Source organism: Yersinia hibernica, from assembly GCF_004124235.1.
Taxonomy (GTDB): Bacteria; Pseudomonadota; Gammaproteobacteria; order Enterobacterales; family Enterobacteriaceae; genus Yersinia; species Yersinia hibernica.
Genome location: NZ_CP032487.1, coordinates 4,091,057 through 4,206,399 on the forward strand (window position 1 = coordinate 4,091,057; position 115,343 = coordinate 4,206,399).

The following is a 115,343-nucleotide window of genomic DNA, read 5'->3' on the forward strand; positions in this document are numbered from 1 at the left end:
TGGTTTTGGTCTGGTGTAAACGTAAAAGTGTGACGGAGTGATACCCTCATTTCAACGGCGCTCCGCGCGCCGTTTTTGGGTGGATATGGCCTCAGTTAGTGCGCAGTTTGGCGACTTCTTCACTCGGGGTTAGGCCGAAATAGCGTTTAAACTCACGGCTAAATTGTGAAGCACTTTCATAGCCGACCTTATTGGCCGCCGTGCTGGCCTTCAAACCGTCATGTAGCATCATCATCCGCGCGCGATGCAAGCGGTAAGATTTCAAGTATTGCAGCGGAGATGTGTTAGTCACCGCCTTAAAATTATGATGGAATGCTGAAACACTCATATTCACATCTGCGGCTAATTGCTCGACATTCAGGTTATCTGCAAATTGATTTTCGATGCGCCGCAGCGTCTTGGTAATTTGATTGAAATGGCCGTGGCGGTTAACCAAAGCCTGCAATGCGCCACCACACTGGCCACACAGTACGTAGTAAATAATTTCTCGCACAATTTGTGGACCAAGCACCCTGGCATCCCGCGGATTGCACATCACATCCAGCAACCTCTCAGTGGCGCATAGCATCTCTTCAGTCAGTGCCGCGGAGTTAACCCCGGAGGTATTACCGAAAGGTTTAGCAAGCTCATCATCACCAATGTCTATAATTAAGTCCTGTAGCATCTGGCTGTCTATATGAATTGAGATTCCCGCCAGTGGCACCTCAGGGCTGGCAAAAGTCTCACATTCAAACGGCAAGGGTACAGTCAGAATCAGATAGTTTTTCGGATCATATTGAAACACCTTGCTGCCGAGATAACCGACTTTATGCCCCTGAAATATGATGACCACACTCGGGGTGTACATGACGGGGGTGCGCGGTTGATGCACGGTGGAGTATAAAATCTTCACTTTGGGTACCGCGCAGGGAGTCAGCCCATTGCCCTGAGCCAGGCGAGTAATAACCTCGGCCATCTGTGTCTGAATATCAGTTACCTCAACCATTGCGCTCTTACCTGCTTCTGTTATCTGAAACGATCCGACATAAATTGTGCAGTATTTTGCGGGTTTTCTACAGTGATTTGGAGAAATAGGCAAGAGCAAGGCAGAAATGTGCATTGAGGTATGGCAGCAGGTTGCCGACAATGGCTACCACTGATACGGCGACAAACACCTCTCGCGCCACACGTTAATCTCTTGGTGCTTATTGTTCATTACCCCACACTGGAAGACAAATCATGCAAAACTTTACTCTTCATACCCCCACTAAAGTGCTGTTCGGTAAGGGTCAAATCGCGCAACTGAATAAAGAAATCCCTGCCGATGCGCGAATTTTGATTACCTATGGTGGCGGCAGCATCAAGAAAAATGGTGTGCTCGACCAAGTCCACCAAGCACTGAAAGGCTTTGATTTCTTGGAGTTTGGCGGCATCGAGCCGAACCCGACCTATGAAACCTTAATGAAGGCAGTTGAGATTTGCCGCGCCGAGAAAATCACTTTCTTACTCGCGGTAGGCGGCGGTTCAGTCTTGGATGGCACTAAATTCATCGCCGCGGCGGTCAATTATCCACAAGATCCATGGCATATTCTGGAAACCACTGGCCGCGATATTAAACAAGCGCTGCCCATGGGGTCAGTGCTGACCTTGCCGGCCACTGGCTCGGAAACCAACAGTGGTGCAGTTATCAGCCGCCGCAGCACCGGCGATAAACAGCATTTCTTCTCGCCACATGTGCAGCCGCTGTTTGCGGTGCTGGATCCGGTGGTCACTTATACCTTGCCACCACGCCAGGTCGCCAATGGTGTGGTCGATGCTTTTGTTCACACTATCGAGCAATATCTGACCTATCCGGTTGATGCCAAAGTGCAAGACCGTTTTGCCGAGGGCTTGCTGCTAACACTGATTGAAGAAGGCCCGAAAGCCCTGACTGACCCTGAAAATTACCAAGTCCGTGCCAATATCATGTGGAGCGCGACGATGGCATTAAATGGCCTGATTGGTGCTGGCGTACCACAAGATTGGGCCACACATATGCTGGGGCACGAGCTAACAGCACGTCACGGGTTGGACCACGCGCAAACATTGGCCGTGGTGCTCCCCGCCCTGTTGGTAGAGAAGAAACAACAAAAACGCGCGAAATTACTGCAATATGCTGAGCGAGTTTGGAATATCCGTGAGGGTAGCGAAGACCAGCGCATTGATGCTGCCATTGCCGCAACGCGTCACTTCTTTGAAAGCATGGGGGTGCCCACTCGCCTATCCGATTATCAACTGGATGGCAGCACCATTCCCTCACTCATCAAAAAGTTAGAAGAGCACGGCATGACTGCTCTGGGTGAACACGGCGACATCACTTTAGCCGATAGCAAACGTATCTACGAAGCTGCGGTCTAATAAACACAGCTATAGCGACTAAACTTATCATATTGGTTATACAAATAGGCTGATACAGCCCAAATCTATACCCAACAAAAATGGCGTTGCAGGGAGCGGATTTCTTGCAACGTCAAGCACCAAGGGTATTCAGCTAAGGAGATAAATATGGCAGCGCAACCCATTATCAAATTGCACGATGGAAATCTGATGCCACAACTTGGCCTTGGCGTTTGGCAAGCCAGCATTGCAGAAACACAACTTGCTGTCAGTAAGGCGCTGGAAGTCGGCTATCGATCAATCGATACTGCGGCGATTTATAAGAATGAACAGGGGGTGGGTCAGGCGCTGAAAACCGCCAATCTCGCCCGTGATGAGCTATTTATCACCACCAAACTGTGGAATGACAGCCAGCATAATCCACAGCAAGCACTGGAAGAGAGTCTGGAAAAGCTGCAGCTCGATTATGTGGATCTCTATCTGATCCATTGGCCAGATCCGGCTCAGGATAGCTATGTCAGTGCTTGGCGTGAATTGATCGCATTGAAAGAAAAAGGTTTGATCCGCAGCATTGGGGTCTGCAATTTCCACATTCCCCATCTGCAACGGCTAATTGATGAAACCGGCGTAGCCCCTACGGTTAATCAGATTGAGCTTCACCCGCTGCTGCAACAGCGGCAGCTCCATGCCTGGAATGCGACACATCATATTGCGACTGAATCCTGGAGCCCACTGGCGCAGGGTGGCGATGGCGTTTTTGATCAGGCTGTCATTCGTCAATTAGCACAAAAATACAGCAAAACACCGGCACAAATCGTGATTCGTTGGCATCTGGACTGTGGGCTGATTGTTATTCCAAAGTCAGTGACACCAGCGCGCATCAGGGAAAACTTTGAAGTATTTGATTTTAAACTACACAAAGATGAACTGACGGCAATTTCGAAGTTGGATAGCGGAAAACGGCTGGGGCCAGATCCTGATGTTTTCGGATCTGACCGCTAATTTAGCTTAATGATGCTTAGCTTTCCCTCTGGTAGCTCCAGCGGGTTTATTCACCGGCGCTCTGTTTGCGCCGGTTTTGCTGCCTGATGCTTTGGCCGCAGATGTGCCGGTGGTTGCTGGCACGGTTTTAGCCAAAGACGCTTTATTGGCCGGTGTTTTACCCGCAGGAGCCGCATTTGTGCGGCTACCCGGCTGGCGCTGGCGAGTTATCGACGTGTGCTTGGTCAGTGCCGGAGTATGTTGGCGATACGCCCGGCGAGCCTCACGCTGCTCTTCCAGAGTAGGGGCCGGTACCAAGCATTCACGGCGGCTACCAATCAAGTGCGACAGCCCCATTTCTTCTAATGCTGTGCGGATCATCGGCCAGTTCGCGGGATCATGATAGCGCAGCAATGCTTTATGTAACCGCCGTTGGCGATCACCTTTCGGCACAGTGACATCCTCACTCTTGTAATCCACCTTGCTCAGCGGGTTCTTGCCGGTGTAATACATGGTGGTGGAGTTAGCCAGCGGTGATGGGTAGAAATTCTGCACCTGATCCAATCGAAAGCGGTTTTTCTTGAGCCAGAGGGCCAGATTGACCATATCTTTATCTTCCGTCCCCGGGTGGGCAGAGATGAAATAAGGAATCAAATACTGCTCTTTGCCCGCCTGCTTGGAATAGGTATCAAACAGCTCCTTAAAGCGCTGATAGCTGCCCATACCCGGCTTCATCATTTTAGAAAGTGGCCCTTCCTCGGTATGTTCCGGCGCTATTTTTAAGTAACCGCCCACATGATGGCTGGCTAATTCTTTGATATAACGCGGATCTTCCACAGCCAAATCATAGCGAACCCCAGATGCTATCAGGATCTTTTTAATCCCCTTTAAATCACGCGCTCGCCGATACAAAGAAATGGTCGGCTGATGATTAGTATCCATGTGCTGGCAAATTTCAGGATAAACACAGGATGCACGACGACAAGTTTGCTCAGCGCGCGGTGACTGGCAGCGCAACATATACATATTGGCAGTCGGGCCACCCAGATCAGAAATAATGCCGGTAAAACCGGGGACTTTGTCCCGAATTTCTTCGATTTCACGAATGATGGAATCTTCAGAACGGCTCTGAATAATACGCCCTTCATGCTCGGTAATAGAGCAGAACGAGCAACCGCCATAGCAACCGCGCATGATATTGATCGAAAAACGAATCATATCGTAAGCTGGGATTGGCGATTTGCCATAAGCCGGATGCGGTACGCGCTGGTAAGGCAGCGCAAAAACACTGTCCATCTCTTCGGTGCTCAGTGGGATCGCCGGGGGATTAATCCAGATATAGCGATCGCCATGTTTTTGCATCAAAGCCCGGGCGCAGCCAGGGTTGGTTTCATGATGTAAAATCCGCGAAGTGTGGGCATACAGCACTTTGTCCGCTTTCACTTTTTCATAGGATGGCAGCAAGACATAGGTCTTTTCCCATGGCTTGGGTTTGGCGGCTCGCACGGTAATTGGCTTGGCTTCCGCAGTGGGCACACTGTCTGTGGCACATGGCAAATCTTCGCCATATGGGTTTGGAATAGCTTCTATACGCCCCGGTTTATCTAGACGGGTAGAATCCACGCCACTCCAGCCCGGTAATGCGGTTTTGCGCATGACAACGGTATTGCGAACATCCTGAATATCAGCAATTTTCTCACCCGCCGCCAAGCGGTGCGCAACCTCAACCAGTGGCCGCTCACCATTGCCATATACCAACATATCGGCTTTGGCATCCACAATAACTGAGCGGCGCACGGTATCTGACCAATAATCATAGTGGGCAATGCGCCGTAAACTGGCCTCAATCCCCCCTAATAAAACCGGCACATGGCTATAGGCTTCTTTACAGCGCTGGCTATACACCAGTGTGGCACGATCTGGCCGCTTACCACTTTGGTTATCTGGCGTGTAGGCATCATCATGGCGTAACTTGCGGTCAGCGGTATAGCGGTTAATCATCGAGTCCATATTGCCCGCAGTAACCCCGAAGAACAGATTCGGCTCACCTAGGCGCATGAAATCATTTTTATTCGTCCAATCTGGCTGAGCAATAATCCCCACCCGGAAACCCTGAGCCTCCAGCATGCGGCCAATAATCGCCATGCCAAAACTGGGGTGGTCAACATACGCGTCGCCGGTGATGACAATAATGTCGCAGCTATCCCAGCCCAGTATGTCCATTTCTTCGCGAGACATCGGTAGGAATGGCGCGGTGCCATAGCATTCAGCCCAATAAGGCTGATAAGAAAACAGGTCACGCTCTGGCTGGATCAGGCTGGTACTCATGGCAACACTCTTTGAATTGGGGAAAATTGAGGTATTCGGGTTAAGAAATCATCACCGGGCGGCGATTATACGCATTTATCCGTGAAAAGAGGAAGGATATATCTTTTGAGCATGTGATTAAGAACATCATTAAAAGCGGGGGTCACCGAATCAATGTCAATTGAAGCGATGACCCCATGTTTCTTAACCGAGTGTGGGTGCCGCCTGTGTCACCAATTGCCCGGCGGTTCCACGGTCTGCCATCTCGAGGGTCTGGCTGTAAAACAGGAATGGGAAATGTTCAGAAGAAACCTGATTGAAATACACCAACAATTCCACATCGCCATCGACCCAAACTGTATCCTTCCAGCCACGATCTTCGGCCATCGCGGGCGCGCCATTAACTTTTTTCACTAAGAACGAAACACCCTGAATATGGAATGCTTGCGGCATATCGGCATGAATTGTCCAACGCTCCCAAGTGCCTTGTTGTGCCTGAGCATCAACCCGGTTCATATCCCAGATAGCGCCATTGATTCCTGGCAAATCATCCCCCAGACGGAACTCGCGGGAACGTACCACACTGCCGTCCAGTATCTGATCCGAGAGCAAGCGCATTGGCAAATTATCAGTGACCAACGGCAGCAAGCCGGTCGGTTTTAATGTCAACACTAAGGTGGAAATCAGAATACTCGATGGCTCAAATAGCCCGCGCAACCGGTCCATAATCCCAGCAGATTCCCCGGCCGTAATTGACACTTCGCTACCCTGCGACATATCAATCACCACTTCACGCCGCTCACCCGGCGCTAACGAAAGCTGCTGCACCGCAACAGGCGCAGGTAGAAAACCTTGGTCACTGGCAACCACATGCAATGGGCGGCCATCACTCAGTTGCAAGGTATAGCGACGCGAATTGGAGGCATTTAATAAACGTAACCGCACCCAACCACGGGAAACTTCAACAAACGGGCTTTGTACACCATTAACCAGCAAGGTATCGCCAATAAAGCCGCCTTTAGCGGGCGGGTCATATTCCGGCACACCGAAGTTATCGAGCCGCTTGTCCTGGATAATAATCGGAAAATCATCAACACCATAATGGCTCGGCAGCGGCATTGCTTTGCTGACGTCATCTTCCACCAGCCACATGCCAGCCAGCCCATTATAAACATGGGGTGCCATGCGGTTTGGTGTATTAGCATGATACCAACAGGTGGCCGCGGGTTGCCGTACAGGCAATACCGGCGACCAATCCACACCAGGGGAAATCATCCGCGCCGCGCCGCCCATCAGTGTGCCCGGAACTTGCAGCCCACTGATGGTCATGGATACCGGCTCAGTCAAACGGTTGCTGTAAATGAGTTTAACGTCATCCCCGCTATAAACCCGCACAGTCGGCCCCAGATACATGCCATTGACACCCCACACTGCCGCTTTCTGTCTGCCACTGAATGCCCAGTGCGCCCGCTGTAAAGTCAAAAACAGCGGTTGGCCACGGCGAGATTCCAGTAAAGGTGGAACAGGTAACGAGGGTTGCTGGGTACTATTAGCCTGTGCCCTCAATGGCAACGAACCTGCGCCAAGCGCTAAGCCCGTAGCCTGAATGAACTGGCGACGACTGAGTGACATATCTTCTCCGTGAAAACCACAATCAAACTTACTGCAAAATTTTGCCTGACTGCGTATAACGCTGAAGGACGGCAAAACGCTCACGACCAGAGTCGTTTAAATGAAAATCCAAAAATTAGCTGCGGGCAAAATAATCGTCGCAGAATAACCCGTGGGTAAAGGCTAATAGATTATTTTTTAGTGGCTGCCTGCTGGGCAATTTCTGCATCAAGTTGTTCAATTTTAGCCAGCATCAAATTACGGCAATGCTCTGACAACTCACGAACGCGATCTTTACCATAACCGGAGGTATCAACCGGCGGCATTATTTCTACAATAACTTTGCCATTTGACCAACGGTTTAACTTGATGTGGTTAGTGCTGGACACACAGATGGGTACAATTGGCACCCCCGCGGCGATAGCGGCATGAAAAGCGCCTGTTTTGAACGGCAGCAAACCACGGCCACGGCTACGAGTCCCTTCGGGGAACATCCAGATAGAAACATTCTTTTTCTGAACTTGCTCAACCACTTGGGCGATAGTGCCATGTGCTTTAGCCCGGTTATCACGGTCAATAAGGAGATTACCTGTCAGCCAATATAATGGGCCAAATAATGGTATCCACAGTAAGCTCTTTTTGCCCACGGTAACAGTACCGGATTGAACAACATTCGACATCGTGACCATATCGTAGTTATTTTGATGGTTTGCGATATAAATGCAGGTACCGTAGTGCGCTGCTTCTGCGGGAATTCGTTGCTCAACGGTAATCCCAAATAATACTGACATTCGGCCAAAGAGATGGGCGAACGTGGCAAGATTACGCGGATTCCGTGGACGGAACAGGCAATAAATCGAACCAAACACACACACTAGAAAACAATATAAAACTGCCAGCACCGTGCGCAAAATTAATAGCATAACAACCTCTTAAACACTCACTCTTAGATTCGTAATCGGCACTAGTATAACGATTTTCAGGCAAAACACCGCGCAGATTCCTTACCCTAGTTCGGTTACGCGGCAGCGCGCGCAAATTGCGCACGCTCTCTGTAACATTGACGGGCTATTAGCGCATTACTCTTCATTATCTATTGGTATCGGCCGCTCTGGTGCATCAACATCAACACGATCAATACGTTGCAGACCACGAGGCAGTGGGGAACCTTTCCGGCCACGTTCCGCTCTGAATTTCTGCAAATCTTCTGGCCGCAAGGTGAGCTTACGTTTACCAAAGTGAAGGGTAATGGATGTTTGGGGAGGCAAGACAAATAGCCATACCAGACGATCTTTACCTGCAGCGGCGTCCGCCGCTGGGATTGAGACGATTTTATTACCCTTACCTTTTGATAATTCAGGCAAGTCGGCGACCGGGAACATCAACATACGCCCAGCAGCAGTGATGGATAACAGCATGTCATCCGGCCCATAAATTTCTAACGGTGGCAGCGCTTTAGCATTCTCCGGCAGGGTAATCATCGTCTTGCCAGCACGGTTTTTGGCAACCAAGTCATTGAATGTACAAACAAAACCATAACCTGCATCAGAAGCCATCAATAACTTCTGGCTGTCGGATGCCATCAATACCTGTTCAATCGTTGCCCCCGGCGGCAGAGTTAACTTACCGGTTAGCGGCTCTCCTTGCCCGCGCGCAGATGGCAGTGTCAGTGGGTCCAATGCATAGCTGCGGCCAGTTGAGTCGATAAAGACCACCGGTTGGTTACTCTTGCCGCGTGCCGCCGCACGGAAGCTATCACCGGCTTTATAGCTTAAGCCCGTCGGGTCAATATCATGGCCTTTAGCACTGCGTACCCACCCCATTTCAGACAGCACAATGGTCACCGGCTCAGAAGGCACAATGTCATGGTCACTCATGGCTTTAGCTTCACCGCGTTCAGTCAGTGGTGAACGACGGTCATCGCCATAAGCCGCAGCATCAGCCTGAATTTCTTTTTTAATCAGTGTATTAAGTTTACGCTCTGAGGCCAATAACGCCTGCAATTGATCGCGCTCTTTGGCTAACTCATCTTGCTCACCGCGGATCTTCATCTCTTCCAATTTAGCTAAATGGCGGAGTTTCAGTTCGAGGATAGCTTCAGCCTGAGTTTCAGAAATCGCGAAGTGCTGCATCAGCAGCGGTTTTGGCTCATCTTCAGTACGGATGATATGAATAACTTCGTCAATATTCAGGAAGGCAATCAATAAACCTTCTAAAATATGTAGCCGCTTCAGTACCTTTTCTAGCCGATAATTCAGTCGGTTACGTACTGTTTGGCGGCGGAATACCAGCCACTCAGTCAGGATCTCCAACAGCCCTTTGACTGATGGGCGATGATCCAGGCCGATCATATTCATGTTGATGCGATAACTTCTTTCCAGATCCGTGGTGGCGAACAGATGGTTCATCACCTGATCCAGATCGACACGATTAGTGCGCGGAACAATTACCAAACGGGTCGGATTTTCATGGTCAGATTCATCGCGTAAATCTTCAACCATCGGCAATTTTTTGGCGCGCATTTGGCTGGCAATCTGCTCCAGCACTTTAGCACCGGAAACCTGATGTGGCAGTGCAGTAATCACCGCGCTGCCATCTTCTTTCTTCCACAATGCCCGCATCCGCACCGACCCACGGCCATGCTGGTAAATCTTACGAATTTCATCACGCGGAGTGATAATCTCTGCTTCTGTCGGGAAATCTGGCCCTTGTACGAACTCCAACAACTCATCGAGAGAAGTCGTGGGTTTATCAATAAGGGAAATCACCGCCTGCGCAATTTCGCGCACATTATGAGGCGGAATATCAGTGGCCATCCCTACCGCTATGCCGGTGGTGCCGTTGAGCAGAATGTTCGGCAGACGCGCAGGCAGCATTTTCGGCTCCTGCATGGTGCCATCAAAGTTTGGCACCCAATCAACCGTACCCTGCCCCAATTCGCTCAGTAAAACTTCTGCATATTTAGATAGCCGCGATTCAGTGTAACGCATCGCCGCAAAAGATTTAGGGTCATCCGGTGCCCCCCAGTTCCCTTGTCCATCAACCAGTGGATAGCGGTAAGAGAATGGCTGCGCCATCAATACCATCGCTTCATAACAAGCGCTGTCGCCATGTGGGTGATATTTACCCAGCACGTCACCGACTGTACGGGCAGATTTTTTGAATTTTGCGTTATTGCTCAGCCCCAGCTCGGACATCGCGTAGACAATGCGCCGTTGCACCGGTTTCAAACCATCGCCGATAAACGGCAACGCCCGATCCATGATGACGTACATGGAATAGTTCAGATAGGCGTTTTCAGTAAAGGTGTGCAGCGGTAAGCGTTCTGCACCGTCATGAGTCAAATCACTCATTACTCAATTATCCTCAGACTCTGGAGGCGATCACTGTAAGCCAGCAGATCGGCACCGCAAGTTCATTGTCAATTTCTGCCCGCGATAGTACCTCATCTGCAGGGCTACTGTCACAACCCACAGATAATCTCAATTTTTTATAGCCAGTGGCGCTTATTTCTCCCCCGTTTAGCGAAAAAAGATGCAAATCATCCTTAATCCATCCCTTTTATTGCTTATTAAGCAACAGTGTTATGCATTATTGCGCATTTTTTTCTGCTATCGAAACCATTAGCATACTCAGCATTCCGGGTTGGACTGTATCAATCCCTGCATTACAAGGATTATATTAATGAGTAACATATTAATTATTAACGCAATGAAAGAATTTGCGCACTCCAAAGGGGCGCTAAATCGCACTCTCACTCATGTCGCGGCTGATGCTCTACAGGAAAATGGTCACCAGGTTAAAATAACTACGGTTGACCAAGGCTATGATATTGAAAGTGAAATTGAAAATTACCTGTGGGCTGATACGGTTATTTATCAAATGCCGGGTTGGTGGATGGGCGAGCCCTGGATTTTAAAAAAATATATTGATGAAGTGTTTACCTATGGCCATGGCCGCTTGTATCAAAGTGACGGCCGTACTCGCTCCGATGCTACCAAGGGCTATGGTTCTGGCGGGTTGATTCAGGGTAAAACTTACATGCTTTCAGTAACCTGGAATGCACCACTTGAAGCCTTTACTGATCCAAATCAGTTCTTCGAAGGGGTCGGTGTTGATGGCGTTTATCTGCATTTCCATAAAGCTAATCAATTCCTTGGAATGAAACCTTTGCCAACATTTATGTGTAATGATGTGATTAAACAACCCAATATTGAAGGGGACATTAGCCGCTATCGTCAGCATTTAGCCGAGCACTTTAAACCCCAAGCTGTTTGATACATAGCATCACATCTACATTGGGCTAGCTATGATTAGCGCTTTGGCAGCAATAAAAGTCAAATGGGGCGGCGTCAGCGGGTGTTATTGGCTATTTTTCAGCCAATGACTGCCCTGTAACTTAATTTGCTCACTGACATAATCCAGAAAGCAGGTAATCCGCGCCGCAAGTTGGGTATTACGATAATAAACCGCATTGATTGGTTGCCAAGTTTCCAGAATTTGGTCGGCCATCACCTCAACTAAACGGCCCGCCAGTTGATCCTCACGGGTCATAAAATCTGATAACTCGACGATCCCCTCGCCCTGTAAAGCCAGCAAGCGCAGGGTTTCACCACTGGATGCCGCCAGATTAGGGGCAATTGATGTGCGCCCGCCCGGTAAATGGGGCAGCGACCACTGGTTAAGAAATTCCGGCTGAGTGAAGCCAAGCAAGCTGTGATTGGCCAAGTCGTCAATTGACTGCGGGGTACCGTGGCGTTGCAGATAATCAGGGCTGGCGAGCAGTCGCACCCGGCTGGCCCCTAGTAGACGCGCATGAATAGTCGAATCTCGCAATGTACCGATGCGAATCGCGATGTCAGTGCGCTGTTCCAACAAATCAATATTTAGATCGTCAGTATTCAGCTCAAGAATAATTTGCGGATATAGCGCGCGAAAACCGCTGATCATCGGCACAATGACATGCTGCATAAAAGGGGCTGCCGCATTCACTCGCAGCCGCCCGGCCGGTTTCAGCCGCCGTAGCGCAATCTGCTCTTCAGCATCATCGACCGCCGCCAGAATCTGCCGAGCATGACTGAGGAATAATTCGCCCTCTTCCGTCAATTCCAGCCGTCGCGTGGTGCGGCGCAACAATGTCGTCGCCAGTTTGTGCTCCAGCCGGCTCAATGCCCGGCTGATGCCCGATGTAGTCTGGCTGCGCTGTTCCGCCGCCGCCGTAATCGAGCCGCAGTCGACCACCGAGGTAAAAGCCTGCAACTCTTCTAAGGTCACTTTCATCGATTAAACCTCGATTTCAGCGGTATCACCTTTTTCTTGCAGCCAATTGCGGCGATCTTCCGAGCGCTTCTTCGCCAATAGCATATCCATCATTGCCATGGTCTTATCCACATCTTCATCACCGATGGTTAACTGCACCAAGCGGCGGGTGTTAGGATCAAGTGTGGTTTCACGTAACTGCAACGGATTCATTTCACCCAGCCCTTTAAAGCGCTGAACATTCGGCTTGCCGCGTTTGCGTTTTAATTGCTCCAGCACTCCGGCTTTCTCTTCTTCATCCAGGGCATAAAACACTTCCTTGCCCAAATCAATGCGATACAACGGCGGCATAGCCACATACACGTGGCCATTGCGCACCAGAGTGCGGAAATGGCGGACAAATAACGCGCACAGTAAGGTGGCAATATGTAAGCCATCGGAGTCCGCATCCGCGAGAATACAAATTTTGCCGTAACGCAGCTGGCTCAAGTCTTCGCTGTCGGGATCAATGCCAATAGCGACTGAAATATCATGGACTTCCTGTGAGGCCAGCACTTCATCGGAAGAGACTTCCCAAGTATTCAGGATCTTCCCTTTCAGCGGCATGATCGCCTGATATTCACGATCACGCGCTTGCTTGGCAGAACCGCCAGCGGAATCACCCTCCACCAGAAACAGTTCGGTCATGCTCAAATCTTGCGAAGTACAATCAGCCAGTTTGCCGGGTAATGCCGGGCCGCTGGTCAGTTTCTTGCGCACCACTTTCTTCGCCGCACGCATACGACGCTGGGCGCTGGAAATGGCCAGCTCAGCCAACTGTTCTGCAGCTTGCACGTTCTGATTCAGCCACAGGCTAAAAGCATCTTTTACTACGCCGGAGACAAAAGCCGCGCACTGACGTGAAGAGAGCCGTTCTTTGGTCTGGCCGGCAAATTGGGGGTCTTGCATTTTGACGGATAACACATAAGCACAGCGCTCCCAGATATCATCTGCCGAGAGTTTAACGCCGCGCGGCAAAATGTTGCGGTATTCGCAAAACTCGCGCATGGCATCAAGTAAGCCCTGACGTAAGCCATTGACGTGAGTACCGCCCTGCATGGTCGGGATCAAGTTGACATAGCTTTCAGTCAGCAACTCGCCGCCTTCCGGTAGCCATAACAGCGCCCAGTCGATGGCTTCAGTATCACCGGCAAAAGAGCCGACAAACGGCGCTTCTGGCAATGTAATCAAGCCATTAACGGCTTCCATCAGATAGTCAGTCAGGCCGTCGGCATAACACCAGCGCTGCTCAGTATTATTCACCTGATCTTTAAAGACGATTTCCACGCCCGGGCACAGTACTGCTTTGGCTTTCAGCAAATGCGATAAACGAGATACCGAGAATCGCGGGCTATCGAAGAAAGAAACATCCGGCCAGAAATGTACGCTAGTGCCGGTATTGCGCTTGCCGCAGGTACCAATAACCTGCAAATCCTGCACTTTATCGCCATTTTCAAAGGCAATACTGTAGATTTGGCTATCACGGCGCACCGTCACTTCTACCCGCTTGGATAAGGCGTTAACCACCGAAATACCGACACCGTGCAAACCACCAGAAAACTGATAATTTTTATTAGAGAATTTGCCGCCTGCATGTAAACGACACAAAATTAGTTCAACCGCAGGAACGCCCTCTTCAGGATGGATATCAACCGGCATCCCACGACCATCATCTATTACTTCCAGTGATTGATCGGCGTGCAGAATGACGTCAATGCGGCGGGCATGCCCCGCCAGTGCTTCATCGACGCTGTTATCAATCACCTCTTGACCAAGGTGGTTTGGTCGCGTGGTGTCGGTATACATTCCCGGACGACGACGCACTGGTTCTAAACCGCTGAGTACTTCAATGGCATCAGCGTTATAGCTGGATTCAGTCATGGTTTGATTAACATTCGGCTAATGGTTGGAAGGCTAGACATGCCCGACAGGCCATTATGGCCTGCGGTACAATACCCACTGTTTGGGTGGAGCATAAACCGCCAGATATCAAGCAGTTGCTAGCCCTAAAAAAGTCACAATCGGGGAGAAATAATGATCAAAGCCAACAAAGGCGTGATTCCCACCTGATTCTACTGTTTGCCGACAAGAGGTGTAATAGGCAACCGCTTGGCGGTAATCGAGGATCTCATCCCCGGTTTGTTGCAATAACCAGAGTAAATCCGGCGATTGCAACTTTTCAATCTGCATGGCTTTCAGATCATAAATATGTCGAGACTCTAACACATATTGTTGCCCAGTGTAGGGGTTCTGATTTTCACCCAGATAATCATTGAGCAGCTCAAATGGCCGCACCGCCGGGTTAACCACCACTGCGGGAATACTAAAACGCTGAGAAAGCCAAGTAGCAAAATAGCCCCCCAGAGAAGAGCCAACAATACCAATGGATTGCCCGGCTTTATCCATCACGATGCTTTCCAGCATTTCTGCTGCTTCCGCCGGATAAGGCGGTAATTGGGGGGTTAGCATCTCAATATCAGGATGGTGCTGCTGCAACCAACTTTTGAATGTGGTGGCTTTGGCCGAGCTGGGAGAGCTATTAAAGCCATGAATATATAGAAGCGCACTCATCAATAACCATCCGAATCCATGTCCGGGCAAAACTCATCACTGGCCAACCGACGAACCTCAGTTTCAAGTCTTCCATCAGGCAGTAAGTCGAGGTAACGCCATCCCGGTGCCACAGTATCAAGTGTAAAATTAGTACAGTGCGGTTTGAACTGCACACAGGTTGAAGGGCTTGCCAGCAGGCGTTTACCATACCAATCGAGATCCAAATCTTGGTGGATATGGCCGCACAATAAGGTGGTCACGCGCGGATAGCGGGTCAGCACCGCCGCCAGCATATGTGCATTGCGCAAACTGTGCTGATCAAGCCAAGTACAACCAGACGGCATCGGGTGATGATGCAACAATACCAGTGTGTAGCGCTCCGGGTGCGCCACCAGACAGCGCTCCATCCACTCTAACTGATAGTCACTCAGCTCGCCGTAAGGAACCCCAAAGACCTGGCTGTCTAATAAAAGAATCTGCCAATTATCCCCGATCAGAACATGCTTTGACGGGGCAATTCCCGCATTCGCCAAAACATCCACCATCACAGGCTGGAAATCGTGATTACCGGGTAGCCAAACACAAGGTGCTGGCAGGCGGGAGATGCCCTTCGTAAAATTCTGATAAGCAGCAACAGAATGGTCCTGAGCCAAATCACCGGTCGCAACAATAAGATCAAAAGGGTGCTGCTCAGCAAGAATCGCATCCAACACCGCGCGATAACTGCGAGAAGTATTTACACCCAGCAAGGTCTCATGTTCCCCTGCAAAGAGGTGGGTATCTGTTATTTGTAAAATTCTAACCTTGGCCCCACTCGCCATAGGCAGTTTAAACAGGCTTTCCAAATGGTGTCCTTGTTTTTGCACCCTTCCAACCAGATTCATCAGGTATTTTCATCTGTAGAGGTCAGGCTATAAGTCTGTCTAACAAACCGGAACTGCCACCGCTCCATGCGCCAAGCAATAGCGCAACCAGTCAGCAAGAAACTGGTTAATTTGATGCTTTTCGTCCCGCTGATGCAACTTTTTATTCGGATAATCATAACTTGCTTTGAAGCGGGAGATCTGCTGACTGGCACACACTTCCGCGACCTGCGCATCATGATAAAGCCGCACTACCATAGATGGCAGGCTCCAGTGGCTGATTGCCGGCTCAGTTTGCGCAATCTCCACGACAGAAGTGTAGCGCGTCGATTCAATAATTGTCAGTTGATAACTGGCGCCATTAACCCGATAAGCTACACTTTCGCCCACTTCATCGATGCGCGGTATCAAACGACGCAATTGCGCGAAGTTAGTTTCACATATCCGCATCATTTCAGGGAAATCAGGTATGTAGCGCTTGCTCATTATTATGCTCGCTTTTTTTACGGCTGCCATTCTGCTCTCAGCGATTGATGGTGCAACGCCAACCATTGTAATGCAATGATTGAGGCTGCGTTATCAATCGCACCTTCATCAACCCAGCGACAGGCTTGCTCGCGACTAACAACATGCACCCGGATATCTTCATGTTCATCCGCCAACCCATGAATACCACTCGCGGTGGTCGCATCGACCTCCCCAACCATGATGGACAACCGCTCACTGGTGCCACCGGGGCTGGCTAAATAACTGAGAACCGGTTTACAGCGGCCAAGATGAATTCCCGCTTCTTCCTCCGTTTCACGACGCGCCACTTCCTCGACGGTCTCCCCCTCTTCAATCATTCCCGCTACCATTTCTAATAACCAAGGCGACCGGCTGCTGTCAATAGCAGCAATTCGCAATTGCTCCACCAGCACCACTTCATCGCGCACAGGATCATAAGGTAATAACACCGCGGCATGGCCACGTTCGAAAATTTCGCGTTTGACTTCTCCGCTCATTTCACCATTAAACAAACGATGACGAAATCGATATAAATTCAGTGAAAAAAAACCACTGTACAGGGTTTCACGTGCAATAATTTCCACATCTTTCTTGTCAAAAGTCACCGGTGAGGGTTGTGCTGATGTCATAGACTTCTTTCCTTACTTGAGTATCGAGCCTAAATTGTGATTTTTGATGACAGCTCAATGATGCCAGTCAGGCTAATAGAGGTTGGTCATTTTATAAAGACAGTTTTATAAAGATTGTTTGACAAAAGTGGTGTGATACAGATTAGTTGTCTGAATACTCATTTAGCTTTGTGATAGATTTAAGTAAATTAAGGCAAGATGGCACAATCAGCCACCTTATCCCATTGGCAGACTCTGATAGAATCGGCAACAATTCGTCTATCGACAGCTACCATAGTAATATTGCCGCACAACTGCTGCACAACAAGGACTGCAAATGAAGAAACTGCTCCCCCTTCTTATCGGGCTGAGTCTGGCTGGTTTCAGTAGCATGAGCCAGGCAGAGAACTTGCTGCAAGTTTATAAGCAAGCCAGGGATAGTAACCCGGATTTACGCAAATCGGCGGCTGACCGCGATGCTGCATATGAAAAAATTAATGAAGCTCGCAGCCCGCTGTTACCACAGCTTGGTTTAGGCGCAGGTTACACCCATACCAATGGTTTCCGCGATGCCTCTGACAACCCGGACAGCAATGCGACGTCAGGATCTCTGCAATTGACTCAAACCATTTTCGACATGTCAAAATGGCGCGCGCTGACTTTACAAGAGAAAACTGCGGGTATTCAGGACGTAACGTTCCAGACCAGTGAACAAAAACTGATTCTGGACACCGCCACCGCTTATTTTGCCGTCCTAAACGCCATTGATACATTGTCTTATACTGAAGCACAGAAGCAATCTGTCTATCGCCAGTTAGACCAAACAACCCAGCGCTTTAATGTGGGTTTAGTCGCAATCACTGACGTACAGAACGCCCGTGCCAGCTACGACACGGTATTAGCGGATGAAGTGACCGCCCGTAATAACCTGGATAATGCGCTGGAAAACCTGCGCCAGATTACCGGTGTTTATTACCCTGAGCTGGCATCACTGAATGTGGACCGTTTGAAAACTGAACGCCCGCAAGCCGTCAATAACCTGTTGAAAGATGCTGAAAAACGTAACCTTTCTTTGCTTTCTGCCCGTTTGAGCCAAGATTTAGCGCGTGAGCAGATTAAGTCAGCCGAAACCGGCTATATGCCAACTATCGATTTGACTGCATCCTCCTCAGTGACTAATACCCGTTACAGTGGCGGCACACCAAGCACTCAGCAAGTGAATACCGATGCTGGCCAAAACAAAATTGGCGTGCAACTGAGTTTACCGCTGTATAGCGGCGGTGCGACCAACTCTGCCGTGAAACAGGCGCAATACAATTTCGTCGGCGCAAGTGAGCAACTGGAAAGCGCACACCGCAGTGTGGTGCAAACAGTTCGTTCCTCATTTAATAATATTTCAGCCTCCATCAGCAGCATTAAAGCCTATGAGCAAGTGGTTATTTCTAACCAAAGCTCATTAGATGCCATGGAAGCGGGTTATCAAGTGGGGACGCGCACCATTCTGGATGTTTTGACTGCCACAACCAACTTGTATCAGTCCAAGCAGCAACTTGCCAATGCGCGTTATACCTATCTGATTAATCAGTTAAATATCAAGTCTGCATTGGGTACGCTGAACATGAACGACCTGATGGCACTCAATGGTGTGCTGGATAAACCCGTCCCAACATCAGCTACCAGCCTGGCACCGGATAACGCCAACCAGAATGCTTATGCTAATGGCACAAGCGCTCAAGCGGCACCACGTGCAACGGCTGTTAGCCAGCCAACGGCCGCAACACCTGCCGCTACACGTAACGGCAACCCATTCCGTAACTAATTTTACGAATTGGGGCTCACCGGGCACAGTATCAAGCTATGCCCGGTTTATTTTTCGCTGTCCGACTTATGATTCCCCAGCATTTTTCGTCAATGAAAAAAGCGAAGTTACCCTCAGCATTTCGTATAGCTTTGTAAAGTCTGCCGCTCATCGCCCCTCACGCTTTAATTTCGTACATATTTCCCCTATTCTTAGGGCACTTACTGGGAAAGGGCATTGAACGCCCGGAAATGAGACAAATAATGATGAAACGGACTCAAAACATCAATCAAGAGACTTTCCGTAAATCCTGGCGCAATTATCGCCTTGCGCCAGTTGCTTTAGCTGTCAGTGCCGTATTTATGCTGGCTGGCTGCGAAAAAACTGATGAAACCGTATCTTTGTACCAAAATGCTGATGATTGCTCGCAGGCCAACCCGTCCAAGAGCGCTGAATGTACCACGGCTTACAACACTGCTTTGCAGGAAGCGGCCAAAACTGCACCTAAGTACGCAACCCGTGAAGATTGCGTCGCTGAATTTGGTGAATCACAGTGTACTCAAGCTCCAGCACAAGCAGGAATGGTGCCAACATCATCATCAACGTCTGAAACTACAGCTGCAGCACCACAGCAAAGCGGCAGTATGTGGATGCCACTGATGGCCGGTTATATGATGGGCCGAATGATGGGCGGTGGTGCAAGTCAGCCATTGTTTACCTCCAAAGCACCCAATAGCCCAGCCAATGGCAAATTTGTCGATGCCACCGGCAAAAACTTTGGTTCAGCCACCACGGGCCGCACCATGACAGTGCCAAGAACGGCAATGGCACCGAAGCCAGCCGTGACCAATACCATTACCCGTGGCGGTTTTGGTGAGTCCGTGGCTAAGCAGTCCTCGATGCAACGTAGTGCCGCAACATCATCCAAAACCAGCACGCGCAGCATGGGTGGCTAAGGTCTGATTAATGAAACGTTTAGCGATTAGCGAACGCCCGGACTGGCGCGAAAAAGCCACCGAATTCGGTTTCCGTTTCCACACCATGTATGGCGAGCCGTACTGGTGTGAAGATGCATATTACGAATTTACACTTGCGCAAATTGAAGAGTTGGAAGACACCACTGCAGAGTTGCATCAAATGTGCCTGCAAGTGGTTGAAAAAGTGATTAATAGCGATCAACTGATGGCAAAATTCCGCATTCCGAAACATTGTTGGGATTTTGTCCGCAGCTCGTGGCGCACCAACCAGCCATCGCTCTACTCGCGCCTTGATCTGGCTTATGATGGCGTCAATCCAGCAAAACTGCTGGAAAACAATGCGGATACCCCAACCTCATTGTATGAAGCCGCTTTTTTCCAATGGCTATGGTTAGAAGACCAGATTAATGCTGGCAATTTGAGTCAGGATTCTGACCAATACAACAGCATGCAAGAAAAACTGATCGAGCGTTTTGTTGATCTGCGTGATAACCATGGTTTTAGTTTGCTGCATCTGGCCTGCTGCCAAGACAGTGAAGAAGATCGCGGTACAGTGCAATATCTGCAAGATTGCGCCTTGGAAGCGGGTCTGCCGACTGAATTCATGTTCATGGAAGAGATTGGCTTAGGGGAAAAAGGGCAATTTACCGACTTGGATAACCAGGTTATCAGTAATTTGTTCAAACTTTATCCGTGGGAGTTTATGTTCCGCGAAATGTTCTCCACCAAGCTGGAAGATGCGGGCGTACGCTGGTTGGAACCGGCTTGGAAAAGCATTATCTCCAATAAAGCCTTGCTACCATTGCTGTGGGAAATGTTCCCAAATCATCCTAATCTGTTGCCTGCTTATTTTGCTGAAGATGATCATCCTGCCATGGATCATTATGTCACCAAGCCGCTATTCTCGCGGGAAGGTGCCAATATTCAGATAGTAGAAAACGGCAAAGAAGTGGCGCGGGTTGATGGGCCCTATGGCGAGGAGGGCATGATTGTTCAGCAATTCCATCCATTACCTAAGTTTGGTGATAGCTACACGCTGATTGGCAGTTGGCTGGTTAACGATCAACCTTGTGGTATCGGTTTACGTGAAGACCGCGAACTGATCACCCAAGATCTGTCCCGTTTTTACCCGCATATCATTTTGGGTTAACAGCACGCCATTAAAGTCAGGGAAAGCATCGGCTTTCCCTGAACATCTCCAGCATATTATTCTTATCATTCAGTGAATAATGGGATTATTGTCCCGATAGCTCAATGTCAGCTAGCTAACAACGCTATAACGTCAAGGGCGCGGGGTATTTAGCCGACTTGTACCGACAACATACTCAGCGACCCCATCTCAATCCCATCTGTCGGAATCGAAATTGGCTCTTTACCATTCCAGCTGCCCAATACATACAGCAATGGCAAATAATGCTCCGGAGTTGGGTTAGAGAGTGCCGCCCCCTCATGCTGCATAAAGTTAACCAGAGGATGATTATCACCTTGATAACTTAGGTTATCCCGCACAAATTGGTTGAAGGATTCAGCCCATGGATACGGGCTACTCTCCCCTTGCCATCTGACCATCCGCAAGTTGTGTACCACATTACCACTGGCGACAATCATCACGCCCTGATCACGTAACACTGCCAGTTTACGGCCTAATTCATAGTGATACTCTGCCGGTTGCGTACCATCAATACTCAATTGCACCACCGGAATATCCGCCTCAGGGTACATTTTGATCAATACCCCCCAGCTCCCGTGGTCCAATCCCCATTCACTGGTATCCGCCTGTACTGCAATGGGTGCCAGCAATTGCTGAATGTGTGCCGCCAACGCCGGGGAGCCGGGTGCCGGATATTCGGTATCAAACAGCGCCTGGGGGAATCCACCAAAATCATGGATAGTCCGAGGTTTTTCCATTGCGGTTACCGCGGTACCACGGGTATACCAGTGGGCGGAAATGGCCAGAATCGCCGTAGGACGAGGTAATGTCTCACCCAACGCACGCCATGCCTGTGTGTGACTATTTTCTTCCAGCACGTTCATCGGGCTACCGTGACCGAGAAATAGTGCCGGCATACGAGAGGTGTTCATAGATAATCCTTACTGTTAAGAAAAACGTGGCGCTAAAATCATAACGAATACATTACGCGCTTTTTTTTCATTACACAGCCGGATAACAGTGATGAAGATATTCAATAAATTTGAAGAGAAAAAGTGGTGAGGAAAAAGATGTAAATTATCTGACGACAGAAAATAACCGGGCGGCTATCTATTCAATACAATAATGGCAACCCGGTGTGTAAACCACATTATCGATAGGCAATATCTGTGGATATTGCCATCAAAATCAACTGGCTTTTTTGGCTTGGGACTGAAGATACTCAGCCAAGTCATCAATAGTAACAACCGGCATATCATGTAATTTCGCGAATTCAATGACTTCCGGTGCATGCGCCATGCTGCCATCATCATTGGTCAGCTCACACAACACACCCGCAGGTTTGAAGCCGGCCAGTGTTGCCAAATCAATGGATGCTTCAGTGTGACCACGGCGAGATAATACCCCACCTGGCTGACCACGTAATGGGAATACATGGCCTGGGCGGTTAAGGTCGGCAGGCTTGGCATTATCAGCGATCGCTGCACGAATAGTCGTCAAACGGTCAGCCGCAGAAACCCCTGTCGTCACGCCTTTCGCCGCTTCGATGGTCACAGTAAATGCCGTTTGGAACTGGCTGGAGTTATGGGCAACCATCATGGGTAAATCAAGCTGTTGGCGGCGCTCATCAGTGATACACAGACACACAATGCCACTGCCGTGGCGGATAGTCAGTGCCATTTGCTCAACCGTCATCGCTTCAGCGGCAAAAACCATATCGCCTTCGTTTTCACGACTTTCGTCATCCAACACCATAACACCACGGCCATGACGCAGAGCGTCAATAGCACGTTCTACACGCTCAACCGGCGTGCCAAAATCTGATAGAAGGGTCTGATTCATGGTAAAAAACCTCATTAAAATTATGGATTACCAGAATCAGGGCGGTCTTGAGGAGTAAATGGCCATATTTCTACATCAATCATATCTATATCAATAGAAATAGCCGAAATAACGCAAGCGAGCTATAAGCTCGGCAGATACCGTTACTCTCTCCCATCCGGACTATAACCGTCGGCCCCGGAATTACACCGGATCTGCTGACCTCTACCTTGCTCCCTTTGACAAGAGAAACAACGTGAGCGCTCGCGGGCTTTTGCACCACGACATAATATGCCGCAACACAATTTACCGCCGGTGGGGACTTGCACCCCGCCCTGAGAATAAGCCCTATGACTATAACGCTATTGATTCGTCGGAGCAATTACCAAAATGGTGATTGCAGAGGTTTATACATTCGCCATCTGGCATTACACTAGTGGGAGTAACTTCACATCTAATTAGGGAAATATCATGATTGACCCGAAAAAAATTGAACAAATCGCTCGCCAAGTGCATGAGTCTATGCCGAAAGGTATTCGCGAATTCGGGGACGACGTCGAAAAGAAGATTCGGCTGGTGCTGCAATCGCAGTTAACTCGTCTGGATTTGGTTAATCGTGAAGAGTTCGACGTGCAAACTCAGGTATTGCTGCGCACCCGAGAAAAGCTGGCGTTATTGGAGCAACGCCTGGGGGAACTGGAAGCCAAATTCAGCAGTGCTCCCGTTGCTGCGGATACACCTAAAGCTGTCGATGACAAAGCGGGAGAATAATACCCCGTGATGATGAGGGCGCCCTGTAGCGCCCTGTGTTTAGGGCTGTATCACGGCTACCCGCGTTCGGGACATTAATATCCACAGCAGCGCAAACATCAGCAAAGCATATAAGCTTTTCCAACCAATCATCACCAGCAATACACAACACAGCATACTGCCAATTACCGACATCGCCCGCGAGCGGCCGCTTAACAAGCGGATCCCTGCCAGCATACACAGCAAATAAATCAGCACGAAAATGCCATTGGCATAAACAATCAGTAAATCTAATGGCAAAGCCAGCCAATAAATCAGCAGCGCGAACAGCAGGCAACTGCCAACCACCGCAGTGAGTGCATTGACCGGAGTGTGTCCGGCAGACAGTTTTGCCAACTGACTTTGAGGGCGTAGCTGCGCTTGTGACCACACCATGCGGGCAAAGCTCTGGGTATAAATATTGACGCTGGCAAAACACGCTAAATAGCCAATAATGCAGGCAATCCACAGCGCATGCTGACCAAACAATTGCACCACAATACCCGGTAATGAAGCCGCCGCCGCTTGTTGTTCGCCATAAGCATGGAAATGCAGCACCGCCACGGTACATCCCCAGTAAACCGCCCCGGCGACCAACAACCCGACCATCAAAGCTCGTGGGAAATCACGTTCAGGGTGACGGAATTCTGTTGCCAGATGCGCGAAAGCCTCCAGCCCGACAAAGCACCAAAACATCACAGCCAGCGCGCTAAACATATTTGGTGGAGAAATATCTTGCAGCGCGGGCCAAGGTATTTGCGATGGGTGAATAGCCCCCTGCCACCAAATGGCCACCACCAATGCAATGACTAACACGGCAATCAGTGTTTGCACATTAGCACTCGAGCCAGCACTGCGGGTTCCCAACAGCCAGATAACCAGCAGTGTCACCACTTGCACCATTAACAGCCCGGTATCACTCCAACCAAAAGTGGCTTGCCAGAAACCGGCGGCAATTTGCAAGGCAGCAGGTAAACCGACCGGAATGACGGACAAAAATAGCCAGCCAGTTACTTTGCCCAGTTTGGGGCCAAATGCCATGGTGACAAAGTGGGCCGCGCCACCGGCACTGGGAAAATGGCGACCTAAAGCAGCAAAGGCGATAGCTATCGGGAAAACCAACACAATCAATAGCGGCCAGGCCCACAAACTGTCATCGCCCGCCAGCATTGCGGCCAGGGCTGGCACCGCGAAGACACCGGTTCCCAGCAGTGATGTGGACAACAGCCCGACTCCTTGTGCCAGGCTCAACTCCTGTTTTAACCCCGCCACCATCACCGCCTTTCTCTTTCTATACCCAATCTATAATATCCAAAGTCATTGGAGCGGCAGGCGGCAAGCAAACATACCCGATGCGCTTACTCAAGTCAGTGACTCGGGTAAGCTCGCGCAGCTCATGCCGGTGCAGCTTCAAGGCCGAAGGATATTTAGCCGCGGCCATTCTTAATGGACTGAATAATATTGGTGGTGGAAACACCATCTTCAAAATTCAGCACTTTAACCTCCCCACCGGCCGCCCACACCTCGGCACTGCCGGCAATTTCATCCGGTTTATAATCGCCACCTTTCACCAGTAAATCCGGCAAGATATCGGCAATTAAGCGCTGTGGCGTGTCTTCCTCAAATGGCACGACCCAATCCACCGCTTCCAGCGCAGCTAACACAATCATGCGCTGATCCAGTGGGTTAACTGGGCGTTTTTCGCCTTTCAAGCGCTTGGTCGAGGCATCACTGTTCACGGCGACAATCAGGCGGTCGCCCAGCTTGCGGGCATTGGCTAGGTAGGAAACATGGCCAGCATGCAGAATGTCGAAAATGCCGTTGGTCATGACGACTTTTTCGCCGCGTTGGCGGGCTTGAGCAACCGCTTTTTTCAGTTGCTGCTCATCCATCACGCCAAAACCGGTTTCAGCTCGGCCGCGAATGGCATTTTCCAGCTCAATGGGCGAAACAGTCGAAGTCCCCAATTTACCCACCACCACCCCCGCCGCCGCATTCGCTAAGAAGCATGATTCTTCCAAGGTGTTTCCAGCGGCCAATGCAGCAGCCAGCACCCCAATCACCGTGTCACCCGCGCCGGTCACATCAAACACTTCTTGTGCTTGAGTCGGTAAATGTAATGGCGGTTTGCCCGGCTGGAGCAGGGTCATACCTTGCTCAGAGCGGGTTACCAACAAAGCGGAAAGCTCAAAATCGGCCACCAACTTCATCCCACGGCTCACCAACTCTGCTTCATTTTTACAGTGGCCGACCACCGCTTCAAACTCAGAGAGATTAGGAGTCAGTAAGGTTGCACCACGATAGCGTTCAAAATCACTGCCTTTTGGATCAATCAGCACCGGCACTTTTGCTTTTCGCGCCAGCTGGATCATCATCTGCACACTGTTCAGCGCGCCTTTGGCATAATCGGACAGTACCAGAGCGCCAATCTGTGGCAGCGCTTGTTGGATGCGCTCGAAGATAGGTTGGGGGTCAACACCGGCAAAACCTTCTTCGAAATCAAGGCGGATGAGCTGCTGGTTACGGGATAGCACCCGCAATTTGGTAATGGTCGGGTGAGTCGGCACCGAGACAAAATCACAGCGCACCTGCACTTCATTCAGTTTGCTGGTCAGGGCGCGGGCAGCATCATCAATACCGGTCAATCCGACTAACCGGGAGATAGCGCCAAGGGAGGCAATGTTCATCGCGACGTTCGCGGCACCACCGGGGCGTTCTTCGATGGTATCGACTTTAACAACCGGCACCGGTGCTTCTGGTGAAATTCGGCTCGTTGGGCCATACCAATAACGGTCTAACATGACATCGCCGACGACTAATACTCCAGCGCGGCGAAAATCAGGCAGCGTGACTTTCATACGTTAGCCCCCCAAAGTGAGCTGTTATTAACCCCGAAAACACACATCCCTTCGCTCCAATTTTGTGTTTGTTATATGGTGCCGGATAATATCACAGACACCTTGCATACCATTAATAACTGGAATCTAGGCGCTGGCAGGCGCTACCACCAACCATTTACGCCAACTGGCATCCACCTGCTCTCTTTCTTTTAGAAAGCTATCCGCCGCCACTTTGCTGGATTGCTCCTGCAATGCCAAGTGATGGATTTCATCACGCATGGTGACGTAGGCGCGGGTTAATGCCGCGGCTTCCTCCTCGGGCATGATGCCGTAATTAGCCATTAGCTCAAAAATTCGCACATTATCAGACCAGCGGGTCAGGCGTGGCTCAGTGGCGGCGTAGCGCAGCACCAGATATTGGGCAATAAACTCAATATCAGTGATCCCCCCCTCATCGGCTTTGATATCAAACACATCGCGCTGCTTACTGCCCAGATGATTGCGCATTTTCTCACGCATTTCGCGGACTTCCTGCTGCAATTGCGGGTCTTCACGATGGCGACAAAGAATGTGCTGGCGAATGGTGTCAAACTCTCGATGTAACTCAGGGTCACCATAGACAATGCGCGCGCGCACCAATGCTTGATGCTCCCACGTCCATGCTTCATTTTGCTGGTAATCAGCAAAAGCCTCGACGGTGCTCACCAACATGCCCGCCTCTCCAGACGGCCTTAGCCGTGCATCCACCTCATAGAGAATGCCTGATGAGGTACGGGTGCTGAATAAATGCATTACGCGCTGGGCCAAACGCAAATAGAACTGGCGGCCGTCAATGCTACGCTCACCGTCCGTCATCACCTCTAACGGGCAATCAAGCAGGAAAACCAGATCCAGATCAGAGCTGTAGCCCAGCTCCCAGCCGCCCAACTTGCCATAACCAATGACAGCAAAACCCCGGCCTTCGCGCTGTTGCAAATGACTTGGCTGACCATAGCGGGCAACCATTTGGTTCCACGCTTGTTGGATAACCGCGTCAATGATGGCTTCTGCCAGATAAGTTAAGTGGTCACTCACTTTCATTACCGGCAGCGCCTCAGTGATATCACCGGCAGCAATACGCAATTGTTGCGCCTGCTTAAACTGCCGCAGTGCCTCCAGCTGTTGCTCTTCATCATCTTCCGGAACCCGCAGTAAATATTGACGAAGTTCATCGCGGTAAGCACTGGGTTCCAGTGGCTGATAGAGTGATTGCGGGTCGAGCAATTCATCCAATAATAGGGGATAGCGCGCTAGCTGGCTGGCGACCATCGGCGAAGCTGAACATAAGCGAATAACATGTTTCAATGCCGCATGATATTCGACCAACAACTCCAGATATGTGGTTCGAGTCACGATACTGAGCAGCAATTGAATCAAACGGCTGAGAGCAATATTAGCATCGGGTCGTGGGCAAACTTCCGCAAACAGGCGCGGCATCAGTTGATCCAGCACCTCACGACCACGCGGCCCAATGGTGCGTTTATCCACGTCATGGCGAAAATGTTTGATAGTCATCAGCAACTGGCTGCGCGCGGCTTCGTCTAAATGCGGTGTCAGTGGCGCTAAATCATTCTCCTCCAGTGCATCCTGCCACAAGCTTTTATACAAACCATGGCGGGGATCTTCGCCAATATCTGGGGTATCGTCGCCGATTAGGTCATCAAAGACCAAGCGGACGGCTTGCATGTGATGTTCTAGCGCGGCATGCATCGTAGCCCAATCCACATAGCCCATGCCACAAGCTAGTCGGGCCTGATTCAATGCATCGCTGGGTAAAGTCTGAGTTTGTTCATCGCCAATAGCTTGCAACAGATTCTCTAAACGGCGCAGAAACAGGTAACTGCCACTGAGTGCGGCCACTTGTGCTTCGGGCAGTAAACCCAGTTGCGCCACGGCCTGTAAGGTGGGCAGCAAAGCGCGCTCTTGCAGACGCGGTTCACGCCCGCCTCGAATGAGCTGAAAAACTTGGGTGATAAACTCAATTTCACGAATGCCACCCGCCCCCAGCTTGATATTGTCTCTCAGGCCGCGCCGCCGGACTTCACGGGCAATCATCCCCTTCATATTGCGCAGTGACTGAATCACACTGAAATCGATATAGCGGCGGAACACAAAAGGCCGCAGAGTTTGACGCAGCTCCTGACTGTAATGGTCTTCCGCCCCGCCCATCAGCCGCGCTTTCACCATGGCATAGCGCTCCCAATCGCGACCTTGCTCTTGGTAATAATCTTCCAGTGCGGCAAAACTCAGCACCAGCGGCCCGCTATCGCCGAATGGGCGCAAGCGCATATCCACCCGATAGACAAAGCCGTCGATGGTTTGCTGGTCTAATGCCTTAATCAGCCGCTGGCCCAAGCGGGTGAAAAACTGGGCATTGTCCAACTGACGCCGCCCTCCTTGGGTCTGGCCGTTTTCGGGATAAGCAAAAATCAAATCAATATCTGATGAGAAATTCAGCTCGCCACCACCTAGCTTTCCCATGCCCAAAATCAGCAGAGGCTGCGGGACACCCTCACTATTGCAAGGGGTGCCAAAATCACGACAACAAGCCTGATACAGCCAATCGCGAGCGGCGATAATCAAGCTTTCAGCCAACCAACTTAACTGCTGCAAGGTATCCGTCGTGGCGCTGGTTTCCAGTGCTTGTGACCAAGCGATGCGCACCATAATCCGCCGACGAAATAGCCGCAAAGCGGTTAACAACGCGGCTTCATCTTGTACCTCGGCCAGAGCTTGATGCAGCCATTGTGGATAAAATTGCCACTCCTGCGGCTGTGGTGGCTGCTGATGCAGCTCATCCAACCAATCAGGGTGAATCAGTAGCATGTCACTGACAAAATCACTCAACGCCAAGACGGCAATATCTTCTTCACCTAAATCCGGTCGGGCCGGCAACTCATAAAAGCGCTGCTGTATATTTTGCGCCTGAATCTGTAATTCCGCAGAGAGTGGCAACATATCAAGTCCTTAACGGCCAGGCTGAGGGCTATATATTCGATTAACGCACGGTTTGAATTAGCGCACAGCCCCATTCAACCAAAAAGCGGGCTGGGATAATGCGTCCTTACGGGCAGTATCACGCCAGTGCCCTTGGCGCGCCATAATCGCCTGCTGTAAACCAAACCAGCCATCAATGTATGGGTGCCATTCATCTTGTGGATAGAAACCAGAGAGCAGTTGGAAAGCCATGATCTGCCGGTTTAACCGCGGCAATTGTGCCAAATAGCCATCATCATCCAGGTGATGGCCAAAGGCCTCTTTCAAGTCGGCAGCACTGCGGCTCAACATAATGTCGCAGAAGCGTTTGAACGAACCATCGAACTTGGCTCGAGCTTTATCATCCATAAATGGCCGCCAGCCAGCACTCACCAACCAAGATGTAAGCGCTAACTTACATTTCAGGTAATCGGCGCTATAACAGATTAACTCGGCATCGGCATTTTTCGGCTCTAACTGAGGTTCGAGCGCCATTAATGACGCCCGCAGCTCAGTGCTAGCTTTGCGTGGCACCAATCCGCCAAAGATAGCCAATGTTTGGCGAATCATCCCTAATGCTTCAATAATCATAGGCTTCGCCGCTGACTCACCACGCAACCATAACTCTTCGTGATACTGCCAGTGGTCTAATGCCATTTCCAGCCCGGCAACCATCCCTTGCTCGACAGTAGATTTCGGCGCAGGTTGCAAAACCAATAATGGGCGTAATTCACGCGGTGGATTACCTTGCTCCAAATGATAACCGCGCGCCGCTTTACTGAGATTCCCCTGACGCAAGCCGCCGATCTGTGCCAATTCAACTGCCAGTGCCAATAAATCTGTCTGATGGCCTTTTTTGAGTTCTAACTCAATTTCACTCAGGGGTTCTGATAGCTCACCAGCACTGATCGTGCCTTGGTCGAGAGCAAGCTCTATCTCGCTCTCACCGTAAGTAATTACCCACTTCTCACGGGTAAAATCAGTGCGGAACAAGGGTTTTAATTCTGCTTGCAGCGCATCAACCACCCAACCTTCAGGCCAGATATCAGCGGGGAAACGCGCCAAATCTAGTTTGTCGTTATCAATATCAACGTTGTATTCAGGGCGCTGATGTAAACCACCGATAACTTTGCCGCCGGTCTTGACCGTCATTTCATAACGGCCATCATAACCACGAATACGCAAGCCAATATCATGCTGGCGCAGGCGGTTATCTGCTGTTTCGAAATAAATATTGGTCAAGGTTTGCGGCGCTGAATGCTGGTTTTGCCAAGAGGTGATTCGCTCCGGTAAAGCGGCAATGGCCGCAGGTGTAGCAATAAATTTTAATTCTATTTCAACGGTCATAATTTCATTCACACCGGTATGTTGCGAGATTACGGACATTATGCCTTTTTTGCGGTGATTTGCCTGTTTTACACAGATAAGCCCGCACGGCAGCCCTGAGTCAAAGCCTATTTTAACCTGTTTTAGCCAGTCTACCCTAAAGCTTCATAAGACAAATTTTCACCGTCGTTAAAATAAACAGCTAAAGGGCTAAAGCCGCGCGGGCTATGAGAGTAAGATAGTTCTCATTCCGGTTTATGCGTTGCGTCGGCAAACTGAACACACTACTATCGTCACATATATTCACTCATAAATGACTCTCTAATGCAGAAATTACACCTAATTTGCCTTGCCATGCTAAGTCTCATTCTTTCCCTGAGTGCTTACGCGGAAGAAAAACGCTATATCTCTGATGAGCTGGATACTTTTATTCGTAGTGGCCCCGGTAATCAATACCGCATTGTTGGCACGCTAAAAGGTGGCGATGAAGTTGCCCTGATAAGCGTTGATGACAGCACAAATTATGGCCAAATCCGCGACAGCAAGGGCAAAACCACCTGGATCCCGCTGGGTCAACTGAGCGAAACCCCCAGCTTACGTGTTCGGGTTCCTGACCTTGAGCAGCAAGTTAAAACACTGACCGACAAATTGGCTAATATTGATAATAGCTGGAACCAGCGCACCGCAGAAATGCAGCAAAAAGTGGCGGCCAGCGACAGTGTCATTTCCGAATTGCAAAAAGAAAATGAGTCACTGAAAAACCAGTTAGTTGTTGCTCAGAAGAAAGTCAGTGCCGTGAACCTGCAATTGGATGACAAGCAGCGCACCATTATTCTGCAATGGTTTATGTACGGCGGCGGTGTCGCGGGAATTGGCTTGTTATTGGGCCTGATACTGCCACACTTGATCCCAAGCCGTAAAAAGAATAACCGCTGGATGAACTGATATTCGCTGCAACGCCAAGAACGAAGGGTTTTACATGGAAATCTACCTGGTCGGCGGTGCCGTCCGCGACAGCTTATTAAACCTGCCAGTCACTGAACAAGATTGGGTCGTCGTCGGCGCTACCCCAGAACAACTGCTGGTACAAGGCTACCAACAAGTGGGTAAAGATTTCCCGGTATTTCTTCATCCTGTCAGCCATGAAGAGTACGCCCTGGCCCGCACCGAACGTAAATCGGGCCAAGGTTATACCGGATTTACCTGCTATGCCGCCCCTGACGTTACCTTGGCAGAAGATTTACTGCGCCGCGACTTAACCATTAATGCCATTGCCCGCAGCAGTGATGGCGAGCTATTTGATCCCTATAATGGCCGACAAGATTTAGAAAACAAAGTCTTGCGCCATGTTTCTGATGCTTTTGGCGAAGATCCATTGCGTGTTTTGCGTGTGGCGCGTTTCGCTGCTCGATTCGCTCATCTGGGATTTACTATCGCCCCAGAGACCCAAGCATTGATGGCGAAAATGGCTGAAAGTGGTGAACTGGCGGCTTTAACACCAGAGCGCGTGTGGAAAGAAACTGAAAAGGCGCTGAAAACATCAAGCCCACAAATCTATTTTCAAGTGTTGCGTGAGTGTGGAGCACTGGCGGTGCTGTTCCCTGAAATTGAGCGCTTATTCGGTGTTCCTGCGCCAGAAAAATGGCATCCGGAAATTGATACCGGCATTCACACACTGATGACGCTGGCCATTGCCGCTCAACTCAGCCCTGAGGTTGACGTGCGCTTTGCTGCACTTTGTCATGATTTAGGTAAGGGACTGACACCAAAAGAGTTTTGGCCACATCATCATGGGCATGGCCCGGCAGGCGTCAAGTTAGTCGAGCAGTTATGCCAGCGCTTTCGGGTGCCAAACCCAGTGCGAAATTTAGCAAAATTGGTGGCGGAATATCATGATCTCATTCACACAGTGAATAAACTCCGCCCTGAAACTCTGCTCAAACTGTTCGATGCTATTGATGTGTGGCGCAAACCAGAGCGCCTTGAGCAGATGATAATGACCAGTGAAGCAGATGCCCGAGGCCGCACCGGATTTGAGAAAAATCCGTATCCACAGGGTGATTATTTGCGGGCCGCATTCCGTATTGCCAACGGGGTATCGGTGCAGGAAGTGGTTGCCAGTGGGCTACAGGGTTTGGCAATTCGCGACGAACTGAAGCGCCGCCGCCAATTGGCTTTGGCACAATGGAAACTCACTCAAGAAGTGATTCCACAATAAGTGACTGTCATGCTGAAATAAAAAGCCCTGATTATTCAGGGCTTTTTTGTAGCACTCGGTCACTAAACTACGACATAAAGACCCAGTACACCGCGGCGGCGACAATAAAGCGATAAATCGCAAAAGGCACGAAAGAGATACGCTTAATCAGTGACAGGAAGGTTTTGATGGCAATCAGCGCGACAACAAAGGCGGTGATAAAACCGACGGCAAACATCGGCAAATCGCCCCAACTCAGGAAATGTAAGCTTTTATACAAATCCAATCCGCTGGCCCCGAGCATCATCGGCACAGCCAAAATAAAGGAAAATTCAGAGGCCGCGTAGCGGTTAACACCGACCAACATCCCGCCAGAAATCGTCGCACCAGAGCGAGAGAAACCCGGCCACAAAGCCAAACACTGAAAGCAGCCAATGGCAAAAGCTTGGCGATAAGTAATATCGTCCAACCCAATCGACTTAGGATTTTTCGGTTTAAACCACTCCGCTGCCAGCAACAATATACCGCCAGCGACCAATGCATACATCACACTTTGCGGATTGAATAACGATTTGATGACGTCGTGAAAAACCAATCCCAAACCGACCGCCGGAATCATCGCCAATAAAATATGGCCCAATGTCAGATGGCCGCTGGTTTTCCCCTCATGAGGGACTTGACCAAAATGAATACCAATCAGGCCGAATAGACGCCGCCAGAACACCACCACCACGGCTAGAATCGACCCTAACTGGATAATGACTTCAAAGGTTTTTGCTTTATCGCCGGTAAAACCTAACAGCTCACCGACAATAATCATGTGACCCGTCGATGAAACAGGCAAAAATTCGGTCAGCCCTTCAACCACACCCAATACAAAAGCCACAAACAGCGAATACATATCCGTCATCTACGATACCCAATGCCCTGTAATAGAGACCACAAAAAACGGCAATGCTGAAAACAATATCGATAGTGACTAAAACAATATCGACTGTTAACAAAACAATGCCGTTCAGATTCAATATTAATTAATTTATCACGCTATACGATGCAATCAGACCATATTATAGAGCTAGGGTTGCACTTTTATGTCACTATAGCGAAAAATATACCTTCAATAACGCCATGGCTTAACTGGGCCGCTGACCGCGTTCAATCACCACCCCAACATTGCGCGCCTGAGCAACTGCACCTGGTTTGCTGACCTTAATCCGCACCCAAGGCGAATTAAATTGCTGGAGTAATAGCCCGGCTATCTCTTCGGCCACCCGCTCAACCAGGGCAAAACGCTGCGATTCAACATGCTTGATCACGGCATCACTGATATCTGCATAGCTCAGGCAATCATTGACATCATCACTGCCAGCGGCCTTACGATTATCCCAGCCCATTTCGATATCGAACACCAGCTTTTGCTGAATGGTCTGCTCCCAGTCATAAACACCGATGGTGGTTATGACACTGAGTTCCTCAATAAATACGATGTCCATCACGTCATTCTCTGTTTTTATGCCTGCCGGATACCACTTCCAGCCGAATATGCGTATTATCCACTGATGTTGCGATTAAAACGATCATTATTCAACAGGGCGGTGTTATGAGTGCTATCGCGCTTGGCATGATTATTTTCGCGTATTTGTGTGGCTCTATTTCCAGTGCGGTCCTGGTCTGCCGGGTTGCCAAGCTACCCGATCCGCGTGAGCATGGCTCCGGTAATCCCGGGGCCACCAACGTACTACGCATCGGTGGCCGCACGGCGGCGGCCACGGTACTGATTTTCGATGTGTTGAAAGGGATGTTACCGGTTTGGATTGCTTATCTGCTACACGTTTCGCCACTGTATCTTGGCTTGACCGCCATTGCAGCCTGTCTTGGTCATATTTATCCGGTATTTTTCCACTTTAAAGGTGGTAAAGGCGTCGCCACGGCATTTGGTGCCATCGCGCCTATTGGCTGGGATTTGACCGGCCTGATGACCGGCACTTGGCTGTTGACCGTGCTACTGAGTGGCTATTCATCTTTGGGCGCAATTATTAGCGCATTAATCGCCCCCTTCTATGTCTGGTGGTTCAAACCGCAATTTACCTTCCCGGTGGCCATGCTGTCCTGCCTGATTCTGATGCGCCACCACGATAATATTCAACGTTTATGGCGCGGCAAAGAAAGTAAAATCTGGGATAAGCTCAGAAAGAAAAAACAGAAAACCCCGGCCGAAGAAGCCGCCGAGTTAGAAGAGAAAGAGGATTAGTTTAGAATCAGCTAAGCGGGCGCGAGGCAAGGCGCAAAGAAGTGAAAAAACGGAGTGGACTTATAGTCCATGAGCATTGTGAAAGACTGCGGCAACACCGCCGCAGCCCCGCTTACACTTTCTGATCACACTTTCGGTAACTCACTCAACGGCCAGCGCGGGCGAACCGATACTGACAATTCGCTATTCACACCACTTTTCAGCCGAATCAGACCCGCATAGGCGATCATCGCGCCATTATCGGTGCAAAATTCTGGTCGAGCATAAAATACTTCCCCGCCACGTTTTTGCATCATTGCGGCCAGTTTTGAGCGTAAAGTGCGGTTAGCACTCACTCCGCCAGCAATAACCAAGCGCTTAAAGCCGGTTTGATCCAGTGCGCGCTTGGATTTGATAGCCAGAGTGTCGACCACGGCATCTTCAAACGCGCGGGCAATATCGGCACGAGTTTGGTCATCATCACCATTGGCGCGGATGGTATTCGCCGCGAACGTTTTCAGGCCAGAAAAACTGAAATCCAGCCCCGGACGGTCAGTCATTGGCCGCGGGAAAGTAAATCTTTCGGCAGTTCCAAGCTGGGCCATACGCGACAACATTGGCCCACCGGGGTAATCTAACCCTAATAATTTTGCTGTTTTATCAAAGGCTTCCCCGGCCGCATCGTCAACAGACTCACCGAGTAACAAATACTCACCAATCCCCGTCACACTGATTAATTGCGTGTGACCGCCGGAGACAAGTAACGCGACAAACGGAAATTCCGGTACATTTTCTTCCAGCATCGGTGCCAATAAATGCCCTTCCATATGATGGACGGGCACGGCGGGAACGCCCCAAGCAAAGGCTAATGCGCGGCCGACAGTGGCCCCAACCAGCAATGCCCCGACCAACCCAGGGCCTGCGGTATACGCCACGCCATCAATGTCTTTGGCGCTCAAATTGGCTTCTTTCAATGCAGCTTGAATCAATGGCACCGTTTTGCGCACATGATCACGGGAAGCCAGCTCAGGCACGACGCCGCCATAATCAGCATGCAATTTAACTTGGCTGTACAATTGGTTAGCTAACAGACCGGCTTCATCGTCATACACTGCAATTCCGGTTTCATCGCAGGACGTTTCTATACCCAAAACTCGCATTACATTTCCCATCATTCACGTGCGGCCGATAGTTTAGCATAACCCAGTCGCTCGTCATGATTTCTGATCCTAAATTGGGCAGGAAAGTGGCATTTTGGCTAGCCAACGCCATGAATGTTGTTGATAGTTTTCACATTTGAAAAAAATGTTGATAAATTCGCTCAATGGCCCTGTTTAGTATATAATCAGCGGCCGTCGCACTCTCGGCACCAACTTTCTTGTAAAGAACGGGGGCGACATCACAGGAGCGTGCCTGTTTCAATTTGCTGTGGTGCTTTACAAAGCAGCATCCATTGAAGTAAAATTCCGCACCATTTTGAGAAGGCTGGCGATTGGCCAGCAGCAAACCGATTTCTATTGAGGTGAGAGGCACATGCCGGTAATTAAAGTACGTGAAAACGAGCCATTCGACGTCGCTCTTCGTCGTTTCAAACGCTCTTGCGAGAAAGCAGGTGTTTTAGCTGAAGTTCGTCGTCGTGAATTCTATGAAAAACCGACTACCGAACGTAAACGCGCTAAAGCTTCTGCTGTAAAACGTCACGCGAAGAAACTGGCCCGCGAAAACGCACGCCGCACTCGTCTGTATTAATTCTTCGGGGGTAACCCCGCCGCGTAGTTTTTTATGTTCTAAGAACGCGCAGATCGAGTAGTTGCATACGAAGGCCGTGCTTTCCGAAAGGAATGCGCGGCTTGTTCTCGTTTATGGACTGACCGAATAGGGGCTTATGGCTGGACGAATTCCACGCGTATTTATCAATGACTTGCTGGCTCGCACTGACATCGTCGATCTTATTGATGCTCGGGTAAAACTGAAGAAGCAAGGCAAAAATTATCACGCGTGCTGTCCGTTCCATCATGAGAAAACCCCCTCATTTACTGTTAATGGCGAAAAGCAGTTTTATCACTGTTTCGGCTGTGGCGCGCATGGTAATGCGGTTGATTTTTTGATGAATTACGACAGACTTGAATTTGTCGAAAGTATCGAAGAGTTAGCCACCATGCACGGGCTGGAAGTGCCTTATGAGGCAGGAACCGGCACCACACAGATTGAACGCCACCAACGGCAAAGTCTTTATCAGCTGATGGAAAGCCTAAGTGCATTCTATCAACAATCACTCAAAGGCCAGAACGCCAATCAGGCACGCGAATATCTTAAACATCGCGGTTTGAGTGAAGAAATCATTCAACATTTTGCTATCGGTTTTGCCCCTCCAGGTTGGGACAATGCCTTAAAACGTTTTGGTCGCGATGGCGAAAGCCGCACGGCGCTGAACGATGCAGGGATGTTGGTGACTAATGATACAGGGCGAACTTACGATCGTTTTCGTGAGCGCGTCATGTTCCCTATTCGCGATAAACGCGGGCGGGTTATCGCCTTTGGCGGGCGAATTCTGGGTGATGGAGTGCCGAAGTACCTCAACTCCCCAGAAACAGAAATTTTTCATAAGGGCCGCCAGTTATATGGCTTGTATGAAGCGCAAGTGAATCACCCGAATCCAACCCGGCTACTCGTGGTTGAAGGTTATATGGATGTGGTGGCACTGGCGCAATTTGGTATTGATTATGCTGTTGCCTCGCTGGGTACAGCCACCACGGCGGAACATATTCAACTATTATTCCGCGCGACCGATAATGTAATTTGTTGTTATGACGGCGATCGGGCCGGTAGAGATGCAGCTTGGCGTGCTTTAGAAACAGCTCTGCCCTATCTAAATGATGGGCGTCAGCTACGCTTTATGTTTTTGCCCGATGGCGAAGACCCGGACACTCTGGTGCGCAAAGAAGGGAAAGATGCATTCGAACAGCGGATGGAGCAGGCGCAGCCACTCTCAACTTTCTTGTTCGAAACCTTGATGCCACAGGTGGATTTGAGCAGCCCAGACGGGCGCGCCAAATTAAGCACACTGGCACTTCCTTTAATCAGCCAGGTGCCTGGAGAAACCTTACGGCTTTATCTGCGCCAACAGTTAGGCAATAAGCTAGGTTTGCTAGATGACAGCCAGCTTGACAAGCTGATGCCGAAACTGGCTGAAAACACAAATAGCTACCAGCCGCCCCAGCTAAAACGCACAACCATGCGTATACTTATAGGGCTACTGGTGCAAAACCCACAGTTGGCTACACTTATCCCCTCATTGCAGGGTGTCGAACAAGCCAAGTTAGCTGGATTACCGTTATTTATTGAGTTGGTTGAGACCTGTTTAGCCCAACCGGGGCTAACAACCGGTCAGTTATTGGAACTGTATCGTGATAATAAATTCAGCCAACAGCTTGAAACTCTTGCAACATGGAACCACATGATTGTTGAGGACATGGTCGAACAGACTTTTGTCGACACGCTAACCAGCCTGTATGACTCCATATTGGAGCAACGTCAGGAAACACTCATAGCGCGTGATCGTACACATGGATTAAACGCCGAAGAACGTAAAGAGCTTTGGTCTTTGAATCTGGCATTAGCCAGGACAAAATGAAATACCCAACGGCTTAATTGCCGATAAATGTGGGGGCGAATCCCCACAATATGCCGTCATGGCGGGCAGCGGCGACAAAAAAAAGCCCCAAATGCTATTGTTGGCGGTTTCGCCGACCGACACCAACCCAAATACTCTGAAGTGTGGATACCGTCTTATGGAGCAAAACCCGCAGTCACAGCTGAAACTACTTGTCACCCGTGGTAAGGAGCAAGGCTATCTGACCTATGCTGAGGTCAATGACCATCTGCCGGAAGATATCGTCGATTCCGATCAGATCGAAGACATCATCCAGATGATTAATGACATGGGCATACAGGTGCTAGAAGAAGCACCTGATGCCGATGATTTAATGCTGGCCGAGAACACCACTGATACCGACGATGACGCGGCTGAAGCTGCTGCACAGGTGTTGTCCAGTGTTGAATCCGAAATCGGGCGTACCACTGACCCGGTGCGTATGTACATGCGCGAAATGGGTACCGTTGAGTTATTGACGCGTGAGGGTGAGATTGATATCGCCAAACGTATCGAAGACGGTATCAATCAGGTTCAGTGCTCCGTTGCTGAATACCCTGAAGCGATTACTTACCTATTGGAACAATATGATCGCGTTGAAGCAGGTGAAGCTCGTTTATCTGACCTGATCACCGGTTTTGTTGATCCGAACGCCGAAGAAGATATTGCGCCGACGGCCACTCACGTTGGTTCTGAATTATCCAGCGAAGAAATGGATGACGACGACGACGAAGATGAAGACGACGAAGAAGAAGAAGACGATAACAGCATTGACCCAGAGCTGGCACGTCTGAAATTCAGCGAATTGCGTGAGCAGTACGAAAATGCACGCATGGAAATCAAGAAAAACGGTCGCAGTCATGCGAATGCTGCTGCTGAGATTCTGAAACTTTCCGAAGTCTTCAAACAGTTCCGCCTGGTACCGAAGCAATTCGACTATCTGGTCAACAACATGCGCGCCATGATGGACCGTGTTCGTACTCAAGAACGCATCATCATGAAGTTATGTGTTGAACAGTGCAAAATGCCAAAGAAAAACTTCGTGACCCTGTTTGCTAGCAATGAAACCAGTGATACTTGGTTTGCTGCAGCAATTGCCATGGGTAAACCGTGGTCGGAAAAACTGAAAGACGTTTCGGATGATGTTCAACGTAGCTTGCAGAAATTGCGCCAGATCGAAGAAGAAACCGGCCTGACCATCGAGCAAGTGAAAGACATTAACCGTCGTATGTCTATCGGTGAAGCGAAAGCGCGTCGCGCCAAGAAAGAGATGGTGGAGGCTAACCTGCGTCTGGTTATCTCTATTGCGAAAAAATACACCAACCGTGGTTTGCAGTTCCTTGATTTAATTCAGGAAGGCAACATCGGTTTGATGAAAGCCGTAGATAAATTCGAATACCGCCGTGGTTATAAGTTCTCAACCTATGCAACTTGGTGGATTCGTCAGGCTATTACACGCTCTATCGCAGACCAGGCGCGTACCATCCGTATTCCGGTGCATATGATTGAGACCATTAACAAACTCAACCGTATCTCGCGCCAGATGCTGCAAGAGATGGGCCGTGAACCTACACCGGAAGAGTTGGCTGAACGCATGTTAATGCCGGAAGACAAAATTCGTAAAGTGCTGAAAATTGCGAAAGAGCCAATTTCAATGGAAACCCCAATTGGTGATGATGAAGATTCACATCTGGGCGATTTCATTGAAGATACCACTCTGGAGCTGCCGCTGGACTCTGCAACCTCTGAGAGCCTGCGTTCTGCCACTCATGACGTGTTAGCTGGCCTGACAGCGCGTGAAGCGAAAGTTCTGCGCATGCGTTTCGGTATTGACATGAATACTGACCACACCTTGGAAGAAGTGGGCAAACAGTTCGACGTCACCCGTGAACGTATCCGTCAGATCGAAGCGAAGGCATTGCGCAAACTGCGCCACCCAAGCCGTTCAGAAGTGCTGCGCAGCTTCTTGGATGATTAATTATCCATTGCGCTGACAAGCACACAAAAACCCCGGCATGCCGGGGTTTTTCTTTTTAGCCCGAGACTGATATTTTACTGATATCGGTCAGTCTCAACCCACCAAGTCCGTAAAAAACCTTAATTTTGTGCATAAAACGCCCATCTGATTCTTCAGCTCTAGACCGCAGGATAAAAACTACCGTATAATCAGCGCCCAAGTCTGGCCCCTTAGCTCAGTTGGTTAGAGCACGCGACTCATAATCGCTTGGTCACTGGTTCAAGTCCAGTAGGGGCCACCAAATTCAGTGAGGAGTTAGATGAGCAATCGTCTGACTCCTTTTTATTTGGTTTGAATAACCCGTGATACTCGCTTCAGAATAAAAATCAAAAAAAGAGGTGCCGCTCTCGCTGGCACCCCAAATGTCAAAGAAGAATAGAATTTAAGGGTAAACTTTATATTTCTCGCGTAGCTTCAAATAATTATTAATACCGGGTTGCCAGTGAGACTCCAAATAATTGACAGTCTCATCAACAGTTAATTTCTTCTCATTAGCCTCTTCCATTAATTTAACCAAATTACGTGAGCCGGTTAATTTAGCCAACCAAAGAGGACGTATTAAAAAATACTCTTCTTGATAATCCAGATATTTTGCTTCCATCGAGGATGGGATAACCATTGCATACCCTGCCTCTTTAAATTTGAACCACCATTCAACAAAGTAACGTATCGTCGGCTTAACCTCGGCTATATTAGTGGCAGTAAATTCTTCACTACACACGTCTTTACCCGCTTGCGGCCAGCCTGTTTTCTGCTGGTTAATATCCACGTGATAGCAAGTGTTGACATAAAATATCCGAGATGGAAAACCCAATTGTTCAAAAGGATGGTCAGAGCCTCGCCCCATATTGACACTGGTTGCTTCAAATATCCCCAAAGCAGGATAAAGCTGAATAGCCAGGTCACTGCGTAAATTTGGCGAAGGTCTTACTGGCAATGAATAAGGCAAATCATGTGTGTAATTCCCCATAGCAATGACGGTCAAATCTTCCACAGGAAACTGATAAGTTTTAATACCGAAAGCCTGCCAATTAGAATCATCGAAATTCGTCAGCCAGCCTTCATTGATAATCATCTTGGCAAATTCACCCGACGTCAGCCCATGTACCATCGGCACCGGGTGCATACCGATACCGGAAATATTCTCTTCCTCAAGAATAGGCCCATATACATGATTTCCTAGCGGGTTAGGCCGGTCAAATACCATAAATTGTTTATGATATTTTTGCAGACTTTCCAACATATGATGCATAGAAATGGTATAGGTAAAATAACGAACACCGACATCCTGCAAATCATAAATGACGACATCAACATTAGATAACTGTGCCTCGGTTGGATGCGCCCGTACACGCCCATCGTTATCCCGCCCATACAAAGAAATAATCGGGAGGCCACTCTGTTTATCAACGTGATTGTCATCACCCAGCCCAGCATCTGCATTTCCACGTATGCCATGCTCAACAGAGAATAATGCCGTCACTGTGAAGTGATATTTATTCTGCTCAGCTAACAACTTGTCGATGGTATGACGCCCTTCTTTGTTAATTGAGCTTTGGTTTACCATTAAGCCGATACGCTTATTTTTAAGCAGCGGCCCATATACATTTTCCTGATCGACACCTAAAATAATTTCTTGTGTCTCACGGGTATGTCCAGTGCTTAGCACAAGTATCGAGCATAGGCACAGTAATGTTCGCAGGAAATATCTCATTCCTTATCTCTCGCTATAAATGAAATTATATGTTGATATTACTTATTTGATATCAGAAGTTATGCCTTAATTCCACCGCCCAGAACCAAAAGTTGTTACTGCTCTTGTTGTTATTCGTCCAGGTTTGCTCTGGGCGATAATAAGTATCAGTAAATATTGAAGTTTGCTTCGTCAGCGGATAGAGCACCTGCAAACCATAGCGACTACGATTTTTTTCTTTATACAAAATCTCATGATTATTCGAGTCACGGAAACTTTGTGTTCCTTTGACCAGTGCCAGACGTGTATAAGGCATCAATAGAAAACCGTTATCAAATTTATAACGATATATTCCCCAGAAGAAATGCTCTTTATTATAAAGCGTATTGACCAGTTGCTCATCAATGTACAAATAGTTTAACCACAGTGAATTCTTCTGATTAAAGGTGATGTTTGCACCAGCAAAATGCTCATTAATTTGGCTCCAGTCCCGTTTATATACGCCGTAATTCCCTTTGGCACGCGCATAGTCTAACTTACGGTCTATCAAACGAAATGAGAGGCTGGCATTAAAACTCAAGTTTTCTGAATATTTATAATAGGCTTGTGGACGGATCCAAATTTCATGCCGCTCTTCACCTTTACGAATATCCCCTTTATAAGCAGGATCCGCTAATGCCGGGTTGCTGATTGAGGGATAATGCCAGTTATCATTACGATAACCCAAACGCAATTTTGTATTACCGTTCTTACCATTGTAGGTAAAGGGAAAAGTTCTAGTTACCCCGGCCTGCCAACGTGTACGGTCGTATTCGGGATTATTATCTAAATATGTTTTCAAAAACTGAACATCATATAGCCATAATGAGTCATTCTGATAAATATAGGCCCCAACATAAGGTGATGTTGCCATACTACCTTTAATAAACTTCCAACTTTCGTCACTATCTATTTCTTGCTCTGCACCAATATAGGTGTCAAAATTCCATGCTTTCTGTCTTAGTTTATCTTGTGCCTCTTTTTTCTCCTGTTCTATTTGCTGAATTCTTTTATTCAATTTATGAATTTCTTGATCATAATCAGTTTCAAATTCATCGGCTAAAAGAGGCATACACATTGTTAGGGTACTGAGAATCACAAATCCTTTTAAGATATTCATTTTTACCTTCCAATATTTTTATAACGTCGTCAATCCGTAACCACGTGGATAGAGTATTTGGCTATCATCAGGCGTTCTAATATCCACAGGTAATTTCCCATGAGGTTCAGCCAGTACATCTAACTTACCTTTTGGCCCTTGAAATAGTGTTCTTAATCCGCTACGAATATTGGTTTCCAAGCTGTTGCGTACATTATTGGTAACATCAAAACCAGTGATACCATAGATGGCAATATTTGCTTTTACATCTGATAAGTAAGCAATATCATAAGGATTTCGACTTGACATCACGACTAAAGGAATATTGGCTTTATTAGCTTCATCTATAATCCGCTGTGCATTAATAGGATTTAGCTTAAGATTATAGGTAGCAAGAATAATAAAGTTTTGGTCTTCAATTTGTTTTGCAATATCTTCAGCGCTTACATTATCTTTATCCAGCTTTATGACTTGGTTTTTAACCAAAAAATTAACGTGAAATTCATTAGCAATATCATCAAGATGTTTGGTAATAAGCTCATTGCGGGGTTTCTCGTCGGAGAATACCATGATATTGTTTTGTGGCTTAATTTTATAAGGCAAAACATTATCATTTTTAATCAGCGTAATAGCCTGTTCAGAAATGAAATTCTCAATATCTTTATGCATTTTTGAAGCGACAACTTTCTCTGCTCTAGCAATATCACGAGGTTCTGGAGAAATACGTTTATTCAGTTTGGTATAAATGACCCGCTGTGCAGCATCCTCAATACGTTGTTTAAACACAGGATCTTTAGTAGCCTCTGTCTTTAAATAGCTATAAAGTACATTGAGTTGTTCGATGCTAGTGCTATTTTTTATTGCCATTGGCATTAATACAATATCACTACCCGCTGTAATAGCCTGCTTAATCGACCAATTACGATCAAAGTTACTGGTAATAGCCCCCATATCCATTGCATCGGTCAGGATCAGACCATTATATTTGAGTTCATTGCGTAAAATGTCGGTCAGAATAGGTTTTGATAATGTGGCTGGAGTGCCAATTTTCTCCCCATTAATGTTTGTCAGCATTGAATTGTCAAGGGCTGGCACGACGACATGGGCCGTCATAATTGCATCAGTAATAGGCATGACTTCTACAAAGGGTTTCAGCTCGACTTGTTGCCATGCCGCTTTATCAATATTAACTGTTGGTAGAGCAAAATGCGTATCCGAGGTGACATTACCGTGTCCTGGGAAATGTTTTAGTGAAGTGAGCACATTATACTTGTGAATACCGTCAATATAACTGCGCGCTAACTCCCCCACCAGCACCGGATCATTTGAATAAGATCGGACGCCAATAACAGGGTTATTCTGGTTATTATTAACATCAACTACCGGGCCAAAATTAAAGTTAAAACCCAAGCTAGATAATTCATAACCATGCACACTTCCCGCTTGCTGAGCTAATTTTGACGATCCAGTCGCGCCCAACGCCATATTCCCCGGCATTTCAGTTCCAACTCGTAGACGGGTGACATAGCCCCCCTCTTGGTCTGTACTAATAAACAGAGGGAAATTACTGCGAGCACGCTGCAGATTATTGATTAAATTGACCGTTTGAGCAGTATCAATCAGATTCTCTCGAAAAAGAATAATAGAGCCCAAATGATAATCATGAATCATTTTACTGACAGTATCATTTATTTCGACAAATGCTGTTTTATCGCTATTCTCATCTTGACTCCAGGAACGAATATCAACCATCAATATTTGCCCAAGTTTTTCTTCAAAACTCATTTTAGAAACGATTTTTTTAGCGGATGCTTGCGGTGATTGCCACATCTCTTTCAGTTGCGCGTCTGGAATAACATCTGCATAAGTACAGGTGCTAAATAAGAGAATCGCGGGTATTATTTTTTTCATTAACTCCTCCATTAGTTATGTTTGCCGGGCGATTTTACTTTTTAGCGCACATAATAAAGTGATAATTATCACAGTTGATTGATTCGTCTTTTTGTCCTAAAAGGAATAATAACATTTCTTTTCGTGAACTGCATTTCCACAAGCCCGTGGCATAAGGCAATAAGACAAGGAATAATTTTTTTAGCTCTGGAATACTGATTATATAATTATCTAATCACCATTAGAGTTTGTAGGTAATTTCCGATGCATGAGGAAAAGGGAAAAAACATAAGGCAAAGAGATAATGAAAATATATCACCCTCATTGCCTTAGGGGTTATAAACGATAAACTTATATATTAATCATCCAGATTGTTTATTGTCATGCTGGCATTCAGAATCAAAGGTTTAGCCATTTCCTTCCGCTGCTGCATCAGTGCCAGAAATATTAAGTCTGTTAGTGTATTTTGGGCTGTTCTGGAAGATATGGAGGAACTTCTCCACTCATTTTCATCCGAAATACTTTCAAGGACATAATCTGCAATTTTAGCCAATGGCGAGACTTTACTGCCGGTAATGGCAATAACGGTAGCCCCTTGGGCTTTAGCCACTGTTGCAGCGATTCTCATATCCTTTCTTCGGCCAGTGAAAGAAAGAACAATCTGTACATCTTTTGGTGTGAGGGTCAGTGCGGCGGCAATCTGCACATGAAGATCAGCTTCAACCAAAGTCATTATGCCTATTTTCTGTAATTTATAACTCAGATCTTTTGCTGTAAGCCCCGACCCCCAGATACCCACTATCTGTACGCGCTGAGCGGTATTAATGAGCGAAACGACTTGCTGGAAAACTGAAAAATTAATTTTCCGGGTGGTTTCCATAATCGATGCCGTCTTTTCGTGCGCCAGTTTTTGCGCCATTACCATCAATGAATCTTCTGACGAAATAGAATTATGCAGCGCTTTATGTGGATAGGATTTGAATAAGTTATTCCTGCTTAATTCTTCACTAATGGCGACTTTTAGTGCTGGAAAACCTTTCATTCCAATTTTCTGGCTAAATTTTACAATGGCGGATTGGCTGACTCCTGCATCTTCGGCAAACTGGGAGGAGGATATACTCAGTATAGATTCCGGATTATCAAGAATATATTTTGCTATTTTTTGCTGATTTTCAGCCAGTTCAGGTAGTAACCAGGTTATTTCATTCAGAATCGACATCAAAGGTTCCCCGTTAAATACAATAGATTATTCCAGTGCAAGCACCTTTTATGATTAAGGCGTAACTGCATAAATATAATGAAGATAATTTATTTATTTGTTCTGTTTTATCTGTACTTATTCCTCATTTCCCCAGTAATTAGAATAGATTTTACCGTGATAAACATCACGTTTAATAAATAAATAATTCCTTAACATCGCCGATAATTTAAATAAAAGGAAGTCCTCATGAAGATTAACCTAAGCTCAATGGTTACGGAAAGCCGAAACCCGGCCAGTGCTCAAATTGATACTCTTTCAGCATTAGAGATACTCAAGGTCATCAATAATGAGGATAAAAAAGTCCCTTTCGCGGTGGAAGAAAAGCTCCCCGAGATTGCCAGCGCCGTTGCTCTTATTGCAGAGGCTTTCGGGCAAGGCGGCAGATTAATTTACTGTGGCGCGGGGACGTCTGGTCGATTGGGGATTTTGGATGCTAGTGAGTGCCCACCAACTTACGGCACCCCACGAGAAATGGTCGTGGGGCTAATCGCTGGCGGGAATACCGCTATTTTACAGGCAGTTGAAAATGCAGAAGATAGCCGCGAAATGGGCGAGCAAGACCTGCGTAACCTCAATTTTAATGCCCGCGATGTATTAGTGGGTATTGCCGCCAGCGGCCGCACACCATATGTATTGGGGGCGATGGCCTATGCAAGTAGTGTTGGTGCGAGTGTAGTGGCCATTTCCTGCAATCAAAACAGTGAGATGAGTAGAGTGGCAGATATTGCCATTGAGCCGCTAGTCGGCCCGGAAGTTGTTACCGGTTCATCACGAATGAAAGCGGGAACCGCGCAGAAACTCATCCTGAATATGCTGACAACCGGGGCGATGATCCGCAGTGGGAAGGTGTATAGCAATCTGATGGTGGATGTTGAGGCAACAAACGCCAAGCTGGTGCAACGTCAGGTGGATATTGTTGTTCAGGCGACGGAGTGTTCCCCTGAGGAGGCGCAAGAGGCGCTCAATCAATGTAACCGACACTGCAAAACGGCCATTATGATGCTCCTAAGTGGTATGTCTGCTGAGGAAGCTAGCGCTATCCTTAACAAAAACAAGGGATTTATCCGCAAAGCGCTACAGGAGATTAAAGCATAACCATGGCGAAAATAACGGACAGCACGATAGACCAAATTTTGCTCTTCATTGGCGGTCGACACAATATCATCGTCTGCGGAAACTGCATGACGCGGCTTCGCCTCACCTTAAAAGACCGAGAACTCATCCAGCACGGAGACCTGAAAAAAATCCCTGGTGTTATGGGGGTAGTCAATGGTGATGACCAACTGCAAATCATTCTTGGGCCAGGCAAGGCCCAGACTGCCAGCGAGATGATGAACAAGGTATTGAGTTCTGAACCGCAGCAGGGGCATGAAACTGCTCAGGATGTTGATTTGCAAGCACTGGCGAGCCAGAAAAAACAGCAAATGAAAGCGAAACAACAAAGTGCTGTTCATAATTTTCTGACCAAATTCGCCACCATCTTTACCCCATTGATTCCCGGATTTATTGCCGCAGGGCTGCTGCTGGGGATAGCAACACTGCTCCAGCAAACACTGGCATTGGATGGCGTTGTTCAGTCGCCATGGTTAGCAGCACTGATTGCTTACATGAAAGTATTTAGCATCGGTTTGTTCACATTCCTGAGCATTCTGATTGGCTTTAATACACAAAAAGCCTTTGGCGGGACCGGGGTTAACGGCGCAATTATTGCGTCGCTCTTTATTTTACGCTACGTGCCCGAGGGGACTGTCGGCTACTACGGCGGCATGGAAAATTTCTTTGGCCTGGTCATTGACCCACGCGGCAATATCATCGGGGTGCTATTGGCCTGTATGTTGGGCGCTTGGATTGAGCGGCAAGTGCGCCGTTTTATCCCTGATAATCTGGATATGATTCTGACATCGGCGATAACCTTACTCATTACCGGTGCCATCACATTCGTTGTCATCATGCCGGTCGGTGGCGAGCTGTTTAAGGGCATGTCATGGCTGTTTATGCATTTGAATGGCAACCCATTTGGCACCGCTATTCTGGCAGGATTATTCCTCATTGCCGTGGTATTTGGTATTCACCAAGGATTTGTGCCGGTCTATTTCGCCTTGATGGATGCGCAAGGATTTAACTCACTATTTCCCATTCTGGCGATGGCGGGTGCGGGTCAGGTCGGGGCAGCGCTGGCGCTTTATGCCCGCTCGCCACAAGGTTCTGTGCTGCGCACGCAGATTAAAGGGGCCATATTCCCGGGGTTACTGGGGATTGGAGAGCCACTGATTTATGGCGTAACCTTACCGCGCCTGAAACCTTTTATTACCGCTTGTGTCGGCGGTGCAGTCGGCGGCTTCTTTATTGGTCTGGTCGCCTGGCTGGGGCTGCCAGTTGGGCTGAATACGGTGTTTGGCCCCTCCGGGTTGGTGTCGATTCCATTGATGACCTCAGCCCAAGGGATTTTCGCCGGGATGCTGGTGTATGTGGCAGGTTTGCTTATCTCATATATTGCCGGCTTTATCCTGACTTGGTTTTTCGGCCACAAAGATATCGATTTAAGTTAATTTGCCACTAACCATGTTGGCCCTGCCTGGCAGGGCCATTTATGACTAACGGCTTTTATATAAGTTATATCCTAACTGCTGAGCCACCGACGCCACCATTTTTTGCCCACGGACACTATTGCCAACCGGGTCAAGTGGCGGTGAAAAGGCCGCAATCCCCATGATACCCGGAACCACCGCCAATATTCCCCCGCCCACACCACTTTTCCCCGGCAACCCTACGGTATATGCCCAGTCGCCCGAACTACCATACAGCCCCTCCATGGTCATTTCAGCCAAAATAAACGGCGTATTGGTGGCGGTTAATACCCGTTTTTTAGTCACAGGATTTATGCCGCCTGCAGCAAACGTTGCCCCCATGGTTGCCAGTTCAATGGTATTGAGCAATGTTGAGCACTGACGGGTATAAACATCACAGGCCTCCATAGGATCGCAATACATGGTTTGAGCCGAATAAAGCAGCCATGCAATCGCCCGATTGTGAAAATTGGTCGTTTGTTCGGAATGATTAACCTCATCCGACAGTGCAATCGGCGCTCCTACTAACTGTTGTTGCATATCCAGAATACGCGCCCAGCGCTCCTCCCGGCTGCTAGCTTTAATCGCACTCACGGTCGACATCGCCCCTGCATTCACCAGCGGTGACAATGGCTTACCATTATGCAGTTCCAAGGCAATCACCGAGTTAAACGGCAAACCCGTCGGATCTGCACCGATTTTGTCTTGCACTGCTTGCGGGCCAATATCCTCTAATGCCAGAGCCAGAGAGCACACTTTCGAAATGGACTCCAAGGCAAAGCGAAAATCAGCATCACCTTGCGAAATAATATCGCCATCAACAGTGACAATGGCCACCGCGGCCAACTGGCTGGGAACACTGGCCAGATAGGGAATGTAGCTGGCATTCTCCCCTCCAGCGAGGGTGGAATATTGCGAATATGCATCCTTAACAACTTGATTCAGGCGAGCTAGGTCAATAGTCATAATACTGACTCCAACACTTAATATGATGAAGCAGGGGGCCGAAGCCGCCCTGCATGTAAGGGAGGATGTTAACTTTTCGGTGTACCCGCAGATGCGGCTTTATTTGCCGCCGCAGCGGTCACCTCACCGGTATGTATCGCCGAAGTGCTCGGGATCCCCGGATGACCATTTTCCGCTTGCCAAGTAAATGGGGCAAAATCACTATTAGCATCACGCCAGTGAGGTTTGCGGACGATATAAATCAAGAATGGCAATATGACGAAGAACAATGTGGCGGCAATCAAAATGCCAACATATTCTGTTGGGCTACCCACCGAAATTTGGCTGGGTGGAATAAAGCTGAATACGAAAGCCAAGATTGAGCCAATAAGCCCTGCGCCACCAATAATCCACATACCAATCGTCCCACCGGGAATATGATAAGGGCGTGGGCGATTCGGCTGGCTATAACGCAAATAAATCGCGGAGCCGAACATCAACATATACATGATAAGGTACAAGATAACGGTCAATTGACTCATTATTTGATATGCCGCCTGCACGGAAGGTAGCACCACAAATAATATCGCTAACAAGGAAACTAGCAGCGCCTGTAGCAATAAAATGTGGGTCGCCATGCCATTCTTATTGGTATGTTGCCACCAACGCGGTAAATAACCCGCCTTAGCCACAACCAACAGCCCAGAAGACGGGCCAGCAACCCAAGTCACGACACCGGCCAAGACCCCAATAGCCAAGGCAAAAGCGACAACTGGCCCCAGCCATTCCACATGCGCCCACTTAAACATATCGTCGTAGGCAACCAACAAACTTTGGGTCAGGCTAATATCAGATTGTGGAATAATAAAGGCAATCGCCAAAGTTCCTAGCACGAAAATAAGCACAGTCCCCACGGCTGATAACATGATGGCAATGGGGTAATTTCTATTAGGGTTATCCACGTCTTTAACATGGATGGCATTCATCTCCATCCCGGCGTAGAACAAGAAAATACTCGCTGCCAGCACCACATTATCAAAGTTAGTAAAATCAGGAATGGCCTGATCCCAGGCTAATTCTATTTGCGGTGCACCACCGCCAATAAGGTAAGAAAAACCCAACACAATCAAAATAACGGCTGGAATAATGGTACCGATAATACCGCCCCATTTTGAAACTTTGGCGAAAGTATCTACCCCTTTAAAGGCAATAAAGGTGGCTAGCCAATAAATAAATAACACTATTCCTAATACAAAGAATTTATTGGCAGACAGGGCCTCGTCCCATCGTTGTTCCGGGCCAATAAAGGCCAGTGAGACAGCAGCAAATGTCAGTGCGGTTGGAAACCACACTGTCACTTCAACCCACAGCATAAACATGGCGAGAAAAGCTAAACGGGGGCCAAAGGCTTCGCCAACCCAGCGAAATACCCCGCCTTTCTCAGGCCAACCGGTGGCCAGTTCTGCCGCCACCAATGATACTGGGATTAAGAAAAATACTGCGGCAAAAAGATAGTAGAAAATAGAACTCAGACCATATTCAGCTTCTGCGGGTAATCCCCTGAGGCTAACAACGGCCACGATATTCATAATTGCCAGTGTAGCGATACTCAGTTTTTTTACTGGAGCCGCAGGTTTACCGGTACCGGAGACATTATTCGACATAATTTATCTACCTTATTCACGGGCATGACGCCACCTTGAAGGTTAATAATCAGAATAAAAATCACTATCCAGTTTAGGTATGACTAAAACTATTCTGGCTCGCCTCGCCCCCAAGGGATGGATGCTCACTCAGGTATTTCAGTGAAGTTTTAAAATCATCGATTAATAACCCCGCGAAATCCATCTCGAATCCGCGACGGCACATGATGCGCATCACCACGACATCAGACATCTTTCCGCTTAGGGTAAATGCTGGAACTTGCCAACCACGCAGTCTCAGGCGCTCAGAAAGGTCATATAGGGTATACCCGACTTTAGCCCCTTCTTTGATACGGAAACAAATCGCAGGAATACCCTGCTGTGGGCCACCACTACAATAGAATTCATAGGGCCCCAATGGGGCAATCTCTTTAGCCAAAAATTCTGCCACCTGATAGCAGGCACTTTGTACTTTGGTATAACCCTCACGCCCTAAACGTATAAATTCATAGTATTGGGAAATAACTTGCCCTGCCGGACGCGAGAAGTTAATCGCAAAAGTGCCAACTTGGCCGCCAAGATAATCAACATTAAATATCAACTCTTCAGGTAAAGCCGCGGCATCACGCCAGATAACCCAACCACATCCCAAAGGTGCTAGCCCAAATTTATGCCCGGAAGTACTGATTGATTTCACCCGTGGTAAACGGAAATCCCACTCAATATCGGGCGCAACAAAGGGGGCCAAAAAGCCGCCACTCGCCGCATCAATATGCATATCAATATCAAGACCGGTATCTTTTTGCAGTTTATCCAATGCGTCATGCAAAGGTTTTGGTAACTCATAATTGCCGGTGTAAGTCACCCCAAAAGTGGGGACGACGCCAATGGTATTTTCATCACACGCTTCAATCATCCGCTGTGGATCCATAAATAGCTGCCCGGGAATCATCGGAATTTCACGAATTTCGACATCCCAATAACGAGCAAACTTATGCCAGCAAACTTGCACCGGGCCACAGACAAAATTTGGTTTATCAAAAGGTTTACCAGCGGCTTTCATTTTTTTGCGCCAGCGCCACTTCATGGCCATGCCACCTAGCATGCAAGCTTCTGAAGAACCAATAGTATTCGTGCCAACCCCTTGCCCATCCTTTTGTCGCGGAGCATTCCACAAGTCAGCCATCATATTGACACAGCGCATATCTATCGCCGCTGACTGCGGATATTCCTCGTTATCAATCCAGTTTTTATTTATCGAAAGATCCATCAGTTTGTGGACATTATCGTCATCCCACGTCTGACAGAATGTGGCGAGGTTTTGTCGCGCATTTCCATCAAGCAATAGCTCATCACTTATGATTTGAAAGGCGATATCCTCACGCATTTCCTCTTTAGGAAAATATTTGTTTTCTGAAATATTACGAATCGCTTGAGAACCAAAACGAGAGTCTAATAAAGTTGAGCGAGAGTCATCCAAAATTTTTTTAGTCATTTCCTTCCCCTATCCTAATTGAGATAAACGATCAATTAAAAGCAAGTAAAATCAAATAACTATAGAAATTGAGATTATTATTGAAGTTGCCCAGCAAAGAAAAATACCTCGCCAAAGCACTGTTATGATTTCACATGCTCATAAAAAGTTAGCACTGGAAAAAAATTGTGCCACTACAAATACCAATATGTTTGTTTTTAGGGGTAAATGTTTATTGTATTACTTGTTTCCTATTTTCTATTTATTTGGAAATTTATTAGCAATTAATTGCGTAATATATTTCTCATTTTCCGTAATTCAGATTGCATCAATTAAGTGATTTTCACCGCCAATACTTTAGCGCTTAATCACTTTTTCCCGATGGCAGTCACTGGCATCTAATATGGTGCCTTGCTGTGAGGATACCGTCAGTTTACTGATAGGTTGCCCGCTCTGATTATCAACTAAAATAGAATACTTTTCGCCCGCAGAAAATAGATGCTCTTCGCCCCATTGGCGCAAGCTGACTACGATTGGGAATAATTGGCGGCCTTTATCAGTCAGTACATATTCATGATAAGCACTGCCATCAGAGGCGGGAACAATCATCAGAATATTGTGCTCAACAAGTTCACGCAGCCGACCCGCCAAAATATTTTTCGCCAATCCGAGATTGCGACGAAATTCACCAAAGCGCCGAACCCCATCAAAAGCATCACGGATAATCATAAGCGACCAGCGGTCCCCCACGATGTCTAGCGCTCTAGCGACGGGGCATTCCTCTGCTTCTGCCCGATTTTCATTGGTTTTAGACATTTTCTTCCTCTAATAAACATCAAAAAAACTAGTTGCATATTAAAACCACCTCTGTTAAAAATCAATTAAGTGGTTTTAATTCGAAACCAGATAAAGCATTAGGCATTGTATGTCCATCGCAAAAGAATCCGCAAAAAACTGCACCTATCCATTGGCAAAAACAGCGCTTACGCCGCGCCTCACCTCAATCATGGTGCTGCTCTTTGCTATGGTCTGCGCCATGGCGGTTGCCAATGTCTATTTTGCCCAACCCTTGCTGGATATCATGGCGACAGACCTCAAGGCTCCCCCGTCGGCGGTGGGTCTGGTAGTGACTCTGACACAAGTGGGCTATGCCTTGGGGCTGATATTCATTGTGCCGTTGGGTGACCTTTGGGATCGGCGAAAATTAATTATTGGCCAGTTATTGTTGTCTGCTACAGCATTGATCTGCGCAAGCTTGGCCACCACTTTTTCACTGTTACTAATGAGTATGCTGATTATCGGCCTGATGGCTGTTGTGGTGCAGGTCATCGTGGCTTTTGCTGCCGCACTGGCCCCAGAGCAACAAAGAGGGGCAGTGGTGGGTAAGGTTACCAGCGGTATTGTTTTGGGGATCCTGCTGGCGCGTTTTATCTCTGGTGCAATGGCTGATTTTGCCGGCTGGCGCTCAGTTTATTTTTGCTCCGCCACCATGATGTTATTGATGGCGATTATGCTTTATTACGTCATGCCGCCCGCAGCTAGATCGGCTCCATCATCATATCGGCAGCTATTGCTGTCACTGTGTCAGCTATTTATCAGTGAGCACGAATTACGTATACGAGCGACGCTGGCATTACTGATATTTATGGCTTTTAGTGTGCTATGGACTGCAATAGTGTTGCCCCTCAGCCACCCCCCCTATGCTCTATCACACAGCCAAGTGGGCTTATTTGGGCTGGCTGGTATCGCGGGCGCATTAGCGGCGAGCCACGCCGGGCAGCGAGCAGACTGTGGCTTGGGGCTGAAAACAACACAAATCGCCCTGGCGCTGCTGCTGTTTTCCTGGATCCCGATAGCATTGTTGCCCCACTCTCTCTGGTGGCTGGTCATCGGCGTGGTGATATTGGATTTTGCGGTACAAGCCGTGCATGTCACGAATCAAAGCCTCATTTTAGCACTGCACCCAGCGGCTCCAAGCCGTTTAATCGCCGGCTATATGTTGTTCTATTCGATTGGCAGTGCCATTGGGGCTATCAGTACCACCTTAATCTATGCATATGCTGGATGGTCAGGTGTCTGCGCGCTAGGCGCGGTGATAAGTGCCGTGGCGATGCTGTTTTTACATCTGACGTACAAGAATCATTCCACAGTGTAATCAGTTGAATATCATAAATTTTATTTATGCATCTGCGGTTCGGCCTATACTGATAGTAGTTATTGATAACTGAGTTCAGATCATAGATGAGTAATCGTAATGCTGAATATAGATAGGAAATACTTAGTCAGTCTTAATGAGGAAACGTTAAAAAAACAAAGAATTATAATGCGGATTATGGCGGTGCTACTGCTGTTAGGCGGGATTTTTTGTCTGTTTAACCCATTAGCTTCTGGGGCGGCCCTAAGTATGATTATCGGCATTCTGCTGCTGCTTAGCGGGGTGGCGATGATAGTCGGAATGATAGCCAACCGCAGCCATAATCTATGGCCGATGGTGACCGGTATTTTACTCGGTGTGGCCTATCTCGTGATGGGTTATGTGTTCATTACCAATCCTGAAGTTGGAATGATAAGTCTGGCGATTGTATTGGCGGTTTTGTTTGCCTTTGGTGGGGTATTACGGCTGATAACCGGCTATAGAACATGGGGATTACCGAGTGCATGGCTGCAGATTTTACTGGGTGTATTGGATCTGATTATTACTTATTTGCTGGTCAGTGCCGGGCCATTAATGTCAATAACCATGGTCACTACCTTAGTCGGGATAGAGATGTTATTCAGCTCATTTGGCTGTTTTATGGTCGCGGGCTTATATAAACGCCAATCATAACTCTCCTCTCCGGGCGGTATCGCGAGCTGCGATGCCGCTGTGCTGGAAATATTTTCATATTCCCGAACGATGATTGATACTCACCTCGCGAACTGCCACAGTGATATCACGACAACAAATTTATTAATCCCCAACAAATACAGGCAGGTCGTGTGAAACTTACTGATTTATTAATTGCTCTACTGATTACCGCAATCTGGGGAGTCAATTTCTCTATTATCAAACTCGGTCTGATCACCGCCGACCCGTTTATTTTAGCCGGGCTGCGCTTTTCCCTATGCGCCTTGCCCGCAGTCTTTTTCATTAAGAAGCCAGATACCTCATGGGGTTATATAATCGGCTACGGCTTATTATTTGGTATCGGCCTATGGGGTATTGTCAATCTGGGTATCAAAGCTGGCGTATCCGCAGGGATTGCGTCTTTAGTCCTGCAATTTGGCGCCTTCTTCACGATGATCCTGGGCGCATTTTTATTCCATGAAAGTTTATCCAAATATCAATTTTTGGGCATTATCGTCGCGCTTTGCGGGTTAAGCAGTATTATTTTTATCAGTGACGGTTCCGTAACAATCATTGGCCTAGCATTAGTCTTATGCGGAGCGGTCGTCTGGGGACTGGTCAGCATAATTATTAAAAAATCCAATACTAAGCAAGTCTTCGCCTTTTTGGTATGGTCGAGTTTATTCTCCCCTATCCCACTATTCTTACTGAGTTATCTATTTAATGGGGCAAGTGGATTTACTGCATTAGTTGATAACTTTAATGCAACCACACTATTTTCTATTTTATTTCAGGTCTATCCAAATACATTATTTGCCTATTGGGTCTGGAATTCATTACTCACCAAATACCCAGTTTCCGTGGTCGCGCCATTATCCCTATTAGTGCCGATTTTCGGTATGTTAGGTTCAGTGATGATTTTCAATGAAAGCATTCCGACAGGGAAAATAGTCGCGATGGTATTAATTATTAGCGGGCTGGTTATTGGCCTATACGGTAAACAGCTTATCGGCCGACGACAGAGAAAAGCCTCTGTGACTCTCTAGTTTTTATCCGGCCAGCGGGGCGGCGCTGGCGGAAGAACTGACTATCAACTTTATGGCGGGCTCCCGTCCAGATGGATTTCGGCTCGCGTTAGACCCTGATGGCCACCTTCTGCGCATGATTGGCGATTAAATATTGGGTGAATAATAGATAGCTGCATTGATAGCCCATCGCCACATAACCGAAGGAAATATGCCCTATCCGCATAATTCTTTCGGTTGATACATCAAGCATCCCCGACGTCATATTCATGACGGCTATCACAATCAGCACATTGTGATTTCCCAAGCTGCATTGCACCGTCTAAATTTGAATAAAAAATCTCATCCGACCACTTGCCGACACTCGCTATGGCGGAGAGAAATAACAATAATGGAGACTGCAATGTTAACTTACCCTCATCTGCTCACCCCGCTGGACCTGGGTTTTACTACCCTAAAAAATCGCATCTTAATGGGGTCAATGCACACCGGGCTGGAGGAGTTACCCGATGGCCCACAGCGCCTGGCCGCGTTCTATGCTGAGCGCGCCGCTGGCGGCGTTGGTCTGATTGTCACCGGCGGTATTGCCCCCAATAAAAAGGGCGTCGTTTATCAGGGCGCATCGGTGTTAAATGACGCCACACAAGTGCCGCACCATCAAATTGTCACCGAGGCCGTGCATCGTGCTGGCGGTAAGATAGCCCTACAAATTCTGCATGCTGGCCGCTACAGCTACCAAAAACAGCCCGTCGCCCCCTCGCCACTCCAAGCGCCGATTAACCCTTTCGCTCCCCAGGCCTTAAGCCACGATGAGGTGCTGCAAACCATTGCCGACTTCGCAAACTGCGCGCGATTAGCCAAGCAAGCTGGCTATGATGGTGTCGAGGTGATGGGTTCTGAAGGGTATTTAATTAATCAATTTCTAGCTGCCCGAACTAATCACCGCGATGATGACTGGGGCGGTAATTTCACTCGGCGGATGCGCTTTGCCGTAGAAATCGTGCGGGCCGTGCGGCAGGCGACCGGGCCTGATTTTATCTTGATTTACCGCCTTTCTATGCTCGATTTAGTGGAGGAAGGCTCCAACTGGGATGAGATTGAACAGCTGGCTCGGGCTATTGAACACGCCGGTGCCACCATCATTAACACCGGCATAGGCTGGCATGAGGCCAGAATCCCGACGATCGCCACCATGGTGCCACGTGCCGGATTCAGCTGGGTGACTCGTAAATTGATGGGTAAAGTGAATATTCCGCTGATCACCACCAACCGGATTAATGACCCCGCAGTTGCAGAGCAAGTTCTGACCGACGGCTGTGCTGACATGGTGTCGATGGCGCGCCCTTTCCTCGCCGATGCTGCTTTTGTCCAAAAAGCCGCTCAAGACCGGGCTGATGAAATTAACACCTGCATTGGATGCAATCAGGCCTGTTTGGATCAAATTTTCGACGGGAAACTAACCTCATGCTTGGTCAATCCCCGCGCCTGCCGTGAAACTGAAATGCCCATATTACCGACAGAAGTGCCCAAGCGCCTCGCCGTGGTCGGTTCTGGCCCTGCCGGATTGGCTTTCGCCGTCACGGCCGCCAGCCGTGGTCACCAGGTCACACTATTTGATGCCGCCCCCGATATTGGCGGTCAGTTTAATATTGCTAAGCAGATCCCCGGCAAAGAAGAGTTCTACGAGACACTGCGTTATTTCCGCCGTCAATTAACACTGCATGGTGTTATTCAGCAGTTAAATACGCCAGTCAATGCACCGCAACTGGCTGATTTTGATGAAGTGATCCTCGCCTGTGGGATTCAGCCGCGCTTGCCCGATATTAAAGGCATCGACCATCCCAACGTATTGACTTATCTGGATGTATTACGCGACAAAAAGCCGGTGGGTGAGCGGGTGGCCATTATTGGCGCGGGCGGAATTGGCTTTGATACGGCCGAATACCTGAGCCAATCGGGCGATGCCAGTAGCTTGAATAGCCACGAATTTTGTCACGAATGGGGCATTGATAGCGATTTAGCTCATCGCGGGGGATTAGCCCCAGAGGGTGGCAAAGTTCCGCCATCGCCGCGCCAGATTTTTCTATTACAGCGAAAAGCCAGTAAAGTCGGTGAAGGGTTGGGGAGAACCACCGGCTGGATCCACCGCGCCAGTCTGTCTATGCGTGGCGTGAAGATGCTCAACGGGGTGAGTTACGAAAGTATTGATGATGAAGGCTTGCATATCATTCGTGCAGAACAGGCCAGTTGCCTTCCGGTCGATACCATTATTATCTGCGCCGGCCAGGAGCCACGCCGAGAGTTGCACCAGCCCTTGCTGGATATGGGCAAAACCGTGCATTTGATTGGCGGAGCTGACGTCGCCGCAGAGCTAGATGCTCGCCGAGCTATTGATCAGGGAACACGTCTGGCCCTCGCCATATAGCAGAGACCACGCCCGGCCATTCATTGGCGTTGCAGCACATGAACACCGCCGCAACGCCAAGGACAAAGCAGAGTTAGAAATCGCTGTACGACATATCCAAGCTCCCAGAACCACCGCCCTCAGAGCGGGATGAGGCCTTTTTCACCGCCTTAAGCACCATAAACTTCTGGTTGGAATCCAGCGTCTCACAGTTACCAAACAAACGATTCAGTTTGTGGAAGTAATCCAGATGACGGTTCCCGACAATCATCAACTCGCCGCCCACTTTTAAGCAACGTTTAGCATCACAGAACATCTGCCAGGCCACGTGGTCACTGACGGCATGTTGTTGATGGAATGGCGGGTTACACAGCACCAATTGCAGGCTCTCACGCGCCACGCCAGCCAAACCGTGACTCACCATAAACTCACAGCGCGCTAAATCCTGTGGCCGATTATAGGTGATATTCAGCTCGCTGGACGCCACCGCCATGTAGGATTCATCGACAAACAGCACTTCTGCTAATGGATTTTGCTCCAGCGCGATTAAGCCGACGACGCCATTACCACAGCCCAGATCGGCAATTTTACCTTCCACATCATAGGGTAGGATTTCCATGAAGAAGCGCGCACCAATATCCAAATTATTGCGAGAAAATACATTCGCATGGTTATGAATGACATATTCGGTGTTTGCCAATGGCCAATCTGTGGTGGTGGGTGCTGCTGGCTGTGGGATATCGGCCACTTCACAGTGAATCAGCCGTGCCTTTTTCCATGCCAACGTCGTTTTGGTCGGCCCCAGAATTTTTTCAAACAATTGCAGGGTCGAATTGTGTACATCGCGGGATTTCGCACCGGCAATAATCACGGTGTCCGGCGCGACAACCTGGCGCAAAGCATGCAGTTGATGCTCCAACAGCGCTAAGGCTTTAGGGATCTTAATCACCACCAGCTTAGGGGCCTCGGGCAAGGCATCCATGCTGCTGAGCAATGTGACGGCATCTTCATCCAGATGATTTAAACGCAAATTATGCGCCGTGGCCAATTGACTCATATAAGAGTCACTGACACTAAATGGACGATAAGCATGTAAAGCACAAGTCAAGGTCCCAAATTGATCGTTGAACACCAGCACTGGCCGGCCGTCGATTTGGCTTAAGTCAATGTTTTGTAGCAGATATTCATCTGCTGCTTCCCATGCCTGTAAGGTATTGGAATTTTCTTGTGGCGGGAAACGTTCCAGCTCAAGGCTTTGTGTCCCCAGTAAGAGTTGGCTCATCACCGCTCCTGAATAATAAATTTGGCCTGTTTATCCCCTAAAATGGGCGCTCAGTAAAATGTTTTTTTGCTTAAATGCCATTTAATCGCCACCAGAACCAGCAAAAGCGGGAGATGCTGGGGCCATGGCGGGGAAAACCAGCTGAAAACGACTCGAGCTAGTTGGATGCAGCGCATATTTTACGCCGCCCAAATCATTAGTCAGCCTTAGTTTCATGTTAACTCATTATCAATCGATACTATTTCGGTTAGCTCAACATAAAATACTCAGCCAGATAAATTTTAATTGCTTATTAATTTCATATTATGACTCACTTATAAATCCAATTAAATATATTAGCAAAAAAAATAATAATTAATTTCAATACCAAGTGGGAAATTATTAATTACAAATAATATTTTTATATCAATTACCAGGACGGTAAAACAATAATGTATATATCAAATATGATTCAATCAAAATATCGAATCCTTGCCCGGAATATATTTTCAAATCATGTCAAATATCGGTTATCTCCATGTGCCACAGCTATTGGCGCTCTGTTGTTGGTATGCAGTAATACTGTTGCATGGGCGAATGTCGAAACTGGGGGCGAGCCACACCTCAGACTGCCCCCCAGACCGCTGACACAGCTACAGGAAATGCTACAACATGAGCAGTATTTGCTAGATGATCTAGATAAAGTGAATACAACGAAGAAGCAGTTACACGGCTTATTATTCACCGAAGAACTTCAGCAGTCCGAAGAGGCAAGGCAGGAACTGAGGACGCTAGAAGAGCAAGGGGAGTATCTAAATAGGCAACTCAGTCAGCATCAGTATAACTTGCAACAAGCAGAGCAGCAGTTTCTGCAGTATAACCCCCACCTGGGGGATGTGTTAGATTTAGATGATTTAGATGAAGAAAAGCGAGTTATTAAACAACGGCAGCAACAAAAAAGCTACGATTTAAAACAAACGAGTCGGCAGCAACAAACTGACTCTACAGCAGAAAATACACCGGCAGTTGGGCCTGTAGCTGAACCGAAAGCCAAGCCCGCCGTCCAAACTAAAGTCGCGAGCAAATCGCCATCCCGCAGCAAGAAAAAGGCCCTTGCGCCGGCACCTAAACCCGCCATTATCATTAGCCACAATCCGCAAGCCGGTAACTATTTAGCTAACCAAGCAGCCGCTCAACAGATGTTTATGGCCGATGATTTACACCATCGTCAGAGAGAAATTCGCTACATTGACCCCATCACCGGCGAGCAAAAAGTCAGCAGCATGTGGCTCAATACCTCAGCAGCCAAAAGCCGCTTTAACTCTGGTAATAGCCAACTACAAACAAAAAGTCACCGCTATGCTATCCAACTGGGAGGAACCCTGAGTCAATGGAGCAGTGGCGCAGGTGATCTCGGGACGTTAGGGATAACCACGGGCCTGGGTAAATCTACCAACCGCAGCCATTCTAGCGCCACTCAGCATCAGGCTCAGGGCTCTGTTGATGGTTATAACCTCGGTTTATATCACATCTGGTATGCCGATAATCAGACTCGACTCGGGCCTTATATTGACCTGCTGACACAATATGGCTGGTTTAATAATCAAGTTAAAGCACACCACGTGATCTCAGGGGCAAATTATAAGTCTTATGTATTTACTGGCGCATTGGAAACAGGCTACAAAGTTCAATTGGTCGAAACAGCAGACTCGCGGCTACTTATCCAGCCGAAAGCAAAGGTTTCTTGGCAGCGAATGAGCGGGATGCAATATAAAGAAGCCACAGGAACCCAAATAATGATTGAGGAAAGCCAGGCAGTGGCAACTAAATTAGGGATACGCACCGCATTAGAGTTGGATATCGCGACCTTGTCTTCTACCAAAACCCTGCAACTCAGCCCGTCCTTTGAGGCCAATTGGATTCATAACAGTGATAACAAAGGGATATGGTTTGGCACCACAAATATTAAGCCACAAGGAAACAGCAATATTGCTGACCTTAAGTTAGGTATTGAAGCGAATATCGACAGTCACTTGCGCTTGTGGACTCATTTAGGCCATCAATTAGGTGGCAGTCGCTACAGCGATACGCAAGCCACTTTGGGGGCAAACTACCGTTTCTAAACAGGTAACCGTTGAGTCAGTCAAGCTTTCCCCCATATCAGCACAGCGGCTATCGCCATGAGTTGATATGGGTAACTTTTGCTTGAACCATGAGACTTTCTCTTCTCCCCGCGGTCAACTTAAGCTGGCTATTTTTGTTCCAATAGCCGCCTTTTGTCTAACTCACTGAAAAAAGCTATTATCATCGTCAATAATACACAAACCCAGCCAGGGTAAATGCATATGCAGGAACTCACCTATCTGCAAGGTTATCCCGAACATCTACAATCACAAGTACACCAACTCATCACTGAGCAGCGGTTAGGCAATGTATTACGCCAGCGCTATCCGCAACCTCATGATTACAATACAGATAAAATGCTTTACCAATATACGGTTGATTTAAAAAACCAGTATCTGCGCAATGCTCAGCCGCTCAGTAAAGTTGCTTATGACAGTAAAATTCAAGTCATGAAGCATGCGCTGGGCCTGCATACCGCCATCTCCAGAGTGCAAGGTGGTAAATTAAAGGCCAAAGCGGAAATCCGGGTCGCGACGGTATTTAAAAATGCCCCTGAAGCTTTTCTGAAAATGATTGTGGTGCATGAATTAGCACATTTGAAAGAGAAAGATCACAACAAAGCATTCTACAGTTTGTGCTGCCATATGGAGCCGCAATATCATCAGTTAGAATTTGACACGCGCCTCTATCTGACACACTTGGATCTGTTTGGCACGATTTACTAGCTTTTGACTGCTATACCCCATAGCTTTATGGTGTGGTAAGGCTGTAAATGCACTCACTGGCAATATGCAAGATAAAGAGCCATAAACTAATCCGTTGATTTTAGGGCGGTTCAATGTGTTTTTCTTCTGCAGGAATGGAGTTCACTATGATTCGCTTCGCGGTTATTGGCACTAATTGGATTACGGCCCGCTTTGTTGATGCTGCCCATGAAAGTGGCAAAATGAAATTGGTGGCGGTTTACTCGCGTAAGATAGAGCAAGCCAAAGAGTTTGGTGGTGATTATAACGTCACTGAATACTTTGATAACCTTGAGGCAATGGCAGCAAGCAATCAGATTGATGCCGTGTATATCGCCAGCCCCAACTCGTTGCACTACCCGCAAGCCAAGCTGTTCCTCAGTCACAAGAAACATGTTATTTGTGAAAAGTCACTGGCATCAAATTTCGCTGAAGTCGACGCCTTGGTTGCCTGTGCTCGCGAGCACGACGTGGTGCTATTCGAAGCATTTAAAACGGCCTACCTTCCTAATTTTATTCAATTAAAACAGTCGCTACCGCGAGTAGGAAAACTGCGCAAAGTTTTTCTCAATTTCTGCCAATATTCATCACGTTACCAGCGCTATCTAAATGGTGAAAACCCAAATACCTTTAATCCTGCATTTTCTAATGGCTCTATCATGGATATTGGCTACTATTGCCTTGCCAGCGCCCTGGCATTATGGGGAGCGCCTAAATCAGTGTTTGCGAGCGCCAGCTTATTACCGAGCGGCGTGGATGCCCACGGCACAGTTTGTCTGAATTATGGTGACTTTGATGTGGTGATTATCCACTCAAAAGTGAGCCAATCCGACATTCCCAGCGAAATTCAGGGCGAAGATGGCTCGTTAGTTATTGAAAGCATTTCGGAATGTTCGTCCGTGGCCTTTACCCCTCGCGGCAGCCACTCACAAGATCTGACGCAGCCCCAGCATATTAATACTATGCTGTATGAAGCTGAGGTTTTTGCCCATTTAGTCGAAAACAAGCAGGTGGAGCACGACGGCTTGCAGTTGTCATTGCTGACGTCACGAATCCAGACAGATATCCGCCGCCAAACCGGCATTATCTTTCCAGCCGATTCTCAACCCCTGCATTAAGTTAATTTTTTGTTTCAGTGATTGACCTGTGAGCCATTTTCAATTATTTTTGCGCGGCAAAGGGGAGTAACTTCATTGCCGGTCTGCCGTCATTACGGTGCGAAAGCACCCGGTTACCGGGCAACCTCATTAATGTACCAGCATCTGTTTAGATGCTGCTATAACCCAAAAAAATTCAAGTTGCAGCAAGGCGGCGAGTGGTGAATCCCTAAACTTACATGAGTAAGTCATTGGGGTGAATGCAAATAGCCAACACCTATGCAGTTTGAATGATGATGGGAATACATTAATAGAGTTGTAAGTGAGACCTTGCCGGAAGGCGAGGTTTGCTTGCAGCTCAGACACAGCGGCTGGCGTCTTCCGACGTTGGCCGTTTTTGTTTTTATGAGGTTCCTAATGATGAATACCGTGGGTACACCTTTATTGTGGGGGTGTTTTGCCGTTGTTGTGACAATCATGCTCGCCATCGACTTATTATTGCAGGGGCGTCGTGGTTCACAAACTATGACACTGCGCCAGGCTGCTTGTTGGTCGTTGGTGTGGGTGGGCTTATCTTTGCTGTTTAACGCCGGATTCTGGTGGTATTTGGCCGAAACAATGGGCCGAGAAATCGCCGATAAACAAGCATTGGCTTTCCTGACCGGCTATCTGATTGAAAAAGCACTTGCCGTCGATAACGTCTTCGTTTGGCTGATGCTATTTAGCTATTTTGCTGTTCCTGCCAATTTGCAGCGCCGAGTCCTGATTTACGGGGTACTGGGTGCTATCGTGCTGCGTACCATCATGATTTTTGCCGGAAGCTGGTTGGTATCGCAATTTAGCTGGATTCTATATCTGTTTGGCGCTTTTCTACTGTTTACCGGCATCAAGATGGCATTGGCGAAAGAAGACAATACGCCGATTGGCGAAAAGCCGCTGGTGCGGTGGATTCGCAATCATCTGCGCATGACTGACGAGCTGCATGGCGACCGCTTTACCGTGCGTAAAAACGGCCTGCTCTATGCTACACCGCTGGTATTGGTATTAATTCTGGTTGAACTGAGCGACGTGATTTTTGCTGTGGATAGCATCCCAGCGATTTTTGCTGTCACTACCGATCCCTTTATTGTCTTGACCTCTAACCTGTTTGCGATTTTAGGTTTGCGAGCGATGTATTTCTTGTTAGCAAACGTGGCTGAACGTTTCTCCATGTTGAAATACGGCCTCTCCGTCATTTTGGTGTTTATCGGTGTGAAAATGATGATTATCGACCTATTCCATATCCCTATTGGCATTTCATTAGGTGTGGTAGCCGGTATTCTGGCCCTGACATTGTTAATTAATGCTTGGGTAAATCATCGAGCAGACAAGCGTTTAACAGCAGATAAGACTGCCGATAAATAATCAATATCACGATACAATATATTATTCGGGGCAGCTAATGCCCCGCATTTATCTCGCTAATGCCACCAACAGCCAAATGTTATTGCCATCACACAAATGTAAATGAAATGTTATGCAAATTTGATCCACATTGGATTTTGCTGATTGTTTCTTTCCTGCTCAATAGATTCCCTTATACTGTCAAAGCAAACACACCAAGTTACAAATAATATTAAGTTACAGGTGTGGAAACTCAGCATTGGGCCACGTTCCGGCCCATAGGTGAATTAACTAAAGATTTGGGAAGAGGTATCACTGGAAACTATGGAAAAGACACAGTCTGGCTTTATCGGATTTATTATCCGCGGCAGTTTGGTTAAGCAGATTCTGGTCGGTTTGATTGCCGGGATTATTTTAGCGCTAATCTCCACGCAGGCCGCACTGGCGGTGGGTTTGTTGGGGACATTGTTCGTCGGCGCTTTAAAAGCTGTCGCCCCGGTGTTGGTTTTGATGCTGGTTATGGCCTCCATTGCTAATCATAAACAAGGTCAAAAAACCAATATTCGCCCTATTTTGTTTTTATATCTATTAGGCACTTTCTCAGCAGCACTGATTGCTGTTGCTGTCAGTTTTATGTTCCCGTCAACATTGGTGTTGGCCACTCAGAATGCGGATATCACCCCGCCCGGTGGCATTGTTGACGTACTGAAAGGCTTGCTAAACAGTGTGATTGCCAACCCAATCCATGCGCTGCTGAATGCAAATTATATCGGCATTCTGGCCTGGGCCATCGGCCTGGGTATCGCGCTACGCCATGCCGCTGATACTACTAAGGCATTGATTAATGATATGTCTGATGCTGTGACCGTGGTAGTCCGCGTGGTGATCCGTTTTGCACCACTGGGTATTTTTGGTCTGGTGGCCTCCACCATGGCAGAAACTGGCTTTGGGGTGCTGCTGGGCTATGCGCACCTGCTGGCCGTATTGATTGGTTGTATGCTGGTGGTGGCATTGATAGTCAACCCACTGATTGTATACTGGAAAATCCGTAGAAACCCTTATCCACTGGTATTTGCCTGCTTGCGGGAAAGTGGCGTTACGGCGTTCTTTACCCGCAGTTCAGCCGCAAATATTCCCGTGAATATGGAGATGTGCAAGAAGATGAACTTGCACGAAGATACTTACTCGGTTTCTATCCCCTTGGGCGCCACCATCAATATGGCCGGCGCGGCCATCACTATCACCGTGCTGACCTTGGCGGCAGTTCATACTTTAGGCATCACGGTGGACTTACCCACCGCGCTGTTGTTGAGTGTGGTTGCGGCGGTCAGTGCTTGCGGGGCATCGGGTGTCGCCGGTGGTTCATTGCTGCTGATTCCACTGGCGTGCGGCATGTTTGGCATTCCAAACGAAATCGCCATGCAAGTGGTGGCGGTTGGTTTCATCATTGGCGTCTTGCAGGATTCAGCTGAAACTGCACTGAACTCCTCAACTGACGTTATCTTCACCGCCGCCGCGTGCCAGGCCGACGATGCCAGACTGGCGAATCCGGATCCGCTGGCAAACCGTAAAAGTATCTGATTTTTAATCGACAGGAGATGGGGGCTATCTGGCCCCCATTTTTAGAGGGTAACTTCTTCTTTTGCCGCTTTCTTTTCTACCTTAAAGGGATCTATCCCTTTTAATTGCAGGCGGCGGAAACGGATAATATTAAAACCGTTAAGCAGCAAGAAACTGCCTTCAATCAATGACCCCCCAATAGACCCCAACCAAACATTATGAATAACCCAGCACACTGTGGACACCCACATCACACAGCGGGTTGTCAGGCCAGTGGTGCGAAATATCGCCCAAGTGCTGATAACAGTGCCGAAAATTGGCAATATTTCCACTGCGTGTTGCATGCGCCATAGGCCAAAAGCCAGTGTCAGGGCGATAAAAACTATCATCGCAATATTACTGCGGGTTTTGGCTGCCACCAGATTACGCAGTGCATTGAGCATTGCACTGCTGCCGGCGGCGCTGGCTCCCATCAGGAAAAAATGGCAGCCAATAATGGCGCTGTAGGCGGAAAGTTGGAGTCTAAAACGCCGTTCATCACGATTAAAAAACATGGTGATACCGACAAAAAATGCCAGTACACCAACGGCTTGAGCAAACCAATAGAAAGTCATGGTGGGGGGATCCTGATGTACGATTACCGTACAAATTAATAATCAAACGGCACTAGCCTACACCCTTGAAGCCGCAGAATATCACCTGCGACTCCAATTATTTTGGCTATAGCGTCTTATCCATAAAAAATAAAACACCGTTTCATATTAATCAAAAGACACATTATTTACAAGGTTACACCACTTTTAAAGATTGCCAGTTCGCGGAAGTCATTCACTTCATTGCGCGCCGGTTTACCGCTGGCAATATTGACTATCAAATCAACAAACTCGGTCAGCAATGTATCCATTGGCGTGCCGTGGATCAGTTTACCGGCATCAAAATCAATCCAATGAGGCTTTTTCGCCGCCAGTTCACTGTTGGTGGCCAATTTCACTGTCGGCACAAAACCGCCGTATGGTGTGCCACGACCGGTACTGAACAGCACCATATGGCAACCCGCCCCGGCTAATGCACTGGTGGCGACGGCGTCATTACCCGGTGCACTGAGTAAATTTAGGCCAGGGCGCTGCAAGCGCTCGCCATATTTCAACACATCGACCACTTGGCTCTGACCCGCTTTTTGGGTGCAGCCCAAGGATTTTTCTTCCAGCGTGGTGATGCCACCGGCTTTATTACCCGGTGATGGGTTTTCATAAATCGGCTGATTATGGGCAATAAAGTACTGTTTGAAGTCATTGACCATGCTGACGGTCTTTTCAAAGGTCACTTCATCGCGGCAGCGGCTCATCAGAATTCGCTCAGCGCCGAACATTTCCGGCACTTCGGTCAGAACGGATGTTCCGCCATTGGCAATCACATAGTCGGAGAAACGCCCCAGCAACGGGTTAGCGGTAATCCCTGATAACCCATCAGAACCGCCACATTCCAGACCAAACTTCAGCTCACTCAACTTGCCCGGCACTCGCTGGTCATTGCGCATCACTTGATATAAAGCATGCAAATGCTCAAGACCAGCTTCAACTTCATCATCCTGCTGCTGACAGACCATAAAGTGCACGCGATCTTCATCAACTTTGCCCAACGTGGTTTGGAAAACGTCGACCTGATTGTTTTCACATCCCAGCCCAATCACCAGCACCGCGCCAGCATTAGGGTGGCGCACCATGTTTTGCAGCATGGTGCGGGTATTTTCATGATCCTGGCCCAGTTGTGAACAGCCAAATGGGTGGCTGAACAGATAGACGCCATCAATACCTTCAGCATCTTGTGTCTCTTTCAGGAAACGCTGCTGAATTTGGCGGGCAATCCCATTGACGCAACCGACCGTCGGAATGATCCACAATTCATTGCGGATCCCGACATCGCCATTGGCGCGACGATAGATTTGGACTGCGCGATCCGCCATTTGCGGCGGCAAGTCGCTAAACTCCGGCTGATATTGATACTCATCCAGATCACTGAGATTTGTTTTAGCATTTTGCGAATGAATATGTTCGCCCGGCTGGATCAGGGTTAAAGCATGGCCGATCGGCAGACCATACTTAACGATCATTTGCCCAGGTTCAATGGCCGTTAAGGCAAATTTATGACCCCGAGCCACGGGTTGAGCCAGCTGGATGCTGAACTCTCCAATTTCTAGCGTGTCATCAGCGGCTAAGTCTTGCAGTGCGACCGCGACATTATCTAACGGGTGAATTTTTATAATACTTTGCATAGTTAAACCTTAGCTGTAGGCCGCGACTGCAGCTCTCATACCGCGATCAATGATAGTTTGCAGTTGTTCTGTCACTTGATTTGCCAGTTGCGGTACGGCGGTCAAATCCTGCCCCCAATGGTTAGCATCAGACAGCACACTGTTCACCAACTCGGCCAGTGCAATATCGCCGTGTTTTACACCATTCCACAGGGTTGCATAGCGTTCTAACCAGTGAGCATCATCCTGTAGCGGGTAAGTTTGGCCATCACGCTCACCACGATAGAAGGCCATCAGAGCAGCCAGAGCAAAGGTTAGACGTGGCGGTAATTTACCTTGCTGCTGCTGATACGTGAGCAATTGGGGCAAAATACGGGTGCGGAATTTTGTCATGCCATTCAAAGCAATAGACAATAACTGATGTTGAATAAACGGGTTACGGAAGCGGCTCAGCACCGCCTGAGAGAATGACAACAGCTCGTCTTCGGGTAAATCTAAGACCGGAACAATCTCTTCGGTAATGGTTTTTTCGACAAAACTGCTGATTTGCGCGTCATCCATGGTCTGGCCGACCGTGTCCAACCCAGACAGATAAGCCACTGGCACCAAAGCAGTGTGTGCGCCGTTCAAAATGGCCACTTTGCGTTCTTTGTAGGGCTTGATGTCATCGACGATGCGCACATTCAGATCTAATTTATCGAGGCGAAGCTCTTGCGCCAACTCTTTTGGCCCTTGAATAACAAACAGATAGAAATATTCTGCCGTATCAAGGAAGCTGTCTTGATAGCCCAGCTCAGCTTGTAGCGCAGCCACTTCATCACGTGGATAACCGGTAACAATACGGTCAACCAATGTTGAGCAGAAAGTGTTATTTTCAGTCAACCATTGGGTAAATGCCGCTGGCAGTTGCCAATGACTGGCATAACGCAGCACTAACTCACGCAAAGCTGCGCCATTATAATCAATCAGTTCACACGGCAGCAGCACCCAACCTTTATCTGCCGCACCCGCAAAATGCTCAAAGCGCTCAAACAGCAAACGCGTCAATTTAGCGGGGAAAGAACTTGGAGGCGCATCACTGAATTGGTCAGCTTCATTCCAGGCAATACCGGCCTCGGTGGTGTTTGAGAACATAAAGCGGATATTAGGATCACGCGCCAGCGCCAAATATTCATCAAACTGACGGTAAATATTGATTTCCCGATTCACCGAGCGAATCAATCGCGACTCACGCACCGCCTCACCCTGCTCATTCAGACCGCGGATCACCGCAGTATACAAGCCATCCTGCGTGCTGAGTGACGGTGGAAAATCAGTGTCGATCGGGCGGATTACCACGATCCCAGCATTCAAATCGGTGTGTTCATTCAGTAAATCAATCTGCCAGTCAACAAAGGCTCGCAGGAAGTTACCCTCACCGAATTGAATAATTTTGTCAGGGTGGCTACGGCCAGGAAAGTCACGACGGTTCAGAGTTTGCATCAGGGTTCACCTCATAACGCATATAGCCGTGGGCTATCATTACTGACAGTCCTCGCTGGGCGGAGAGCTTGTCTTCCGCAGCGTAGCCGGGCGCTAAATAATCAATAAGTTATAGTCATAAGGGCCAGAAAATTGGCCCTATTTTTCGCGTAAATGGTTGTTATCTCTGGCTGTAACGATTACAGCTCGATGGCAAAATATTGCTTGGCGTTATCGAAGCAGATGTTTTTCACCATGGAACCCAGCAGCTCAATATCCGCCGGAGCTTCACCGTCTTCGACCCAACGGCCAATCATTTGGCACAGGATGCGGCGGAAGTATTCATGGCGGGTATAAGACAAGAAGCTACGGCTGTCAGTCAGCATGCCAACAAAGCGGCTCAGCAAACCAAGCTGCGCCAATTGGGTCATTTGACGTTGCATGCCATCTTTCTGGTCATTAAACCACCAGCCAGAACCAAACTGCATTTTCCCCGCCGCCCCCTCACCCTGGAAGTTACCCACCATGGTGCCGATCACTTCGTTATCACGTGGGTTCAGACAGTAGAGAATGGTTTTTGGCAAGGTATTACGCAGGCCCTGCGCATCCAACAAGCGAGACAAAGGCTGCGCCAGTGGCTGGTCATTAATAGAATCAAAGCCAATATCTGGCCCGACCAGATTGAACATGCGGCTGTTGTTGTTACGCAGTGCGCCGATGTGATACTGCTGCACCCATTCACGACGGTGATATTCACCAGACAGGAACAGCAATACGGCAGTCTTGAATTGTGCGGCCTCTTCAGCGCTTGGCTGATGACCGGCCAGACGACGAGCAAGAATGCTATCCAGAGTCGCCTCATCTGCCTCGCCGTACACCACAACATCCAGCGCATGGTCAGATACTTTACAACCATGAGCGGCAAAGTGGTCCATACGTTTGTTCAGTGCAGTACACAAATCGGCGAACCGGCTAATAGCGGTGTCAGCGGCAGCTTCCAGACGCTGCATGTAGTCGTTGAAACCCGCAGCTTCAATATTGAAAGCTTTATCCGGCCGCCAGCTTGGCAACACTTTGATATTAAAGCTGCCATCAGCAGCAATGGCTTTATGGTGGCGCAGATCATCAATCGGGTCATCAGTGGTACCGACCATTTTAACATTCATCTGCTGCATGATTCCGCGCGCAGAGAAACTGTCCTGCGCCAGTAACTCATTACCGCACTGCCAGATTTCATCTGCCGTGGCTGGGGACAATAACTTACCTGTAATACCAAATGGGCGGCGTAACTCAAGATGAGTCCAGTGATATAGTGGGTTACCGATAGTATGAGGAACCGTTGCAGCCCAAGCATCAAACTTCTCGCGGTCACTTGCATCGCCAGTACAGAAACGTTCTGCCACCCCATTAGTGCGCATAGCGCGCCATTTATAATGGTCACCTTTCAACCAGATGTCATACAGATTTTTAAAGCGGTAGTTTTCTGCAATCTGTTCTGGCGGTAAATGGCAGTGATAATCATAGATCGGTTGATCTTTTGCATAGTCATGATACAGACGACGGGCAAATTCAGTGTCGAGCAAAAAGTCTTCGGTCAAAAACTGCGCCATATTAGGTTCCTCACTTGAGTACATCTTAGAGTACTGCTTTCTGTTATCGCGAAGTTATCACACCAATTTCATCTATCGTCCAGTACTTTTTTATAGATAGAGATCGCAAAAACCTAACAAAAAGAACAAATACTCAACATTTATAGTCCATTTAGTCCCTTGCGGCACTAAGCCTGCTGAGTTCTATTATTCCCTAATTGAAAAGTGGTTTTTGTGATATCACTCAACTTTTAAATCTGTATGACAAGTTATTGTTGCGTCGCCATCAGTCATCTCATTCGCAATGTTCAAACAAATGCACTGATTTGGCCTTAATGGGAATACAGAAGAATGAGCTCCGTACCAGCACTGCGGTCTCAAATAGGGAGGGATCCCCAAAATAGTTGAAGCTATCAACAGCACACCAGGTACCACCGCATGCACAGCGATGCCGGATTGGACCAAATTGCGTCATGAAACGTCACGACAGGCGGCGTTTCATGGCAGTAATCTAAGACTGGGAGAAAGTTATAAATGATGCGTAAAATTAAAGGCTTACGCTGGTACATGATCGCTTTGGTTACCGTTGGTACCATATTAGGTTACCTAACACGTAACGCGATTGCCGTTGCCGCACCGACGTTGCAAGAGCAGTTACATATCACGACTCAGCAATACTCTTATATTATCGCTGCTTATTCAGCCGCTTATACCCTGATGCAACCGGTAGCCGGTTATATTCTGGATGTGATGGGCACCAAAGTAGGCTATGCCATGTTTGCCGTGATGTGGGCCATATTCTGTATGAGCACTGCATTGGCCAGCAGCTGGGGCGGCTTAGCCATTGCACGTGGTGCGGTCGGTGCCGCCGAGGCGGCGATGATCCCTGCCGGTCTGAAAGCCACCAGTGAATGGTTCCCGGCAAAAGAACGTTCCATTGCTGTAGGCTATTTCAACGTGGGTTCTTCCATTGGCGGCATGATAGCTCCACCATTAGTGGTCTGGGCTATCGTGATGCATAGTTGGCAGATGGCCTTTATTATCACCGGTCTGCTCAGCCTGATTTGGGCCATTGCTTGGTTAATCCTGTACAAACACCCGAAAGATCAGAAAAAACTATCTGATGAAGAACGTGAGTACATCCTCAGTGGCCAGGAAGCACAGCATTCTACTGCTAACTCCAAAAAGATGTCTGCCATGCAGATTATCCGTAATCGCCAGTTCTGGGGTATTGCAATCCCGCGTTTCTTGGCGGAACCGGCTTGGGGGACATTCAATGCGTGGATCCCACTGTTCATGTTCAAAGCTTATGGCTTTAATCTGAAAGAAATTGCGATGTTTGCCTGGATGCCAATGCTATTTGCCGACTTGGGCTGCATTCTCGGTGGTTACCTGCCGCCGTTGTTCCAGAAATACTTCAAAGTTAACCTGATTGTTTCTCGCAAACTAGTCGTGACAATGGGTGGCTTATTAATGATTGGGCCGGGCACCATCGGCCTGTTCACCAGCCCTTACGCGGCGATTGCCCTATTGTGTGTGGGGGGCTTTGCGCACCAATCACTGTCTGGAGCACTGATTACGCTATCTTCTGACGTCTTTGGCCGTAATGAAGTCGCCACCGCCAACGGCTTGACGGGTATGGCGGCCTGGACTGCCAGTACCTTGTTTGCTCTGGTCGTGGGTGCCCTGGCCGATACCATGGGCTTCAGCCCACTGTTTGCTGCACTGGCCGTATTTGATGTGTTGGCGGTAATTGTTATCTGGACGGTACTGCAAAACCGCCCGGCAGCTGAGCCCGCGGTCGATCCGGTACACCAATCGCCAGCCGGACAGAACTAACTCAAGTTACCATGATTAAGCTATAGACGCTAAAAGCCCGGTCAAACATGGCCGGGCTTTTTTTATCCCCCTCCGGCCCCTATTTACCGCACATTTTCCATCATAACTGTGATAGCAATAACTAGAACCCAGTAGGGATAAGTGGTATAACAAGTCCAATTGTATCTCCTACGGGATATCATGCCTTCCAGACAAAATGAGCCGCAAGATTTGTGGCCTCAATTGATCCAAGAGCCTTAATCATGGAATTCACAGAAACCAGACGGTTGTACCAGCAGTTAGCCGCAGAGTTAAAGCAGCGCATCGAAGCCGGTGTTTATCCGGTGGGTGATAAATTGCCCGCAGAACGCTACATTTCCGAAGAAATGAATGTCAGCCGCACCGTGGTTCGTGAAGCGATTATCATGTTGGAAGTGGAAGGCTATGTCGAAGTGCGCAAAGGCTCTGGCATCCACGTGATGTCGAATCAACAAAAGCATTTAGTCATGCCGAACCAGGGTATTGAATTTGCGACCGCCGGCCCTTTTGAGCTGTTACAGGCGCGTCAGTTGATCGAAAGTAATATTGCTGAATTTGCCGCCACACAAGTGACTCGGCAGGATATCGTGCAATTAATCGAGATCCAAAAACATGCGCGGCAAGAAGATCGTTTTCGTGACTCGCAGTGGGATTTGAAATTCCATGTGCAAGTGGCATTGGCGACACAAAACACCGCCATGGCGACGATCGTCGAAAAAATGTGGAGCCAGCGGGTACATAACCCTTACTGGATCAAACTGCATGAACATATTGATGATAAATCTATCGAGAGTTGGTGCGAAGATCACGACCGGATCCTTGAAGCTCTGATGCGCAAAGATCCCTACGCCAGTAAGCTCGCCATGTGGCAACATTTGGAAAATACCAAGCAGATGCTGTTTCGCGCGACTACCGATGATTTCGAGTTTAATGTGGACCGCTATCTATTTACTGAAAACCCGGTGGTTCACCTTGATATCCCAAAAGAACTGGCTGTCAACATAACCGGTAAGCAACAACCGAGTGAGTCACTCAAGTAACTGGGTCGGCTGTCGTCTGCCATCCGTGAGAGCCTGGGGTAGTTTTAGTTGCAAACACTGCCGCTTAACCCCGGCGCTTTAAATGCGCGGGGGGCAAATTTTTGCTGCTTTGTGGTCAGTAAATGTCGAGTTCTGTCAGCAAATGTCAGTGTCGGGCCTGTTTTTAAACTATTGCTTAAAAAACACTCAATTAGTCCCTATATTTCCCTGTTTCATACCCCGCTATTTTGCTAAAGTGGCAGCACTTTTTTATTCGGGTGCTTTGGGAGCGAAACGCAAATACATGCGCTGGTTGTTTGCTCTGTTTATTGCAGTCTCTGGCTGGGTCGGTTCGGCTTCCGGCAGCCTGCTATCGTCCACACATCCCGCATCAGGTATCGCGTCACCTGCGGTTGACTGCCACTATGTCAGCAGCAGCTCACCATCCGTCAATGTATTTTCGTCATACCTGCGCCTGCAAAAGAAAGCCTTGTATTCACAGTTGCGTCTGATGGGTATGCCGGCCAAAAAAACCGCCATAAAAAACCGGTTGGGTGCCCTTAAATTTGCCGGTTCAGCCAGCCCATCATTCGCTAATAACATCTGGCATGACACACATCTGGCGATGTCCCGTCATTATCGTGCGGATGAAATCTATAAACAGCCACGCCAATCACTGCCCCTGTTGAAGTATTCCAATTGGATATTCTATGCATCAACACAGCAAAATCGTGTGGGAGGCTGGAAAGAGAGTAATACTCAATATAGCGGGATGCTTACCTATCACCTTATGGCGTGATGCTTTCTCTGTTGTCGTAATACTGAGCATCGCCACAAGAAGTAAATTTACCTCTAGATATCAGCGAGTTGGTTTGCTCTGGTCCATTTGTCAAACTATCGCTAAAACACGAAAAGCCATCAGATATCTTTATAATCGTGTTTATATCCATAACGATGCATACAACAAACAATGACGTTTTAGGAATACCAGATGGATATCATTAAAGAACTCTTACATGCTTTATGGGCGCAAGACTACGAGACACTGGCGAACCCGTCATTGGTCTGGGCCATCTACATCCTGCTATTTGTGATACTTTTTCTGGAAAATGGCTTACTCCCGGCGGCCTTTTTACCCGGTGACAGCTTGCTGATTTTGGTCGGGGTATTGATTGCCAAAGGAGCCATGAGTTTCCCGGTGACTTTAGTGGTATTAACCACGGCAGCCAGTCTTGGTTGCTGGGTCAGCTATATTCAGGGGCGATGGCTGGGCAATACAAAAGTGGTGCAAGGGTGGCTATCCCATCTGCCAGCCCATTACCACCAGCGGGCCCATAACTTATTCCACCGCCATGGATTATCCGCCTTATTGGTCGGGCGTTTCTTGGCCTTCGTGCGCACCTTATTGCCAACAATCGCTGGCCTTTCTGGCCTAAATAATGCTCGTTTTCAATTCTTTAACTGGATGAGTGGGTTGCTGTGGGTCTTGATCCTAACCACAATGGGCTTTGCTTTTGGCAAAACACCGGTATTCCTGAAATACGAAGATGAAGTGATGTTCTTCCTGATGTTGCTGCCTCTGGCCCTCTTGGTGATTGGCCTGTTTGGTTCTTTATATGTGCTTTGGCGTAAGAAAAGTAATGCTTCCGCGAATGACAGCAATGATAAAGGTAAGTCAGAGTGATTAACCTCAGGGGCCGTTTTGGCCGGCCAATTTGGCACTATCTCATGCTACCAGTGACCCTTTTGTTGCTGGTAGCGCTGCTATTTACTCCCATCATTATGCGTACAGAAAGTGCATTAAAAATCCGCCCTAATCAGCAGGGATTATCATTGCCAGATGGATTTTCTCTGTATCAACATCTTGATCAGCGCGGCATTCGGATCAAAAGTATCACCCCTGAGAGTGGCAGTCTGGTGGTTAGCCTTGAGTCTGCGGAGCAGCAACAAGAAGCCATCAAAGCTTTGCAGGATATCTTGCCAAGCGGTTATGTCATTGTCTCCAGTGAGTCGAAGAAACGTCAGCGCTTATTGCCCGCCTTTAGAAATGACCTGCAAAATGTAGGGTAATCGGCACCACGGGGGGGGGTATCTCCCCGTCGTTTGGCCTGTGTTATTACCCATTTATTCTGCTGATATCTGATTAATCTATAAAAAATCCCCAAGTAAACTTGGGTATCATATAATTCAGCGCTATGCTTAGTCATTCATAGCGACCTATTTCACCCCCGATTCATGCTGTAAAAGGAAGCAATACCATGTTGTTACGTACCGTTTTTTCGCTACGAGCCGCTCTTCTGCTGATATTACCAATGATTGCATTTTGCAGTGCCGCCCAAACAAATGAATGCGACACCAAAGCCAATGAAATTCAACAGCAGATTGATTATGCCAAACAGCATGGCAACACGCGCCGCGCCGCCGGTCTGGAAACGGCCTTGAAAGAAGTTAAAAGCAATTGTACTGTTGAAAGTCTGAAAGCCGAGCGGCAGAAAAAAATTAATGAAAAGCAGCGCAAAGTTGCTGAGCGTAAACAAGAACTCAAAGAAGCCCAGCAAAAAGGTGATGCCAGCAAAATTGCTAACAAACAGAAAAAGTTAGCAGAAGCTCAAGCTGAGTTAAAGCAAGCTCAAGCACAGAAGTAGCAACCCCGAGTTTACACACCAACATAGTGGGCTATTGGGGAATTATTAGGATGATTAACCTATCAACTTCCCTAAAAATTCACTAGATTAAGTATTCACCTCAGTTATGTTAAGGAGCTATTACATGCCACAAGATAAAACCTCTGAACATTTACGCGCTGAACTTAAGTCACTTGCGGATACTTTGGAAGAAGTGCTGCAATCTTCGACCGATAAGCCGAAAGCTGAGTTAGATAAGCTACGGGCCAAGGCGGAAAGCGCGCTGAAAGATACTCGTGAACGGTTGAGCGAAACTAGCGATAGAATTGCTGCCCAAACCAAAGAAATTGCTGATAAAGCTGACCACTATGTCCATGACAAACCTTGGCATGGCGTGGGTATCGGTGCCGCAGTCGGCGTGGTGTTAGGCGTTCTGCTGTCTCGCCGCTGATTATGGCTGAAATTCCTCAAACTCAGGGCCCCGGTAAAGGGGTCCTCGATACCGTCCATCGCATCGTCACCATCGTGGTTGGCATGGTTGAAACCCGTGTTCGGCTGGTCGCTATTGAGCTGGAAGAGGAAAAAGCAACACTGATTCAGTTGTTGTTGATGGCGGGGGTCACTCTGCTGTTTACCGCTTTCGGTTTGATGAGTCTACTGGTGTTAGTGATATGGGCTATTGATCCTGCCTATCGTTTAATCGCGTTGGGGTCGACTACCGCGGCGCTATTAGTGCTGGCGATAATCGGTGTTATCTGGACACTCAGCAAAGCGCGCCGTTCCACACTGCTGGGCGCAACGCGCAAGCAATTGGAAACAGACCGCGAATTATTGGAGAAAGAGCGTTGAGTCGCCGTCAATTAGCACAGGAAAAGGCTGCATTGTTACGTGAGATCCAGCAACAACGTCTGGATCTCGCGCACAGCACCGCGCATTGGATTGAAGTGACTGCACCTTATGACCGTGGCTGGGCAAAAATCGTCAGTATGCGAAAATATTTGATGGTAGGTTCAAGCTTGGTGGCACTATACGGCATCCGCCACCCCAGCAAGTTCATCCGCTGGTCACGAAGAGCGGTCAGCGCATGGGGCACTATCCAATTGTTTCGCAATACTTTTTTCTTACGTTAATCGCCGATTTTACCGCACTGCCACAGCGCAATTATCTTATGTTTGATAACATATAAACATCACCCAGCCTGCTGTTAACTTTCGCCATAGGCAGGCTTTTATGTTCTGTCACTTCAGTTTTTTTGATGAAAAACGACAGTTTTACTTGCTAACAACTTATCAACTTCTCGACTAACATTCTCTCATCAAGTCAGGGCGTTTGCACAAACACATTGGCAAACAATCATATATAAACTTTTTGATTAATAATTAACGCCAGCAGATATCAGGCATTAATACAAAACACTTTTTGGAGAAGTCGTCGATGAACAAATTACAAGATACTGGTCTGTTGGTAGCACGCATTCTGATGCCAATTCTGTTTATTGTTGCCGGTTACGGCAAAATGGGTGATGCCTATGCCGGTACCCAACAATATATGCAAGCAATGGGTGTCCCAGGGTTCTTCCTGCCACTGACGATTCTGTTAGAGTTTGGCGGCGGTCTGGCCATCCTGTTTGGCTTCTTGACCCGCACTACCGCGCTGTTCACTGCCGGCTTTACTCTTCTGACTGCATTGATTTTCCACACGAACTTTGCAGAAGGCGTTAACCAACTGATGTTCATGAAAAACCTGACCATTGCTGGCGGTTACATTGTATTAGCGGTTGCCGGCCCTGGTGGTTTCAGTATTGACCGCCTGCTGGGTAAGAAGTGGTAAGCGCAGCAGCGAATATGAAGTTGCTATGTTAATTAACCGCGCCCAATCATTTGAGAGGGCGCGTTTTTTATCGAGGGGGATAAAATGGGCCAACTTGTTGATGGCGTCTGGCAAGACGTCTGGTATGACACCCAATCTACCGGCGGCCATTTCAAACGCAGCACTGCACAGTTTCGCCACTGGGTCACTGCAGATGGTCAAGCTGGCCCACATGGCAAAGCGGGTTTTAAAGCTGAAGCACAACGTTATCATTTGTATGTTTCTCTAGCTTGCCCATGGGCACACCGAACCTTACTGATGCGCACATTGAAGGGGCTGGAATCACTGATTTCAGTCTCTGTGGTACACCCGCTGATGCAAGAAAATGGCTGGACCTTCGGCGATGATTTCCCAGCCAGCACCGGCGATTCTCTGTATCACCTTGATTATCTTTACCAACTCTACCTGCGCGCTGACCCCCATTATAGTGGGCGAGTCACCGTCCCTGTGTTATGGGATAAGCAGCAGCAAACTATTGTTAGCAATGAATCAGCCGACATCATTCGTATGTTCAATAGTGCGTTTGATAGCGTGGGTGCCAGGGCGGATGATTATTACCCCACCGCATTGCGCCGTGATATTGATAATATCAATGGATGGGTTTACGACCAGGTCAATAATGGGGTGTATAAAGCCGGTTTTGCCACCACGCAAGCTGCCTATGATGAAGCGGTTAACACCTTATTTGATGCCCTGGCCAAACTGGAGCAGATTCTGGGCAAACAGCGCTACCTGACTGGCAACCAGCTTACCGAAGCAGATTTGCGTTTATGGACAACATTGGTGCGGTTTGATCCCGTGTATGTCACACATTTCAAATGTGATAAACACCGGATCAGCGATTACCTTAATTTATATGGTTTCTTGCGCGATATTTATCAGATGCCGGGAGTGGCCGGGACTGTGGATTTTGCCCATATCCGCAACCACTATTACCGCAGCCACAGCACGATAAATCCTTACGGGATTATTTCCATCGGCCCACAGCAAAACTTGCTGGAGCCACATGGTCGGGATGCCCGTTTTGCTTAGCAAGCAGGTTAACTGACAGCTGGCGTTTACCTATTCGCGAACAGTTTGGGGATCTCGCGCAGACACCACGACTTGGCCTCCCCCATACTGTCGCGCCGCCACGCCATAATGATATCGGCCTCACGGCTGTACTCTGGCCCGACAACCCGCAAACGGCCGGCTTCGATATCTTTTTCGACCATGTCATACGGCATGGTCGCCACCCCTAAACCGGCTAATAATGCCCGCCGCTTATCTTCGATGGTACTGACCGTTAGCCGCTGCTGTTTATCCAGCAATTGTACGGTTAATACCGGCCGTTCTCGGGCAGTATCCGCCACAGCCACCCCCCGGTATTTCACCCGCGTCAGTTCTGAGAGCGGCTCGGGCTCCTGATGAATTGGGTGGTCCGGGCTGGCCACATAGACGCTGGTCACTTTGTACAGCTTGCGGCTGTTAATTTCCGAAGACGCACGAAAATGCATATCAGGCGCAATCACGATATCGGCCCGCCCTTGCTCCAGTCTTTCCCAAGCTCCGGCTAAAACCTCAGTGAATATAGACACTTGGGTATTGGCTTTCAGCGCCAACCGGTCAACCAACGGGAACAGTTTCCATGCTGGGGATAATGCCTCACTGACGATGGTGATATGGGTTTCCCAACCACGCGCCAATGCCTCAGCATCAGTCGTCAATTTATCGGCGGCTTCCAGCAGCACCCGCCCGCGATCCAAGAGCATCCGGCCCACATTGGTAAACTTGGTGCGATGCCCGGAACGGTCGAACAACACCACATCCAGCTCTTCTTCAAGCTTTTGCATGGTGTAGCTTAACGCCGAGGGCACCCGCCCCAATTCATCAGCCGCCGCCGCAAAACTGCCACGGCGGTCAATGGCATCCATCACTCTCAATGCTTCTAACGTTAGCGCCCGATCTTTGCCCATCATTTTCTCAATCAGGAAATTTGAATATAGTGACCAGATTAACTGGCTAACAATCTGGCGTCCAGACGCTTACCATTTGTTTACAGATTAATGTCGACAAATTATGCCAACGTCATGGGTATTTGAGTGCAGCCAACACATCTGCAACTGGCAAAATGACGGGCAACAGGAGCAATCATGATCACATGCAGAACAGCAAAACAGTGCGGGCAAGCTGACTTTGGTTGGCTTCAGGCGCGGTATACTTTCTCATTCGGCCACTATTTTGACCCGAAATTGTTAGGTTACGCGTCACTGCGCGTGTTGAATCAGGAAGTGTTAGCCCCAAGGGCATCATTCCAGCCGCGCACCTATCCACGGGTTGATATTCTCAACCTGATTTTACAAGGCGAAGCCGAATATCGCGATAGCTTGGGTAATCATGTTCGCGGCAAAACTGGCGACGTGCTGCTATTTTCTACCCAGCCCGGTGTCAGTTATAGTGAGCATAATCTGAGCCCGGATAAACCCTTAACCCGCCTTCAGCTCTGGCTCAATGCTTGCCCCGAACAAGAAAGTCAGCCGGCACAGCGGATGTCACTGTGCACCCAACCATTAAGATTATTGGCGTCCCCCGATGGTGAGCAAGGTAGCCTGAAGTTGCGCCAGCAAGTATGGATTCATCATTTGGATTTAGCGGCGGGTGAACAACATACCATTGATTTACATGGCCCCAGAGCTTACTTGCAATCCATTCACGGGACAGTAGCAGTGGCTGGCCCACAAGTGAGTGAAGCTCAGCGCTTAACCTGTGGCGACGGGGCTTTTGTCCAGGAAGAACAGCATTTAGTGATTACAGCAGAAACGCCACTGCGGGCATTGCTTATCGATTTACCGGAATGACCGGGTATTCGCCCGGTCACTTTTTACATGTCAGACTCACAGCCACATCTATTAGTCATGTCTCTGTTACGGCTTTAATGACGCCATATCAATCACAAAGCGGTATTTCACATCACTTTTCAGCATACGTTCGTAAGCATGATTAATGTCCTGAATATTAATCATCTCGACATCAGCGGCAATGCCGTGTTTAGCACAGAAATCCAGCATTTCCTGGGTCTCTGCAATACCGCCAATGCATGAGCCCGCCACTGAGCGCCGCGCCAGAATGAGCGGCATGGTATTGATCATCGGGCTAAGATCTCCAAGATAACCGACAAACACCAAGGTGCCATTAACATTCAATGTTGGCATATACGGGTTGATATCATGCACATAAGGCACAGTGTCAATAATCAAATCGAACTGCCCTTTGACCGCCGCCATTTGTGCATCATCGGTAGATAAAACAATATGATGCGCACCCAAACGACGAGCATCAGCCTCCTTACTGGGCGAGCGGGTAAACAGTGTGACTTCAGCCCCCAGCGCATTGGCCAGTTTCAATGCCATATGGCCAAGGCCACCCAAGCCAACAACGGCGACTTTACTGCCTTTGGCCACATTCCAGTGGCGCAGTGGTGACCAGGTGGTGATGCCCGCGCACAGCAGTGGTGCAGCAGCTTTCAGGTCCAATCCCGCCGGCATTTTTAGCACAAAATCTTGCGAGGCAATAATAACTTGCGAGTAACCACCATAAGTTGAAGTGTGGTCATGGCGGTCAACACCATTGTAGGTTTGCACATTGCCCTCTTCGCAATACTGCTCCAACCCCTGTTGGCAGGGCTGGCAGTGACGACAGGAATCCACCATACAGCCAATGCCGGCAAAATCTCCCACTTTGAACTTGGTGACATCCTTACCTACCGCCGTAACACGGCCAACCACTTCATGACCGGGAACAATAGGGTAGGTGCTAAACCCCCAGTCATTTCGTGCTTGGTGTAAATCTGAATGGCAAACCCCGCAATAAAGCACCTCCATGACCACATCATCTGGGCGCGGGTCGCGGCGGGTAAACTCGAAGGGGGCGAGAGGAACTTTTGCTGACGTGGCAGCATAACCGAGTACTTTCATTGTCATGGTGTATCTCCGGTATTATGAGCATTTAAAAGATAGGCACAGTGTTCATCAAAGTTCTTGTTTCGTCGGACGGAATAATACTTCATTAATATCAACATCCTCCGGCTGAGCAATAGCAAAGGCGACAATACTGGCGAAAGCATCAGCGGAAATAGCCACTTCATCATAAAATTGCTTAATGCCCACCGCGACATCAGCTTCAGTGATGCTATCCACCAACTCGCTACTCACTGCACCGGGAGAAATAACCGTAGTACGAATATTGTACGGCTTCACTTCCTGACGTAGCCCCTCAGAAATCACGCGAACCGCCGTTTTGGTCGCCGCATACACCGCACTGCCCGGCCTGACTTTATGGCCCGCCACTGAGGAGGTATTGATGATATGCCCGCTTTCCTGCTCTTTCATATAAGACAATGCGGCGGCGATGCCGTAAAGCACCCCTTTGAGATTCACATCAATCATTGCATTCCAGTCATCAATCTTACGCCGCTCCAACAGTGAGTGCGGCATTAACCCGGCATTATTCACCATGACATCAATGCGGCCATAAAGCCTAACTGCGGTGTCCACCAATGCCTGAACCTGATCAGGGTGCGTCACATCAGTTTTGACAACCGCAGCTTTGTTCAATGAAAGCTCGTCGGCCAATGCTTCCAGCCGATGAATACGGCGGGCACCCAGCACCACTTTTGCGCCATCTTTTGTCAGGCGGCGCGCCAAAGCCTCACCCAAGCCACTGCTGGCCCCAACGATAACTACGACTTTATTTTCAATACCTTGAGTCATATTCCCTCCGAGGTTATTTCCGATATTGTTCGTCGCTAACTTTTTCCAGCCACTCAACTGGGCTGCCATCGAGGGATTCGGCGATAGCAATGTGGGTCAGCGCGGTGTCTGGCGTGGCGCCATGCCAATGCTTGACTCCCTCAGGTATCCAAACGATATCACCCTGATTCATCTCTTTAACCTCACTGCCCCACTCCTGAATCCAGCCACGGCCTTGGGTGATAATCAACGTTTGGCCCAGTGGATGAGTATGCCAGACGGTACGTGCGCCGGGCTCGAATGTGACCAAAGCGCCGCCCACACGGGCCGGCGGGGTGGCCTGAAAAGGAGCATCGATACGTACCTGGCCGGTAAAATAATGTGCGGAACCAGGTTGAGATGCTTGCGAGCCGCTTTGCGTAATTTTCATTTTGTCCTCCATATCGACGAAAACCGCCGAATTTAACACGGACTACATAACTGTAGATGCTAAGAGTCATTTCATCGTTATTTCTGATAGTGTTCGGGTGATAGCCTAAAGACCGGTCAGTCTTTCCAGCGCCTCGGGATAGCGGTCACCGACCAAGGTGACTTTCGCTGCAACACTATCAATTTGCTGAAGATCCGCGGCAGTCAACTCAAGGTTGGCAGCGCCGATATTCTCTTCCAGCCGATTAACCTTACGGGTCCCAGGAATTGGCACAATCCACGGTTTTTTCGCCAACAACCAAGCTAAAGCGACTTGTGCGGGTGTCGCGCCTTTTTGCTGTGCCACGTCCTGAATCAAGCTAATCAATACCTGGTTGGCTTTTAGTGCTTCTGGAGTGAAGCGCGGTAAGCTACGGCGAAAATCATCACTGGCAAACTCAGTTGATTCCGTCATTTTACCGGTCAGATAACCTTTACCCAGCGGGCTATAGGGCACCAAACCAATCCCCAACTCCTCTAGTGTGGGGATAATTTCCTGCTCCGGTTTCCGCCACCACAACGAATATTCACTCTGTAGCGCGGTGACCGGCTGAACCGCGTGAGCACGGCGAATGGTTGCCGCCCCTGCTTCTGACAAACCAAAATGCTTAACTTTTCCTTCTTTAATTAAATCTTGTACCGCACCAGCCACATCTTCGATAGGCACATTAGGATCAACACGATGTTGATAAAACAGATCAATAACATCTGTTTTTAGGCGCTTGAGAGAAGCCTCCGCAACCTTCTTGATATGCTCAGGCCGGCTATTTAACCCCACCCATTTTGGCCCACCGTTCGGGTCAGTCTGAAAACCAAATTTAGTGGCAATCACCACTTTCTCGCGCAAAGGGGCCAGCGCTTCACCCAACAATTCTTCATTGGTGTATGGCCCATAAACTTCTGCGGTATCAAAAAATGTCACGCCGAGATCCACAGCTTTGCGCAGTAATGAAATCATTTCCTGTTTATCAGTTGCTGGCCCATAACCAAAACTCATGCCCATGCAGCCCAAGCCTATTGCTGACACTTCAAGATTACTGCGACCGAGTATGCGTTTTTGCATTGTCTTTGCTCCTGCTGGTCATTGTTTACCGCCACAAGACACTCACCAGGTGAATATCAGTTGCATTAAGGTAGCAAATGCTTGTGCAGAGCATTAGAGGGGGAAATGCGCATGTGTATATGAATTAAACTCATAAATTGAGTTAAACTCGACAACCTCAGTGCTAACAGGCGGGAAGCAAAATGTTAAAAGAGAATTTTAACGATTTAATGTCATTTCTCATGGTTGCCAGAGAACGCAGCTTTACCAAAGCCGCCGCAAAATTGGGTGTTTCCCAATCAGCGCTAAGCCATGCCATCCGAGGGCTGGAGGAGCGGCTTGAGTTGCGCTTACTGACCCGCACTACTCGCAGTGTGGCACCGACTGAAGCCGGTGAAAGACTGGCAAATAGCCTCGCGCCACTTTTGGCAGAAATTGAGAGTGAGCTGAATGCGCTAAGTGAGATGCGGGCGCGCCCTGCGGGGAATATTCGCATCACTGCGGGCGAGCATGCTGTTGACTCTGTGCTCTGGCCGGTACTGAAATCCTTCCTCACCGCATACGCTGATATCAAAGTAGAAATCAACGTCGACAATACCTTAACTGACATTGTTGCAGGCCGTTTTGACGCGGGGATCCGGCTGGGAGAACAAGTAGCAAAGGATATGGTCGCGGTGCGGATTGGGCCAGATATGAGTATGGCCGTGGTCGGCTCGCCGTCATATCTGGCGAAATACGGCACTCCTATCACTCCAGCCGAGCTACAAAATCATCGCTGTATCAATATGCGCCTACCAACAATGGGTGGCCTGTATGCTTGGGAGTTTGAAAAAGAAGGGCGCGAGTTAAAAGTCCGGGTTGACGGACAGTTAACTTTCAATAGTTTACGTCAGCGCATTGATGCCGCAGTTATCGGTTTTGGCCTGGTTATGGTGCCAGAAGATTCAGTAAAAGCGGAGATTGCCAGCGGCAACTTAATAAGAGTTTTGGCAGAGTGGTGTGAGCCATTCCCCGGCTACTACCTTTATTACCCCAGCCGCAGGCAGCATACCACCGCATTTTCTCTCTTTGTCGACGCCTTACGTTATCCGCGTTAGGCGGTTTTTTGTGGTATGAGTGTGGTTGAACAGTAAGCGGGGATTTGCAACAGTGGCTTTATTTGCAACAATACCAAAAGTATATGTAACCATACTCGTACGAATAGTAAGTAAACTATAATCGTTTAGTAAAATTATTTTACTTGTTGTGTTTTTATTTTTAAATATAATTACTTCCATTAGAGGGGATTAATATAGATGCATGATGGCTTTTATCAACTTTATATTTATTCATTGGGTTATCTAAATTTTTATATAGCCAACCCTATTATGCGACTGCGCAAAACTCTATTTACATAGTATCTAACCAGAGTTATCCAGAGTAAAAATAGGTAACTTACACCACTTCTGACCGCATAATATTGGAAATACGATAATTGGGGTGAGGAATGGTGGATATACAAAACGGTACCAGGAACTGATGAGACTACAGATGTATATCAAGGGGGGTATTAAGGTAAAGTAAGCTCTAAATATACAATCGAACATTCAGCTTTAATTAGTCGATATTAATGAACTCACTCTAATTTAATCAATATAATTTTATAATTTTAAATGTAGATAATACAAATGAATACTAGTCTAAATTTAATGTCACAATCACTCTATTTATCATTGCCAAATCTTAAAGATATGGGCTATGGAGCAATCGCTGGGATAATTGCATTGTTACGTGGGAGATATAATGGCAAACCATTTAAGCTATGTTTCTTTGATGCATTAATATGTTCATTTATCGCTTTTTCAGTTCGTGACCTACTTGTGTTCATGGGTGTAACCACAGACCTTTCATACATTTCAAGTGTCGCTATCGGTTATATGGGGACTGATTACATATCAATATTAGTTCGATGGCGAATTGAAGAAAGAAACATAAAAAATAATATAGGTAAAAAGGATGATAAATAATTTCAAATTTAGTGAAAAAAGTGAGCAAAGATTAATAAATGTCCATCCAGACTTGATTAAAATCGTACGTTACGCCCTCAAAATTAGCACCATAGATTTTGGTATTCTCGAGGGTCTACGTACTATTTCAAGACAAAAGGAGTTATTTGCTAGCGGCGCAAGTAAGACCTTGAATAGTCGACATCTCTCTGGTCACGCCATTGATATTGTCGCTTATGTTGATGAGAAAATCAGTTGGGAGTGGCAATATTATGAACAACTTGCTAACACAGTGAAATCAGCCGCTAAAGAATTGAAGATCCCTATTGAATGGGGAGGAGATTGGAAATCATTAAAAGATGGCCCACACTTCCAACTCCCGTTTAAAGAGTATCCGGTATGAACTGGAGCATTATTAAAATACAGATCATGACCGTGATTTTACTAGGAGGTTTTGTTGTTTTACTCCTATTTAAGATAAGTAGCCTTTTTAATCAGAATGAAAAGCAAAAAGTAGCACTGGCAATAGTACAAGATAAAAATGAACAACTTGAAGACGCAATCAATACTTTTAAGCTTAATGAGTCTGAAAATTGGGTTATAACGGAACGCTACTTATTACTTGATCAGCAACTAAAGAAGAAAGTCGATGCAGAAACGACACAACTTCAGCATGCTTTATCCCCTGATAAATGTGCTAACAATGCTATTCCTGATAATGTTTTTAACATCTTGCAGTAATGACTATGAAAGGAAAGCACCAAGGTTTATTTATAAATATCCGGCAGACATATTACTTATGCCGTGTGAAAAACCTAAGTTAGTAGGTAATACATGGAGGGATGTTGCAATATTAGCTAAACAGCAAAGGCTTGCTTTAGATATATGCGCTAATCAAATAGATGAAATTATAAAGTGGCGAAAGAATATAAATATTAAGTAAATGAATTAAAATTCCATCAGATATTAATAACATGGGCGCGTGATGGTCATACGTGATTTATTCAATCCTAATGGGTTATATCTTGCGACTATGCAGTTTCTATCAACTAAAAAAGGAGTAATGTATGAGCGAAGTAAATAAAAATGCAACCGGTGCTATATTTTTCCAACAGAAAAACTTTAATGGCAAACCTCACAATTACAAGGAGCGAGAGATTGTCTACAATTTACCTCAGGAACTCAATGATAAATTTCTGTCTGTTGACATTGCGGAATTAAGCATAGTTCACGGCTGGAGACATTATCATGATTCCCAACCTGAGCAAATCTATAAGGTGTGGACTACATCACAACCAGATATCAGTGATATTAAAGGATTGTCGAAATTTGTAACTGCGCCAAAAAATACGGAACTTCTGGCAATGAAGTTAACCAACAAATCAGCAAACAGTAATCTTGACTATGTTTTCATTCAGACATATACAATTGAAAACCCGGTAAATATCCCTACTAATGGTGATTATGATATTATTGGCCTTATTCCGAATGATGGCAGAATGTATGTAACATCAATTATTCTTTTCGACAAAAACAAGATTCCACTGGAAATCGGCGCTGCATACTTCATGTATGATGCTTCAATGGAGGAACTTAAAGCCGTTACTTATTCTGAAACTTTCCCTGCTGGCTGGAAACTGGTTAAAAAGGCAGGCTATCGTTTTGAGCTTGTCATCAATAGTATAACTCAAAGTAGCAGCGGTGTGGCTATGATAAAATAATATGTAACTAATAAACTCGCTACATATAATATATATGGCGAGTTTATTACCATTTAACCGCGTTTTAGCTCCCGCCATAGGTGGGCTACGTCAATGACTTCTACGACTGGTAAGTCTTAAGTATTAGGCGGTTTTCAAGGCTCTGTCGCATTAAGGCTTGGGCAGGAAATATGCTATTTTATTTATGTAATTTCACCCATTTATATCTCTGGCCCGAAACACCTCCCGTCACCTGCGTTATCCCCACAGATGTTTTTGCTCAGAGTGTTAGTTGTTATCACGCTTATACCCTCAGCTAGCGTAATTAATCTAGAAGAGGTGAGGCAAAGCGTGGCGTTATTGTAGGCCACTCCAAGTCTCACCGATGAGTTATTCGTCAGGTACTGTTATAGAGGAAAGTATTTAGCCAGCATAAACATGCTGGGGGGAATTTTTACTAGCTTACCTACGCGAAGGCAATAGAACCAAATGGCTAACCATCAAGATCTCGAGCAGGATAACGGAAGGTAAATAAAATCATTAGATTATGTTAACCATCAGTTACAATAATATAATGCGCACTTCATATACTACTGCTATGTTAATAGCGAAACTTATATAACAAAAATACGAGGCCTGCATGTTTTTATCACGAGAACTAAAATCGTTCATATCTGTTGCTGAAGAAAAGTCAATAAAGGTAGCAGCGGAACGTCTGAATTTAAGCCCTCCGGCTGTATCTTTCATGCTAAAAAAAATGGAGGATCGATTAGAAATAAAGCTCTTTAAATATAAAAATGGATCTATGGAAATGTCACGTGATGCTTTTATGTTATATAAAGACTTATCAAGTCATTATCACGGACTATGCGAAATAGAAAGCAAGATATCAAGCAAGAGTAAGAGTATAAATATCTATCTTGATAAAGAACTGTTCTTTCTAGTTGACATGATTAGGTGCTATTTCATGGCACTTGATATAAGTGTAAAAGTGAATTTTTCTAATACACTATCTAGTCCGGTAGATTTGAGCATTAGAAGAACCATTAGTGACGAGAACGAGAACTGGAATAACACTGATTTACTTGAAATTAAATTTAGTCTAATCAAAAAGGTTGGTAAAGAATCTAATTTAATGGTGCTTAACCCCAGATTCAGTGATGTTAGTGTTTTTCATGAATTAAAAAATGAAGTAATAAAAAAACATGGAGTTAAAGAAGTAATGTTTATTGATGATTTTCATTACCTGGTTGAGATGGTATCAACTGGGTTAGCAGTCTCGGTACTTCCCAACATCAGCAACTTTTCGAAGTCCATCAATCAAAACTCGATAGAATTTGAGTTGAAAGAGCTTGATCTTAGACAGACGATATATCTAAGTAGCGCCAAAGTAAAATGTCCATCTTTGAAATTAATAATATCTGATTTCATTGTTAATCTTAAAGATAGATGTAACTGAAGTTAAAAAAATCCAATTAGATGCTTATTGCAAATAATGAGAGTCAGTGTTTTTACTGATAGATAGGGGGATAATCAGACTAGAATCGTCTCAATATTAAAGAGACGATTAATAAAAATACAGTCCTGTCCGATACCCAAAAATCAGATTCATCACGACATAAAAAACATCAAATTCACCTTTCTTTTCAAATCTCTGGAGTGTTGACCGTGCCCGTTCAGGGCATTTAAAACCACTCGTCGCTCCCACTCATTTTTTGATAGGTGCATAGTCCGATTCTATCCGATGGTCGAAAGACTTTATTTGCCGTTATTTCACTGCATATCGCAGTTTTTCTTCTTTGACTAAACGGCCCGATAGGGTAGCGGTATAACGAACATTTGCCGGTATTTGGCGTTTCTAGTTGCATCAAGTCAATTTATTTATTTCGTGAAATAAAATAATCAGTGTTGTAGAGAAATCATTACTAATAAATAATCCATCTCGAGAATTATAGATACTTATATAACTCAAACATTACGAGTCATAACAAATAAAATTTTAATAAGGGGTTTCAATGAAAGACAATATCGTTATGGGATTTTGGCATAACTGGCCAACAGAGTCGGGCAGTGGATATAAAGGCGGTCGATTCAAGGAAATGGATTTGACCAGCATTCCACTAAATTACAATGTAATTGTTGTTGCGTTTATGAAAGTAATTGACGGTAGCAACGATCATATTCCAGACTTTCGTCCTTATAAATATACTGATATTGAATTCCGTCAACAAATTGACACGTTACATAGTCAAGGTCGTAAAGTTCTTATTTCTCTCGGTGGCGCAGATGCTGACATTGTCATGCATAATGGTGATGAAGTTGCACTGGCTGAGCGTATTAAACAACTTAGCGATAAGTTTGGCTTTGACGGTTTAGATATCGATCTGGAGCAAAAAGCTATCACTGCTGGTAACAATCAGAAAGTTATTCCTGCTGCTTTACGTATGGTTAAAGACCATTATAAGTTACAAGGGAAAAATTTCATTATCAGCATGGCACCTGAATTCCCATACCTGCAAAAAGGACGCGAGTACGAAGAATATATTATTAATCTAGAAGGCTATTACGACTTTATTGCGCCACAGTTCTATAATCAAGGCGGTGATGGCGTTTGGGTTGATAATATAGGCTGGCTGGCACAAGATAATAACCAGAATAAAGCTGATTTTCTCTATTATCTATCTGAAAGTATTGTTACCGGCACCCGTAATTTCATTAAGATCCCAAGTGACAAATTTATTATCGGTTTGCCTTCTAATAATGATGCAGCTGCAACTGGCTACGTTATTAATGCAGAAGATGTGAAAGAAACATTTTTACGCCTGCAAAGTGCCGGGCTGCCCATCCGTGGATTAATGACCTGGTCTATAAATTGGGATGCTGGCACTAACAGCGCCGGGAAAGATTACAACTGGGAATTTATTAATCGCTTCGGTTACCTGACAGAAAATAATGTCGTACCAGAACCGGTTGAAAATAATTGGGTTGCCAATGTGCGTTATGAAGATGGTGCCCGAGTGTTATGGAATGGCATCGTATATAGCTGCGTAATGCGTCATGAGTCCAATATTTATTGGACTCCGGAAAAGGCGGCCTCTTTGTGGAATATAGGCTCTAATTAATTATTATTTAAATGGAAAATATTATGAACGGAATTATTACTGAAAAGAAAAAGTCGCCTAACCTGCGACACGGCCACGTTTTTTCACCGAAATCACGTGCCTACTTTGCCTGGGAAAAAGGCCAGATTGATACAGGTATGTTGAACCAGCGTGAAGCAGGTAAATTCTTCCCTGCATTGGTTAGTGGTCTGGCAGATACTCTGGCTGCCACTGATACGCTGAGCTCATTGCCTCCGCGTGATGGAGAAATAGCGAGCGCCAATCAGATGAATGGCAACATGCTTGACCAACCAGGTACTCACTGGGAAAAACACAACGTGGAATCCAGTCAACTATTACCTATTAGCTGGTCCTACAGTGCTCAGCATGCAACTCGTCGCTGGAACTACTTCATCACTCGTAAAGATTGGGATCCAAACCTGCCATTGAGCCGTGCACAGTTTGAAGATACACCGTTCTATCAGGTTCAACTGAGCGAACAACCTTTCTGGGAGTACGGTGCGGCACTGAATCCACCTAATCCAACCGAGCATAAAATCATGCTACCGGAACGTGTTGGTTACCATGTTATTCTGGCAGTTTGGGAGGTAGCGAACACCGGTAATGCGTTTTATCACGTTATCGACCTGAACTTCGTAGGGGGTAATGTCACCCCTGAACCTGTTGCACCGGCTGGATTACGCTGTACTGGTGTGACGACAAGCAGTGTTTCTCTTGCTTGGAGTGCGCCTTCTGTACCTACAGCTTCTTACCGTATTTACCGCAACGGTACATTGATTGGTTCACAGACAGCGACAACCTTTACCGACAGTGCTCTGACAGAAAATACACGATTTGACTATCAATTATCCAGTGTTGACGCGTCAGGTACAGAATCTGCGCTAAGTGAAGTTCTGTCGGTCACGACGCTCTCTACTGATGCCGTTGATGCCCCACCGTCGGCGCCAGCTAACCTGCATAGTATGGAAATAACCACAGAAAGTGTAAGCCTGATGTGGGGGGGAGCACAGTTCGGAGAGCGTGTTCAGGCTTATATCATTTATCGTGAAGGCGACGAGGTTGCTCGTGTTGAACGGAGCCAGCTGACTTATAAAGATAAAGAGTTACAGGCGAACACTCGCTATCGCTACTTTGTTGCAGCTGTTGATGTGCAAGGTCGTCTCTCAGTGCCGAGTAACGTTTTGACTATTACCACGGATGCTGAGCAAGAAGTGATCCCAGAACCGGTACCGGAAGGTTATCGCGCATGGGCATTGGGGGAAACTTATGCTGCGGCTGAAGTCGTCAAACATAATGACCTTTTGTGGTCTTGTCTTCAGGGCCACATCGCCTGGGTTGATAGCTGGGCTCCAGGAGCTTCAGATTCAACCACCCTGTGGCAAAGAGCTTAACTGGTAATTTAAAAGGCTGGCTTATCAATATAGGCCAGCCTTTTCTTAACTTTACTATAAGAGCTTTAGCCCCATAAATACGAAATGCTTGTTGTAAATAATGAGAGCCAGTAGTTTTACTTATAGCGGGGATATTAGGCTAATAATCGTCTCAATATTAACGAGGGTGGTGTCGTATTAGCGAAGAGGAAAAAACAACGGTGATTATTATTTAGGTCGCCAACAGATAAAATTGTTCTGCTGGTGACCATCTGTTGCCAGCAGAAAGCCAATGGTCTGGCCGTCGGTATCAACTGCGCGATACAGATATCTCCACCGGCCCCCATAAAGCTAAATATAATATAAATCGGCATCAATTATCAGAAATTTCCTACAAACAAATGGGAGGTTCTTAATGTATTTGTTGCAAATTTAATTCAGAATTGTCGCCCTAAAATAACTCTCTTATATTAATCGGACATAATAAATGCTTAAATTCTTTTGGACGAAATCATTTAAAACACCCTCGGGACGAAAGCACGCGGTGGCGTTACCTCATTCGAGAACGTCTAGCGTCATCGCCTGGGTAAATATTATATTCCAGTTACTATTCCCCTTAAGTCTATCATTTTCATCCGCAATTGCCGCATCGTCTTCAAATACTTTCGCAATGAATACGGCCACAGAATCTTACACTCTACTTGCCAATGAGAATGTTGATACTGTAGCTAAGAAATATAATATTTCTGTCGACGAACTAAAAAAATAAATATATATCGCACCTTTTCTAAACCTTTTAATAAATTAACCATTGGGGATGAAATTGATGTCCCCGGGAAACGTTCTCCATTCGCCATAGACAATGAAAAAAATAATAACACGGATATTTCACAAGAGAATAAATTTGCCAGCCATACCTTGTCTGGGGCTGCGGCACTGACGAGTGACAATACCGTCAATGCGGGGAAACAAATACTTCGCTCAGCGGCTAATAATGAATTCAATAGTTCAGCACAACAGTGGCTGAATCAGTTCGGTACTGCGCGCGTAGAAATGAATCTTGATGATGAGTTTAAGCTGGATGGTAGTGCTATAGATGTACTGCTCCCACTCTATGACAATCAGCAATCAATACTCTTTACTCAACTGGGCGTTCGAAATAAAGACAACCGCAATACCGTCAATATTGGTGCTGGTGTGCGCACCTTCCATAATAATTGGATGTACGGTATGAACACTTTCCTTGATAAGGATATTACCGGTAAAAATCAACGCATTGGTGTTGGGGCTGAAGCCTGGACCGATTACCTGAAATTATCCGCTAACAGCTATATCGGTACCACCGATTGGCATCAGTCACGTGATTTTGCTGATTATGACGAGCGCCCCGCCAATGGCTATGATGTCCGGGCCGAAGCCTATTTACCGTCTCACCCCCAATTGGGTGGCAAAGTTATGTATGAACAATATCGTGGTGATGAAGTCGCGTTGTTTGGTAAAGATGCTCGGCAGAAAGATCCTCATGCCATTACGGCTGGTGTGAATTACACCCCTATTCCATTAGTGACTATCGGCGTTGAGCATCGTGCCGGTAAAAGCAGTAACAATGACAGCAGCATTAACTTTCAGTTGAACTACCGCCTGAACGAATCTTGGCAATCCCATATCAATCCATCAGCCGTGGCGGCAACACGCACCCTGGCAGGTAGCCGCTATGATTTAGTTGAACGTAACAACAACATTGTGATGGACTATCAAAAACAAGAACTGCTACGGCTAACGCTCCCAGCCAGCATCCATAATGATGCAGGAATGACGGTGAATATAACTGCTGATGTCGCCACTAAATATGGGCTTGACCATATTAAATGGGACAGTCCAGCATTAATCGCGGCGGGAGGGAGTATCAAACAGCTGTCTACACAGGTACTACAAATCACATTACCACTTTCAGTACCTAACAGCAGTAACCGCTATCCTCTTACTGCTGTTGCTTATGATATTAAAGGCAATGTTTCTAATCAGGCTAAAACACTAATTAATGTAAATACTCAAAGTGTGACTAATTCTGCCCTTGGAGCAGAGCCTCAAACCTTACCTGCCAATGGCAGTGCTACAAGTGAAATTATCATCAAACTCCGTGATAATAATTCAAAACCTATCAGTGGAATGAGTGAGAAACTGGCTCTTTCAATGAACTTTGCTACTGATAGTGGTTCACAAAACTTGCGTAATACTGATATTCAAGAACAGTTACGTTTAGATGAAGTCATTACTGAAATTTCTCCCGGTGATTATCGGACAGTGCTCACAGCCGGTACACGAGCAGGGAATGTAACGATTACAAGTAGTTTGGGATCGCAGTCCTTGGACTCGACGGTTGTGACCTTGACTCAGGACACAGTGGTAGGGAATAACTCCAGTCTGACGGTGGCTCCGTCGACTATCGTGGCCAACGGTAGCGATGCCGCAACCCTGACATTCACGGCGCAGGGTGCAAACAACAATCCCATCCGCGGCCTGGCGGTGACCTTTGCTTTGAGTGGTGCGGCGGCCCCCGGTAGCACAGTCGGCCCCACCACCGATAACGGTAACGGCACTTACACCGCCAATCTGACCGGCCAAAATGACGGCGTGGTCACTGTCGTCCCCAAAGTAGCAGAAATCCCTGTCACTGGCGCGGCCAACAGCAAGGTGGTGACCTTAACTTCCCCGGATACTATTACCGGTATCGTGGCGAACGGCCATACATTCGCAGTCGATGCTGGCTTCCCAACGACGGGTTTCGCGGGGGCCAAATTCCAAATGATGATTAACGGGAATACGACCAAAAACAGTGATTATAACTGGAGCTCTGATAACATTTCGTTGGTGTCAATTGATACTACAGGGAGTGTAACATTCCGTGATCCGGCGAATGCACCATCGTCAGAGATTAAGATCACAGCAAATCCTAAGGCTGGAGGAAGTGCATTAAGCTACACCTTTAGAATTACTGATTGGTTTTCTGACAAAATGTATGGCACCCATACTAATCAAGTGGCAAGAGATACCTGTCAAGATGCCGGGAAGAATCTCCCGCCGTTAAATAAATTAACCAATGGTCACTATACTCGAGGGATTGGTTCATTGTGGGCTGAATGGGGCAACTTAAGGGATAATTTCGGCTTTTACAACACGCTATGGGCATCGAATTCTTCCGGTACTAACTACGGGGGTATAGATTCAGATAGTGGTATTAGTTGGTATCGAAGTGCAAGTAGCAGCTATCAAGGTTGGATATGCTGGGAGGCTTTATAAGCTGACCATTGTTGAATGGTCGGTTATTTAGGTCGCCGCCAGAAAAACTATTTTGCCGGGGGCAAAACGTCCCCGCGCAGATCAAGGGTTCTGCTACAGCCAGATAATATGCTGTTTTCTTTGGTTAGAGGTTTTAAAGACTGAACAAGAGCATCATTGTTTTTCAGGTTCTTGCTGAAGAAAGCGGCTATCCGATAAACGAAAGTAAAGGTAGAAAATACCATTGCGACGGAACGTATAAGGAAGAGAACAAAAGTTGATGTATCCCATCATGTATCCCACTCAATGTGAAATGCAGACGGGACACACCAACTCATTGTTTTTAAAGAGGAGTGGAGTTGACCGGTAAGCCGGGTTCTGTCGTGGACAGTCATTCCTCTAGGCCAGCAATCGCTCACTGGCTCAAGCAGCCTACCCGGGTTCAGTACGGGCCGTACCATGTGAACCCCTATTTGGCCTTGCTCCGGGTGGAGTTTACCCTGCCACGAACTGTTGCCAGCCGTGCGGTGCGCTCTTACCGCACCCTTTCACCCTTACCTGATCCCACTTGCGTGGGCCATCGGCGGTTTGCTCTCTGTTGCACTTGTCGTAGGCTTGCGCCTCCCAGGCGTTACCTGGCACCCTGCCCTATGGAGCCCGGACTTTCCTCCCCTTCACCTGTCTCCCCCGAAAGGGACGGCAGCGAAGCGGCGACTGTCTAGTCAACTCCGCGGCGGATTATAGCCACGTTGCGGCTAAATGTCATCTTCCGCTTGCACTTGAGCACCCTCTTGCTGTTCAAGTGCATACTTATAAAGCGCATTCTTTTTCACGCCATGAATTTCAGCAGCCAAGGCAGCGGCTTTTTTCAGTGGCAACTCTTGTTGCAACAGCGCTAGAGTGCGCAAAGCCGCAGCGGGCAGTGCATCATCAGCCTGCACTTTATGGCCTTCGACAATCAACACCATTTCACCACGGCGGCGGGTTTCTTCCTCTTGCACCCAGGCCAATAACTCCCCCACCGGTGCGCCATGGATAGACTCCCAGGTTTTGGTGAGCTCACGGGCCAGTACCACATAGCGTTGTGGGCCAAGTACGGTTACCATGTCCTGTAAACTTTCCAACAAGCGGTGAGTTGATTCGTAGAAGATCAGTGTTCGAGGTTCCTCAATCAGCGCTTGCAGGGTATCCTTACGTCCTTTGGTTTTCGCAGGCAGGAAGCCTTCGTAGCAAAAACGATCTGAGGCAATACCGGCGGCGCAAAGTGCTGTAATTGCCGCACACGCCCCCGGTAGGGGCACAACTCGGATGCCAGCTTCACGGCAACGGCGCACTAAATGGTAGCCCGGATCGTTGATAAGTGGTGTACCTGCATCTGAAACCAGCGCAATACTCTGGCCCTCTTGCAGTTTCGCCAGTAAATGATCGGCTTTTTGTTGTTCGTTGTGGTCATGAAGTGCAAACAGGCGGGCGTTGATCGCGAAATGCTGTAACAGCAACCCTGTATGACGTGTGTCTTCAGCCGCAATCAAATCAACGCCTTTCAGTACCTCTAACGCCCGGTGGGTAATATCCCCTAAATTACCGATTGGGGTAGGTACCACATAAAGCGTAGATGCAGAAATCACTGCTCGATCTGGTTGATTCATTGTTTCATCCGAATTACCGATTTAATATTGAGCATCTTGAAAAAAACATCACTGGATACAGTATGCTTTCCTCAACATTCGTTCGTTCCAAAGCAGGGCTAGTCCCTGCTGTTCTGGCTGCGTTGATACTGGCAGCCTGTTCAGGCAGAGCACCACAGACGCCACCGCCCGTCAATATACAAGACGAAGCAAGCGCTAACTCTGACTATTATCTGCAACAGTTGCAACAGAGCGGTGATGATAACAAGGCTGACTGGCAATTACTTGCCATTCGTGCCCTGTTACGCGAAGGGAAAGCCCCTCAGGCAGCAGAACAACTTACCGCTTTGCCCGCTAATTTGAGTGACGCACAGCGCCAAGAACAGCAATTACTGACCGCAGAACTGTTGGTCGCTCAGAAAAACAACCCTGCGGCTGCCGCTATTCTTGGCAAATTGGATGCAACTCAACTCTCTGCAAATCAACAGGTTCGCTTCTATCAAGCACAAATCGCCGCCAATCAGGGTAAAGCCACCTTGCCACTGATTCGCGCGTTTATTGCTCAAGAACCCTTGCTGAAAGATAAAGCACATCAAGATAATATTGATGGCACCTGGCAAGTACTGGCGCAGCTCACACCACAAGAATTGAATAACATGGTGATTAATGCAGACGAAAATGTGCTGCAAGGCTGGCTGGATTTACTGCATGTTTGTCAGGATAACAAGCAAGACCCGGACCTGCTGAAAGCCGGGATTAGAGATTGGCAAAACCGTTATCCGCAAAACCCGGCGGCGAAAAGTTTGCCGACGGCATTAACGCAAATCAGTAACTTCAGCCAGGCCTCTACGGCGAAAATTGCGCTGTTGTTGCCGTTGAGTGGCCCGGCGCAAGTCTTTGCCGATGCTATCCAACAAGGTTTTACGGCCGCCCAGAATGGCTTGCCGGTCAACGCCCCTGCGCCGGTGACCCCCGACCCAATGGCAACCACGGCGGCTGATGGCTCCGCCGCCCCAGTGACAGAGGTTGCTCCAGTTGCAACCCCTGCCCCGGTCGTGGCACCTGTTGCCAGCAGTAATGCACAAGTGAAAGTCTACGACACCACCACCCAACCGGTGGCCGCATTGTTGGCACAAGCTCAGCAGGATGGCGCTACCTTGGTTGTTGGCCCACTGTTGAAACCTGAAGTTGAACAACTGAGTGCCACGCCAAGCACACTAAATATTCTGGCGCTGAATCAGCCAGAAGTTAGCACCAATAGCCCAAATATCTGTTACTTCGCCCTGTCGCCAGAAGATGAAGCCCGCGATGCTGCGCATCATTTGTGGAGTCAGGAAAAAAGAGTGCCGCTGTTGCTGACACCGCGCGGCGCTTTTGGTGACCGCATCGCCAAGGCCTTTGCTGAAGAGTGGCAGAAACAAGGCGGGCAGACAGTATTGCAGCAAAACTTCGGCTCCACGGCGGAGTTGAAACAAGCCATCAACAGTGGCGCGGGTATCCGCTTAATCGGTCAGCCGGTGAGTGTGTCAAGCGCACCTGCGGCGGCCCCAGCTTCTGTGACCATCGCGGGCCTGACTATTCCTGCGCCGCCAGTCGATGCGCCGGTCGTTTCAACCTCTGCCGGTGGTAACATTGATGCGGTGTATATCATTGCAACCCCTGCCGAGCTGACATTGATTAAGCCGATGATTGATATGGCCACCAGCACCCGCACTAAACCGGCGCTGTTTGCCAGCTCACGTAGCTATCAAGCCGGCGCAGGCCCGGACTACCGCCTAGAGATGGAAGGCATTCAGTTTAGTGATATTCCATTAATGGCAGGCTCGAATCCTGCATTGATGCAACAAGCCGCGGCGAAATATTCCAACGATTATTCGCTGGTACGTTTATACGCCATGGGGATTGATGCATGGACATTATCGAATCATTTTGCTGAAATGCGCCAAATTCCAGGTTTCCAAGTCAGTGGCACCACCGGGGATTTAACGGCATCTGCCGATTGTGTTATCACCCGCAAATTACCATGGCTACAATATCGTCAAGGTATGGTGGTACCGGCAGCGTAAAGTGATTCGGGTGACAACCCCATAACTTCAAGGATGAAGGGAATATGAGTCAACGGATGACGGGCACACACTATGAAAACCAAGCTCGCGTCTATCTTGAGCGGGCTGGTTTAGTGTTTGAGGCGGCAAATGTCACCTATCAAAGCGGTGAAATTGACCTTATCATGCGCGATGGGGCCACTTGGGTATTTGTTGAGGTTCGCTTTCGGCGCAATGCCCTATTTGGCGGTGCTGCGGCCAGTGTCACTTACAGCAAGCAACAACGGCTACTCCGAGCCGCCGCCCTTTGGCTGGCACAGCGGAATGCCAGTTTTGCCACAACGCCGTGCCGTTTTGATGTTTTTGCCATCACCGGCAGTCAGTTAGAATGGCTGCCAAACGCCTTCAATACGGATTGATAATTTTTCTCCGGTTTATGTTGGCTATTATATTATTAAGTGGGTTAAATCAACGTGCTGGATAGAATCAAAGGTTGCTTTACAGAAAGTATTCAAACCCAGATTGCCGCGGCTGAGGCACTGCCTGATGCCATCTCCCGTGCAGCAATGACATTGGTTCAGTCACTGCTCAATGGCAATAAAATTCTCTGCTGCGGTAATGGGACTTCTGCGGCTAATGCGCAACACTTTGCGGCCAGCATGATAAACCGTTTTGAAACAGAACGGCCAAGCCTGCCAGCTATTGCTTTGAATGCTGATAATGTTGTTCTCACCGCGATTACCAATGACCGTTTGCATGATGAAGTCTATGCCAAACAGGTGCGCGCGCTCGGACATGCTGGTGATGTTTTGCTCGCTATTTCGACTCGTGGTAATAGCCGTGATATTGTGAAGGCGGTTGAAGCAGCAGTCACCCGTGATATGACCATCGTCGCGCTTACTGGCTATGATGGTGGCGAGTTGGCTGGCTTGTTAGGTCAGCAGGATGTTGAAATCCGCATACCTTCGCACCGGAGCGCTCGGGTTCAAGAATTACACATGCTCACCGTGAATTGCTTATGTGATTTAATTGATAACACTCTATTTCCTCATCAGGACGATTAAAGGAGCACGAATGAAGGTTGGTTATATTTTTGCCATGCTATTCAGCGCCCTACTATTACAAGGTTGTGTTGGTGCTGTCGTAGTTGGCAGTGCCGCCGTTGCAACCAAATCGGCCACAGACCCCCGTTCTGTCGGCACTCAGGTAGACGATGGCACACTGGAGGCCAGAGTCGTCAACGCGCTAAGCAAAGATCAGCAGATAAAGAGCCAAACACGTTTTGTGGTGACCGCTTATCAAGGGAAAGTTTTGCTGACTGGGCAATCGCCAACTGCTGAACTGTCTAACCGCGCCAAACAAATTGCTGCCGGTGTTGATGGTGCCACAGAAGTGTATAACGAGATGCGTCTGGGTAAACCGGTCGATCTGGCCACCGCATCAATGGACACCTGGATTACCACCAAAGTCCGGTCACAGTTGCTGACCGCAGACTCGGTTAAATCTTCCAATGTGAAAGTGACCACTGAGAATAGCGAAGTTTTCCTGTTGGGCCTGGTGACTCAGCAAGAAGGGCAATCGGCCGCTCAGATAGCCAGTCAGGTCAGTGGCGTTAAGCATGTCACGACCGCATTTACTATCGTGAAATAACCTGATTGAAAAATCGGCCAGTTTAGGTAAATAGCATTATATTTATTAAGGGCTTAGAGCAATCTAAGCCCTTTTTTAATCGAGAGAATTCTGTTGAATGAACTCTTTCCCCCCTAACTGCCGCATTTGGCGCAAAATCCACTGCTGGCGGGAAATAACATAACCTGATGGCGCATTAACCTTAAAACGCAGCGGATTAGGCAATACCGCGGCCAATAATGCGGCTTCCGCTGCGCTCAGTTTACTGGCCGGTTTATTGAAAAAGTGGCGAGCCGCGGCTTCCACGCCAAAAATACCGTCGCCAAACTCCGCGATATTCAGATAAACCGTCAGGATACGCCGCTTAGTCCACACCAACTCAATACCGGCAGTCAATCCGACTTCCAGCCCTTTACGCAGCCAACTGCGCCCATCCCACAGGAACAGATTTTTGGCTGTTTGTTGCGATAGGGTCGAAGCACCGCGGAGACGATTTTGATTGCGCTGATTGTGGGCCAGCGCCAACTCAATGGCTCCGACATCAAACCCCCAATGCTCGGGGAATTTTTGATCTTCAGCAGCCATGACCGCCAGCGCCATATAAGGTGAAATTTCATCCATGGGCACCCAATCAGAATGCGCAACATAGGAAAAATCACCACTCAGCCAAGCCCCCAACTGCCTCTCAATCATCACCATGGAGAATGGCACTGGCAGGAAAGCAAAAATCAAAATGCCGGCCAACCACAGCGCAACAATACCGATAATGCCCCGTTTTCCCCAATACCAAAGCCAATTTATTCCACGCCGGGCTGCGATCATTCGGTTAAATCCAACACCTTAGTGACCAACTTATCAATACCTTTTGCGGCTTCAGAAATGGATGCTGCCAACATATAGGCCGGTGTGGTGACCACTTTATTTTCAATATCAACCACGACATCATCAGCAGGGCAAATAACATGCTCGCCCCCCATAACCTCAATAGCATCAATAGTATCGGGATCATTACCAATGGTCAGGCGCACAGGTTTCCCCAACAATTTTGGTAGCATCACCGGCGAAATACACATAAACCCAATTGGTTTACCGGCCTTATGCATTGATTGGGTAAGCTTATATAAATCCGGATCTACAGCACATTCAGAACCCTTAATCGCGAAATCACTGAGATTCTTCGCGGCGCCAAAACCACCAGGAACAATAAGGGCATCCAAGGCCTCTGAATTGGCGACAGAAAGCGGCTTTATCAGACTGCGGGCAATACGCGCAGATTCCACTAAAACATTCCGCTGCTCGGCGGGCTCTTCACCAGTAAGATGATTAATAACATGGAGTTGCGGTTTATCGGGGGCGAAGAATAAAACGCGAGCTCCAGCACGATCCAATGCTAATATAGTTAAGACAGACTCATGTATCTCTGAGCCATCTAAAACACCACATCCGCTCAGCACTACCCCGACTGTTTTCATCGCACCTCTCCTTTTCTCACTCTGTCAATTGCTTAACCCGTTCTAGTGACAAAGACGAATCTCTATCACAAATTTTAATGAATCTTGTAACAAGAGCGCTTACATTTGCTATGTTGTTGCTTGTATGATGTATGGAAGAATCCTTACAACCTGCGAATCCATTCGAAATCGAAATAATATGCAGGTTAACGATTTCCCTGGTGTTGGCGCAGTATTCGCGCACCCCGGCCTCGGTCGGGGTTATTTTTTTTCAGCTTCTGCTGCCCACTCACGTAACACCTGAACATCATGACGCCATTCTGATTTTAATTCATCGACCCAATCTTGCACGTTATCCCACCATGCTGGTAGTGTCGGAGTTTGAATCTGTTGTGCCAGTTGCTGGATATGGCGCAAGCCGACCGAGCCTGCGGCCCCTTTAATCTTGTGCGCCTCTTCCGTAATGCCCTGCTGATCACGTGCGGTCATATTGGAATCCAATACCGCCAAATAACCCGGCATCATTTGTTCAAACATTTCCAAGCTTTGATGAATCAATTGTGGGCCAACCAAATCGATGTATTGTTCCAGCATGGCAGTATCAAGTAACGATTCATGGGTTTGCATCACTTTATGTTCCTGTTTTTTAGCGGCAGACGAAGGCTTATGATCCCAGAATTGCTTAATCATGGCCGTGAGCGCCGGAACCGATAACGGCTTACTCAGCACATCATCCATCCCAGCATCCAGATATTCTTTCTTATCTTTCAGTACGTTGGCAGTCAAGGCCACCAAAGGCGGCAAGGATTGCTGCCCATAATCAGCCCTAATTTGGCGCGCGATATCCAAGCCACTCATATCCGGCAGCTGAATATCCAGCAGCACCAAATCAAAATCATCAGGTTTGAACATCGCCAAGGCATCGCGGCCGTTCATCGCCACCTCAACACTATTGCCCAATTTCTCCAACACCGAGCGCGCGACAATGACATTCAGCTCAATATCTTCCACCAGCAATACATGCAGAGCCGGAAGCGGGATATCTTCGCCTGATGGCGCGCTGGACGCGGCTTGCACCGCCGGCGCTTTGATGGTCAAAGTAAAGCATGACCCAGCGCCCTGGATGCTTTTCACCGTGATATCACCGCCCATGCTTTGCGCCAACCGTTTAGACACCGCCAGCCCAATCCCGGTTCCTGTCGCCGGGCGGCCGCCATTGCTGTCTTTCACCTGATAATACATAGCAAAAATCTTATCTTGTTCATCTTCAGGAATTCCCATACCGGAATCTTCCACTTCAAAGATCAAGCGGTCGGAGCCTTCACGCCGGACGCGCACCACAATTTTGCCCTGCTGTGTAAATTTCACCGCGTTGCCTATCAAATTCCACAAAATCTGGCGCAAGCGCGTTCCGTCGGTAATAACTTTCTCCGGCAGTGGTAATTGCGGCTCCATGATGAACTTTAGCCCTTTCGGCTGCACTAATAGGCCAGAAAGATTTTCTAGATCCGCCATAAACCCAGTGAAATCAATTGGTTGATTATCCAACTGAACTTTACGCCGCTCCAGCTTATCCATCTCAATGATATCGTTGAAGATATTACCGAGGGTTATGGCACTAACATGAATGGTTTTCAGATATTTCAGCTGTTCACTGTCTAATTCGGTATCTAACAAGATGCGGCTCAGGCCAACAATGCCATTAAGTGGCGTACGCAGCTCGTGGCTGATGGTTGAGATGAAAGTGGTCTTATCCCTACTGGCATTCTCCAGCGCGTCCTGGTAGCGTTTACGTTCAGTTATATCGCGACCAAACCCCATCAGCCCGTGTCGTTTACCCACGCGGTCATAAAACGGCACTTTGCGTAATTCAAAACAGGCTTTCCGACCATCGGGATAAACCAGCCACTGTTCATAAGTCAAGGAAACATTGTGGCGGAAGACTTTCTCATCCGTCTCCATCACTTTTTCAGCAATATCTGGGGCATAGACATCTTTTGGCGTCAGCCCAACCAATTGTTTCTCACTTTTACCGGTGAGCAACTCCATCGCTCTATTGCAGCCAGAAAACTCATTAGCTTCGTTACGGTAATAAACCAGATCCGGTGAAGCATCTAAAAAAGAGCGTAATAAAGCCGACTGCTGGCCCAGTTCCACCTGCGCCTGTTCACGGTGGCCCATCTCTTCTTTTAGCTTGTCGACCACTTGCAGATGGGCCTTCTCTGCCTTCTCACGTTCAACAATTTCCTGATTAAGTTGGGCAATATTTTCAGTCAGTTGCTTATTTAGCTCCAAATCGCGATGGCGCATCACTTCAAGCTTATCGACCAAACGCGACAAGCGCTGGCGCGACTCTTCCAGTTGCTCAACCACGACCGATAGGAAATACACCGCCCACGGGGTAATTAACAAACCAAAGAAAATAGAACGCACGAAATCAAGGGTTTCAACCGAGCCCCTCAAGGCAAATGTTACCGCCATCTGAACCACCATGGCCAACAGCACCAACACAGATGCCAAGAGCACTGAGAAGCGAACTAGCCCTAACTTAACCATTAAATCAACATAGTACTGGGCTAATACCCTGATTTGCTTCATAGCAACCTCTGTCTGTGTTTATCTGATAAATCATACCGCAAAACCGCCAAGAGATAAGATGGCTTCCTCAGAAGTGTGGAAAAGATTGCAAATCACGCAGAGGGATGGGAGAAATAATATTTTCTACAGACTAATAATAAGCAAGCGGCAGATAATGCCACCCGACCACGGGGAAGTGTGTCGTGGGCCACAGCCGCAGCCCCGAGACATGCAACTCGCTGTTAGCTCGCCTTCCTTCTTTTAAGCATAACGATAGCCATCGCCAATGGCCGCCCCCTGCACTCCATGCTCGAGCAAATAATTATTTAACTCATTCATACCAACCCAACGATTCGCGCACCACAATGGCGCAAGCAGCGTCGGCCTGCGGGCACTGGCAGAAATCCGGTGGTAGACAATCTCGGCGGGGGTATGGCGGATCATTTCACCCGCGGTGAGCACATATTCATCCAACGTCAGCTCTGGCAAACGCCCAGCTCGCCATGCTTTGGCCATCGTGCTGCCATCTACAATATGCAACGGATGCAGTTTTAGCCCATCGACCCCCGTTGCGACCACTTTATCCAGTGTTTCCATGGCCTGCACTTGGCCCTCTCCAGGCAGCCCAACAATCAAATGACAGCATACTTTTAACCCTCTGGCACGGGCGCGGCGAGCCGTTTGTTGGTAGCAAGCAAAATCATGGCCGCGATTAATACGTTTAAGCGTTTTATCATTTGCCGTCTGTAACCCCAGCTCTAGCCAGACTTCATAGCCTTGCTGATGATAACCACTCAGTAAATCCAGCACGGCATCCGGCACACAATCGGGCCGGGTTCCAACACATAAACCGACAATGTCGGCCTCGGCCAAAGCTTGCTGATACATCGCCGCCAGCGCATTGACCTCTGCATAAGTACTGGTATAGGCCTGAAAGTAAGCTAGGTAGCGTTTTGCCCGATTAACTTTGTTTGCCTGTTCTGCCAGCTGCTGCGCAATACCCTGTTGCTGCATTTGTTCATCAGCAAATGAGGCCACATTGCAAAATGTGCAACCGCCGCGCCCCAGAGTTCCATCGCGATTAGGGCAGCTAAACCCGCCGTGTAGCGTGAGTTTATGAATTTTTTCGCCATAGCGGCGCTGTAAATCCGCACCAAACATATTGACTAATTTCTGCAACTGCATAATCTTGCTACTGCCTGTCAAAAAAGAGCTTAAGGCTACCCGCTAGCGATACGATTCGCGATGACAGAGATCAACTCCCATGCCCATGGGTGCAACCTCGCATAATCATTCATTATAAATGCAAATAAAATCACTTGACCGATGATTAAATTTTCTTATTCTCACCCAGTTCTGAGCGCCCTCATGACAATTCAGTGAAAAATAGTGCTAAACACCATAAAATATAATGAATGCAGCATATAACTCCACAATCCCCATAAGCACTAGCATGGTGCAGAGATTTGTCGATTGCACTATAGTGAGACAGCTCACACTTTGGCATCTACCCCATGAAGCATTCAGCAGGGTAAAAGTGTCGATAAATCTATATTTTTCATCATGATAACCCCCATTATTACCTTAAAGATATATCTTAAGCCTATATTTGACCTGAGTATTCTTTCTCGCTAAGTTGGAAGTCCGCTGGAAGCTTTCTAGACGGGCAAACGTCTAGTCATAATTATGCAGTAATTTAAGACTCCCTCTTAAAACAAGTCTTATACCACTTGTGAGAACCGTCACAAGAGGCCATTTCCGGAGGGCGGAAAAGCAGATTTGTCGCGAAATACGCGCCTGTCAGCGAACCCCGCCTGAGGTAAATAGGCCTTCTGGAGTCGGTTTGTGAGAGTCTCGCAGAGCCTGGGGAGGTTCACTGATATGTTGTACGATAAATCCCTTGAGAGGGACAACTGTGGTTTCGGCCTAATCGCCCACATAGAAGGCGAACCTAGCCATAAGGTCGTGCGTACCGCAATACACGCACTGGCCCGCATGCAACACCGTGGCGCGATCCTTGCTGATGGCAAGACCGGCGATGGCTGTGGCCTATTGTTACAAAAACCGGATCGCTTTTTCCGGATGGTCGCTGAAGAACGCGGATGGCGTTTGGCCAAAAACTATGCCGTCGGCATGATGTTTCTCAGTCAGGATGAAGAACTCGCCAAGGCAAGCCGCCGCATTGTAGAAGAAGAATTGCAAAACGAAACGCTGTCGATTATCGGCTGGCGTGAAGTGCCGACCAACCCTGATGTTCTCGGTGAAATCGCCCTCTCCTCCCTGCCTCGGATTGAACAAATTTTTGTGAACGCCCCTGCGGGCTGGCGTCCACGTGATATGGAGCGCCGCCTGTTTGTCGCGCGCCGCCGTATTGAGAAACGCATTGCAAACGACAAAGATTTCTACGTTTGTAGTTTCTCTAACTTGGTCACGATCTACAAAGGCTTATGTATGCCTGCGGATCTGCCCCGTTTTTATCTGGATTTGGCCGACCTGCGCATGGAGTCGGCCATCTGCCTGTTCCACCAGCGCTTCTCAACCAACACCGTGCCGCGCTGGCCGCTGGCCCAGCCGTTCCGCTATTTGGCACACAATGGTGAAATCAACACTATCGCCGGTAACCGCCAATGGGCACGGGCGCGGGCTTACAAATTCAAAACGCCATTAATCCCTGATTTGCAGGATGCAGCCCCTTTCGTCAATGAGACCGGTTCTGACTCCAGTTCACTGGATAACATGCTGGAACTGTTCCTCAGCGGCGGGATGGACTTGATTCGTGCTATGCGTCTGTTAGTGCCACCGGCCTGGCAGAACAACCCGGATATGGATACCGACCTGCGCGCGTTCTTTGATTTCAACTCCATGCATATGGAGCCATGGGATGGCCCGGCCGGGATAGTGATGTCAGATGGCCGCTATGCAGCTTGTAACCTTGACCGTAATGGCCTGCGCCCGGCGCGCTATGTCATCACCAAAGATAAACTGATCACCTGCGCCTCAGAAGTCGGTATATGGGACTACCAGCCTGATGAAGTGGTCGAAAAAGGCCGGGTCGGGCCGGGCGAGCTGATGGTGATTGATACCCGCAGCGGCAAAATCCTGCACTCCGCCGAAACCGATAACGATTTGAAAAGCCGCCACCCTTACAAAGAGTGGATGGAAAAAAACGTTAAGCGCCTGGTGCCATTTGAAGATTTGCCAGAAGAAGAGGTTGGTAGCCGCCAGCTAGATGATTCTCAGTTGGAAACCTATCAGAAACAGTTTGGTTACAGCAGTGAAGAGCTGGATCAAGTCATCCGCGTATTGGGTGAAATTGGTCAAGAAGCCACAGGTTCAATGGGCGATGACACCCCGTTTGCCGTGCTTTCCAGCGGCCCGCGTATTATTTACGACTATTTCCGCCAACAGTTTGCGCAGGTCACCAACCCGCCAATCGATCCGCTGCGTGAAGCGCACGTTATGTCACTGGCCACCAGTATTGGCCGCGAAATGAACGTATTCTGCGAAGCTGAGGGTCAAGCACACCGCCTGAGCTTTAAATCGCCAATTTTGCTGTTCTCTGACTTCCAACAGTTGACCACGCTGGAGGGCGAACATTACCGCGCCGACCGGTTGGATCTGACCTTTGATCCCGCGGAGACTGATTTAGAACAAGCGGTATTGGCATTGTGCGAAGAAGCGGAGCGCAAAGTGCGTGATGGGGCCGTGATGTTGGTGCTGTCAGACCGTGCTATCGCCCCTAACCGCCTGCCGGTTCCCGCACCAATGGCCGTCGGTGCCGTTCAGACGCGCTTGGTAGAGAAAAACCTGCGCTGCGACGCCAACATTATTGTTGAAACCGCCAGCGCCCGTGACCCGCACCACTTCGCCGTGTTGCTCGGCTTTGGTGCCACCGCGATTTACCCTTATTTAGCTTATGAATCATTGGCTAAATTGGTTGATGCCCAAGCGATTGATAAAAAGTATCGCGATGTGATGCTTAACTATCGCAATGGTATCAATAAAGGGCTGTATAAGATCATGTCCAAAATGGGCATCTCGACGGTCGCTTCATACCGCTGTGCCAAGCTGTTTGAAGCTGTTGGCTTGCACCGCGACCTATCCAATCTGTGTTTCCAGGGTGTAGTCAGCCGCATCGGCGGGGCCAGTTTCAGTGATTTCCAACAGGATTTACAGAATCTGTCCAAACGCGCCTGGCTGAAACGTAAGCCACTGGATCAGGGCGGATTACTGAAATTTGTCCATAACGGCGAATATCATGCATATAACCCGGATGTGGTCAGCAGCTTACAAACCGCAGTCCACAGCGGTGAATACAGTGATTATCAGGTTTACGCCAAACTGGTGAATGAGCGCCCGGTTGCCACTCTGCGTGACTTGCTGGCTATCAAACCGCAAGGTACCCCGATCCCGGTTGACCAAGTTGAACCGGCGGAATCACTGTTTAAACGCTTTGATACTGCGGCAATGTCTATCGGCGCATTGAGCCCGGAAGCGCATGAATCTCTGGCTATCGCCATGAACAGCCTCGGCGGGTTCTCAAACTCCGGTGAGGGCGGTGAAGATCCCGCGCGTTACGGCACCCATAAGGTTTCCCGTATCAAGCAGGTGGCTTCCGGTCGATTTGGTGTCACGCCCGCCTATCTGGTGAACGCCGATGTCATTCAAATCAAAGTGGCGCAAGGTGCAAAACCGGGCGAAGGTGGCCAATTACCGGGTGATAAAGTCACGCCGTATATTGCTAAATTGCGCTATTCCGTGCCGGGTGTGACCTTGATTTCTCCGCCACCGCACCATGATATTTACTCAATCGAAGACTTGGCGCAGCTCATTTTCGACTTAAAGCAGGTCAACCCGAAAGCCATGATTTCGGTGAAACTGGTGTCTGAGCCGGGGGTCGGCACCATCGCCACCGGTGTGGCGAAAGCTTATGCCGACTTGATTACCATTGCCGGCTACGACGGTGGCACCGGTGCCAGCCCACTTTCTTCCGTGAAATATGCCGGTTGTCCGTGGGAGTTGGGGCTGGTTGAAACGCAACAGGCGTTGGTTGCCAATGGCCTGCGCCATAAAATCCGCCTGCAAGTAGATGGCGGCCTGAAAACCGGGGTCGATATTGTTAAAGCCGCGATTTTAGGGGCAGAAAGCTTCGGTTTTGGTACTGGCCCCATGGTGGCGCTCGGTTGTAAATATCTGCGTATTTGCCACCTGAATAACTGCGCAACCGGTGTAGCAACTCAAGATGAAAAACTGCGGCGCGACCATTATCACGGCCTACCTGAGCGCGTGGTGAACTACTTCCAGTTCATCGCCCGTGAAACCCGTGAAATCATGGCTGAGTTAGGTGTTAGCCAACTGGTTGATTTAATTGGCCGTACCGACATGCTGCTGGAGCTCGATGGCATCTCTGCCAAACAGAATAAGCTGGACTTGTCGCCAATGTTGAAAACAGCCACGCCACATCCGGGCAAAGCGCTGTATTGCACCGAAAGTAATCCGCCATTCGATAAAGGCTTATTGAACAAAGAGTTATTGGCGCAAGCTGAGCCACATATTGAAGCCAAACACAGCAAGACGTTTTACTTCGATATCCGCAACACTGACCGTTCCGTGGGGGCGGCACTGTCTGGCGCGATTGCCACTAAACATGGTGACCAAGGCCTGGCAACGGACCCTATCAAAGCTTATTTCTCCGGGACTGCCGGTCAGAGCTTCGGGGTGTGGAATGCCGGTGGCGTTGAGTTGACCTTGACGGGCGATGCCAATGATTACGTCGGCAAAGGTATGGCCGGTGGCCGCATCGCGGTACGCCCTCCGGTGGGGTCGAACTTCCGCAGCCACGAAGCCAGCATTGTCGGCAACACTTGCCTGTATGGTGCCACTGGCGGCAAATTGTTCGCCGCTGGCCGTGCCGGTGAGCGTTTCGCCGTGCGAAATTCCGGCGCTATCACCGTAGTTGAAGGTATCGGCGATAACGGCTGTGAATATATGACTGGCGGGATTGTTTGCGTACTGGGCCGCACCGGGATTAACTTTGGTGCCGGTATGACCGGGGGCTTCGCTTACGTCCTTGATGAAGATGGCGAATTCCGTAAACGTGTTAACCCTGAGCTGGTAGAAGTCTTGGATGTCGACCAACTGGCCATCCATGAAGAGCATCTGCGCGGCCTGATCACTGAACATGTTCAGTTGACAGGTTCTAGCCGTGGCGAAGAAATTCTGGCTAACTGGCCAGAGTGGGTGACCAAGTTTGCTTTGGTTAAACCGAAATCCAGCGATGTGAAAGCACTGTTGGGCCACCGTAGCCGTTCCGCAGCTGAGCTGCGGGTTCAAGCGCAGTAAGGGGTTGAAATGAGTCAGAATGTTTATCAGTTTATCGACCTACAGCGCGTAGATCCGCCGAAAAAGCCGCTGAAGATCCGTAAAATTGAATTTGTTGAGATTTACGAGCCATTCTCGGAAACACAGGCGAAAGCCCAGGCAGACCGCTGTTTGTCTTGCGGTAACCCCTATTGTGAATGGAAATGCCCGGTGCATAACTACATCCCCAACTGGCTGAAACTGGCTAATGAAGGGCGGATTATGGAAGCGGCGGATCTGGCCCACCAGACCAACAGCTTGCCGGAAGTCTGCGGCCGTGTATGCCCACAAGATCGTTTGTGCGAAGGTTCTTGTACTCTGAATGACGAATTCGGTGCGGTTACCATCGGCAACATCGAGCGCTATATCAGTGATAAAGCCATTGAGATGGGCTGGAAACCGGATATGTCCCATGTCCACCCCACCGGTAAACGTGTCGCGGTTATCGGGGCTGGCCCTGCGGGGCTGGCCTGTGCTGATGTGTTAGCGCGTAACGGTGTTCAAGCGGTGGTATTTGACCGTCACCCAGAAATTGGGGGGCTACTGACCTTTGGTATTCCGGCCTTTAAGCTGGAAAAAGAAGTGATGATTAAGCGCCGTAAAATCTTCTCCGAGATGGGGATTGAATTCCAACTGAACACTGAAATTGGCAAAGACATCACCCTAGATGCGCTGCTTACCGAGTATGACGCGGTGTTCCTCGGGGTCGGGACCTACCAGTCAATGCGCGGTGGCTTGGAAAACGAAGATGCCTCTGGTGTGTATGATGCGCTGCCATTCCTGATTGCCAATACCAAACAGTTGATGGGCTATGAAGCGGCAGCTCACGAGCCTTATATCAACATGCAAGGTAAGCGCGTGGTGGTACTGGGTGGCGGTGATACCGCCATGGACTGCGTGCGCACCTCCATCCGCCAAGGAGCAACAGACGTAGTTTGTGCCTATCGCCGCGATGAGAGCAATATGCCAGGCTCCAAGCGGGAAGTGAAAAATGCCCGTGAAGAAGGGGTGGAATTTAAATTTAACCTGCAGCCTTTGAGCATTGAGGTGAACAGTAATGGCAAAGTCTGTGGCGTGAAGATGGTGCGCACCCAATTGGGCGCACCTGATGCACAAGGCCGCAGCATGGCTGAGCAGATCCCAGGCTCAGAACATGTCCTGCCAGCAGATGCTGTGGTCATGGCATTTGGCTTCCGCCCACATAGCATGGAATGGCTAGCGGCTCATGACGTTACATTGGATAAACAAGGCCGAGTCGTGGCACCAGAGCGCACGGACAATGCTTTCCAGACCAGTAACCCAAAAATCTTTGCCGGCGGCGATATCGTTCGTGGCTCTGATTTAGTGGTCACAGCCATTG

The 115,343-nt window shown here is 48.1% G+C and carries 98 protein-coding genes, 1 tRNA gene, 1 other RNA gene and 1 riboswitch (2 of these 101 running past the window's edge); of the genes, 54 read left to right on the top strand and 46 right to left on the bottom strand.

All coding sequences use genetic code 11. The features are described from left to right. Positions 1-41 carry the 3' end of a DedA family protein gene (locus tag D5F51_RS19225; RefSeq protein WP_129198552.1) on the top strand. The gene continues 622 nt to the left of window position 1, outside the view, so 41 of the gene's 663 nt are visible here — the last part of the coding sequence; its start codon lies beyond the left edge, outside the window; its stop codon occupies positions 39-41. A 50-nt stretch (positions 42-91) separates the two neighbouring features. Here D5F51_RS19225 and D5F51_RS19230 read toward each other — a convergent pair whose 3' ends face one another. Beyond that, positions 92-985: an AraC family transcriptional regulator gene (locus tag D5F51_RS19230; protein WP_025376979.1), complete on the bottom strand. Its 894-nt coding sequence runs from the start codon at positions 983-985 to the stop codon at positions 92-94. A gap of 233 nt (positions 986-1,218) precedes the next feature. Between D5F51_RS19230 and yqhD the strand changes: the two genes are divergently transcribed. After that, positions 1,219-2,376 (top strand): alcohol dehydrogenase, encoded by a 1,158-nt coding sequence (gene yqhD / locus D5F51_RS19235; protein ID WP_129198554.1) that lies wholly within the window; start codon positions 1,219-1,221, stop codon positions 2,374-2,376. 147 nt (positions 2,377-2,523) lie between these two features. Beyond that, positions 2,524-3,357: a 2,5-didehydrogluconate reductase DkgA gene (dkgA, locus tag D5F51_RS19240; RefSeq protein ID WP_025376980.1), complete on the top strand. Its 834-nt coding sequence runs from the start codon at positions 2,524-2,526 to the stop codon at positions 3,355-3,357. Between the two features lie 6 nt (positions 3,358-3,363). On the opposite strand, the gene D5F51_RS19245 is transcribed toward dkgA, so the two are convergent. From D5F51_RS19245 to parC, 4 genes are all read right to left on the bottom strand, one after another. After that, positions 3,364-5,664 (bottom strand): YgiQ family radical SAM protein, encoded by a 2,301-nt coding sequence (locus tag D5F51_RS19245; protein WP_025376981.1) that lies wholly within the window; start codon positions 5,662-5,664, stop codon positions 3,364-3,366. Positions 5,665-5,847: 183 nt separating this feature from the next. Further along, the gene (ftsP, locus tag D5F51_RS19250) at positions 5,848-7,275 is read right to left on the bottom strand and encodes a cell division protein FtsP (RefSeq protein ID WP_025376982.1); all 1,428 of its coding nucleotides are present in this window, start codon (positions 7,273-7,275) and stop codon (positions 5,848-5,850) included. 170 nt (positions 7,276-7,445) lie between these two features. Next, positions 7,446-8,177, bottom strand: a complete 732-nt coding sequence (locus D5F51_RS19255; RefSeq protein WP_025376983.1) for a 1-acylglycerol-3-phosphate O-acyltransferase — start codon at positions 8,175-8,177, stop codon at positions 7,446-7,448. Between the two features lie 156 nt (positions 8,178-8,333). Then, positions 8,334-10,607 carry a DNA topoisomerase IV subunit A gene (gene parC / locus D5F51_RS19260; protein ID WP_025376984.1) on the bottom strand — a complete coding sequence of 758 codons (2,274 nt, stop codon included), beginning with the start codon at positions 10,605-10,607 and terminating at the stop codon, positions 8,334-8,336. A gap of 331 nt (positions 10,608-10,938) precedes the next feature. Here parC and D5F51_RS19265 point away from each other — a divergent pair, with 331 nt between their 5' ends. Beyond that, on the top strand, positions 10,939-11,532 hold the full coding sequence (locus D5F51_RS19265) for an NAD(P)H-dependent oxidoreductase (RefSeq protein ID WP_129198556.1): 594 nt from the start codon (positions 10,939-10,941) through the stop codon (positions 11,530-11,532). An 84-nt stretch (positions 11,533-11,616) separates the two neighbouring features. On the opposite strand, the gene D5F51_RS19270 is transcribed toward D5F51_RS19265, so the two are convergent. From D5F51_RS19270 to nudF, 6 genes are all read right to left on the bottom strand, one after another. Further along, positions 11,617-12,534, bottom strand: a complete 918-nt coding sequence (locus tag D5F51_RS19270; protein WP_025376986.1) for a LysR substrate-binding domain-containing protein — start codon at positions 12,532-12,534, stop codon at positions 11,617-11,619. Between the two features lie 3 nt (positions 12,535-12,537). After that, positions 12,538-14,433, bottom strand: coding sequence for a DNA topoisomerase IV subunit B (gene parE, locus D5F51_RS19275; protein ID WP_025376987.1), 1,896 nt, complete (start codon positions 14,431-14,433; stop codon positions 12,538-12,540). A 108-nt stretch (positions 14,434-14,541) separates the two neighbouring features. Further along, positions 14,542-15,123, bottom strand: coding sequence for an esterase YqiA (gene yqiA / locus D5F51_RS19280; protein WP_162301797.1), 582 nt, complete (start codon positions 15,121-15,123; stop codon positions 14,542-14,544). After that, positions 15,123-15,950, bottom strand: a complete 828-nt coding sequence (gene cpdA / locus D5F51_RS19285; protein WP_129199512.1) for a 3',5'-cyclic-AMP phosphodiesterase — start codon at positions 15,948-15,950, stop codon at positions 15,123-15,125. The genes yqiA and cpdA overlap by 1 nt, the downstream gene beginning before the upstream one ends. Positions 15,951-16,028: 78 nt before the next feature. Beyond that, positions 16,029-16,454, bottom strand: a complete 426-nt coding sequence (locus tag D5F51_RS19290; RefSeq protein WP_025376989.1) for a DUF1249 family protein — start codon at positions 16,452-16,454, stop codon at positions 16,029-16,031. A 17-nt stretch (positions 16,455-16,471) separates the two neighbouring features. Continuing rightward, entirely contained in the window at positions 16,472-17,104 is a 633-nt protein-coding gene (gene nudF, locus D5F51_RS19295) for an ADP-ribose diphosphatase (protein ID WP_129198558.1), read from the bottom strand. Between the two features lie 316 nt (positions 17,105-17,420). Between nudF and tolC the strand changes: the two genes are divergently transcribed. The 3 genes from tolC (at position 17,421) to D5F51_RS19310 (ending at position 21,008) form a co-directional block, all read left to right on the top strand. Beyond that, the gene (gene tolC, locus D5F51_RS19300; RefSeq protein WP_129198560.1) at positions 17,421-18,902 is read left to right on the top strand and encodes an outer membrane channel protein TolC; all 1,482 of its coding nucleotides are present in this window, start codon (positions 17,421-17,423) and stop codon (positions 18,900-18,902) included. Positions 18,903-19,147: 245 nt separating this feature from the next. Next, positions 19,148-19,837: a DUF1190 family protein gene (locus D5F51_RS19305; RefSeq protein ID WP_087769594.1), complete on the top strand. Its 690-nt coding sequence runs from the start codon at positions 19,148-19,150 to the stop codon at positions 19,835-19,837. Positions 19,838-19,847: 10 nt separating this feature from the next. Next, positions 19,848-21,008, top strand: a complete 1,161-nt coding sequence (locus D5F51_RS19310; protein WP_129198562.1) for a glutathionylspermidine synthase family protein — start codon at positions 19,848-19,850, stop codon at positions 21,006-21,008. Positions 21,009-21,157: 149 nt separating this feature from the next. Here D5F51_RS19310 and ygiD read toward each other — a convergent pair whose 3' ends face one another. Further along, positions 21,158-21,940 (bottom strand): 4,5-DOPA-extradiol-dioxygenase, encoded by a 783-nt coding sequence (ygiD, locus tag D5F51_RS19315; RefSeq protein ID WP_129198564.1) that lies wholly within the window; start codon positions 21,938-21,940, stop codon positions 21,158-21,160. 256 nt (positions 21,941-22,196) lie between these two features. Continuing rightward, entirely contained in the window at positions 22,197-22,850 is a 654-nt protein-coding gene (ribB, locus tag D5F51_RS19320) for a 3,4-dihydroxy-2-butanone-4-phosphate synthase (protein ID WP_025376995.1), read from the bottom strand. 141 nt (positions 22,851-22,991) lie between these two features. After that, a riboswitch (FMN riboswitch) is annotated at positions 22,992-23,176 on the bottom strand. Between the two features lie 124 nt (positions 23,177-23,300). On the opposite strand from ribB, the gene ubiK reads away from it, so the two are divergent. Next, positions 23,301-23,600 (top strand): ubiquinone biosynthesis accessory factor UbiK, encoded by a 300-nt coding sequence (gene ubiK / locus D5F51_RS19325; protein ID WP_025376996.1) that lies wholly within the window; start codon positions 23,301-23,303, stop codon positions 23,598-23,600. Between the two features lie 39 nt (positions 23,601-23,639). Here ubiK and yjeH read toward each other — a convergent pair whose 3' ends face one another. The 4 genes from yjeH to D5F51_RS19345 all read right to left on the bottom strand — a co-directional run bounded on the left by yjeH (position 23,640) and on the right by D5F51_RS19345 (position 30,820). Next, positions 23,640-24,890, bottom strand: a complete 1,251-nt coding sequence (gene yjeH, locus D5F51_RS19330; protein ID WP_129199514.1) for an L-methionine/branched-chain amino acid transporter — start codon at positions 24,888-24,890, stop codon at positions 23,640-23,642. A 155-nt stretch (positions 24,891-25,045) separates the two neighbouring features. Beyond that, positions 25,046-26,476 carry a bifunctional D-glycero-beta-D-manno-heptose-7-phosphate kinase/D-glycero-beta-D-manno-heptose 1-phosphate adenylyltransferase HldE gene (hldE, locus tag D5F51_RS19335; RefSeq protein ID WP_025376998.1) on the bottom strand — a complete coding sequence of 477 codons (1,431 nt, stop codon included), beginning with the start codon at positions 26,474-26,476 and terminating at the stop codon, positions 25,046-25,048. 126 nt (positions 26,477-26,602) lie between these two features. Next, positions 26,603-29,455, bottom strand: a complete 2,853-nt coding sequence (glnE, locus tag D5F51_RS19340; RefSeq protein WP_129198566.1) for a bifunctional [glutamate--ammonia ligase]-adenylyl-L-tyrosine phosphorylase/[glutamate--ammonia-ligase] adenylyltransferase — start codon at positions 29,453-29,455, stop codon at positions 26,603-26,605. Between the two features lie 57 nt (positions 29,456-29,512). Further along, on the bottom strand, positions 29,513-30,820 hold the full coding sequence (locus tag D5F51_RS19345) for a CYTH domain-containing protein (protein WP_129199516.1): 1,308 nt from the start codon (positions 30,818-30,820) through the stop codon (positions 29,513-29,515). Between the two features lie 303 nt (positions 30,821-31,123). Between D5F51_RS19345 and D5F51_RS19350 the strand changes: the two genes are divergently transcribed. Continuing rightward, on the top strand, positions 31,124-31,744 hold the full coding sequence (locus D5F51_RS19350; RefSeq protein WP_025377001.1) for a TIGR04211 family SH3 domain-containing protein: 621 nt from the start codon (positions 31,124-31,126) through the stop codon (positions 31,742-31,744). 34 nt (positions 31,745-31,778) lie between these two features. Then, positions 31,779-33,017: a multifunctional CCA addition/repair protein gene (locus D5F51_RS19355; protein ID WP_129198568.1), complete on the top strand. Its 1,239-nt coding sequence runs from the start codon at positions 31,779-31,781 to the stop codon at positions 33,015-33,017. Positions 33,018-33,084: 67 nt separating this feature from the next. Here D5F51_RS19355 and bacA read toward each other — a convergent pair whose 3' ends face one another. Continuing rightward, on the bottom strand, positions 33,085-33,906 hold the full coding sequence (gene bacA / locus D5F51_RS19360; protein ID WP_025377003.1) for an undecaprenyl-diphosphate phosphatase: 822 nt from the start codon (positions 33,904-33,906) through the stop codon (positions 33,085-33,087). A 223-nt stretch (positions 33,907-34,129) separates the two neighbouring features. After that, positions 34,130-34,489, bottom strand: a complete 360-nt coding sequence (gene folB, locus D5F51_RS19365) for a bifunctional dihydroneopterin aldolase/7,8-dihydroneopterin epimerase (protein ID WP_025377004.1) — start codon at positions 34,487-34,489, stop codon at positions 34,130-34,132. A 107-nt stretch (positions 34,490-34,596) separates the two neighbouring features. Here folB and plsY point away from each other — a divergent pair, with 107 nt between their 5' ends. Then, entirely contained in the window at positions 34,597-35,247 is a 651-nt protein-coding gene (gene plsY, locus D5F51_RS19370) for a glycerol-3-phosphate 1-O-acyltransferase PlsY (protein WP_025377005.1), read from the top strand. Positions 35,248-35,372: 125 nt separating this feature from the next. On the opposite strand, the gene tsaD is transcribed toward plsY, so the two are convergent. Continuing rightward, positions 35,373-36,386: a tRNA (adenosine(37)-N6)-threonylcarbamoyltransferase complex transferase subunit TsaD gene (gene tsaD / locus D5F51_RS19375; protein WP_129198570.1), complete on the bottom strand. Its 1,014-nt coding sequence runs from the start codon at positions 36,384-36,386 to the stop codon at positions 35,373-35,375. 373 nt (positions 36,387-36,759) lie between these two features. On the opposite strand from tsaD, the gene rpsU reads away from it, so the two are divergent. The 4 genes from rpsU (at position 36,760) to D5F51_RS19395 (ending at position 41,136) form a co-directional block, all read left to right on the top strand. Beyond that, the gene (rpsU, locus tag D5F51_RS19380) at positions 36,760-36,975 is read left to right on the top strand and encodes a 30S ribosomal protein S21 (RefSeq protein ID WP_001144069.1); all 216 of its coding nucleotides are present in this window, start codon (positions 36,760-36,762) and stop codon (positions 36,973-36,975) included. A 136-nt stretch (positions 36,976-37,111) separates the two neighbouring features. After that, positions 37,112-38,860, top strand: coding sequence for a DNA primase (gene dnaG, locus D5F51_RS19385; RefSeq protein ID WP_129198572.1), 1,749 nt, complete (start codon positions 37,112-37,114; stop codon positions 38,858-38,860). Positions 38,861-39,017: 157 nt separating this feature from the next. Then, complete coding sequence (rpoD, locus tag D5F51_RS19390; protein WP_025377009.1) at positions 39,018-40,856, top strand: RNA polymerase sigma factor RpoD; 1,839 nt, start codon at positions 39,018-39,020, stop codon at positions 40,854-40,856. A gap of 203 nt (positions 40,857-41,059) precedes the next feature. Then, positions 41,060-41,136, top strand: a tRNA-Ile gene (locus D5F51_RS19395). 141 nt (positions 41,137-41,277) lie between these two features. On the opposite strand, the gene D5F51_RS19400 is transcribed toward D5F51_RS19395, so the two are convergent. From D5F51_RS19400 to D5F51_RS19415, 4 genes are all read right to left on the bottom strand, one after another. Continuing rightward, positions 41,278-42,609, bottom strand: a complete 1,332-nt coding sequence (locus tag D5F51_RS19400) for an exo-beta-N-acetylmuramidase NamZ family protein (protein ID WP_129198575.1) — start codon at positions 42,607-42,609, stop codon at positions 41,278-41,280. A 52-nt stretch (positions 42,610-42,661) separates the two neighbouring features. After that, positions 42,662-43,747, bottom strand: a complete 1,086-nt coding sequence (locus tag D5F51_RS19405) for a hypothetical protein (protein ID WP_129198577.1) — start codon at positions 43,745-43,747, stop codon at positions 42,662-42,664. Between the two features lie 18 nt (positions 43,748-43,765). Continuing rightward, entirely contained in the window at positions 43,766-45,637 is a 1,872-nt protein-coding gene (locus D5F51_RS19410; RefSeq protein ID WP_162301798.1) for a glycoside hydrolase family 3 protein, read from the bottom strand. A 337-nt stretch (positions 45,638-45,974) separates the two neighbouring features. Then, positions 45,975-46,835 carry an SIS domain-containing protein gene (locus D5F51_RS19415; RefSeq protein WP_025377031.1) on the bottom strand — a complete coding sequence of 287 codons (861 nt, stop codon included), beginning with the start codon at positions 46,833-46,835 and terminating at the stop codon, positions 45,975-45,977. A 228-nt stretch (positions 46,836-47,063) separates the two neighbouring features. Between D5F51_RS19415 and murQ the strand changes: the two genes are divergently transcribed. Both murQ and murP read left to right on the top strand, forming a co-directional pair. After that, positions 47,064-47,972 carry an N-acetylmuramic acid 6-phosphate etherase gene (gene murQ / locus D5F51_RS19420; RefSeq protein ID WP_025377032.1) on the top strand — a complete coding sequence of 303 codons (909 nt, stop codon included), beginning with the start codon at positions 47,064-47,066 and terminating at the stop codon, positions 47,970-47,972. Positions 47,973-47,974: 2 nt separating this feature from the next. Further along, positions 47,975-49,426 (top strand): PTS N-acetylmuramic acid transporter subunit IIBC, encoded by a 1,452-nt coding sequence (gene murP, locus D5F51_RS19425; protein WP_129198581.1) that lies wholly within the window; start codon positions 47,975-47,977, stop codon positions 49,424-49,426. Between the two features lie 45 nt (positions 49,427-49,471). Here the strand turns inward: murP and glsA are convergent, their stop codons facing one another. From glsA to D5F51_RS19445, 4 genes are all read right to left on the bottom strand, one after another. Continuing rightward, on the bottom strand, positions 49,472-50,410 hold the full coding sequence (glsA, locus tag D5F51_RS19430; RefSeq protein ID WP_129198582.1) for a glutaminase A: 939 nt from the start codon (positions 50,408-50,410) through the stop codon (positions 49,472-49,474). Positions 50,411-50,478: 68 nt separating this feature from the next. Continuing rightward, positions 50,479-52,053 carry a glutamine/gamma-aminobutyrate antiporter GadC gene (gene gadC / locus D5F51_RS19435; protein WP_129198584.1) on the bottom strand — a complete coding sequence of 525 codons (1,575 nt, stop codon included), beginning with the start codon at positions 52,051-52,053 and terminating at the stop codon, positions 50,479-50,481. A 73-nt stretch (positions 52,054-52,126) separates the two neighbouring features. Next, positions 52,127-53,527, bottom strand: coding sequence for a glutamate decarboxylase (gene gad, locus D5F51_RS19440; protein WP_129198585.1), 1,401 nt, complete (start codon positions 53,525-53,527; stop codon positions 52,127-52,129). A gap of 336 nt (positions 53,528-53,863) precedes the next feature. Further along, on the bottom strand, positions 53,864-54,322 hold the full coding sequence (locus tag D5F51_RS19445; RefSeq protein ID WP_129198587.1) for a winged helix-turn-helix transcriptional regulator: 459 nt from the start codon (positions 54,320-54,322) through the stop codon (positions 53,864-53,866). Between the two features lie 109 nt (positions 54,323-54,431). Between D5F51_RS19445 and D5F51_RS19450 the strand changes: the two genes are divergently transcribed. The 3 genes from D5F51_RS19450 to D5F51_RS19460 all read left to right on the top strand — a co-directional run bounded on the left by D5F51_RS19450 (position 54,432) and on the right by D5F51_RS19460 (position 57,379). After that, positions 54,432-55,661 carry an MFS transporter gene (locus D5F51_RS19450; RefSeq protein WP_129198589.1) on the top strand — a complete coding sequence of 410 codons (1,230 nt, stop codon included), beginning with the start codon at positions 54,432-54,434 and terminating at the stop codon, positions 55,659-55,661. Between the two features lie 99 nt (positions 55,662-55,760). Then, on the top strand, positions 55,761-56,333 hold the full coding sequence (locus D5F51_RS19455; protein WP_129198591.1) for an HdeD family acid-resistance protein: 573 nt from the start codon (positions 55,761-55,763) through the stop codon (positions 56,331-56,333). Positions 56,334-56,485: 152 nt separating this feature from the next. Beyond that, positions 56,486-57,379 carry an EamA family transporter gene (locus D5F51_RS19460; RefSeq protein ID WP_025377040.1) on the top strand — a complete coding sequence of 298 codons (894 nt, stop codon included), beginning with the start codon at positions 56,486-56,488 and terminating at the stop codon, positions 57,377-57,379. Positions 57,380-57,467: 88 nt separating this feature from the next. Here the strand turns inward: D5F51_RS19460 and D5F51_RS19465 are convergent, their stop codons facing one another. Further along, positions 57,468-57,650: a hypothetical protein gene (locus tag D5F51_RS19465; protein WP_162301799.1), complete on the bottom strand. Its 183-nt coding sequence runs from the start codon at positions 57,648-57,650 to the stop codon at positions 57,468-57,470. A 111-nt stretch (positions 57,651-57,761) separates the two neighbouring features. Between D5F51_RS19465 and D5F51_RS19470 the strand changes: the two genes are divergently transcribed. Next, positions 57,762-59,783 carry an NADPH-dependent 2,4-dienoyl-CoA reductase gene (locus D5F51_RS19470; RefSeq protein ID WP_129198595.1) on the top strand — a complete coding sequence of 674 codons (2,022 nt, stop codon included), beginning with the start codon at positions 57,762-57,764 and terminating at the stop codon, positions 59,781-59,783. Positions 59,784-59,856: 73 nt separating this feature from the next. On the opposite strand, the gene rlmG is transcribed toward D5F51_RS19470, so the two are convergent. Both rlmG and D5F51_RS22885 read right to left on the bottom strand, forming a co-directional pair. Further along, positions 59,857-61,044: a 23S rRNA (guanine(1835)-N(2))-methyltransferase RlmG gene (rlmG, locus tag D5F51_RS19475; protein ID WP_025377042.1), complete on the bottom strand. Its 1,188-nt coding sequence runs from the start codon at positions 61,042-61,044 to the stop codon at positions 59,857-59,859. Between the two features lie 81 nt (positions 61,045-61,125). Further along, positions 61,126-61,260: a hypothetical protein gene (locus D5F51_RS22885; RefSeq protein WP_261373032.1), complete on the bottom strand. Its 135-nt coding sequence runs from the start codon at positions 61,258-61,260 to the stop codon at positions 61,126-61,128. A gap of 446 nt (positions 61,261-61,706) precedes the next feature. On the opposite strand from D5F51_RS22885, the gene D5F51_RS19480 reads away from it, so the two are divergent. The 5 genes from D5F51_RS19480 to sstT all read left to right on the top strand — a co-directional run bounded on the left by D5F51_RS19480 (position 61,707) and on the right by sstT (position 67,951). After that, positions 61,707-63,146, top strand: a complete 1,440-nt coding sequence (locus D5F51_RS19480) for an autotransporter outer membrane beta-barrel domain-containing protein (RefSeq protein WP_245994848.1) — start codon at positions 61,707-61,709, stop codon at positions 63,144-63,146. Positions 63,147-63,368: 222 nt separating this feature from the next. Further along, positions 63,369-63,872 carry a M48 metallopeptidase family protein gene (locus tag D5F51_RS19485; RefSeq protein ID WP_025377044.1) on the top strand — a complete coding sequence of 168 codons (504 nt, stop codon included), beginning with the start codon at positions 63,369-63,371 and terminating at the stop codon, positions 63,870-63,872. Between the two features lie 146 nt (positions 63,873-64,018). Continuing rightward, a complete protein-coding gene (locus D5F51_RS19490) occupies positions 64,019-65,008 on the top strand; it encodes a Gfo/Idh/MocA family protein (protein WP_025377045.1) in 990 nt (329 codons plus the stop codon). 396 nt (positions 65,009-65,404) lie between these two features. Further along, positions 65,405-66,391 carry a TerC family protein gene (locus tag D5F51_RS19495; RefSeq protein ID WP_025377046.1) on the top strand — a complete coding sequence of 329 codons (987 nt, stop codon included), beginning with the start codon at positions 65,405-65,407 and terminating at the stop codon, positions 66,389-66,391. Positions 66,392-66,694: 303 nt separating this feature from the next. Next, positions 66,695-67,951 carry a serine/threonine transporter SstT gene (gene sstT, locus D5F51_RS19500; protein ID WP_129198599.1) on the top strand — a complete coding sequence of 419 codons (1,257 nt, stop codon included), beginning with the start codon at positions 66,695-66,697 and terminating at the stop codon, positions 67,949-67,951. Positions 67,952-67,992: 41 nt separating this feature from the next. Here the strand turns inward: sstT and D5F51_RS19505 are convergent, their stop codons facing one another. The 4 genes from D5F51_RS19505 to uxaC all read right to left on the bottom strand — a co-directional run bounded on the left by D5F51_RS19505 (position 67,993) and on the right by uxaC (position 73,252). Next, the gene (locus tag D5F51_RS19505) at positions 67,993-68,544 is read right to left on the bottom strand and encodes a YgjV family protein (RefSeq protein WP_129198601.1); all 552 of its coding nucleotides are present in this window, start codon (positions 68,542-68,544) and stop codon (positions 67,993-67,995) included. Positions 68,545-68,711: 167 nt separating this feature from the next. Continuing rightward, positions 68,712-70,202 carry a UxaA family hydrolase gene (locus D5F51_RS19510; protein ID WP_129198603.1) on the bottom strand — a complete coding sequence of 497 codons (1,491 nt, stop codon included), beginning with the start codon at positions 70,200-70,202 and terminating at the stop codon, positions 68,712-68,714. A 9-nt stretch (positions 70,203-70,211) separates the two neighbouring features. After that, on the bottom strand, positions 70,212-71,663 hold the full coding sequence (locus D5F51_RS19515) for a tagaturonate reductase (RefSeq protein ID WP_129198604.1): 1,452 nt from the start codon (positions 71,661-71,663) through the stop codon (positions 70,212-70,214). 179 nt (positions 71,664-71,842) lie between these two features. Further along, positions 71,843-73,252, bottom strand: a complete 1,410-nt coding sequence (uxaC, locus tag D5F51_RS19520; protein ID WP_129198606.1) for a glucuronate isomerase — start codon at positions 73,250-73,252, stop codon at positions 71,843-71,845. A 513-nt stretch (positions 73,253-73,765) separates the two neighbouring features. Here uxaC and D5F51_RS19525 point away from each other — a divergent pair. The 11 genes from D5F51_RS19525 to D5F51_RS19575 all read left to right on the top strand — a co-directional run bounded on the left by D5F51_RS19525 (position 73,766) and on the right by D5F51_RS19575 (position 81,632). Further along, the gene (locus D5F51_RS19525) at positions 73,766-75,070 is read left to right on the top strand and encodes an MFS transporter (protein ID WP_025377052.1); all 1,305 of its coding nucleotides are present in this window, start codon (positions 73,766-73,768) and stop codon (positions 75,068-75,070) included. Between the two features lie 242 nt (positions 75,071-75,312). Further along, complete coding sequence (gene exuR / locus D5F51_RS19530; RefSeq protein ID WP_025377053.1) at positions 75,313-76,128, top strand: transcriptional regulator ExuR; 816 nt, start codon at positions 75,313-75,315, stop codon at positions 76,126-76,128. A gap of 283 nt (positions 76,129-76,411) precedes the next feature. After that, positions 76,412-76,906, top strand: coding sequence for a hypothetical protein (locus D5F51_RS19535; RefSeq protein WP_162301800.1), 495 nt, complete (start codon positions 76,412-76,414; stop codon positions 76,904-76,906). Positions 76,907-77,098: 192 nt separating this feature from the next. Next, positions 77,099-77,791: a DedA family protein gene (locus D5F51_RS19540; protein ID WP_025377055.1), complete on the top strand. Its 693-nt coding sequence runs from the start codon at positions 77,099-77,101 to the stop codon at positions 77,789-77,791. After that, the gene (mzrA, locus tag D5F51_RS19545) at positions 77,788-78,177 is read left to right on the top strand and encodes an EnvZ/OmpR regulon moderator MzrA (RefSeq protein ID WP_025377056.1); all 390 of its coding nucleotides are present in this window, start codon (positions 77,788-77,790) and stop codon (positions 78,175-78,177) included. Before D5F51_RS19540 ends, mzrA begins: the two co-directional genes overlap by 4 nt. A 188-nt stretch (positions 78,178-78,365) precedes the next feature. Beyond that, entirely contained in the window at positions 78,366-78,752 is a 387-nt protein-coding gene (locus D5F51_RS19550; RefSeq protein WP_140414427.1) for a DUF1090 domain-containing protein, read from the top strand. 124 nt (positions 78,753-78,876) lie between these two features. Beyond that, entirely contained in the window at positions 78,877-79,182 is a 306-nt protein-coding gene (locus D5F51_RS19555; protein WP_025377057.1) for an ElaB/YgaM/YqjD family protein, read from the top strand. Positions 79,183-79,184: 2 nt separating this feature from the next. Then, positions 79,185-79,580 carry a phage holin family protein gene (locus tag D5F51_RS19560; RefSeq protein ID WP_129198610.1) on the top strand — a complete coding sequence of 132 codons (396 nt, stop codon included), beginning with the start codon at positions 79,185-79,187 and terminating at the stop codon, positions 79,578-79,580. Then, positions 79,577-79,861, top strand: a complete 285-nt coding sequence (locus D5F51_RS19565) for a YqjK-like family protein (protein WP_087768546.1) — start codon at positions 79,577-79,579, stop codon at positions 79,859-79,861. Before D5F51_RS19560 ends, D5F51_RS19565 begins: the two co-directional genes overlap by 4 nt. 304 nt (positions 79,862-80,165) lie before the next feature. Further along, positions 80,166-80,561 (top strand): DoxX family protein, encoded by a 396-nt coding sequence (locus D5F51_RS19570; protein ID WP_025377060.1) that lies wholly within the window; start codon positions 80,166-80,168, stop codon positions 80,559-80,561. Between the two features lie 84 nt (positions 80,562-80,645). Next, positions 80,646-81,632: a glutathione S-transferase family protein gene (locus tag D5F51_RS19575; RefSeq protein ID WP_129198612.1), complete on the top strand. Its 987-nt coding sequence runs from the start codon at positions 80,646-80,648 to the stop codon at positions 81,630-81,632. A 26-nt stretch (positions 81,633-81,658) separates the two neighbouring features. Here the strand turns inward: D5F51_RS19575 and D5F51_RS19580 are convergent, their stop codons facing one another. Beyond that, positions 81,659-82,555: a LysR family transcriptional regulator gene (locus D5F51_RS19580; protein WP_025377062.1), complete on the bottom strand. Its 897-nt coding sequence runs from the start codon at positions 82,553-82,555 to the stop codon at positions 81,659-81,661. Between the two features lie 177 nt (positions 82,556-82,732). Between D5F51_RS19580 and D5F51_RS19585 the strand changes: the two genes are divergently transcribed. Next, positions 82,733-83,437: a pirin family protein gene (locus D5F51_RS19585; protein ID WP_025377063.1), complete on the top strand. Its 705-nt coding sequence runs from the start codon at positions 82,733-82,735 to the stop codon at positions 83,435-83,437. A gap of 66 nt (positions 83,438-83,503) precedes the next feature. Here D5F51_RS19585 and D5F51_RS19590 read toward each other — a convergent pair whose 3' ends face one another. From D5F51_RS19590 to D5F51_RS19605, 4 genes are all read right to left on the bottom strand, one after another. Beyond that, positions 83,504-84,559, bottom strand: coding sequence for an NAD(P)-dependent alcohol dehydrogenase (locus tag D5F51_RS19590; RefSeq protein ID WP_129198614.1), 1,056 nt, complete (start codon positions 84,557-84,559; stop codon positions 83,504-83,506). 48 nt (positions 84,560-84,607) lie between these two features. Continuing rightward, entirely contained in the window at positions 84,608-85,348 is a 741-nt protein-coding gene (locus D5F51_RS19595; protein WP_129198616.1) for an SDR family oxidoreductase, read from the bottom strand. A 13-nt stretch (positions 85,349-85,361) separates the two neighbouring features. Then, positions 85,362-85,757 (bottom strand): (R)-mandelonitrile lyase, encoded by a 396-nt coding sequence (locus tag D5F51_RS19600; protein ID WP_129198618.1) that lies wholly within the window; start codon positions 85,755-85,757, stop codon positions 85,362-85,364. Positions 85,758-85,862: 105 nt separating this feature from the next. Next, positions 85,863-86,858 (bottom strand): aldo/keto reductase, encoded by a 996-nt coding sequence (locus D5F51_RS19605; protein ID WP_129198620.1) that lies wholly within the window; start codon positions 86,856-86,858, stop codon positions 85,863-85,865. Between the two features lie 182 nt (positions 86,859-87,040). On the opposite strand from D5F51_RS19605, the gene D5F51_RS19610 reads away from it, so the two are divergent. The 10 genes from D5F51_RS19610 (at position 87,041) to D5F51_RS19655 (ending at position 98,314) form a co-directional block, all read left to right on the top strand. Then, on the top strand, positions 87,041-87,934 hold the full coding sequence (locus D5F51_RS19610) for a LysR family transcriptional regulator (protein ID WP_129198621.1): 894 nt from the start codon (positions 87,041-87,043) through the stop codon (positions 87,932-87,934). A gap of 570 nt (positions 87,935-88,504) precedes the next feature. Further along, entirely contained in the window at positions 88,505-88,843 is a 339-nt protein-coding gene (locus D5F51_RS19615) for a phage holin, lambda family (RefSeq protein ID WP_245994849.1), read from the top strand. Next, positions 88,833-89,225, top strand: a complete 393-nt coding sequence (locus D5F51_RS19620) for a M15 family metallopeptidase (RefSeq protein ID WP_186368203.1) — start codon at positions 88,833-88,835, stop codon at positions 89,223-89,225. The genes D5F51_RS19615 and D5F51_RS19620 overlap by 11 nt, the downstream gene beginning before the upstream one ends. Continuing rightward, the gene (locus D5F51_RS19625; RefSeq protein ID WP_129198623.1) at positions 89,222-89,563 is read left to right on the top strand and encodes a DUF2570 domain-containing protein; all 342 of its coding nucleotides are present in this window, start codon (positions 89,222-89,224) and stop codon (positions 89,561-89,563) included. The genes D5F51_RS19620 and D5F51_RS19625 overlap by 4 nt, the downstream gene beginning before the upstream one ends. Further along, positions 89,541-89,765 carry an Rz1-like lysis system protein LysC gene (gene lysC / locus D5F51_RS23020; protein WP_425471839.1) on the top strand — a complete coding sequence of 75 codons (225 nt, stop codon included), beginning with the start codon at positions 89,541-89,543 and terminating at the stop codon, positions 89,763-89,765. The genes D5F51_RS19625 and lysC overlap by 23 nt, the downstream gene beginning before the upstream one ends. 124 nt (positions 89,766-89,889) lie before the next feature. After that, complete coding sequence (locus tag D5F51_RS19630; protein WP_129198625.1) at positions 89,890-90,543, top strand: beta/gamma crystallin domain-containing protein; 654 nt, start codon at positions 89,890-89,892, stop codon at positions 90,541-90,543. Between the two features lie 619 nt (positions 90,544-91,162). Further along, on the top strand, positions 91,163-91,981 hold the full coding sequence (locus D5F51_RS19635) for a helix-turn-helix domain-containing protein (RefSeq protein WP_129198627.1): 819 nt from the start codon (positions 91,163-91,165) through the stop codon (positions 91,979-91,981). 556 nt (positions 91,982-92,537) lie between these two features. Beyond that, on the top strand, positions 92,538-93,644 hold the full coding sequence (locus D5F51_RS19640; protein WP_129198629.1) for a glycosyl hydrolase family 18 protein: 1,107 nt from the start codon (positions 92,538-92,540) through the stop codon (positions 93,642-93,644). Positions 93,645-93,667: 23 nt separating this feature from the next. Then, the gene (locus D5F51_RS19645) at positions 93,668-95,035 is read left to right on the top strand and encodes a lytic polysaccharide monooxygenase (RefSeq protein ID WP_245994851.1); all 1,368 of its coding nucleotides are present in this window, start codon (positions 93,668-93,670) and stop codon (positions 95,033-95,035) included. A gap of 897 nt (positions 95,036-95,932) precedes the next feature. Then, positions 95,933-98,314: an inverse autotransporter beta domain-containing protein gene (locus D5F51_RS19655; protein ID WP_162301801.1), complete on the top strand. Its 2,382-nt coding sequence runs from the start codon at positions 95,933-95,935 to the stop codon at positions 98,312-98,314. A 330-nt stretch (positions 98,315-98,644) separates the two neighbouring features. Here D5F51_RS19655 and rnpB read toward each other — a convergent pair. Then, positions 98,645-99,023: RNase P RNA component class A (gene rnpB, locus D5F51_RS19660), an RNA gene on the bottom strand. A gap of 25 nt (positions 99,024-99,048) precedes the next feature. After that, positions 99,049-99,942: a 16S rRNA (cytidine(1402)-2'-O)-methyltransferase gene (gene rsmI, locus D5F51_RS19665; protein WP_025376901.1), complete on the bottom strand. Its 894-nt coding sequence runs from the start codon at positions 99,940-99,942 to the stop codon at positions 99,049-99,051. Between the two features lie 62 nt (positions 99,943-100,004). On the opposite strand from rsmI, the gene D5F51_RS19670 reads away from it, so the two are divergent. From D5F51_RS19670 to dolP, 4 genes are read left to right on the top strand one after another with little or no spacing between them, the layout of a single operon-like run. Beyond that, a complete protein-coding gene (locus D5F51_RS19670) occupies positions 100,005-101,987 on the top strand; it encodes a penicillin-binding protein activator (RefSeq protein WP_129198633.1) in 1,983 nt (660 codons plus the stop codon). Between the two features lie 44 nt (positions 101,988-102,031). Beyond that, complete coding sequence (locus D5F51_RS19675) at positions 102,032-102,385, top strand: YraN family protein (protein WP_025376899.1); 354 nt, start codon at positions 102,032-102,034, stop codon at positions 102,383-102,385. A 54-nt stretch (positions 102,386-102,439) separates the two neighbouring features. Further along, positions 102,440-103,030, top strand: coding sequence for a DnaA initiator-associating protein DiaA (gene diaA / locus D5F51_RS19680; RefSeq protein WP_004391999.1), 591 nt, complete (start codon positions 102,440-102,442; stop codon positions 103,028-103,030). A 10-nt stretch (positions 103,031-103,040) separates the two neighbouring features. Next, a complete protein-coding gene (gene dolP / locus D5F51_RS19685; RefSeq protein WP_025376898.1) occupies positions 103,041-103,616 on the top strand; it encodes a division/outer membrane stress-associated lipid-binding lipoprotein in 576 nt (191 codons plus the stop codon). Positions 103,617-103,691: 75 nt separating this feature from the next. Here the strand turns inward: dolP and mtgA are convergent, their stop codons facing one another. The 4 genes from mtgA to mnmL all read right to left on the bottom strand — a co-directional run bounded on the left by mtgA (position 103,692) and on the right by mnmL (position 108,808). Continuing rightward, positions 103,692-104,417 (bottom strand): monofunctional biosynthetic peptidoglycan transglycosylase, encoded by a 726-nt coding sequence (gene mtgA, locus D5F51_RS19690; RefSeq protein ID WP_025376897.1) that lies wholly within the window; start codon positions 104,415-104,417, stop codon positions 103,692-103,694. Continuing rightward, the gene (gene elbB / locus D5F51_RS19695; protein ID WP_025376896.1) at positions 104,414-105,067 is read right to left on the bottom strand and encodes an isoprenoid biosynthesis glyoxalase ElbB; all 654 of its coding nucleotides are present in this window, start codon (positions 105,065-105,067) and stop codon (positions 104,414-104,416) included. Before elbB ends, mtgA begins: the two co-directional genes overlap by 4 nt. A gap of 240 nt (positions 105,068-105,307) precedes the next feature. Beyond that, positions 105,308-107,644 carry an aerobic respiration two-component sensor histidine kinase ArcB gene (gene arcB / locus D5F51_RS19705; protein ID WP_129198635.1) on the bottom strand — a complete coding sequence of 779 codons (2,337 nt, stop codon included), beginning with the start codon at positions 107,642-107,644 and terminating at the stop codon, positions 105,308-105,310. A 240-nt stretch (positions 107,645-107,884) separates the two neighbouring features. Continuing rightward, positions 107,885-108,808, bottom strand: coding sequence for a tRNA modification radical SAM protein MnmL/YtqA (gene mnmL, locus D5F51_RS19710; RefSeq protein ID WP_129198637.1), 924 nt, complete (start codon positions 108,806-108,808; stop codon positions 107,885-107,887). Positions 108,809-109,504: 696 nt separating this feature from the next. Here mnmL and gltB point away from each other — a divergent pair. Further along, entirely contained in the window at positions 109,505-113,965 is a 4,461-nt protein-coding gene (gene gltB, locus D5F51_RS19715; protein WP_025376893.1) for a glutamate synthase large subunit, read from the top strand. Between the two features lie 9 nt (positions 113,966-113,974). After that, positions 113,975-115,343 carry the 5' portion of a glutamate synthase small subunit gene (locus tag D5F51_RS19720; protein ID WP_025376892.1) on the top strand. 50 nt of this gene lie beyond the right edge of the window, so only the first 1,369 of its 1,419 coding nucleotides appear in the window; it begins with the start codon at positions 113,975-113,977; its stop codon lies off the right edge, out of view.

Coding starts and splice junctions, on each gene's coding strand:
- rpoD (WP_025377009.1), top strand. CDS start 39,018: ATGGAGCAAAACCCGCAGTCACAGCTGAAACTACTTGTCACCCGTGGT.
- bacA (WP_025377003.1), bottom strand. CDS start 33,906: ATGACGGATATGTATTCGCTGTTTGTGGCTTTTGTATTGGGTGTGGTT.
- D5F51_RS19485 (WP_025377044.1), top strand. CDS start 63,369: ATGCAGGAACTCACCTATCTGCAAGGTTATCCCGAACATCTACAATCA.
- D5F51_RS22885 (WP_261373032.1), bottom strand. CDS start 61,260: ATGAAACTAAGGCTGACTAATGATTTGGGCGGCGTAAAATATGCGCTG.
- gadC (WP_129198584.1), bottom strand. CDS start 52,053: ATGTCGAATAATGTCTCCGGTACCGGTAAACCTGCGGCTCCAGTAAAA.
- rlmG (WP_025377042.1), bottom strand. CDS start 61,044: ATGAGCCAACTCTTACTGGGGACACAAAGCCTTGAGCTGGAACGTTTC.
- D5F51_RS19635 (WP_129198627.1), top strand. CDS start 91,163: ATGTTTTTATCACGAGAACTAAAATCGTTCATATCTGTTGCTGAAGAA.
- rsmI (WP_025376901.1), bottom strand. CDS start 99,942: ATGAATCAACCAGATCGAGCAGTGATTTCTGCATCTACGCTTTATGTG.
- plsY (WP_025377005.1), top strand. CDS start 34,597: ATGAGTGCTATCGCGCTTGGCATGATTATTTTCGCGTATTTGTGTGGC.
- D5F51_RS19255 (WP_025376983.1), bottom strand. CDS start 8,177: ATGCTATTAATTTTGCGCACGGTGCTGGCAGTTTTATATTGTTTTCTA.
- D5F51_RS19495 (WP_025377046.1), top strand. CDS start 65,405: ATGATGAATACCGTGGGTACACCTTTATTGTGGGGGTGTTTTGCCGTT.
- D5F51_RS19625 (WP_129198623.1), top strand. CDS start 89,222: ATGAACTGGAGCATTATTAAAATACAGATCATGACCGTGATTTTACTA.
- tsaD (WP_129198570.1), bottom strand. CDS start 36,386: ATGCGAGTTTTGGGTATAGAAACGTCCTGCGATGAAACCGGAATTGCA.
- mnmL (WP_129198637.1), bottom strand. CDS start 108,808: ATGCAGTTGCAGAAATTAGTCAATATGTTTGGTGCGGATTTACAGCGC.
- rpsU (WP_001144069.1), top strand. CDS start 36,760: ATGCCGGTAATTAAAGTACGTGAAAACGAGCCATTCGACGTCGCTCTT.
- D5F51_RS19615 (WP_245994849.1), top strand. CDS start 88,505: ATGAATACTAGTCTAAATTTAATGTCACAATCACTCTATTTATCATTG.
- hldE (WP_025376998.1), bottom strand. CDS start 26,476: ATGAAAGTCACGCTGCCTGATTTTCGCCGCGCTGGAGTATTAGTCGTC.
- dnaG (WP_129198572.1), top strand. CDS start 37,112: ATGGCTGGACGAATTCCACGCGTATTTATCAATGACTTGCTGGCTCGC.
- D5F51_RS19595 (WP_129198616.1), bottom strand. CDS start 85,348: ATGACTCAAGGTATTGAAAATAAAGTCGTAGTTATCGTTGGGGCCAGC.
- nudF (WP_129198558.1), bottom strand. CDS start 17,104: ATGACATCAGCACAACCCTCACCGGTGACTTTTGACAAGAAAGATGTG.
- D5F51_RS19550 (WP_140414427.1), top strand. CDS start 78,366: ATGTTGTTACGTACCGTTTTTTCGCTACGAGCCGCTCTTCTGCTGATA.
- glsA (WP_129198582.1), bottom strand. CDS start 50,410: ATGACTATTGACCTAGCTCGCCTGAATCAAGTTGTTAAGGATGCATAT.
- D5F51_RS19510 (WP_129198603.1), bottom strand. CDS start 70,202: ATGCAAAGTATTATAAAAATTCACCCGTTAGATAATGTCGCGGTCGCA.
- D5F51_RS19675 (WP_025376899.1), top strand. CDS start 102,032: ATGAGTCAACGGATGACGGGCACACACTATGAAAACCAAGCTCGCGTC.
- D5F51_RS19445 (WP_129198587.1), bottom strand. CDS start 54,322: ATGTCTAAAACCAATGAAAATCGGGCAGAAGCAGAGGAATGCCCCGTC.
- ftsP (WP_025376982.1), bottom strand. CDS start 7,275: ATGTCACTCAGTCGTCGCCAGTTCATTCAGGCTACGGGCTTAGCGCTT.
- D5F51_RS19505 (WP_129198601.1), bottom strand. CDS start 68,544: ATGACTTTCTATTGGTTTGCTCAAGCCGTTGGTGTACTGGCATTTTTT.
- D5F51_RS19245 (WP_025376981.1), bottom strand. CDS start 5,664: ATGAGTACCAGCCTGATCCAGCCAGAGCGTGACCTGTTTTCTTATCAG.
- D5F51_RS19265 (WP_129198556.1), top strand. CDS start 10,939: ATGAGTAACATATTAATTATTAACGCAATGAAAGAATTTGCGCACTCC.
- D5F51_RS19515 (WP_129198604.1), bottom strand. CDS start 71,663: ATGCAAACTCTGAACCGTCGTGACTTTCCTGGCCGTAGCCACCCTGAC.
- D5F51_RS19230 (WP_025376979.1), bottom strand. CDS start 985: ATGGTTGAGGTAACTGATATTCAGACACAGATGGCCGAGGTTATTACT.
- yqhD (WP_129198554.1), top strand. CDS start 1,219: ATGCAAAACTTTACTCTTCATACCCCCACTAAAGTGCTGTTCGGTAAG.
- sstT (WP_129198599.1), top strand. CDS start 66,695: ATGGAAAAGACACAGTCTGGCTTTATCGGATTTATTATCCGCGGCAGT.
- gltB (WP_025376893.1), top strand. CDS start 109,505: ATGTTGTACGATAAATCCCTTGAGAGGGACAACTGTGGTTTCGGCCTA.
- D5F51_RS19535 (WP_162301800.1), top strand. CDS start 76,412: ATGCGCTGGTTGTTTGCTCTGTTTATTGCAGTCTCTGGCTGGGTCGGT.
- D5F51_RS19540 (WP_025377055.1), top strand. CDS start 77,099: ATGGATATCATTAAAGAACTCTTACATGCTTTATGGGCGCAAGACTAC.
- D5F51_RS19630 (WP_129198625.1), top strand. CDS start 89,890: ATGAGCGAAGTAAATAAAAATGCAACCGGTGCTATATTTTTCCAACAG.
- arcB (WP_129198635.1), bottom strand. CDS start 107,644: ATGAAGCAAATCAGGGTATTAGCCCAGTACTATGTTGATTTAATGGTT.
- ygiD (WP_129198564.1), bottom strand. CDS start 21,940: ATGAACACCTCTCGTATGCCGGCACTATTTCTCGGTCACGGTAGCCCG.
- D5F51_RS19270 (WP_025376986.1), bottom strand. CDS start 12,534: ATGAAAGTGACCTTAGAAGAGTTGCAGGCTTTTACCTCGGTGGTCGAC.
- murQ (WP_025377032.1), top strand. CDS start 47,064: ATGAAGATTAACCTAAGCTCAATGGTTACGGAAAGCCGAAACCCGGCC.
- D5F51_RS19415 (WP_025377031.1), bottom strand. CDS start 46,835: ATGTCGATTCTGAATGAAATAACCTGGTTACTACCTGAACTGGCTGAA.
- D5F51_RS19525 (WP_025377052.1), top strand. CDS start 73,766: ATGATGCGTAAAATTAAAGGCTTACGCTGGTACATGATCGCTTTGGTT.
- D5F51_RS19345 (WP_129199516.1), bottom strand. CDS start 30,820: ATGACCGTTGAAATAGAATTAAAATTTATTGCTACACCTGCGGCCATT.
- glnE (WP_129198566.1), bottom strand. CDS start 29,455: ATGTTGCCACTCTCTGCGGAATTACAGATTCAGGCGCAAAATATACAG.
- ribB (WP_025376995.1), bottom strand. CDS start 22,850: ATGAATCAGACCCTTCTATCAGATTTTGGCACGCCGGTTGAGCGTGTA.
- exuR (WP_025377053.1), top strand. CDS start 75,313: ATGGAATTCACAGAAACCAGACGGTTGTACCAGCAGTTAGCCGCAGAG.
- gad (WP_129198585.1), bottom strand. CDS start 53,527: ATGACTAAAAAAATTTTGGATGACTCTCGCTCAACTTTATTAGACTCT.
- mtgA (WP_025376897.1), bottom strand. CDS start 104,417: ATGATCGCAGCCCGGCGTGGAATAAATTGGCTTTGGTATTGGGGAAAA.
- D5F51_RS19490 (WP_025377045.1), top strand. CDS start 64,019: ATGATTCGCTTCGCGGTTATTGGCACTAATTGGATTACGGCCCGCTTT.
- D5F51_RS19620 (WP_186368203.1), top strand. CDS start 88,833: ATGATAAATAATTTCAAATTTAGTGAAAAAAGTGAGCAAAGATTAATA.
- D5F51_RS19405 (WP_129198577.1), bottom strand. CDS start 43,747: ATGAATATCTTAAAAGGATTTGTGATTCTCAGTACCCTAACAATGTGT.
- D5F51_RS19600 (WP_129198618.1), bottom strand. CDS start 85,757: ATGAAAATTACGCAAAGCGGCTCGCAAGCATCTCAACCTGGTTCCGCA.
- D5F51_RS19400 (WP_129198575.1), bottom strand. CDS start 42,609: ATGAGATATTTCCTGCGAACATTACTGTGCCTATGCTCGATACTTGTG.
- D5F51_RS19470 (WP_129198595.1), top strand. CDS start 57,762: ATGTTAACTTACCCTCATCTGCTCACCCCGCTGGACCTGGGTTTTACT.
- D5F51_RS19670 (WP_129198633.1), top strand. CDS start 100,005: ATGCTTTCCTCAACATTCGTTCGTTCCAAAGCAGGGCTAGTCCCTGCT.
- D5F51_RS19640 (WP_129198629.1), top strand. CDS start 92,538: ATGAAAGACAATATCGTTATGGGATTTTGGCATAACTGGCCAACAGAG.
- D5F51_RS19350 (WP_025377001.1), top strand. CDS start 31,124: ATGCAGAAATTACACCTAATTTGCCTTGCCATGCTAAGTCTCATTCTT.
- folB (WP_025377004.1), bottom strand. CDS start 34,489: ATGGACATCGTATTTATTGAGGAACTCAGTGTCATAACCACCATCGGT.
- D5F51_RS19645 (WP_245994851.1), top strand. CDS start 93,668: ATGAACGGAATTATTACTGAAAAGAAAAAGTCGCCTAACCTGCGACAC.
- D5F51_RS19410 (WP_162301798.1), bottom strand. CDS start 45,637: ATGAAAAAAATAATACCCGCGATTCTCTTATTTAGCACCTGTACTTAT.
- D5F51_RS19305 (WP_087769594.1), top strand. CDS start 19,148: ATGAAACGGACTCAAAACATCAATCAAGAGACTTTCCGTAAATCCTGG.
- D5F51_RS19610 (WP_129198621.1), top strand. CDS start 87,041: ATGTTAAAAGAGAATTTTAACGATTTAATGTCATTTCTCATGGTTGCC.
- D5F51_RS19585 (WP_025377063.1), top strand. CDS start 82,733: ATGATCACATGCAGAACAGCAAAACAGTGCGGGCAAGCTGACTTTGGT.
- elbB (WP_025376896.1), bottom strand. CDS start 105,067: ATGAAAACAGTCGGGGTAGTGCTGAGCGGATGTGGTGTTTTAGATGGC.
- murP (WP_129198581.1), top strand. CDS start 47,975: ATGGCGAAAATAACGGACAGCACGATAGACCAAATTTTGCTCTTCATT.
- D5F51_RS19290 (WP_025376989.1), bottom strand. CDS start 16,454: ATGAGCAAGCGCTACATACCTGATTTCCCTGAAATGATGCGGATATGT.
- D5F51_RS19455 (WP_129198591.1), top strand. CDS start 55,761: ATGCTGAATATAGATAGGAAATACTTAGTCAGTCTTAATGAGGAAACG.
- lysC (WP_425471839.1), top strand. CDS start 89,541: ATGTTTTTAACATCTTGCAGTAATGACTATGAAAGGAAAGCACCAAGG.
- uxaC (WP_129198606.1), bottom strand. CDS start 73,252: ATGGCGCAGTTTTTGACCGAAGACTTTTTGCTCGACACTGAATTTGCC.
- D5F51_RS19560 (WP_129198610.1), top strand. CDS start 79,185: ATGGCTGAAATTCCTCAAACTCAGGGCCCCGGTAAAGGGGTCCTCGAT.
- D5F51_RS19575 (WP_129198612.1), top strand. CDS start 80,646: ATGGGCCAACTTGTTGATGGCGTCTGGCAAGACGTCTGGTATGACACC.
- D5F51_RS19310 (WP_129198562.1), top strand. CDS start 19,848: ATGAAACGTTTAGCGATTAGCGAACGCCCGGACTGGCGCGAAAAAGCC.
- D5F51_RS19580 (WP_025377062.1), bottom strand. CDS start 82,555: ATGGGCAAAGATCGGGCGCTAACGTTAGAAGCATTGAGAGTGATGGAT.
- D5F51_RS19570 (WP_025377060.1), top strand. CDS start 80,166: ATGAACAAATTACAAGATACTGGTCTGTTGGTAGCACGCATTCTGATG.
- tolC (WP_129198560.1), top strand. CDS start 17,421: ATGAAGAAACTGCTCCCCCTTCTTATCGGGCTGAGTCTGGCTGGTTTC.
- yqiA (WP_162301797.1), bottom strand. CDS start 15,123: ATGAGTGCGCTTCTATATATTCATGGCTTTAATAGCTCTCCCAGCTCG.
- D5F51_RS19590 (WP_129198614.1), bottom strand. CDS start 84,559: ATGACAATGAAAGTACTCGGTTATGCTGCCACGTCAGCAAAAGTTCCT.
- D5F51_RS19450 (WP_129198589.1), top strand. CDS start 54,432: ATGTCCATCGCAAAAGAATCCGCAAAAAACTGCACCTATCCATTGGCA.
- dolP (WP_025376898.1), top strand. CDS start 103,041: ATGAAGGTTGGTTATATTTTTGCCATGCTATTCAGCGCCCTACTATTA.
- dkgA (WP_025376980.1), top strand. CDS start 2,524: ATGGCAGCGCAACCCATTATCAAATTGCACGATGGAAATCTGATGCCA.
- D5F51_RS19605 (WP_129198620.1), bottom strand. CDS start 86,858: ATGCAAAAACGCATACTCGGTCGCAGTAATCTTGAAGTGTCAGCAATA.
- parC (WP_025376984.1), bottom strand. CDS start 10,607: ATGAGTGATTTGACTCATGACGGTGCAGAACGCTTACCGCTGCACACC.
- ubiK (WP_025376996.1), top strand. CDS start 23,301: ATGATTGACCCGAAAAAAATTGAACAAATCGCTCGCCAAGTGCATGAG.
- D5F51_RS19555 (WP_025377057.1), top strand. CDS start 78,877: ATGCCACAAGATAAAACCTCTGAACATTTACGCGCTGAACTTAAGTCA.
- D5F51_RS19355 (WP_129198568.1), top strand. CDS start 31,779: ATGGAAATCTACCTGGTCGGCGGTGCCGTCCGCGACAGCTTATTAAAC.
- parE (WP_025376987.1), bottom strand. CDS start 14,433: ATGACTGAATCCAGCTATAACGCTGATGCCATTGAAGTACTCAGCGGT.